The 105,217-nt window shown below is 69.2% G+C and carries 119 protein-coding genes, 1 tRNA gene and 3 pseudogenes (2 of these 123 cut by a window edge); 64 read left to right on the forward strand and 59 right to left on the reverse strand.

Going from position 1 to position 105,217, the window contains the following annotated elements; all coding sequences use genetic code 11:
- Positions 1–1,591, forward strand: the 3' portion of a protein-coding gene (locus ACLBKU_RS12610; protein WP_410179906.1) for an ABCB family ABC transporter ATP-binding protein/permease. The gene continues 263 nt to the left of window position 1, outside the view; 1,591 of the gene's 1,854 nt are visible here — the last part of the coding sequence; the start codon falls outside the window, past its left edge; it ends in the stop codon at positions 1,589–1,591.
- 3 nt (positions 1,592–1,594) lie between these two features.
- On the opposite strand, the gene ACLBKU_RS12615 is transcribed toward ACLBKU_RS12610, so the two are convergent.
- Positions 1,595–1,993, reverse strand: coding sequence for a GFA family protein (locus ACLBKU_RS12615; protein WP_410179907.1), 399 nt, complete (start codon positions 1,991–1,993; stop codon positions 1,595–1,597).
- Between the two features lie 165 nt (positions 1,994–2,158).
- Here ACLBKU_RS12615 and ACLBKU_RS12620 point away from each other — a divergent pair, with 165 nt between their 5' ends.
- On the forward strand, positions 2,159–4,129 hold the full coding sequence (locus ACLBKU_RS12620) for a prolyl oligopeptidase family serine peptidase (protein ID WP_410179908.1): 1,971 nt from the start codon (positions 2,159–2,161) through the stop codon (positions 4,127–4,129).
- Positions 4,130–4,152: 23 nt separating this feature from the next.
- Here ACLBKU_RS12620 and ACLBKU_RS12625 read toward each other — a convergent pair whose 3' ends face one another.
- The 5 genes from ACLBKU_RS12625 to ACLBKU_RS12645 form a co-directional block, all read right to left on the reverse strand.
- On the reverse strand, positions 4,153–4,587 hold the full coding sequence (locus ACLBKU_RS12625; protein ID WP_410179909.1) for an ACT domain-containing protein: 435 nt from the start codon (positions 4,585–4,587) through the stop codon (positions 4,153–4,155).
- On the reverse strand, positions 4,584–5,882 hold the full coding sequence (hslU, locus tag ACLBKU_RS12630) for an ATP-dependent protease ATPase subunit HslU (RefSeq protein WP_410179910.1): 1,299 nt from the start codon (positions 5,880–5,882) through the stop codon (positions 4,584–4,586). Before hslU ends, ACLBKU_RS12625 begins: the two co-directional genes overlap by 4 nt.
- A gap of 68 nt (positions 5,883–5,950) precedes the next feature.
- A complete protein-coding gene (locus ACLBKU_RS12635) occupies positions 5,951–7,021 on the reverse strand; it encodes an acyltransferase family protein (RefSeq protein WP_410179911.1) in 1,071 nt (356 codons plus the stop codon).
- Between the two features lie 59 nt (positions 7,022–7,080).
- The gene (gene hslV / locus ACLBKU_RS12640; protein WP_410179912.1) at positions 7,081–7,638 is read right to left on the reverse strand and encodes an ATP-dependent protease subunit HslV; all 558 of its coding nucleotides are present in this window, start codon (positions 7,636–7,638) and stop codon (positions 7,081–7,083) included.
- A gap of 46 nt (positions 7,639–7,684) precedes the next feature.
- A complete protein-coding gene (locus ACLBKU_RS12645; RefSeq protein ID WP_410179913.1) occupies positions 7,685–8,167 on the reverse strand; it encodes an outer membrane protein assembly factor BamE in 483 nt (160 codons plus the stop codon).
- Between the two features lie 258 nt (positions 8,168–8,425).
- On the opposite strand from ACLBKU_RS12645, the gene ACLBKU_RS12650 reads away from it, so the two are divergent.
- The 3 genes from ACLBKU_RS12650 (at position 8,426) to ACLBKU_RS12660 (ending at position 10,241) form a co-directional block, all read left to right on the forward strand.
- Entirely contained in the window at positions 8,426–8,953 is a 528-nt protein-coding gene (locus ACLBKU_RS12650) for a ubiquinol-cytochrome C chaperone family protein (protein WP_410179914.1), read from the forward strand.
- Positions 8,950–9,486: a YceD family protein gene (locus ACLBKU_RS12655; RefSeq protein ID WP_410179915.1), complete on the forward strand. Its 537-nt coding sequence runs from the start codon at positions 8,950–8,952 to the stop codon at positions 9,484–9,486. Before ACLBKU_RS12650 ends, ACLBKU_RS12655 begins: the two co-directional genes overlap by 4 nt.
- An 86-nt stretch (positions 9,487–9,572) precedes the next feature.
- Positions 9,573–10,241: a DUF2490 domain-containing protein gene (locus tag ACLBKU_RS12660; protein ID WP_410179916.1), complete on the forward strand. Its 669-nt coding sequence runs from the start codon at positions 9,573–9,575 to the stop codon at positions 10,239–10,241.
- A 199-nt stretch (positions 10,242–10,440) separates the two neighbouring features.
- Here the strand turns inward: ACLBKU_RS12660 and ssb are convergent, their stop codons facing one another.
- The 3 genes from ssb to ACLBKU_RS12675 all read right to left on the reverse strand — a co-directional run bounded on the left by ssb (position 10,441) and on the right by ACLBKU_RS12675 (position 12,435).
- Positions 10,441–10,989: a single-stranded DNA-binding protein gene (gene ssb, locus ACLBKU_RS12665; RefSeq protein WP_410179917.1), complete on the reverse strand. Its 549-nt coding sequence runs from the start codon at positions 10,987–10,989 to the stop codon at positions 10,441–10,443.
- 224 nt (positions 10,990–11,213) lie between these two features.
- Positions 11,214–11,876 carry a COQ9 family protein gene (locus ACLBKU_RS12670; RefSeq protein ID WP_410179918.1) on the reverse strand — a complete coding sequence of 221 codons (663 nt, stop codon included), beginning with the start codon at positions 11,874–11,876 and terminating at the stop codon, positions 11,214–11,216.
- Position 11,877: 1 nt separating this feature from the next.
- A complete protein-coding gene (locus ACLBKU_RS12675) occupies positions 11,878–12,435 on the reverse strand; it encodes an ankyrin repeat domain-containing protein (protein ID WP_410179919.1) in 558 nt (185 codons plus the stop codon).
- Positions 12,436–12,609: 174 nt separating this feature from the next.
- Between ACLBKU_RS12675 and ACLBKU_RS12680 the strand changes: the two genes are divergently transcribed.
- The 6 genes from ACLBKU_RS12680 (at position 12,610) to ACLBKU_RS12705 (ending at position 16,741) form a co-directional block, all read left to right on the forward strand.
- Complete coding sequence (locus ACLBKU_RS12680; RefSeq protein ID WP_410179920.1) at positions 12,610–13,227, forward strand: SCO family protein; 618 nt, start codon at positions 12,610–12,612, stop codon at positions 13,225–13,227.
- Complete coding sequence (locus ACLBKU_RS12685) at positions 13,215–13,694, forward strand: YcgN family cysteine cluster protein (protein ID WP_410179921.1); 480 nt, start codon at positions 13,215–13,217, stop codon at positions 13,692–13,694. The genes ACLBKU_RS12680 and ACLBKU_RS12685 overlap by 13 nt, the downstream gene beginning before the upstream one ends.
- Complete coding sequence (locus ACLBKU_RS12690) at positions 13,691–14,425, forward strand: M48 family metallopeptidase (protein WP_410179922.1); 735 nt, start codon at positions 13,691–13,693, stop codon at positions 14,423–14,425. The genes ACLBKU_RS12685 and ACLBKU_RS12690 overlap by 4 nt, the downstream gene beginning before the upstream one ends.
- A 140-nt stretch (positions 14,426–14,565) precedes the next feature.
- Positions 14,566–15,042 (forward strand): hypothetical protein, encoded by a 477-nt coding sequence (locus ACLBKU_RS12695; protein WP_410179923.1) that lies wholly within the window; start codon positions 14,566–14,568, stop codon positions 15,040–15,042.
- A gap of 32 nt (positions 15,043–15,074) precedes the next feature.
- Positions 15,075–16,022, forward strand: coding sequence for a bifunctional diaminohydroxyphosphoribosylaminopyrimidine deaminase/5-amino-6-(5-phosphoribosylamino)uracil reductase RibD (gene ribD, locus ACLBKU_RS12700; RefSeq protein ID WP_410179924.1), 948 nt, complete (start codon positions 15,075–15,077; stop codon positions 16,020–16,022).
- A 98-nt stretch (positions 16,023–16,120) separates the two neighbouring features.
- Positions 16,121–16,741, forward strand: coding sequence for a riboflavin synthase (locus ACLBKU_RS12705; RefSeq protein ID WP_410179925.1), 621 nt, complete (start codon positions 16,121–16,123; stop codon positions 16,739–16,741).
- Between the two features lie 4 nt (positions 16,742–16,745).
- Here ACLBKU_RS12705 and ACLBKU_RS12710 read toward each other — a convergent pair whose 3' ends face one another.
- Entirely contained in the window at positions 16,746–17,126 is a 381-nt protein-coding gene (locus ACLBKU_RS12710) for a copper resistance protein CopC (protein ID WP_410179926.1), read from the reverse strand.
- Positions 17,127–17,161: 35 nt separating this feature from the next.
- Positions 17,162–17,434, reverse strand: coding sequence for a copper resistance protein B (locus tag ACLBKU_RS12715; protein WP_410179927.1), 273 nt, complete (start codon positions 17,432–17,434; stop codon positions 17,162–17,164).
- A gap of 2 nt (positions 17,435–17,436) precedes the next feature.
- Between ACLBKU_RS12715 and ACLBKU_RS12720 the strand changes: the two are divergent.
- A pseudogene (locus tag ACLBKU_RS12720) lies at positions 17,437–17,616 on the forward strand (hypothetical protein); the annotation flags it as partial.
- A gap of 9 nt (positions 17,617–17,625) precedes the next feature.
- Positions 17,626–17,895, forward strand: coding sequence for a hypothetical protein (locus ACLBKU_RS12725; protein WP_410179928.1), 270 nt, complete (start codon positions 17,626–17,628; stop codon positions 17,893–17,895).
- A 7-nt stretch (positions 17,896–17,902) separates the two neighbouring features.
- Here ACLBKU_RS12725 and ACLBKU_RS12730 read toward each other — a convergent pair whose 3' ends face one another.
- From ACLBKU_RS12730 to ACLBKU_RS12740, 3 genes are all read right to left on the reverse strand, one after another.
- Positions 17,903–18,451 (reverse strand): GNAT family N-acetyltransferase, encoded by a 549-nt coding sequence (locus ACLBKU_RS12730; protein ID WP_410179929.1) that lies wholly within the window; start codon positions 18,449–18,451, stop codon positions 17,903–17,905.
- A 5-nt stretch (positions 18,452–18,456) separates the two neighbouring features.
- Complete coding sequence (locus ACLBKU_RS12735; RefSeq protein ID WP_410179930.1) at positions 18,457–19,635, reverse strand: aromatic amino acid transaminase; 1,179 nt, start codon at positions 19,633–19,635, stop codon at positions 18,457–18,459.
- Positions 19,636–19,710: 75 nt separating this feature from the next.
- Positions 19,711–20,526: a DUF1134 domain-containing protein gene (locus ACLBKU_RS12740; RefSeq protein ID WP_410179931.1), complete on the reverse strand. Its 816-nt coding sequence runs from the start codon at positions 20,524–20,526 to the stop codon at positions 19,711–19,713.
- Between the two features lie 264 nt (positions 20,527–20,790).
- On the opposite strand from ACLBKU_RS12740, the gene ACLBKU_RS12745 reads away from it, so the two are divergent.
- A tRNA-Ser gene (locus ACLBKU_RS12745) sits at positions 20,791–20,881 on the forward strand.
- A gap of 165 nt (positions 20,882–21,046) precedes the next feature.
- Here ACLBKU_RS12745 and ACLBKU_RS12750 read toward each other — a convergent pair.
- A complete protein-coding gene (locus tag ACLBKU_RS12750) occupies positions 21,047–21,571 on the reverse strand; it encodes a TetR/AcrR family transcriptional regulator (protein WP_410179932.1) in 525 nt (174 codons plus the stop codon).
- Positions 21,572–21,660: 89 nt separating this feature from the next.
- Between ACLBKU_RS12750 and ACLBKU_RS12755 the strand changes: the two genes are divergently transcribed.
- Genes ACLBKU_RS12755 through ACLBKU_RS12765 form a run of 3 tightly spaced genes read left to right on the forward strand, consistent with a single transcriptional unit; the run spans position 21,661 to position 24,597 of the window.
- Positions 21,661–23,109 (forward strand): dihydrolipoyl dehydrogenase, encoded by a 1,449-nt coding sequence (locus tag ACLBKU_RS12755; protein WP_410179933.1) that lies wholly within the window; start codon positions 21,661–21,663, stop codon positions 23,107–23,109.
- A gap of 23 nt (positions 23,110–23,132) precedes the next feature.
- A complete protein-coding gene (locus ACLBKU_RS12760) occupies positions 23,133–23,897 on the forward strand; it encodes an SDR family NAD(P)-dependent oxidoreductase (protein WP_410179934.1) in 765 nt (254 codons plus the stop codon).
- 13 nt (positions 23,898–23,910) lie between these two features.
- Positions 23,911–24,597 carry a cupin domain-containing protein gene (locus ACLBKU_RS12765; protein WP_410179935.1) on the forward strand — a complete coding sequence of 229 codons (687 nt, stop codon included), beginning with the start codon at positions 23,911–23,913 and terminating at the stop codon, positions 24,595–24,597.
- Positions 24,598–24,682: 85 nt separating this feature from the next.
- On the opposite strand, the gene grxC is transcribed toward ACLBKU_RS12765, so the two are convergent.
- The 3 genes from grxC to ACLBKU_RS12780 are packed head-to-tail and all read right to left on the reverse strand — an operon-like array spanning position 24,683 to position 26,428.
- Positions 24,683–24,952 (reverse strand): glutaredoxin 3, encoded by a 270-nt coding sequence (grxC, locus tag ACLBKU_RS12770; protein ID WP_410179936.1) that lies wholly within the window; start codon positions 24,950–24,952, stop codon positions 24,683–24,685.
- A complete protein-coding gene (locus ACLBKU_RS12775) occupies positions 24,939–25,178 on the reverse strand; it encodes a hypothetical protein (RefSeq protein WP_410179937.1) in 240 nt (79 codons plus the stop codon). Before ACLBKU_RS12775 ends, grxC begins: the two co-directional genes overlap by 14 nt.
- On the reverse strand, positions 25,178–26,428 hold the full coding sequence (locus ACLBKU_RS12780; protein WP_410179938.1) for a thiolase family protein: 1,251 nt from the start codon (positions 26,426–26,428) through the stop codon (positions 25,178–25,180). Before ACLBKU_RS12780 ends, ACLBKU_RS12775 begins: the two co-directional genes overlap by 1 nt.
- Before the next feature lie 275 nt (positions 26,429–26,703).
- On the opposite strand from ACLBKU_RS12780, the gene ACLBKU_RS12785 reads away from it, so the two are divergent.
- On the forward strand, positions 26,704–26,943 hold the full coding sequence (locus tag ACLBKU_RS12785; protein ID WP_410179939.1) for a hypothetical protein: 240 nt from the start codon (positions 26,704–26,706) through the stop codon (positions 26,941–26,943).
- A gap of 17 nt (positions 26,944–26,960) precedes the next feature.
- Here ACLBKU_RS12785 and ACLBKU_RS12790 read toward each other — a convergent pair whose 3' ends face one another.
- The 4 genes from ACLBKU_RS12790 to ACLBKU_RS12805 all read right to left on the reverse strand — a co-directional run bounded on the left by ACLBKU_RS12790 (position 26,961) and on the right by ACLBKU_RS12805 (position 30,739).
- On the reverse strand, positions 26,961–27,287 hold the full coding sequence (locus ACLBKU_RS12790; RefSeq protein ID WP_410179940.1) for a thioredoxin family protein: 327 nt from the start codon (positions 27,285–27,287) through the stop codon (positions 26,961–26,963).
- A 2-nt stretch (positions 27,288–27,289) separates the two neighbouring features.
- A complete protein-coding gene (locus tag ACLBKU_RS12795; RefSeq protein WP_410179941.1) occupies positions 27,290–27,754 on the reverse strand; it encodes a DUF1348 family protein in 465 nt (154 codons plus the stop codon).
- 243 nt (positions 27,755–27,997) lie between these two features.
- Entirely contained in the window at positions 27,998–30,010 is a 2,013-nt protein-coding gene (locus tag ACLBKU_RS12800) for a pyridoxamine 5'-phosphate oxidase family protein (protein ID WP_410179942.1), read from the reverse strand.
- Between the two features lie 117 nt (positions 30,011–30,127).
- Positions 30,128–30,739: a glutathione S-transferase family protein gene (locus ACLBKU_RS12805; RefSeq protein WP_410179943.1), complete on the reverse strand. Its 612-nt coding sequence runs from the start codon at positions 30,737–30,739 to the stop codon at positions 30,128–30,130.
- Between the two features lie 208 nt (positions 30,740–30,947).
- On the opposite strand from ACLBKU_RS12805, the gene ACLBKU_RS12810 reads away from it, so the two are divergent.
- The 5 genes from ACLBKU_RS12810 (at position 30,948) to ACLBKU_RS12830 (ending at position 33,299) form a co-directional block, all read left to right on the forward strand.
- Positions 30,948–31,844, forward strand: coding sequence for a LysR family transcriptional regulator (locus ACLBKU_RS12810; RefSeq protein ID WP_410179944.1), 897 nt, complete (start codon positions 30,948–30,950; stop codon positions 31,842–31,844).
- A 115-nt stretch (positions 31,845–31,959) separates the two neighbouring features.
- Complete coding sequence (locus ACLBKU_RS12815) at positions 31,960–32,550, forward strand: outer membrane protein (protein ID WP_410179945.1); 591 nt, start codon at positions 31,960–31,962, stop codon at positions 32,548–32,550.
- A 109-nt stretch (positions 32,551–32,659) separates the two neighbouring features.
- Positions 32,660–32,812 (forward strand): hypothetical protein, encoded by a 153-nt coding sequence (locus tag ACLBKU_RS12820; protein ID WP_410179946.1) that lies wholly within the window; start codon positions 32,660–32,662, stop codon positions 32,810–32,812.
- 8 nt (positions 32,813–32,820) lie between these two features.
- On the forward strand, positions 32,821–33,147 hold the full coding sequence (locus tag ACLBKU_RS12825) for a hypothetical protein (protein WP_410179947.1): 327 nt from the start codon (positions 32,821–32,823) through the stop codon (positions 33,145–33,147).
- Entirely contained in the window at positions 33,144–33,299 is a 156-nt protein-coding gene (locus ACLBKU_RS12830; RefSeq protein WP_410179948.1) for a hypothetical protein, read from the forward strand. The genes ACLBKU_RS12825 and ACLBKU_RS12830 overlap by 4 nt, the downstream gene beginning before the upstream one ends.
- Positions 33,300–33,561: 262 nt before the next feature.
- Here ACLBKU_RS12830 and ACLBKU_RS12835 read toward each other — a convergent pair whose 3' ends face one another.
- From ACLBKU_RS12835 to ACLBKU_RS12845, 3 genes are all read right to left on the reverse strand, one after another.
- Entirely contained in the window at positions 33,562–33,795 is a 234-nt protein-coding gene (locus tag ACLBKU_RS12835; RefSeq protein WP_410179949.1) for a hypothetical protein, read from the reverse strand.
- A 202-nt stretch (positions 33,796–33,997) separates the two neighbouring features.
- Entirely contained in the window at positions 33,998–34,585 is a 588-nt protein-coding gene (locus ACLBKU_RS12840) for a hypothetical protein (RefSeq protein ID WP_410179950.1), read from the reverse strand.
- A gap of 11 nt (positions 34,586–34,596) precedes the next feature.
- Positions 34,597–35,769, reverse strand: a complete 1,173-nt coding sequence (locus ACLBKU_RS12845; RefSeq protein WP_410179951.1) for a zinc-dependent alcohol dehydrogenase — start codon at positions 35,767–35,769, stop codon at positions 34,597–34,599.
- Between the two features lie 209 nt (positions 35,770–35,978).
- Here ACLBKU_RS12845 and ACLBKU_RS12850 point away from each other — a divergent pair.
- The 3 genes and pseudogenes from ACLBKU_RS12850 to ACLBKU_RS12860 all read left to right on the forward strand — a co-directional run.
- Positions 35,979–36,761: pseudogene (locus tag ACLBKU_RS12850) on the forward strand (PAS domain-containing protein); the annotation flags it as partial.
- Positions 36,658–36,981: pseudogene (locus ACLBKU_RS12855) on the forward strand (hypothetical protein); the annotation flags it as partial. The pseudogenes ACLBKU_RS12850 and ACLBKU_RS12855, both read left to right, overlap by 104 nt.
- 213 nt (positions 36,982–37,194) lie before the next feature.
- A complete protein-coding gene (locus tag ACLBKU_RS12860) occupies positions 37,195–37,449 on the forward strand; it encodes a response regulator transcription factor (RefSeq protein ID WP_410180180.1) in 255 nt (84 codons plus the stop codon).
- 362 nt (positions 37,450–37,811) lie between these two features.
- Here ACLBKU_RS12860 and ACLBKU_RS12865 read toward each other — a convergent pair whose 3' ends face one another.
- From ACLBKU_RS12865 to ACLBKU_RS12875, 3 genes are read right to left on the reverse strand one after another with little or no spacing between them, the layout of a single operon-like run.
- Positions 37,812–38,885 carry an SMP-30/gluconolactonase/LRE family protein gene (locus ACLBKU_RS12865; RefSeq protein WP_410179952.1) on the reverse strand — a complete coding sequence of 358 codons (1,074 nt, stop codon included), beginning with the start codon at positions 38,883–38,885 and terminating at the stop codon, positions 37,812–37,814.
- A complete protein-coding gene (locus tag ACLBKU_RS12870) occupies positions 38,882–39,325 on the reverse strand; it encodes an ester cyclase (protein ID WP_410179953.1) in 444 nt (147 codons plus the stop codon). The genes ACLBKU_RS12865 and ACLBKU_RS12870 overlap by 4 nt, the downstream gene beginning before the upstream one ends.
- A 13-nt stretch (positions 39,326–39,338) precedes the next feature.
- Positions 39,339–40,367 carry an SDR family oxidoreductase gene (locus tag ACLBKU_RS12875; protein ID WP_410179954.1) on the reverse strand — a complete coding sequence of 343 codons (1,029 nt, stop codon included), beginning with the start codon at positions 40,365–40,367 and terminating at the stop codon, positions 39,339–39,341.
- A 75-nt stretch (positions 40,368–40,442) separates the two neighbouring features.
- On the opposite strand from ACLBKU_RS12875, the gene ACLBKU_RS12880 reads away from it, so the two are divergent.
- Positions 40,443–41,060 carry a TetR/AcrR family transcriptional regulator gene (locus tag ACLBKU_RS12880; protein ID WP_410180181.1) on the forward strand — a complete coding sequence of 206 codons (618 nt, stop codon included), beginning with the start codon at positions 40,443–40,445 and terminating at the stop codon, positions 41,058–41,060.
- A gap of 222 nt (positions 41,061–41,282) precedes the next feature.
- On the opposite strand, the gene ACLBKU_RS12885 is transcribed toward ACLBKU_RS12880, so the two are convergent.
- A complete protein-coding gene (locus ACLBKU_RS12885; RefSeq protein ID WP_410179955.1) occupies positions 41,283–41,951 on the reverse strand; it encodes a TetR/AcrR family transcriptional regulator in 669 nt (222 codons plus the stop codon).
- Positions 41,952–42,125: 174 nt separating this feature from the next.
- On the opposite strand from ACLBKU_RS12885, the gene ACLBKU_RS12890 reads away from it, so the two are divergent.
- The 3 genes from ACLBKU_RS12890 to ACLBKU_RS12900 all read left to right on the forward strand — a co-directional run bounded on the left by ACLBKU_RS12890 (position 42,126) and on the right by ACLBKU_RS12900 (position 44,252).
- Positions 42,126–42,650, forward strand: a complete 525-nt coding sequence (locus tag ACLBKU_RS12890) for a cupin domain-containing protein (protein WP_410179956.1) — start codon at positions 42,126–42,128, stop codon at positions 42,648–42,650.
- On the forward strand, positions 42,647–43,342 hold the full coding sequence (locus ACLBKU_RS12895; protein WP_410179957.1) for a DUF4386 family protein: 696 nt from the start codon (positions 42,647–42,649) through the stop codon (positions 43,340–43,342). The genes ACLBKU_RS12890 and ACLBKU_RS12895 overlap by 4 nt, the downstream gene beginning before the upstream one ends.
- 106 nt (positions 43,343–43,448) lie before the next feature.
- Positions 43,449–44,252, forward strand: a complete 804-nt coding sequence (locus ACLBKU_RS12900; protein ID WP_410179958.1) for a MipA/OmpV family protein — start codon at positions 43,449–43,451, stop codon at positions 44,250–44,252.
- Between the two features lie 3 nt (positions 44,253–44,255).
- Here the strand turns inward: ACLBKU_RS12900 and ACLBKU_RS12905 are convergent, their stop codons facing one another.
- Complete coding sequence (locus ACLBKU_RS12905; protein ID WP_410179959.1) at positions 44,256–44,837, reverse strand: TetR/AcrR family transcriptional regulator; 582 nt, start codon at positions 44,835–44,837, stop codon at positions 44,256–44,258.
- A 99-nt stretch (positions 44,838–44,936) separates the two neighbouring features.
- Between ACLBKU_RS12905 and ACLBKU_RS12910 the strand changes: the two genes are divergently transcribed.
- Genes ACLBKU_RS12910 through ACLBKU_RS12920 form a run of 3 tightly spaced genes read left to right on the forward strand, consistent with a single transcriptional unit; the run spans position 44,937 to position 46,415 of the window.
- Entirely contained in the window at positions 44,937–45,161 is a 225-nt protein-coding gene (locus ACLBKU_RS12910; RefSeq protein WP_410179960.1) for a tautomerase family protein, read from the forward strand.
- The gene (locus ACLBKU_RS12915) at positions 45,158–45,412 is read left to right on the forward strand and encodes a hypothetical protein (protein WP_410179961.1); all 255 of its coding nucleotides are present in this window, start codon (positions 45,158–45,160) and stop codon (positions 45,410–45,412) included. Before ACLBKU_RS12910 ends, ACLBKU_RS12915 begins: the two co-directional genes overlap by 4 nt.
- Before the next feature lie 4 nt (positions 45,413–45,416).
- Positions 45,417–46,415, forward strand: coding sequence for a zinc-dependent alcohol dehydrogenase (locus tag ACLBKU_RS12920; RefSeq protein WP_410179962.1), 999 nt, complete (start codon positions 45,417–45,419; stop codon positions 46,413–46,415).
- 330 nt (positions 46,416–46,745) lie between these two features.
- On the opposite strand, the gene ACLBKU_RS12925 is transcribed toward ACLBKU_RS12920, so the two are convergent.
- On the reverse strand, positions 46,746–47,525 hold the full coding sequence (locus ACLBKU_RS12925) for a glutamine amidotransferase (RefSeq protein ID WP_410179963.1): 780 nt from the start codon (positions 47,523–47,525) through the stop codon (positions 46,746–46,748).
- Between the two features lie 115 nt (positions 47,526–47,640).
- Between ACLBKU_RS12925 and ACLBKU_RS12930 the strand changes: the two genes are divergently transcribed.
- The 4 genes from ACLBKU_RS12930 to ACLBKU_RS12945 all read left to right on the forward strand — a co-directional run bounded on the left by ACLBKU_RS12930 (position 47,641) and on the right by ACLBKU_RS12945 (position 53,027).
- On the forward strand, positions 47,641–48,807 hold the full coding sequence (locus tag ACLBKU_RS12930; RefSeq protein WP_410179964.1) for an aminotransferase: 1,167 nt from the start codon (positions 47,641–47,643) through the stop codon (positions 48,805–48,807).
- Positions 48,808–48,956: 149 nt separating this feature from the next.
- Positions 48,957–51,554 (forward strand): TonB-dependent receptor, encoded by a 2,598-nt coding sequence (locus ACLBKU_RS12935; protein ID WP_410179965.1) that lies wholly within the window; start codon positions 48,957–48,959, stop codon positions 51,552–51,554.
- Positions 51,554–52,414 (forward strand): hypothetical protein, encoded by an 861-nt coding sequence (locus tag ACLBKU_RS12940; RefSeq protein WP_410179966.1) that lies wholly within the window; start codon positions 51,554–51,556, stop codon positions 52,412–52,414. Before ACLBKU_RS12935 ends, ACLBKU_RS12940 begins: the two co-directional genes overlap by 1 nt.
- Positions 52,415–52,661: 247 nt before the next feature.
- Positions 52,662–53,027, forward strand: coding sequence for a PRC-barrel domain-containing protein (locus ACLBKU_RS12945; protein ID WP_410179967.1), 366 nt, complete (start codon positions 52,662–52,664; stop codon positions 53,025–53,027).
- Positions 53,028–53,071: 44 nt separating this feature from the next.
- Here the strand turns inward: ACLBKU_RS12945 and ACLBKU_RS12950 are convergent, their stop codons facing one another.
- From ACLBKU_RS12950 to ACLBKU_RS12965, 4 genes are read right to left on the reverse strand one after another with little or no spacing between them, the layout of a single operon-like run.
- The gene (locus tag ACLBKU_RS12950; protein ID WP_410179968.1) at positions 53,072–53,374 is read right to left on the reverse strand and encodes a SemiSWEET family sugar transporter; all 303 of its coding nucleotides are present in this window, start codon (positions 53,372–53,374) and stop codon (positions 53,072–53,074) included.
- A 3-nt stretch (positions 53,375–53,377) separates the two neighbouring features.
- On the reverse strand, positions 53,378–54,235 hold the full coding sequence (locus ACLBKU_RS12955; RefSeq protein ID WP_410179969.1) for an SDR family oxidoreductase: 858 nt from the start codon (positions 54,233–54,235) through the stop codon (positions 53,378–53,380).
- Positions 54,236–54,267: 32 nt separating this feature from the next.
- Positions 54,268–55,059 carry a ZIP family metal transporter gene (locus ACLBKU_RS12960; RefSeq protein WP_410179970.1) on the reverse strand — a complete coding sequence of 264 codons (792 nt, stop codon included), beginning with the start codon at positions 55,057–55,059 and terminating at the stop codon, positions 54,268–54,270.
- Positions 55,060–55,070: 11 nt separating this feature from the next.
- On the reverse strand, positions 55,071–55,961 hold the full coding sequence (locus ACLBKU_RS12965; RefSeq protein WP_410179971.1) for a manganese catalase family protein: 891 nt from the start codon (positions 55,959–55,961) through the stop codon (positions 55,071–55,073).
- A gap of 477 nt (positions 55,962–56,438) precedes the next feature.
- Here ACLBKU_RS12965 and glf point away from each other — a divergent pair, with 477 nt between their 5' ends.
- Positions 56,439–58,781: a UDP-galactopyranose mutase gene (gene glf / locus ACLBKU_RS12970; protein ID WP_410179972.1), complete on the forward strand. Its 2,343-nt coding sequence runs from the start codon at positions 56,439–56,441 to the stop codon at positions 58,779–58,781.
- The gene (locus ACLBKU_RS12975) at positions 58,778–60,217 is read left to right on the forward strand and encodes a hypothetical protein (protein WP_410179973.1); all 1,440 of its coding nucleotides are present in this window, start codon (positions 58,778–58,780) and stop codon (positions 60,215–60,217) included. The genes glf and ACLBKU_RS12975 overlap by 4 nt, the downstream gene beginning before the upstream one ends.
- Here ACLBKU_RS12975 and ACLBKU_RS12980 read toward each other — a convergent pair.
- Together ACLBKU_RS12980 and ACLBKU_RS12985 are read right to left on the reverse strand one after the other, a co-directional pair.
- A complete protein-coding gene (locus ACLBKU_RS12980; RefSeq protein ID WP_410179974.1) occupies positions 60,214–60,744 on the reverse strand; it encodes a CinA family protein in 531 nt (176 codons plus the stop codon). The two genes, ACLBKU_RS12975 and ACLBKU_RS12980, sit on opposite strands and share 4 nt — an antisense overlap.
- The gene (locus ACLBKU_RS12985) at positions 60,741–61,247 is read right to left on the reverse strand and encodes a hemerythrin domain-containing protein (RefSeq protein ID WP_410179975.1); all 507 of its coding nucleotides are present in this window, start codon (positions 61,245–61,247) and stop codon (positions 60,741–60,743) included. Before ACLBKU_RS12985 ends, ACLBKU_RS12980 begins: the two co-directional genes overlap by 4 nt.
- Before the next feature lie 146 nt (positions 61,248–61,393).
- On the opposite strand from ACLBKU_RS12985, the gene ACLBKU_RS12990 reads away from it, so the two are divergent.
- Both ACLBKU_RS12990 and ligD read left to right on the forward strand, forming a co-directional pair.
- On the forward strand, positions 61,394–62,326 hold the full coding sequence (locus tag ACLBKU_RS12990; RefSeq protein WP_410179976.1) for a Ku protein: 933 nt from the start codon (positions 61,394–61,396) through the stop codon (positions 62,324–62,326).
- 2 nt (positions 62,327–62,328) lie between these two features.
- Positions 62,329–64,806, forward strand: a complete 2,478-nt coding sequence (ligD, locus tag ACLBKU_RS12995) for a DNA ligase D (RefSeq protein ID WP_410179977.1) — start codon at positions 62,329–62,331, stop codon at positions 64,804–64,806.
- Positions 64,807–64,809: 3 nt separating this feature from the next.
- On the opposite strand, the gene ACLBKU_RS13000 is transcribed toward ligD, so the two are convergent.
- Together ACLBKU_RS13000 and ACLBKU_RS13005 are read right to left on the reverse strand one after the other, a co-directional pair.
- On the reverse strand, positions 64,810–65,547 hold the full coding sequence (locus tag ACLBKU_RS13000) for a Crp/Fnr family transcriptional regulator (protein WP_410179978.1): 738 nt from the start codon (positions 65,545–65,547) through the stop codon (positions 64,810–64,812).
- A 163-nt stretch (positions 65,548–65,710) separates the two neighbouring features.
- Positions 65,711–65,953, reverse strand: coding sequence for a hypothetical protein (locus tag ACLBKU_RS13005; RefSeq protein WP_410179979.1), 243 nt, complete (start codon positions 65,951–65,953; stop codon positions 65,711–65,713).
- Between the two features lie 191 nt (positions 65,954–66,144).
- Here ACLBKU_RS13005 and ACLBKU_RS13010 point away from each other — a divergent pair, with 191 nt between their 5' ends.
- Together ACLBKU_RS13010 and ACLBKU_RS13015 are read left to right on the forward strand one after the other, a co-directional pair.
- Positions 66,145–68,286, forward strand: a complete 2,142-nt coding sequence (locus tag ACLBKU_RS13010; RefSeq protein WP_410179980.1) for a PAS domain-containing protein — start codon at positions 66,145–66,147, stop codon at positions 68,284–68,286.
- A gap of 14 nt (positions 68,287–68,300) precedes the next feature.
- On the forward strand, positions 68,301–68,678 hold the full coding sequence (locus ACLBKU_RS13015; RefSeq protein WP_410179981.1) for a response regulator: 378 nt from the start codon (positions 68,301–68,303) through the stop codon (positions 68,676–68,678).
- Between the two features lie 117 nt (positions 68,679–68,795).
- On the opposite strand, the gene ACLBKU_RS13020 is transcribed toward ACLBKU_RS13015, so the two are convergent.
- Positions 68,796–69,548 carry a Crp/Fnr family transcriptional regulator gene (locus tag ACLBKU_RS13020; protein ID WP_410179982.1) on the reverse strand — a complete coding sequence of 251 codons (753 nt, stop codon included), beginning with the start codon at positions 69,546–69,548 and terminating at the stop codon, positions 68,796–68,798.
- A 415-nt stretch (positions 69,549–69,963) separates the two neighbouring features.
- Between ACLBKU_RS13020 and ACLBKU_RS13025 the strand changes: the two genes are divergently transcribed.
- On the forward strand, positions 69,964–70,815 hold the full coding sequence (locus tag ACLBKU_RS13025) for a hypothetical protein (protein ID WP_410179983.1): 852 nt from the start codon (positions 69,964–69,966) through the stop codon (positions 70,813–70,815).
- Between the two features lie 403 nt (positions 70,816–71,218).
- Here the strand turns inward: ACLBKU_RS13025 and ACLBKU_RS13030 are convergent, their stop codons facing one another.
- Complete coding sequence (locus ACLBKU_RS13030) at positions 71,219–71,749, reverse strand: hemerythrin domain-containing protein (protein WP_410179984.1); 531 nt, start codon at positions 71,747–71,749, stop codon at positions 71,219–71,221.
- A 158-nt stretch (positions 71,750–71,907) separates the two neighbouring features.
- Here ACLBKU_RS13030 and ACLBKU_RS13035 point away from each other — a divergent pair, with 158 nt between their 5' ends.
- The 3 genes from ACLBKU_RS13035 (at position 71,908) to ACLBKU_RS13045 (ending at position 75,420) form a co-directional block, all read left to right on the forward strand.
- On the forward strand, positions 71,908–73,179 hold the full coding sequence (locus ACLBKU_RS13035) for a cation:proton antiporter (RefSeq protein ID WP_410179985.1): 1,272 nt from the start codon (positions 71,908–71,910) through the stop codon (positions 73,177–73,179).
- Complete coding sequence (otsB, locus tag ACLBKU_RS13040; RefSeq protein WP_410179986.1) at positions 73,176–73,910, forward strand: trehalose-phosphatase; 735 nt, start codon at positions 73,176–73,178, stop codon at positions 73,908–73,910. Before ACLBKU_RS13035 ends, otsB begins: the two co-directional genes overlap by 4 nt.
- A 100-nt stretch (positions 73,911–74,010) precedes the next feature.
- The gene (locus ACLBKU_RS13045) at positions 74,011–75,420 is read left to right on the forward strand and encodes a trehalose-6-phosphate synthase (protein WP_410179987.1); all 1,410 of its coding nucleotides are present in this window, start codon (positions 74,011–74,013) and stop codon (positions 75,418–75,420) included.
- Between the two features lie 65 nt (positions 75,421–75,485).
- Here ACLBKU_RS13045 and ACLBKU_RS13050 read toward each other — a convergent pair whose 3' ends face one another.
- Positions 75,486–76,130, reverse strand: a complete 645-nt coding sequence (locus tag ACLBKU_RS13050; protein WP_410179988.1) for a DUF4142 domain-containing protein — start codon at positions 76,128–76,130, stop codon at positions 75,486–75,488.
- Positions 76,131–76,402: 272 nt separating this feature from the next.
- On the opposite strand from ACLBKU_RS13050, the gene ACLBKU_RS13055 reads away from it, so the two are divergent.
- Positions 76,403–76,873 carry a sigma-70 family RNA polymerase sigma factor gene (locus ACLBKU_RS13055; protein WP_410179989.1) on the forward strand — a complete coding sequence of 157 codons (471 nt, stop codon included), beginning with the start codon at positions 76,403–76,405 and terminating at the stop codon, positions 76,871–76,873.
- Between the two features lie 125 nt (positions 76,874–76,998).
- On the opposite strand, the gene ACLBKU_RS13060 is transcribed toward ACLBKU_RS13055, so the two are convergent.
- From ACLBKU_RS13060 to ACLBKU_RS13080, 5 genes are all read right to left on the reverse strand, one after another.
- Positions 76,999–77,295 carry a hypothetical protein gene (locus tag ACLBKU_RS13060; RefSeq protein ID WP_410179990.1) on the reverse strand — a complete coding sequence of 99 codons (297 nt, stop codon included), beginning with the start codon at positions 77,293–77,295 and terminating at the stop codon, positions 76,999–77,001.
- 2 nt (positions 77,296–77,297) lie between these two features.
- Positions 77,298–77,567 (reverse strand): GlsB/YeaQ/YmgE family stress response membrane protein, encoded by a 270-nt coding sequence (locus tag ACLBKU_RS13065; RefSeq protein ID WP_410179991.1) that lies wholly within the window; start codon positions 77,565–77,567, stop codon positions 77,298–77,300.
- 208 nt (positions 77,568–77,775) lie between these two features.
- Complete coding sequence (locus ACLBKU_RS13070; RefSeq protein WP_410179992.1) at positions 77,776–78,354, reverse strand: Smr/MutS family protein; 579 nt, start codon at positions 78,352–78,354, stop codon at positions 77,776–77,778.
- Positions 78,351–79,526, reverse strand: a complete 1,176-nt coding sequence (locus tag ACLBKU_RS13075; RefSeq protein ID WP_410179993.1) for a murein transglycosylase A — start codon at positions 79,524–79,526, stop codon at positions 78,351–78,353. The genes ACLBKU_RS13070 and ACLBKU_RS13075 overlap by 4 nt, the downstream gene beginning before the upstream one ends.
- Positions 79,527–79,561: 35 nt before the next feature.
- Positions 79,562–80,188: a Tim44/TimA family putative adaptor protein gene (locus ACLBKU_RS13080; protein WP_410180182.1), complete on the reverse strand. Its 627-nt coding sequence runs from the start codon at positions 80,186–80,188 to the stop codon at positions 79,562–79,564.
- 292 nt (positions 80,189–80,480) lie between these two features.
- Here ACLBKU_RS13080 and secB point away from each other — a divergent pair, with 292 nt between their 5' ends.
- The 5 genes from secB to ACLBKU_RS13105 all read left to right on the forward strand — a co-directional run bounded on the left by secB (position 80,481) and on the right by ACLBKU_RS13105 (position 84,979).
- Complete coding sequence (gene secB / locus ACLBKU_RS13085) at positions 80,481–81,026, forward strand: protein-export chaperone SecB (RefSeq protein WP_410179994.1); 546 nt, start codon at positions 80,481–80,483, stop codon at positions 81,024–81,026.
- A gap of 29 nt (positions 81,027–81,055) precedes the next feature.
- Entirely contained in the window at positions 81,056–82,675 is a 1,620-nt protein-coding gene (gene murJ, locus ACLBKU_RS13090) for a murein biosynthesis integral membrane protein MurJ (protein WP_410179995.1), read from the forward strand.
- 1 nt (position 82,676) lies between these two features.
- Positions 82,677–83,696 carry a tryptophan--tRNA ligase gene (gene trpS, locus ACLBKU_RS13095; protein ID WP_410179996.1) on the forward strand — a complete coding sequence of 340 codons (1,020 nt, stop codon included), beginning with the start codon at positions 82,677–82,679 and terminating at the stop codon, positions 83,694–83,696.
- 133 nt (positions 83,697–83,829) lie between these two features.
- Positions 83,830–84,495: a DUF4136 domain-containing protein gene (locus ACLBKU_RS13100; protein ID WP_410179997.1), complete on the forward strand. Its 666-nt coding sequence runs from the start codon at positions 83,830–83,832 to the stop codon at positions 84,493–84,495.
- A 106-nt stretch (positions 84,496–84,601) separates the two neighbouring features.
- Complete coding sequence (locus ACLBKU_RS13105) at positions 84,602–84,979, forward strand: energy transducer TonB (protein ID WP_410179998.1); 378 nt, start codon at positions 84,602–84,604, stop codon at positions 84,977–84,979.
- Positions 84,980–85,001: 22 nt separating this feature from the next.
- Here ACLBKU_RS13105 and ACLBKU_RS13110 read toward each other — a convergent pair whose 3' ends face one another.
- From ACLBKU_RS13110 to ACLBKU_RS13140, 7 genes are all read right to left on the reverse strand, one after another.
- Entirely contained in the window at positions 85,002–85,709 is a 708-nt protein-coding gene (locus ACLBKU_RS13110) for an RBBP9/YdeN family alpha/beta hydrolase (protein ID WP_410179999.1), read from the reverse strand.
- A gap of 132 nt (positions 85,710–85,841) precedes the next feature.
- Positions 85,842–86,465: a hypothetical protein gene (locus ACLBKU_RS13115; RefSeq protein WP_410180000.1), complete on the reverse strand. Its 624-nt coding sequence runs from the start codon at positions 86,463–86,465 to the stop codon at positions 85,842–85,844.
- Positions 86,466–86,525: 60 nt separating this feature from the next.
- Positions 86,526–86,978, reverse strand: coding sequence for a dUTP diphosphatase (gene dut, locus ACLBKU_RS13120; RefSeq protein ID WP_410180001.1), 453 nt, complete (start codon positions 86,976–86,978; stop codon positions 86,526–86,528).
- Complete coding sequence (locus ACLBKU_RS13125) at positions 86,975–88,642, reverse strand: bifunctional phosphopantothenoylcysteine decarboxylase/phosphopantothenate synthase (RefSeq protein WP_410180002.1); 1,668 nt, start codon at positions 88,640–88,642, stop codon at positions 86,975–86,977. The genes dut and ACLBKU_RS13125 overlap by 4 nt, the downstream gene beginning before the upstream one ends.
- A gap of 74 nt (positions 88,643–88,716) precedes the next feature.
- Positions 88,717–89,838, reverse strand: a complete 1,122-nt coding sequence (locus ACLBKU_RS13130; protein ID WP_410180003.1) for a hypothetical protein — start codon at positions 89,836–89,838, stop codon at positions 88,717–88,719.
- A gap of 19 nt (positions 89,839–89,857) precedes the next feature.
- Complete coding sequence (ubiB, locus tag ACLBKU_RS13135) at positions 89,858–91,414, reverse strand: 2-polyprenylphenol 6-hydroxylase (protein WP_410180004.1); 1,557 nt, start codon at positions 91,412–91,414, stop codon at positions 89,858–89,860.
- Between the two features lie 145 nt (positions 91,415–91,559).
- On the reverse strand, positions 91,560–92,315 hold the full coding sequence (locus ACLBKU_RS13140) for a class I SAM-dependent methyltransferase (RefSeq protein ID WP_410180005.1): 756 nt from the start codon (positions 92,313–92,315) through the stop codon (positions 91,560–91,562).
- A 57-nt stretch (positions 92,316–92,372) separates the two neighbouring features.
- Here ACLBKU_RS13140 and mutM point away from each other — a divergent pair, with 57 nt between their 5' ends.
- From mutM to ACLBKU_RS13170, 6 genes are all read left to right on the forward strand, one after another.
- On the forward strand, positions 92,373–93,188 hold the full coding sequence (gene mutM, locus ACLBKU_RS13145; protein WP_410180006.1) for a bifunctional DNA-formamidopyrimidine glycosylase/DNA-(apurinic or apyrimidinic site) lyase: 816 nt from the start codon (positions 92,373–92,375) through the stop codon (positions 93,186–93,188).
- 150 nt (positions 93,189–93,338) lie between these two features.
- Positions 93,339–93,599 (forward strand): 30S ribosomal protein S20, encoded by a 261-nt coding sequence (gene rpsT, locus ACLBKU_RS13150; RefSeq protein ID WP_410180007.1) that lies wholly within the window; start codon positions 93,339–93,341, stop codon positions 93,597–93,599.
- A gap of 528 nt (positions 93,600–94,127) precedes the next feature.
- On the forward strand, positions 94,128–95,531 hold the full coding sequence (dnaA, locus tag ACLBKU_RS13155; RefSeq protein ID WP_410180183.1) for a chromosomal replication initiator protein DnaA: 1,404 nt from the start codon (positions 94,128–94,130) through the stop codon (positions 95,529–95,531).
- A gap of 190 nt (positions 95,532–95,721) precedes the next feature.
- Complete coding sequence (locus ACLBKU_RS13160; RefSeq protein ID WP_410180008.1) at positions 95,722–96,144, forward strand: DUF983 domain-containing protein; 423 nt, start codon at positions 95,722–95,724, stop codon at positions 96,142–96,144.
- Complete coding sequence (locus tag ACLBKU_RS13165; protein WP_410180009.1) at positions 96,141–96,911, forward strand: HesA/MoeB/ThiF family protein; 771 nt, start codon at positions 96,141–96,143, stop codon at positions 96,909–96,911. The genes ACLBKU_RS13160 and ACLBKU_RS13165 overlap by 4 nt, the downstream gene beginning before the upstream one ends.
- Before the next feature lie 105 nt (positions 96,912–97,016).
- The gene (locus ACLBKU_RS13170) at positions 97,017–97,310 is read left to right on the forward strand and encodes a hypothetical protein (RefSeq protein ID WP_410180010.1); all 294 of its coding nucleotides are present in this window, start codon (positions 97,017–97,019) and stop codon (positions 97,308–97,310) included.
- Here ACLBKU_RS13170 and ACLBKU_RS13175 read toward each other — a convergent pair.
- Positions 97,279–98,001 (reverse strand): NAD-dependent deacylase, encoded by a 723-nt coding sequence (locus tag ACLBKU_RS13175; RefSeq protein WP_410180011.1) that lies wholly within the window; start codon positions 97,999–98,001, stop codon positions 97,279–97,281. The genes ACLBKU_RS13170 and ACLBKU_RS13175 overlap by 32 nt on opposite strands.
- A gap of 108 nt (positions 98,002–98,109) precedes the next feature.
- On the opposite strand from ACLBKU_RS13175, the gene dapB reads away from it, so the two are divergent.
- From dapB to ACLBKU_RS13195, 4 genes are read left to right on the forward strand one after another with little or no spacing between them, the layout of a single operon-like run.
- Positions 98,110–98,838, forward strand: coding sequence for a 4-hydroxy-tetrahydrodipicolinate reductase (dapB, locus tag ACLBKU_RS13180; RefSeq protein WP_410180012.1), 729 nt, complete (start codon positions 98,110–98,112; stop codon positions 98,836–98,838).
- Between the two features lie 16 nt (positions 98,839–98,854).
- Positions 98,855–99,751, forward strand: a complete 897-nt coding sequence (locus ACLBKU_RS13185) for a restriction endonuclease (protein ID WP_410180013.1) — start codon at positions 98,855–98,857, stop codon at positions 99,749–99,751.
- A gap of 5 nt (positions 99,752–99,756) precedes the next feature.
- Positions 99,757–100,437, forward strand: a complete 681-nt coding sequence (gene nth / locus ACLBKU_RS13190) for an endonuclease III (protein WP_410180014.1) — start codon at positions 99,757–99,759, stop codon at positions 100,435–100,437.
- A 58-nt stretch (positions 100,438–100,495) separates the two neighbouring features.
- Positions 100,496–100,909, forward strand: coding sequence for a hypothetical protein (locus ACLBKU_RS13195; protein ID WP_410180015.1), 414 nt, complete (start codon positions 100,496–100,498; stop codon positions 100,907–100,909).
- Positions 100,910–100,914: 5 nt separating this feature from the next.
- Here the strand turns inward: ACLBKU_RS13195 and ACLBKU_RS13200 are convergent, their stop codons facing one another.
- Genes ACLBKU_RS13200 through ACLBKU_RS13215 form a run of 4 tightly spaced genes read right to left on the reverse strand, consistent with a single transcriptional unit; the run spans position 100,915 to position 105,022 of the window.
- Positions 100,915–102,243: a dicarboxylate/amino acid:cation symporter gene (locus ACLBKU_RS13200; protein ID WP_410180016.1), complete on the reverse strand. Its 1,329-nt coding sequence runs from the start codon at positions 102,241–102,243 to the stop codon at positions 100,915–100,917.
- A 33-nt stretch (positions 102,244–102,276) separates the two neighbouring features.
- Entirely contained in the window at positions 102,277–103,428 is a 1,152-nt protein-coding gene (gene dapE, locus ACLBKU_RS13205) for a succinyl-diaminopimelate desuccinylase (RefSeq protein ID WP_410180017.1), read from the reverse strand.
- Between the two features lie 44 nt (positions 103,429–103,472).
- The gene (locus tag ACLBKU_RS13210) at positions 103,473–104,363 is read right to left on the reverse strand and encodes a S1/P1 nuclease (RefSeq protein ID WP_410180018.1); all 891 of its coding nucleotides are present in this window, start codon (positions 104,361–104,363) and stop codon (positions 103,473–103,475) included.
- Complete coding sequence (locus ACLBKU_RS13215; RefSeq protein WP_410180019.1) at positions 104,360–105,022, reverse strand: glutathione S-transferase family protein; 663 nt, start codon at positions 105,020–105,022, stop codon at positions 104,360–104,362. Before ACLBKU_RS13215 ends, ACLBKU_RS13210 begins: the two co-directional genes overlap by 4 nt.
- 108 nt (positions 105,023–105,130) lie before the next feature.
- On the opposite strand from ACLBKU_RS13215, the gene ACLBKU_RS13220 reads away from it, so the two are divergent.
- Positions 105,131–105,217: the 5' end (the start) of a VOC family protein gene (locus ACLBKU_RS13220; RefSeq protein WP_410180020.1), read on the forward strand. The gene runs 333 nt beyond the window's last position; 87 of the gene's 420 nt are visible here — the first part of the coding sequence; its start codon is at positions 105,131–105,133; its stop codon lies off the right edge, out of view.

Raw genomic sequence — 105,217 nt, forward strand, 5'->3', positions numbered from 1 at the left:
GCTGGTCGCGGCCTATGCGCTGGGGCGCTTCGCCTCGGTTGCCTTCGACAACCTCAGGAACATCGCCTTCGAGCGGGTCGGCCAGATCGCGACGCTGCACCTTGCCGAGGACGTGTTCCACCGCCTCCACCGCCTCTCCTTGCGGTTCCACCTCGCCCGGCGCACCGGCGAGGTCACCAAGATCATCGAGCGCGGCACCAAGAGCATCGACCAGATGCTCTATTTCCTGCTGTTCAACATCGCGCCTACGATCATCGAGCTGATCGCGGTGGGCGTCATCTTCTACATCAATTTCGGCATCGACCTCGTCGCCGCCACCGCACTCACCGTCGTCGCCTATGTCTGGGTGACGCGCGCGATCACCGAATGGCGCACCAAGCTGCGGCGCGAGATGAACGACCTCGACGGCAAGGCGCTGCACCGCGCGGTGGATTCGCTGCTCAATTACGAGACCGTGAAGTATTTCGGCGCCGAGCACCGCGAGGAGGCGCGCTACAGCCAGGCCGCGCGCGCCTATGCCGAGGCCGCGATCAAGTCCGAGAACTCGGTCGGCCTCCTCAACATGGCGCAGGGCGCGATCACCAATGCGCTCGTCGCAGGAGCGATGGCCTACACGGTGTGGGGCTGGAGCAAGGGCGCGCTGACGGTCGGCGACCTCGTGCTGGTCAACACCTACCTGATCCAGCTGTTCCGTCCCCTCGACGTGCTCGGCTGGGTTTACCGCACGATCCGCCAGGGCCTCATCGACATGGCCGAGATGTTCCGCCTGATCGACACCGATATCGAGGTGAAGGACAAGCCCGGCGCCCCGGCGCTGATCGTCCGCAAGCCGACGGTCGCCTTCGACAACGTCACCTTCGGCTACGAGCCGGGCCGCACCATCCTCCACGGCCTCAGCTTCGAGGTTCCCGCGGGGAGCACCACCGCGATCGTCGGCCCTTCGGGCGCGGGCAAGAGCACCATCGGGCGGCTGCTGTTCCGTTTCTATGATCCGCTTTCGGGCCGCGTGCTGGTCGGCGGAGAGGACATCGCCGAGGTCACGCAGGAGAGCGTGCGCGCCGCGATCGGCATCGTCCCGCAGGATTCGGTGCTGTTCAACGAGAACCTCGCCTACAACATCGCCTATGGGGCGGAAGGCGCCGACCGGGCCATGATCGAGCAGGCCGCGCGCGACGCGGCGCTGATGCCGCTGATCGAGCGGCTGCCCGACCGCTTCGACACGATGGTCGGCGAGCGGGGTCTCAAGCTCTCCGGCGGCGAGAAGCAGCGCGTCGCGATCGCCCGCACGCTGGTCAAGAACCCGCCGATCCTGCTGCTCGACGAGGCGACGAGCGCATTGGACACCCGCACCGAGCAGGAGATCCTCGCCACCTTGCGCCGCATCGCCAAAGGGCGCACCACTCTCGCCATCGCGCACCGCCTCTCGACCATCGCGGACGCGGACAACATCCTGGTCCTAGACCACGGACGGCTCGCCGAGAGCGGCACCCATGCCGCCCTCATCAAGCGCGGCGGGCTCTATGCAGAGATGTGGGCGCGGCAGGCCACCGAGCGGCGCGATGGCGACATCGAGGCCGAGGCTGCCGAATAGGCTTCAGCTCTCGGGCCAGCGCTCGAAGCGCGGCAGCTCGTGCACCGTCCCGGCCCAGGCCGGCGCATCGGCCCACTGGATCCGCTCGCGCGGGGGAAAGGCATCGGGATCGTCGAGGGTCGCGATCTGGATGTCGACGATCCCCGGGAGCACGTCCTCGTTGATGTAGTAGAGCCCCGTCCCGCAGGTCCCGCAGAACCACCGCTCGGCCCCGGGCGAGGAGCGGTAGAGCGCAGGCTCGCCCTGCTCGATGCGGAACGTCTCCTTTCCCACCGCGGCCCAGCCGACCGCGTGGGCCCCGGCGCAGCGCTGGCAGTCGCTGCAATGGCACAGCGAGGAGCGCACCGGCTCGCCCTCGAAGGCGTAGACGATCGCCCCGCAATGACAGCGTCCGCTCGGCATGATCCCTCCTCCTCGCGAGCACCGCTGACCGCTTTGGTCGACTTGGCTCGGCTCCCTGTCGGAGCTAGGCTGCCATGGAGACCAGATCAATCGCCAGATCGTCGGCCATGGCCGCCGCATCGTCACGCGCGAGGGGCCGGTCGCCACTGAGGGGAGTCATCTCGAATGCTTCGTACCATCGCCATCGGCGCGCTGCTCGCGGGCGCCGCCCTCCCGCTAGCCGCTCAGAATGCCGCCGGAGCACCCGCACCGGCACCGGCAGCACCCGCACCCGCGCCGACCGTCCCGCTCCCCGCCGCGCTCAGCGCCGAGCAGATGCCGGCGATCCCGCTCGCGCTGGCCGAGAGCGCGCGGCCCTATCTCGAGGCGCGCGGCGCGGGCTTCGCCGGGTGGGACCCGAACACCCGCGCGGTGCTGATCACCACCCGCTTCGGCAATGTCAGCCAGCTCCACCGCGTCGCCCAGCCGATGGGCGCGCGCATCCAGTTGAGTTTCGAGGCCGAGCCCGTCTCGGGCACCTATGCCCCGGTCAGGGGCGACGTCATCCTCGTCGCCAAGGACCGCGGCGGGGACGAGTATTTCCAGCTCCACACCCTCAAGGATGGCCGCCTGACCCTGCTGACCGACGGCAAGAGCCGCAACCAGCCGGGCGCGTGGAGCAATGACGGCACCCTGATCGGCTTCAGCTCGACCCGCCGCAACGGGATGGATTCGGACCTCTACGTCATGGACCCGCGCGACCCGGCCTCGGCCCGGATGCTCTACGAGAGCAAGGGCGGCGGCTGGGCGATCATCGGCTTCACCCTCGACAAGAGCGCGGCCTATGTCGCCGACTACAATTCGGTGCAGAACGTCGACCTCTACCGGCTCGACCTCGCGAGCGGCGCGCTGATCCCGATCGGCGATCCCAGGGCCGAAATCGCCTATGGCGGCGCGCGGGTCGGACCCGACGGCACGCTGTGGGTGACCAGCGACGCGGGCTCGGACTTCCAGCGCCTCGGCCGGCTCGATCCCGGGACGGGCAAGTTCACCCCGGTCACCAGCGAGACATGGGACGTCGACGGCTTCGACATCTCCGCGGACGGCAGGACCATCGCCTACGAGGTCAACGAGGCGGGCTCGGACCGGCTGCGCATTCTCGACGTCGGCACCGGCAAGGTGACCAAGGTCGATGCGCTCCCCGCCGGGCAGATCGGCGGCCTCGCCTTCGCGCCGTGGGGCGAGATCGGCTTTTCCTTCTCGAGCGCCAAGAGCGCCGCGGACGTTTGGTCGCTCGACCCGAAGACCATGGCCCTCACCCGCTGGACCCGGAGCGAGACCGGCGGGCTCGACGCAGGGCTGAATGTCGAGCCGCGCATCGTGACCACGAAGAGCTTCGACGGGCTCGAGGTTTCGGGCCTCCTCTACCTGCCGGACCCTGCCAAGTTCCCGGGCAAGCGCCCGCTGATCGTCTCGGTCCACGGCGGGCCCGAGGGGCAATCGACCGCCGGCTTCCTCGGCCGGGGCAACTACTACCTCAACGAGCTCGGGATCGGCCTCTTCTACCCCAACGTGCGCGGCTCGACGGGCTATGGCAAGACCTTCGTCAGCCTCGACAACGGGCCGTTCAAGCGCGAGGATTCGGTGAAGGACATGGCCGCGCTGATCGACGCGGTGAGGAAGGACCCGGCGGTCGATGCGGCGCGGGTCGGCCTCACCGGCGGCTCCTACGGCGGCTACATGTGCTACGCCGCCGCGGTGCAATTGAAGGACCGTCTGACTGCGACCCAGTGCACCGTCGCAATCAGCAACTTCGTGAGCTTTCTCGAGAACACCAATCCCTATCGCCGCGACCTCAGGCGCGTCGAATACGGCGACGAGCGCGATCCGAAGCAGCGCGCCAAGCTGACCGAGATCAGCCCGCTCACCCGGGTGAACGAGATTGCGAAGCCGATGTTCGTCATCACCGGCGCCAACGACCCGCGCGTGCCCAAGTCCGAGGCCGACCAGATGGTCGCCGCGATCAGGGCCAGGGGCGGCGAGGCCTGGCACCTCGTGGCGGCGGACGAAGGGCACGGCTTCGCCAAGAAGGCGAATTCCGACTACGCCTTCCTCGCGCAGCTGGTGTTCTGGAAAAAGCACCTCCTCGGCGAGTGACGCCGAGGCGAGCCCCCTCCTCTTCAGGGGAGGGGGCCGAGGGTGGTGGACCCCGAAGGCGCAGCCGAGGGGCCCGCGCCAGCGGCCACGCCCTGCGCCAGACGGGTCAGCGCCTCCACCGCCTCCTCGCGCCGGTCCCACGGCACGAAGAGGTGATCGTGGTGGAAGCCCGCGACGACATTGCAGGCGATCCCCCGCCCCGCGAGCGCCGTCGCGACCGCGGCGGTCAGCCCCACGCCGTCGAGCGCGGAATGCACCTTCAGGGTGACCCGCGCGAAGCCGCCGCCCGCGTCGGGGAGGATCGCCGTCACGCCCTCGTCCTCGCGGATGATCGCGAAGGCCTCCGCGGGCGGCTCGCCCTCGACCACCGCAAAGTCCCAGCGCCGCGCGTCGAGCACCGGCGCCATCCCCGCCAGCATCGCCGCAAGCTCGCCGACCGGGCCGCTGCCTGCCGTCACAGGATATACTTGCTGAGGTCGGTGTTGCCCGCCAGCCCCGCGAGCCGCGCCTCGACATAGGCCGCGTCGATGGTGATCGTCTCGCCGACGTGATCCTCGGCCTCGAAGCTGATCTCCTCGAGCAGCCGCTCCATCACCGTCTGGAGCCGCCGCGCGCCGATGTTCTCGACGCTGGCGTTCACCTGCGCGGCGACGCGCGCGATGGCGTGGACCGCATCGTCCCGGAATTCGAGCGTCACCTGCTCCGTTCCCAGCAGCGCCTTGTACTGCGCCACGAGGTTCGCGCGCGTCTCGGAGAGGATGCGCACGAAGTCCGCCTCGGTCAGCGCGCGCAGCTCGACGCGGATCGGCAGGCGGCCCTGGAGTTCGGGGAGCATGTCGGAAGGCTTGGCGACATGGAACGCGCCGCTCGCGATGAACAGCACGTGGTCGGTCTTCATCGGCCCGTACTTGGTCGCCACGGTAGTCCCCTCGATCAGCGGCAGGAGATCGCGCTGCACGCCCTCGCGGCTGACCGAACCACCGCGCACGTCGGAGACCGCGATCTTGTCGATCTCGTCGAGGAACACGATCCCGTTGGTCTCGGCGTTCTGGAGCGCGGCGCGCGCGACGTCGTCCTGGTCGAGGCGCTTGTCGGCCTCCTCGTCGACGAGCCTGTCCCAGGCATCGGGCACCCGCAGCTTCTGGCGGCGGGTGTTCTTGCGCCCGAGGGCCTTGCCCATCATGTCGGAGAGGTCGATCATCCCGATCTGCCCGCCCATCTGGCCCATGTCGAAGGGCGCAGGCGGCGTGTCCCTCACCTCGATCTCGACCTCGACATCGTTCATCGCGTTCTGGACGATCCGCTGGCGGAAGCTCTCGCGGGTCGCCTCGGAGGCGTTCTCGCCGACGAGCGCGTTGAGCAGCCGCTGCATCGCCGCCTCGGAGGCCGCCTCGCGGACCTTCTCGCGGCGGCGCTCCTTCTCGAGCCGGATCGCCTCCTCGACGAGATCGCGAGCGATCTGCTCGACGTCGCGGCCGACATAGCCGACCTCGGTGAACTTGGTCGCCTCGACCTTGATGAAGGGTGCCTCCGCGAGCTTCGCAAGGCGGCGGCTGATCTCGGTCTTCCCGCAGCCCGTCGGCCCGATCATCAGGATGTTCTTGGGCGTCACCTCGTCGCGCAGGTCCGCGCCGAGCCGCTGCCGTCTCCACCGATTGCGCAGCGCCACCGCGACCGCACGCTTGGCATCCGCCTGTCCGATGATGTGCGCGTCGAGCGCGGCGACGATTGCCTTGGGAGTGAGATTGTCCATCTTTGCCTTGTCGTTGCGAGGCGGCGGGCCGCCCGGATCAGGCGAATGTGGCCCCTCGCCGGGCAGGTTCAAGTCGCCGCCGAAGCGCCGGCGAGGCGCGCGTTGAGCCAGTCGGTGACGGGCCGCTCGAACCACCGGTAGCTCACGTGGCTGAGCACCAGCGTCACCGCGAGACAGCTGACGAGGAACCCCCACGGCCCCGGGTCGGGCACCGCGGCAGGGTAGAACCACATCCAGAAGGTCGCGACGGGCACGTGGATGAGGAAGATGCCGTAGGAGAGATTGCCGAGGTGCTCGACCGCGGCCTCGAAGGGGAGCGCCAGCGGCCCGCCCGCCACCGCCAGCGCGACAAGCAGCGCGGGCGTGCCGATGCCGAGCGTCACCCACCACCCGAGCGGCGCGCCCCCGCGCCCCGAAGCGAAGTCGGGGAAGGCAACCATCAGCCCCGCCGCCACGCACAGCGCCAGCACGCGCCAGCGCGGCGCGATCGTGACCCCGCGCGCGAGCATCAGCCCGAGCGCCATGCCCGGCAGGAACAGCAGCAGCACCGGCCGCGTCGCGATGAACGCCGCCGCCCCGTGCGGCTCGGCGAGCATTCCCAGCGCCACCAGCGCGAGCAGCACCGCGCTCACCGCCAGCACCGCCCGCCCGCGCGGCAGCCGCAGTGCCGCGGCAAAAACGAGGTAGAACAGCAGTTCGTAGAACAGCGTCCAGGCCGGCCACAGGAAGGGCAGCGGATGGCCCACCCACGCCCCGCTCCAATAGGGCACCAGCACCAGCGAGAGCGCCAGCCGGTCCCACCGCACCGCCTCGCCGAGGAACAGCGCCACCCCCGCCAGCACGAGCGTCATCAGCCAGTAGGCGGGGAGGATGCGGTTGAGGCGCCGCGCGAGGAAGGTGCGCCAGCTCCCTGGCGCCTCGAACAGCCGGCCCGAGGCGACCACCATCACCGCGCCCGAGACGAGAAAGAACAGCGCGACCCGCGAAAGGGCCAGTGTCGGCGCGTCGAAGGGCAGGCCGCGTTCCCGCGCGAGCAGCACCGCATAGGCGAAGGCGACGTGGGCATAGGCGACGATTCCCGCGGCGAGGAAGCGCAGAAGCTGGATCGCGAGGATCTTGGTGCGCCGCTCGGTTGCCATGCCGGCGCGCATAGGGAGGCCGGGAGCGCGTGGCAAGCAAGCCGCCCCCGGGCGCCGGGTCAGACGGTCTCGACGGTAAGGTTGCCGTTGGTGAAGACGCAGATCTCGGCCGCCACCGCCATCGCCTTCCTCGCGATGGTCTCCGCGTCGGCCTCGTAGTCCGCGATCGCGCGGGCGGCGGCGAGGGCGAAGTTCCCGCCCGATCCGATCGCCGCGATCTCGCCCACCGGCTCGAGCACGTCGCCATTGCCGGTCAGCACCAGCAGCGTGTCCTTGTCGGCGACGATCATCAGCGCCTCGAGGTTCCTCAAGTACTTGTCGGTGCGCCAGTCCTTGGCGAGCTCCACGCTCGCGCGCATCAGCTGGCCCGAATACTGCTCGAGCTTTTTCTCGAGCCGCTCGAACAGGGTGAAGGCATCGGCGGTCGCGCCCGCGAAGCCGGCGATCACGCTGCCGTCGCCGATGCGGCGGACCTTGCGGGCGTTGGGCTTCATCACGGTGTTGCCCATCGACACCTGCCCGTCACCAGCGATGACGGTGGTGCCGTTCCGGCGCACGCCGATGATGGTGGTGCCGTGCCATTGCACGAGGCCGTGGGCGGAAGGGTTGTCGCTCATGCCGGCAATATGGAGCGCCGTGGGGCGGGATCAAGCGGCGGCGGGCTTACTGCCCGTTCGGCCCGGTCCCCGGCGCTCCGCCCGGCAGGCCCGCCCCGCCGACCTGGCCGATATTGCCGAACAGGTCCTCGAGGAACCCGCGCTCGCGGCCCAGCGTCGGGGTCTTGTCGCCGTTGGGATCGAGGTAGACGACCTTGTCCACCCCGGTGCGGTCGACCCGCGCCACGCGACCCTGCGCGTCGAACTGCACCGCGAGCACGTTGTGCACGCGGATGCGCGGGCGGTTGAAGGGGCGCTGGCCGGTGATGCTCGAGACGTAATACCAGGTCGGCGTGCCGAACTGGCTGACGAAGGTCGGGCGGCCGAGCGTGCCCTCGACCGACTGCTGGTTGTCGATTCGCGGCTGGATCGCCTCGGTGAGGGTCGCATCGAGGATGTAGCCGCGCGATTCCCGGATCGCCGTGCAGCCCGGCAGCGTCGCCGCCGCCAGCGCCACGAGCACCGCGCCGCGCGCCCTGCGCCCGATCATGCCCGCCTTGTGCTTCCCCGCCGTCATCTGCGCCAAACCGTGTCCGCTTTCGTTGCTGTCGCCCCTGCGAGCGCACTTGTCCCTTGGGCGTCGTGCTTTAAGGGGCTAGGCGCGCGCTTGCAACGCACCATATGGGAAAGCGGTGACGAAGCAGGCTTGAACGGCGGTTGAACGCATCCGTCGCCCGCGCGTTGGCGTAGGAGCGTGACGGCGGTGCTCCGACACGCCCTCCGATTTGCGAAAGGTTGTCCCGGTCCCATGTCCTTCCTCTCCCGCCTGCTCGGCACCGCCCCGGACCCGCGCGAGGGGGTGCGCCCGCTGTGGCACCGCGTCGTCGAGCTCGCGCGCGACCCGGTCTACTACACCGAGGCGCAGGTGGCCGACTCGGTCGCGGGCCGTTTCGACATGATTACCGCGGTGCTGAGCGCGGTGATGGTGCGGCTCGAAGCCTCTGATTTGCGCGCGGAAAGTGCGCTCCTTGCGGAGCTGTTCGTCGAGGACATGGACGGGCAGCTGCGCGAGTTCGGGGTCAACGACGTGGTCGTCGGCAAGCGCATCGGCAAGCTGATGAGCGTGCTCGGCGGGCGGCTCGGTGCCTATCGCGGGGCGTTCAACGACGGCGACCTCGAGCGGCTCACGGCGGCGATCGCGCGTAATGTGACCTTTGCGGACGGCGCCGACGAGGCCGCCGCGGCGCGCATGGTCGCCGAGCGAATCATGAAGCTTTTCAATCGCCTCGGCCGCTTCTCCGACGCCGAGATGCTGTCGGCGAGCGCGATCTGGTGAGCGCCTCCCTGCCCCCTTCCGAGCTTGCGCGCATGGTCAAGGCGCGCCCGCTGCCGGCCGGGCCGGTGGTGATCGAGGCGAGCGCCGAGGAGCGCGCCGCGCTCGCCGCGCGCTTCGGGCTGGGCGCGGTCGAGAGCCTTCGCGCCGAGGTGGCGCTCGAGCCGCGCCCGCACGCGATCCGCGCCACCGGACGGCTCAGGGCCGAGGTCATGCAGCCCTGCGCGGTCTCGGGCGAGGACTTCCCGGTCACCATCGACGAGCCGGTCGACCTGCGCTTTGTCGAGGAAAACCAGCGCCCTGCTGCCGAGGAGGACGAGGAGATCGAGCTCGAGGCCGACGACTGCGACGAGATCGGCTTCACCGGCGAGATGTTCGACCTGGGCGAGGCGATCGCCCAGACCCTCGGCCTTGCGATCGACCCCTATGCCGAAGGTCCGGATGCCGATGCCGCGCGGGCGGCGGCGGGGATCGTTGCCGAGGGCGAGCAGCTCGGCCCGCTCGCCGACCTCCTTGCAAGCTTGCGCAAGGACTGACTGCGGCGCCTCCCTAGGGGCGCGGTGGCCTCCCCTTAAGTCTCTGGGCGGCATGGTGTTTCCTCCCCTCCGCCGGAGTCCTCGCCATGCGCACCGCGCGCCTCGTCACCGCCTGCGCGCTTGCCGCGCTGCCCGCACCGGCGCTGGCTGCCGAGGAGGACGGGAATGTCTGGCTCGGCCAGTTCCTCACCGTCAATGCCAGCGAAAAGGTCTTCGTCCGGCTCGAGGCGCAGGAGCGATTCACCAATGATTCCCAGAGGTTGGGCCAGCTTCTCCTGCGCTCGCTGGTGGCCGTGCGGGTGGCGCCGAAGGCCCATGTCGGGGCGGGCTATGCCTATGTGCTGACCGATCCGGTCGGCCCCAGGTGCTTCAACGAGCACCGTTTCTACGAGGAGATCGGCGCGCGGCTCCTCGAGACCGAGGGCGGCGTCACGCTCGATTCGCGCACCCGGCTCGAACAGCGCAGCTTCGAGGAGCGCGCGGGCACCGACTGGCGGCTGCGGCAATGGCTCCAGCTGCGGCTTCCCCTCAAGGAAAACAGCAGGTTGGTGCTCTATACCGAGCCCTTCATCGACCTCAGCGCGGGGCCCGTCCAGCGCGGCGGGCTGGCCGTGTGGCGCAACTTCGCCGGGGTCGCGATCCCGCTCGGCAAGGGGGTGGAGGTGGTGCCGGGCTACCTCAACCAGACGGTGTTCCGCGACGGACCCGACCGGATCGACCATGTCGCCAACGTGGGCCTGTTCGTGACCTTCTGAGCCACCACGCGAAAGCGATGTTTCACGGGAAACACCGCCGCGATGCCCGTCTGGCGGGAGGCTAGAGCGGGTCTAGGCGAGCCTAGAACGGGTTTGGAACGCGCTGGCGGCCCGCTAGGCCGGGCTAGCGCCGGTCTGGAATCGCCGCCCCCGCGCAAGCCGGCCTGCCTCAGAACGGCCTGCCTCAGAACGGCCTGCCTCAGAACGGGATGTCGTCGTCGAGATCGTCGTAGCCGCCCGAACGGCCGCCGCCGAAGCCGCTGCCGCCGCCCGAGGCGCCGCCGCTGCCGCCGCCCTGGTCCCAGCCGCCACCGCCGCCGCCATAGCCGCCGCCACCCGAGCCACCGCCCGAGCGCCCGCCGCCGTAACCGCCGCCGCCACCCATGCCGCCGCCATCGCCACGTGCATCGAGACCTGTGAGCGTTCCGCTATAGGGCCTCACGACGACCTCGGTGGAATAGCGGTCCTGACCGTTCTGATCCTGCCACTTGCGGGTTTCGAGCTGACCTTCGACGAAAACCTTCGAACCCTTCTTGAGGTAGTTCTGGGCGTAGGCGACGGCACCTTCCTGAAAGACGGCGACGGTGTGCCACTGCGTCTTTTCCTGTCGCTCGCCGTTCTTGTCCTTGTAGGTCTCGCTGGTCGCAATCCTGAGGTTGCAGACCTTGCCGCCATTCGAGAAGGTCCGCACCTCGGGATCGGCCCCGAGATTGCCGATCAGCATGACCTTGTTGAGCGAACCCGCCATCGCAATACCCTTCCCGTCGATGTCCTGATCCCGCACGCGAAAATGCGCCGCGAATCCGGGAGAGGCAATAGGGTAGCTTCACCTCGGAAGCATCCGCGCAGGGGCGCTTTTCACCCACCAATTCGTCATCCCGGCGCAAGCCGGGATCCAGGGCTTCATGGTGCAGTGCTTGCCGCCCTGGGCCCCAGCTTTCGCTGGGGTGACGGCTGGAGGCGGATTTGCCTTTACCGCGCCGGATACCGCAGCCTGCCGAGGAACCGCGTCAGGCTCGGTAGCTCGCGGTCGCGGCCCAGGAACTGCGCCTTGGCCTTTTCGAACTTCATCACCCCGTCGATCCGGCGGTCGAGGAAGGCATAGGTGTCGGCCTTGCCCTCGCTGTCGTCGTTGACGAAGACCGCGAGGGTCGCCGAGTAGATGCCCGCGAGGATCGCGCGCTTGGTGTAGTGGTTGTAGTCGGTCGCGGTGTCGCCCGCGAGGCGCCACATGATGTCCGCCGAGCGCCAGCCGAGCTTCAGCGCGCGCGCGGCGTTCTGCGGCTGGGCCATCACCGCGAGCGCGCGGCGCACCGCCTCGTCGATGTTCGCGACCGCCTCCAATCGGAAGGCGACGAGGGTGCGGATGCGCTCGCGGATCTTGAGTGTCGCAAGGCGCTCGGCAGGCCATTCGGCCTCCATCGCGGCGTCGACCGAAGCGATCCACGCCGCGATCATGTCCATCGCCTTCGCGCCAGGGAAGGCGAGCTTGGCGACGTCGACATCCGCCCCCGCCATCTCGGCGGCGGCGACGAGCGCGGTCTCGCTCCAGCCGTCGAAGATCGCGCTCGCCGCGATGTCGGGCGCGAGCGCGAGGCGCAGCTCGTCGAGGGTCATGTCCTGGAAGTCGGTCATGTCAGAAGGAAGGCCCGTAGTCTTTCTTGGTTCCCTTTTCGGCGCGCTTCTTGTCGGCGGCGTCGAACTCCTGCTGGAGCAGCTGGTTGCTCGGCATCAGCTTCATGTAGTCGCGCGCCGAGCGGCCCGAATTGTCGGTGCGGTCGGGGTCGGCCCCCTGCGCGAGCAGGGTGCGCACCAGATCGGGCTTGCGCGCGTGGACCGCGGTGATGAGCGGGGTCTCGCCGGTCTGGTCGGCGATGTTGACGTTGGCCCCGCCCTTGAGCAGCGCCGTCACACCCTCGGTGAAGCCGAGCGCGGTCGCGAGCTGGAGCGGGGTGACGCCCTTCTTGTTGCGGATGTTCGGATCGGCGCCGCGCTGGAGCAGGAAGCGGATCCACAGCGCGTCATTGCGGGCGACGACGATGTGGAGCCCGGTGTCGCCGCTGGTGATGTCGCGGGTGTTGACGATCTGGGTGCCGGGCTTGTCGAGGAGCGCGGTCGCCTCGTCGCCCTTGCGATCCTTGACCGCCTCCAGAAACTTGTAGCCTTCCGACTGGAACTGCGCGGCGGCAGGCACCGCAAGGGCAAGAGCGCTGGCAATCGCGCCCGCAGCCCCTAACTTGCGCAAAACACGAAGAGCCAAGGTTTGATCCTTTCGCATAGCATGGCACACCCTCGAAGGTGTGGACCGGGCGCGGGCAAGGCCATAGAGCCGCCCGCAGGCCTTTCACAAGCGACCAGTTAGCAGAGCATGAACCGCATCAACAAGCCTTCCGCCGCCCTCGCCCTCGCCATCGCGGGGGCGCTCGCGCTCGCCGGCTGCGGGGGCGCCGCTCCCGGGGCCGACGCGGCACAGGAGCCGCCGCTCGCGGGCGCGGCGATCGGGGGGGACTTCACCCTCGTCAACAGCAAGGGCGAGACGGTGCGTTGGGGCGATTTCGCGGGGCGCTACCGGGTGGTCTATTTCGGCTACACCTTCTGCCCCGACGTCTGTCCGACCGACGTCCAGCGCATCGCGCAGGGGCTGAAGAAGCTTAAGGCCGAGGACCCGGCCAAGGCCGCCAAGATCGTGCCGATCTTCATCTCGGTCGATCCCGAGCGCGACACCCCCCAGGTGGTCGGCGCGTTCGCCGCCGCCTTCTCGCCCGACATGGTGGGGCTCACCGGCACCCGCGAACAGGTCGATGCCGCGGCCAAGGCCTTCGCGGTTGCCCACGGCAAGGGCGAGACGCAGCCGGGCGGCGGCTATCTCGTCGACCACACCCGGATCGTGTACCTCTTCGGCCCCGACGGCGCGCCGATCGCGACCCTCCCCGCCGACCGGGGCGCCGAGGCGGTCGCCGCGGAACTCGCCCGATGGGTGAGCTGAGGGAGCGCTTCTGGGAGCTGCCGCTCGGCGAGCTCACCCGGCCCGAATGGGAGGCGCTGTGCGACGGCTGCGGGCGCTGCTGCCTGCACAAGCTCGAGGATGCCGACACCGGCGAGATCCACGACACCAACATCGCCTGCCGCCTGCTCGACACGGCAACCGCGCAGTGCTCGGACTATCGCAACCGCAAGGCCTTCGTCCCCGATTGCCTGCGCCTCACCCTGCGGATCGTCGAGCAGGTCACGTGGCTGCCCTCGACCTGCGCCTATCGCCTCAGGAACGAGGGCCGCCCGCTCCCCGGCTGGCACCACCTCCTCTCGGGCGACCGCGACGCGGTGCGCCGCGCCGGGGTCTCGGTGGTGGGCCGGGTGGTGAGCGAGGTCGAGGCCGGGCCGATGGAGCACCACATCACCGAGTGGCCCTCGCCCAGAACGACGTGGGGCCGCGACTGGGAGGTCGAGGCATGATCGACTGGCTGCGCGGAGCCTCGGCGCGGGCCGCGCTCGATCCCGAGATCGACCTCGGCGGCAAGCCGGTGCCGATCGTGCTGAAGCGCCTCCACAATGCCCGCCGCCTGACGCTGCGCCTTGCGCCCGACGGCTCGGAGGTGCGGATCACGCTCCCCGCCTGGGCCGAGGGGCGCGAGGCGATCGCCTTCGCCCATGCGAGGAAGGGCTGGCTCGCCGAGCAGATGGCGAAGCTTCCCCGCCGCGCCGCGCCCGAACCGGGGGGCGAGGTGCGCTACCGGGGGCGGACGCTGCGGCTCGAATGGGACCCCCGCGCCCCGCGCCGCCCGGCGCTGGTCGAAGAGGGCTTGCGGCTCGGCGGGCCGCAGAGCGGGCTCGAGGGGCGGGTGCGGCGCTGGCTAGAGGCCGAGGCGCTGGCGCTCGCCGAGGCCGACATGGAGGACTACTGCGCCGCCGCGGGCCTCGCCCCGGTGCCGATCGGCCTGACGCGGGCGCAGCGGCGCTGGGGCTCGTGCTCGGACAGGAGCCGCATCCGCATCAACTGGCGGCTGGTGCAGGCCCCCGATTTCGTGCGCCGTTCGGTGGTGGCGCACGAGGTCGCGCACCTCGTCCACTTCGACCACTCGCCCGCCTTCCACGCCCTGCTGGGACGGATCTTCGAGGGCGACATCCGCGCCGCCGACCGCTGGCTCAAGGAGCACGGGCGGGGGCTTTACGCGAGCTTCGGTTAGGGGGGGCCACCCCCCTCCCGCCTGCGGGAGGGGTCGGGGGTGGGCCCGCCGAGCGCAGCGAGGCACCCTCGCGCGCCCTCGCCGCCTCGCCCTGCCGCAGCGCCCTTCCCCATCCCGGCGGCAGTCCCTATATTGCCGCCATGCCCCGCACCCCCCTCACCCGGTCGCTCACCGCATCGCGCTTCAACCCCGGCCCGGGGCTCGCCGATTTCTGGAGCTACATCCGGCGCCCCGTCCCCCATCGCTGGCCGATCCTCGCACTCTCGGTGCTGCCGGTGGCGGGGATCCTCGCCTGGGCGCTCGAGCAGCGATATTACGCCGCGCCCGAGCGGCCGCGGATCGAGTACATCACCACGCTCGCCGCGGGGCGCAGCGATGCCGAGATCGCGGCCGAGAACCGCGCCAACCAGGAGATCAAGGACCTGCGCGCGGCCGAGGAGGCGCGGATCGCCGAGGAAAAGCGCAAGATGTACAAGGCGCTCGGCCGGGCGAGCGGGTTCGATGTCGAGGCGATGGAGCGCGCCGCCGAGGCCGAGCGCGCCGCCGCCGAGGCGCAGAAGCGCAAGGCGATCGAGGCCAACGCCCGCAAGCTTGCCGCACAAGGCGCGCCGCAATAGCTGCAAGCCCCGTCCCCGCCGACCGCGACTGGATGGCCGCCGCCGCGCGGCTGGCCATGCGCGCGCGTCCGCTGTCGTGCCCCAATCCCGGCGTCGCCGCGCTGGTGGTCCGCGACAACCGCGTGATCGCGCGCGGCTGGACCGAGGCCGGCGGGCGGCCCCATGCCGAGGCGGTGGCGCTCGCGGGCCTCGCCCCCGAGGGCCTGCGCGAGGCGACGCTCTACGTCACGCTCGAACCCTGCGCCCACGAGAGCGCGCGCGGCCCCGCCTGCGCCGACCTCGTCGCCGCCGCTCGCCCGGCGCGCGTTGTCGCCGGGCAGCGCGACCCCGATCCGCGCACCGCGGGCAAGGGCCTCGCGCGGCTCGAGGCGGCGGGGATCGCCGTCACCCTGCTCGACGACGCGGCGTCCGCGGCGAGCCTCGCCGGCTTCCTCACCCGCCAGCGGCTCGGCCGCCCGTGGGTGACGCTGAAGCTCGCGACCTCGCTCGACGGCTGCATCGCGCTTCCCGACGGGACGAGCCGCTGGATCACCGGCGAGGCGGCGCGCGCCCATGTCCATGCGCAGCGCGCGCAGCATGACGCGATCCTCGTCGGCGGGGGGACATGGCGGGCGGACCGGCCGCGGCTCGACGTGCGGCTGCCGGGGCTGGAGACGCGCTCCCCGCAGCGCGTGGTGCTGACCCGCGGCACGCTGCCCGAGGGGGTCACCGCCCTCCCCTCGCCCGAGGCAATCGCCGGGCTGGAGGGCGTGCAATACCTTTATGTCGAGGGCGGCGCGCAGACCGCCGCGGCCTTCCTCGCCGCCGACCTCGTCGACGAACTCCATCTCTACACCGCCCCGATCCTGATCGGCGAGGGCCTGCGGGCGCTCGGCGCGTTGCGCCTCGCGTCGCTGGAGGAAGCGCATGGCCGCTGGAGCCTCGCCGAGCGCCGCCAGCTTGGCAGCGACCAATTCACCGCCTATCTGCGACGGCGATAATCATATCTTCGCTCCTGTTGAGCCTGTCGAAGCATGGCCACCGGTCCCGCGTCCTTCGACAGGCTCAGGACGAGCGATCGTTTCAGGACCCCGCGCCCATGTTCACCGGCATCGTCACCGCCATCGGCACCATCGCCGCCGCCGAGCAGCGCGGCGACCTGCGGCTGCGCATCCACGCGCCGCTCGATCCCGCGCGGATCGACATCGGCGCCTCGATCGCGTGTTCGGGCGTGTGCCTCACCGTCGTCGAGCGCGGCGGGGCGGCGGGGGATGCATGGTTCGACGTCGACCTCTCGGGCGAGACCGTGAGCCGCACCGTCCCCGGCATGTGGGCCGAGGGCGCGCGGCTCAACATCGAGCCCTCGCTGCGGCTCGGCGACGAGCTCGGCGGGCACATCGTCACCGGCCACGTGGACGACGTGGGCGAGGTGGTGCTGGTCAAGCAGGAGGGCGACAGCTGGCAGGTCGCGATCCGGGCGCGCGCGGAGATGAGCCCCTTCATCGCCGAAAAGGGCTCGATCACCGTCAACGGCGTGTCGCTGACCGTCAACGACGTGCGCGACCGGCCCGACCGGAGCTGCGACTTCCTGCTCAACATCATTCCGCACACCGCCGCGGTGACGACCCTCGGCGCGCTCGAGGAAGGCGACCGGGTCAACCTCGAGATCGACGTGCTGGCGCGCTATCTGAAGCGCATGCAGAGCCTCGCGGCGCGCTGAGCCATTACCCGACCGTGAAGCCGACCTTGCCGCTCGCCTTGTGCCCGTCGGCGCCGGCGGCCTGCCAGCGCACCTCGTAGGTGCCCGCGGGGAGCGGCTTCGCCAGCGTCAGCGTCAGCGTCTTCCCGTCCGCCGACCAGGCGGGGGTGAAGCTCTTGATCAGCATCTCGGGGTGGTCCTTCATCCCCGGCATCGCGGTCATGACGATGCTCGCGGAAGCCGCAGCAGGCTTGACCGGCTCGCTGAAGGTCAGCGTGATGGTCTTCGCCGCCTTGGCGCTTGCGCCCGCCTTGGGGCTGGAGGCGGTCAGCGCGACATGGGCCGAGGCCGCCGCGGGGGCGAGCACGGTCAGGGCAAGGGCGGCGAGGAGGGGGGCGATACGCATTCGAAAGTGCATGGGGGGTCACGTCCTTCGTGTCGTCAGAACCAGAATCGGAAGCCGGCGACGAGGCTCGTGGCCGAAGGGTCTCGCCCGCGCAAGCGTGCGAAATCGGCGGAGCGGCCGGTGCGCCAGGATTGCGCGATCCCGACATAGGGCGCGAACTCGCGGGCGATCTCGTGGCGCGGCCTCGCGCCGATCGCGCAAGCCGCTCGGCCATCACCCACAGCAGCGGGAAATCGCCGTGCATCCGCGCGAGCTCGGCGCGCGGGGCGGCCGTCGCCTCGGCACCCCGGATCGCGCCGGCGGCGCACGGCGGGCCGTTTCCATCGACCGGCGCGCGCGGAAGTGCGCCTGCTTCGGCGGCGACAGCAACGTGCCGCTTGGCTTCGTCTCGCTGACGGAGAACCCGATGATGAGCGCGATGGCGCTGTGGATGGTGCGCGGGCCGATGGGCCAGACGCGATCCTGTTGCCGGGACTCGGCACCATGCTAGTCGTGCCGCATGACGATCGAAGCACTGATCATCCTCGGCGGTGTGACCGGTTTTCTGTCCGGGCTCGCCGCGTGGAGCCAGCGGGCCGGTTGTGCGCTCCTCGCGCTGATCCCCCTCGCGATGATCGCCTATGTCGCGATCGCGCAGGCTCTTCATCCCGAGAGCCTGCGCTCCACCAGCGGCCTCGACTACGTCTTCGGTGCGCTCTGGCCCACCCTCGGCGCCGTTCCCGGGTTCGGCGTCGGGCTGCTCGTCCGGTCCTGGTGGAGCTGCCGCTAGGCCGCACTCACCGCGCGAGCGGCCCCGTCGCGAAGCTCGCGCGGGTGATGACGTAGGTGAGGTGCGGGATGACCGCGCCGCCCGCCATCACCCGCTCCTCGCGCCGGTCGGTGAGAACGGCGCCGATCTTCTCCAGCGCGCGGCGCGAGCGGGTGTTGGTGGCGCCGACGAGGAAGCGCACCTCGGCGACGCTCGCGAGCGCGTGAGCGAGCATCAGGCGCTTCATCTCGTGATTGTGGACGCCGCCCCAGTAGAGCCGCGCGAGGAAGGTCCAGCCGATCTCGACCGAGCCGCCGCCAGCCTCGTCGAGCCCCTGAAAGCGCGAGGAGCCGATCACCGCGCCGGTCTTGGCGTCGAGCGCCAGCAAGGCGCCCTGGTGGGCGAGCGCATCCTCGAAGAAGGCGCGGAACACCGGCTCGCACCAGCGGTCGTGCGCGGGGTGCTGCTCCCACAGGAGCGGGTCGGCGGCGACCGCGAAGAGCGCCTCCCAGTCGGTCTCGCGCAGCGGCCGCAGGCGCACGTGCTCGCCCTCCAGCACCGGCTGGCGGTCGAGCATCGCGGCTACACCGCGACCGCGGCCAGCGCGGCGACGAACTTCGGCAGGTTCGACGGCGTCAGCCCGGCGATGTTGATGCGGCCCGAGGCGGCCATGTAGATGCCGTGCTCCTCGCGCAGTTGAGCGACCTCCTCCTTGGTGATCGGCAGCGTCGAGAACAGCCCGTTCTGCGTGCCCAGCGGGGTGAGGTCGACCCGGCCCGCGCTGCCGGCCGCGGCGAGCGCGTCGCGCACCTGCCGCATCCGCGCGCGCATCGTGTCGAGCTCGGCCTGCCACTGCTGTGTCATCGCGGCATCCTCGAGCAGGAGCCGCACCGCCGCGCCGCCGTGATCGGGCGGCATCGACCACGCCGCGCGGGCGAGCGCGTTGGCGTTGGAGAAGGCGGTGTCGAGCTGCCCCGGCTCCTTGGCCATCACGTAGAAGGCGCCGACGCGGTCGCGGTACTGGCCGAAGTTCTTGTCGCAGCTGTGCGCGACGAAGGCTTCGGGCACCGCGGCGAGCACCGCGCGCATCCCTGCGGCGTCTTCCTCCATGCCGTGGCCGAGGCCCTGGTAGGCGGAATCGATGATCGGGAAGGTGCCGCTCTTCGCAAAGGCCGCGGCGATCGCCGCCCACTGGTCGGGCGTGTAGTCGATGCCGGTCGGGTTGTGGCAGCAGGCGTGGAGCAGCACCGCCTCGTCGGCGGCGGCCCCCTCGATCGCGGCGAGCACCGCCGGAAGGTTCGCGGTGCCGTCGGGGTTGGCGTGCTCGAAGGGGGCGAGCTCGAGGCCGAGGTCGGCGAGGATCTGCGCGTGGTTCGGCCACGAGGGCACGCCCATGTGGACGCGCTTGACGCCCGCCTTGGCCGCGAGACCCAGCGCGAGGCGCACCGCACCCGTCCCGCCGGGGGTCTGCATCCCCTGGATGCGCCCGCCCATCGAGGGATCGGCGGCGCCGAAGATCCACGGCATCAGCGCGGTGACGAAGCCCATGTCGCCCTCGGGCCCCAAGTAGGACTTGCTGTCCTGCACTTCGAGCAGCTTCGCCTCGGCGGCCTTGATCGCGGCGAACACCGGGGTGGCGCCGTCCTCGGTGCGGTAGACGCCGACGCCGAGGTCGATCTTGTCGCCACGCGGATCGGCGGCGTGGAGACGGATCAGGGCGAGCAGCGCGTCAGGCGCCTGGGGGCTGAGTCGTTCGAGCATGGTGGCAGCGCGCATGGCCCGCACGCGCGCGCATCGCAACCGGCTTTTCGTATGTGGGCGCGGAAAATCACGCCCTCAGAAGGGCACCCACTTCTGTTCCTTCGAGAACTTCATGTAGCCCGCATTGACGCCGAGCCGCAGCCCCGCGCCGACCCGGATCGGGATCAGCACCACGTCGCCGCGCCGCACGTAGCTGACGTTGAGGCCGCCCACGAAATAGGCCTGCCCCTCGCCCGCCGGGAAGCGGTTGAAGAGGTCCTCGCTGTCGTAGAGGTTGTAGACGAGGACGAAGGTGTTGCCCGCGTTGGCGCCCGCGTCGAAGCCCACCGAGGGGCCGGTCCAGTAGACCTTCCGCTCGCCCTCGATCTTGTGGTGGAGCGTCCCCGAACCGTAGCGCGCGCCGACGATGAACGCCCCGCCCGCCTCGCGCCCGACGATGTAGGCATTGGGGCGGCCCTGCTTCTTGAGCAGGTCCTCGATCAGCTTGGCGAGCCCTTCCGCGCCCTTGCCGAACACGCCCTCGGCGGCGCCGATAAGGTCGTCCTCGCCATAGGTGGCGGCGGTGTCGGCGGCGGGGGTCGCAGCGGGAGTGGCGGGCGCGGCAGCGGGGTCCGCGGCGGTGGCGGGCGCGGCGTATTCGCTCCAGTTCGCGGTCGGATCGACCGGCGCGGTCTCGGCCGGGGGCGGCGGCGTTGCGGTCGCGGGGCTGCCCTCGGGCTTGGCGAGATCGGCGTCGATCCCCTGGTCGGTCATCGCCGCGTCGGGATCGACCTTCTGGAGATCGTCCTGCGCCGCGGCCGGCACGCTGAGCGCAAGCGCGGCGAAGGCGCCGAGCAGGGCTCCCGCGAGGCGGCGGCGGATGTCAGGAAATCGGGCGGTCATCACGGTCATATGCGGCCTCTCGCAAATTCGGTCAGCCCCGGTTCTTCGCGGGTGGGAGGAGAATCCTTGTCCGTCCCCCGCGCAACCGCTCGTCGCCGGAGCGAATCGGATTTGCGACGAACCGTGCCCTCGTGCCGCCCCGAGGCTGAATGCCCGCCGAACCGCCCGCGCCGCGTCCGCAAGCTGCGGGGCGAGCGGATTTTTCGCCGACGCGGCTTGCCGCTGGCGCAAGGGCCGACTATAGCGCCGCCCTCGCAGCCAAGCGTAATGCCCGGAGACGTGGGTGAGTGGCTGAAACCAGTTCCCTGCTAAGGAACCGTACTCTATCAGGGTACCGAGGGTTCGAATCCCTCCGTCTCCGCCACCGGCCTTCGAGAAATCGGGTTTTTCCTCTCGAGGGTCGCCAGTTCCCATCAGCGACACCGATACCACCCTCAATGGCCGGGTCCGGGACTTTGCAGTCATTGCTTCGCTTCGCCCTGAACGGCGGGTTGTGCGTTGAAATCTGCCGGTTCCAGCCTTCTCCGCTTCACGCACGCGACAAGGGCGCCACTGCGCGCTCGAAAATCGCAGTGTTGCCTGCCGTAATGCTGAGGAGCAACGCACCTTCCAGCAGCGCGACGACAGCTTCCGGTTCCATCGGCAGGGCGCCGGCCGGATCGGGAACTGCCTTCAGGTAGTCCACCAGAGCTTCGGAAAAGCGCTGGGCGGATTGCCGCACCTCGGGAGGGAGGGAAGCCGGCGCCGCGCCGAGAGCGCCGCAAAGGCACATTTCGCCATCCTGTGCCGCAGCGCGGAACAGGTCGACGAGCCTATGCAAAGCCGTCCTCAGATCGGTTGCCGTCCCGAGCATCTCCAGCGCCGCCCCCCGGTACCGCTCCATCAGCGCATAAGCGAGATCGGCCTTCGTCGGGAAATGGTAGTGGACGCTCGCACTCTTGATGCCGACATCGGTCGCGATGTCGCGGAAACTGAAGCCGCCGTAACCCGCGGTCCGCGCGCGGGTTTGCGCTGCATCCAGAATGGCGTCGCGGATTGTTTCGTTCTGCGGCACGGTGACTTACCTCTCTATCGATAGATAGGCATTGCCGCAGAAGCGGGCAAGCGGTATCGCGTCCCTATCAACTGATAGGTAGGCAATCCATGGAACAGAACCCCACGCGCGAAGCCGACGTCGTCATCATCGGTGCCGGCAGCGCCGGAATGTCGGCGTACAAGGCTGCGCGCCGCTTCACCGATTCCATCCTCGTGATCGAGGAAGGGGCCTATGGCACCACCTGCGCCCGGGTCGGGTGCATGCCGTCCAAGCTGCTGATCGCCGCTGCCGAGGCCGCGCACCACGCCCGCGCGGCGCACAGGTTCGGGATTGCGGTCGGTGACGTCCGTGTCGACGGCAAGGCGGTGATGGCCCGCCTGCGGGCCGAGCGCGACCGCTTCGTCGGCTTCGTGGTCGATGATGCCGAGGCCTGGTCCGAGGGGCACAAGCTGCGCGGCGCGGCGCGTTTCGTGCGTCCGCAGGAACTCGAACTCGACGACGGAACCCGGATCCGCGCCGGCCGGGTGATCATCGCCACCGGATCGCGCCCGGTCTGGCCGGCTGCGTGGAACGATCTCGGCGACCGGCTGATCGTCAACGACGATGTCTTCGCATGGGAGGACCTGCCCCGTTCGGTCGCGGTGTTCGGCAATGGCGTGATCGGTCTGGAACTCGCCCAGGCGCTGCACCGGCTGGGCGTGCGGATCAGGCTCTACGGCCTCGGCGGGCTGGTCGGACCGCTCACCGATCCGGAGATCGTCGCCACCGCCCGCGCCGCCTTCGCCCGCGCGTTCGATTTCCACCCGGCCGCCGAGGTCAGCGAAGTGCGCCGCGCGGGCGACGCAGTGGTCGTGACCGCGATCGTCGACGGCGAGCGGGTCGAGGAACGCTTCGACTATCTCCTCGCCGCCACCGGTCGGCGTCCCAATCTCGACCGGCTGGGGCTGGAGAACGCGGGGATCGCGCTCGATGCCCGCGGCACCCCGTTGGACTGGGACCGGACCACCGCGCGGATCGGCGAGAGCGCCATCTTCCTCGCCGGCGACGCCGCGCCCGACGCGCCCTTGCTGCACGAGGCGTCGGACGCAGGCCGGATCGCGGGCGAGAATGCCGCCCGTTTTCCCTTTGTCGCTCCGCGCCATCGCCGCACGCCGATCGGCATCGTCTTCTCCGACCCGCAGATCGCGATGGTCGGCAAGACCCGCAAGGCGCTCGAGCAGGAGGGGACGCCCTTCGTCACCGGGTCGGTCGATTTCACCGGCCAGGGCCGCGCGCGCGTCGCCTTGCGCAATACGGGGCGGCTCAACCTCTACGCCCATCCCGCGACCGGCCGGTTCCTCGGCGCCGAGATGGTCGGCCCTGCCGCCGAACACATCGCGCACCTCCTCGCCTGGGCGATCGAGGCCGAGCGCACCGTCCAGCAGATGCTCGACAGCCCCTTCTACCACCCCGTCATCGAAGAAGGGGTCCGCACCGCGCTGAGGGCGGCGCGCGACGCGATGGAAGCCAGCACCCCGGCCCACCACCCCTGCCTCGATTGCCGCGCGGCTGCCTGAGGAACACGTCAAGGAGCTTTGCCATGTATAACTCTCTCTCCCTCATCATCGGCGGCTCGTCGGGCATGGGTCTGGCGACCGCGCGCCTGCTCGCCGCCGAGGGCCGCACGGTCATGATCGCCGGGCGCGATCCCGCGAAGCTCGCGCAGGCGGCGATCGCGGTCGCCGAGGCCGGCGGCACGCCCGAGCCCGTCGCCGTCGACCTCTACGACGAGGCCGAGGTCGCCGAGTTCGCCCGGCGCCTCGCGGCCGATCCGCGCCACATCGACCGGCTGGTCAACGCGGCGGGATACTTCTTCCCCAAGCCCTTCCTCGATCACGAGCGGGCCGACTTCGACCGCTACCACGATCTCAACCGCGCGACGTTCTTCCTGACGCAGGCGGCAGCGCGCAACATGGTGCGTCACGGCGGCGGCGCGATCGTCAACATCGGTTCGATGTGGGCGAGGCAGGCGATCAAGGCGACCCCGTCGTCGGCCTACTCGATGGCCAAGGCGGGGCTGCACAGCCTGACGCAGCACCTTGCGATGGAACTCGCCGAACACGGCATTCGGGTCAACGCTGTCGCGCCCGCCGTCGTCGAGACGCCCATCTACGGCGCCTTCATCGACCCGGCCGCGATCACCGAGGCGCTCTCGGCTGGGTTCGACGCCTTCCACCCTGTCGGCCGCGTCGGCCAGGCAGACGACGTTGCCCGGCATGTCGCCTTCCTGCTCTCGGACAAAGCCGGGTGGACTACCGGCGCGATACATGATGTCGATGGCGGCGTGATGGCCGGGCGCAACTGAAGGAGTGCTGACGATGCGGATCAATGCGGATTTCAGCGAAAGGGTCGTGATCCGGCCCGGCGATATCGACTGGGTGCCCTCCCCCATGGCGGGGGTCGAGCGCCGGATGCTGGACCGCATCGGCGGGGAGGTCGCACGCGCGACCTCTCTCGTCCGCTATGCGCCGCAGTCCTACTTTCCGGCACACACCCACGGCGGAGGCGAGGAGTTCCTGGTGCTCGACGGGGTCTTCTCCGACGAGCACGGCGACTATCCGGCAGGCACCTATGTGCGCAATCCCATCGGCAGCAGCCACACCCCGCACAGCGAGGAGGGCTGCACCATCCTCGTCAAGCTCCACCAGTTCGATCCGGCGGACACCGAGCAGAAGGTTGTGCGACCCGATCCGAAGGCCTTCATGCCAGGCCTCGTCGATGGCCTGTCGGTCCTGCCGCTCCACGATTTCGAAGGCGAGCATGTCGCGCTGGTTCGGTGGGAACCGGGCACCCGCTTCCACCGCCACCGGCACTGGGGAGGCGAGGAGATCTTCGTCATCGAAGGCACCTTCGCGGACGAGCACGGCGCCTACCCCGCCGGGACGTGGCTGCGCAGCCCGCACGGCTCCGAACATACCCCCTTCAGCACTGAGGGCTGCCTGATCTTCGTGAAGACGGGTCATCTGGGACAAGCGGTCGCGCGATGGGCCGAGGCTGCTGTTTGATCACGCAAGCCCGTTCTTTCGCTACGCGATACAGAAATGGGCGCCTCTCCAGCCGGAGAGGCGACCTTTTTCGCCTGGCCGCCGCTCAGGCGTCGGCAGCTGGCGCGAGCAGGCCGGCGAGCTTGCCCTGTTCCTCGAGCATCGCCAGACGGTCGGACCCGCCAATCGCGACGCCGCCGATGAAGATCTGCGGCACGGTCACCCCGCCGCCCGATCGTTCGACCATCGGCGCGAACAGGTCGGGATCGTCGGTCAGGCTGTGCTCGTCGAAATGCGCACCGTGGCGCCGCAGGATCGACTTGGCGAGGTGGCAGTAAGGGCAGGTATCCTTGGTGTAGATCTCAACCGCGGGCATGGGGAGACTCCTCGGAGGGGGTGGCGGAGCGCGACGCCGCGATCAGCGGCCAGACGATCCAGGGGAACAGCGCGAAAAAGAACAGGCCTTGCAGGACGAAGCTCACAGGGACATCGGGCAGCAGAAAGACCGCGGCGCCGTACGTCGCGAGCGCCAGCGAACCCTTGCGATAGCGCGCAAGCCAGTCAGGCTTTTCGCGCTTGAGGCAATCGACGCACAGGCTCATCACACCGCCTCCAGCAGCATTACCGTGCCCTGTCCGCCGTCGGCGCAGATCGACACCAGCGCGCGGGTTCCGGCGGGGTGGCGGGCAAGCTGGTGCGCGGCCTGGCTGATGATCCGCGCACCGGTCGCCGCGAAAGGATGGCCGAGCGCGAGGCTGCCGCCCCAGGCGTTGAGCCGCTCGCGCGGGAAATCGCCGAGATCGCCGATCCCGTCGGCGTGCTTCGCGCGTGCCGCCGGATCGGCGGCGACCGCGATGTTGGCGAGCACCTGCGCCGCGAAGGCCTCGTGGATCTCCCAGACCGCGATGTCCTCGAACCTCAGGCCGCGGCGTGCGAGCAGCCGGGGGATCGCATAGGCGGGCGCCATCAGCATCCCGTCGGCGGCGAAATCGAGGGCGCCGAGCTCGAAGTCGACGAGCCTGACGGCCACCGCGCCGCTCCCGAGCCGATCGAGGCCCGCGCGCGAGGCGACCCACACCCCGGCCGCGCCATCTGTAAGCGGCGAGGAATTGCCCGCGGTAAGCGTGCCAGCCATCGGATCGAACACCGGTTTCAATGTCGCGAGCCGCTGCGCCGAGGTGTCGGCGCGGACCAGGCCGTCGCGGCTCGCGCCACCATGGGCAATGACCAGCGGATCGAAAGACCCCTCGTCCCACGCCCGCGCAGCGTTGCGGTGGCTGGCGAGCGCCAGCGCGTCCTGCTCCTTGCGCGCGATGTCGAGCAGTCGGGCGGTCTCCTCCATGTGATCGCCCATCGAGCGGCCCGAGATGCGGTTCGCCCAGCCCTTCTTCGGCAGGGCGAAGTCGGCGATGCCGAGTTCGCCGAAGGCGCGCATGGCCGCCGCCGGGTCGCTTGCGGCGAGCGCGGCCAGCCGCGCGGAGACCTTCTCGTCGAGCGCGATCGGCGCACGGCTCATCTGCTCCACCCCGCCGACGAGGGCGAGCGCGATGCCGCCGCGGCCGACGAGGCCCGACGCCTGAATCGCGCCCATCATGCTGGTCGAGCAGGCGAGCTGGGTCGAATAGGCCGGAATGGTCGGATCGAGGCCCGCATCGAGCGCTGCCTCGCGGGCGATGTTCGACAGCGCAAGGCTGGGGATGACCTGACCCCAGATCACGAGATCGGGGCGGGCCGTCTCCGCCATCGTCTGCATGACGGGGGCGGAAAGGGTCAGCGGGGTCTCGTCGGCAAAGCCCGTCCCTGCCTTGAGGAAGGGCGTCCTGATGCCGGCGACGAGGTAGATGTCGTCCATGGGTCGTTCTCCTTGCGCCGGCGATGAAGGGCCGCGCGTCTCAGCGAGATAAGGACGTGGTGGCGCTGGAGAATGCCCGCTGCGGGCAATCCAGCGTTTCGCGAACCGGAAGGATTCCTGCCCGAACCATGCGATTGTCGCGCGGCATCGTTCCGCTTGGCGCAACGCTCCACACCGCCTTTCGCGCGTTCTCGATCGCCCCTCGCGAGCCCATCTGGCGCCGTGACACAGACCTGCGGCTTGCCTTCCGCGAGCCCGCTCGATGGACATGACCGATGATGCGCAACCAGAAAGAAGCAGTCCTGCTTGGCCTTGCCGGCTTCGCTCTCACCAGCCTGGTGATGCTGCCGCCGATCGTTTCGGAACAGGCCGCGAAGGCGGCCCGGATTGCTTCCTACGAGGCCGCCGCCGGAGCGGACGCGGTTCCCTTTGGAGCAGAGCGGCAGGCGCGTCTGGCGCGCCTGCTGCGCAACATGGACGAGGCTGGCGGGCAGAGCGAGCCCACCCGCAAATAGCGACGCAGCCGCTTGGCTCAGGCGAGCCGGGCGACCAGCGCCGCAGCGATCGTCGGCGCCGCGGTCAACCCCGTGAAGCGATCCGTGATCCGGCCGTCCTTGAAGATCAGCAAGCTCGGGATCGAGCGCACAGCGAAGAGGTCCGCCAGCTCGGGCGAGCGGTCGACGTCCACCTTCACCACCCGCGCAGCGCCGCCCAGCTTCCCGGCCAGACCTTCCAGGATCGGCGCCTGCGTTCGGCAGGGGGCGCACCAGGCGGCATGGAAGTCGACCAGCACCGGGCCGTCGGCTTCCAGCACTTCGGCCTTGAAGCAGGCGGCATCGCACTCGACGATCCCGGCCATGCTCACAGCCCCAGGTCCGAAAGGCCGGGGTGATCGTCGGGCCTGCGCCCGAGCGGCCAGCGGAACAGGCGCTCTTCCGCGCGGATCGGATGTTCGTTGATGCTGGCATGACGCCGGTGCATCAGCCCGTCCGCGGCGAACTCCCAGTTCTCGTTGCCATAGGCGCGCAGCCAGTTGCCGCTGTCGTCGTGGTATTCGTAGGCGTATCGCACCGCGATGCGGTTACCCGCGTGCGCCCACAGCTCCTTGATCAGCCGGTAATCGAGTTCCTTTGCCCATTTCCGGGTGAGGAAGGCCTCGACCTCGGCCCGTCCGCGCGGGAATTCGGCGCGGTTCCGCCAGATCGTGTCCTCGGTATAGGCGAGCGCCACCTTGGCCGGATCGCGGCTGTTCCAGCCGTCCTCGGCAAGCCGCACCTTCTCGCGCGCGGTTTCCTCGGTGAAGGGGGGGAGCGGGGGACGGGCCATGAGTTTTCTCCGAAAGCGAAAAAGGGGGACCGGGCGGAGCGTAGGGGGAGAGAAAGCTCCGCCCGGTCGAGGGCGCCGGAGGGCTGTCGGTTCGGCAGCCATCCGGTCGGGGCATCGGGCGGGAGGGGTCGCTAACCCGATGAAGGGACGTTAGGCGCTGCGCCCCGCAACGGGAATGCGCGCCGTGCGCAAGGCATCCTTGCAGCTGGCGGAACAATCCCGATGTGTGCCGCCCCCGCCTGGTCACAGGTCGAGCACCAGCCGGTCGCCACCGCCCGCCTCCGGAGCGGCGGGGAGTGCACAGCAGATCAGCGCCTCGTCTTCGGCGACTTCGGCCTGGGGCGCTTGCGGATAGGTGACCTTGCCGGCGAGAATTCGCGTCTTGCAGGTGCCGCACGAGCCGCTGCGGCAGCCGAACTCGGGGCTCAGCCCGCGCGCTTCGGCGAGGTCGAGCAGCGAGCCCGCGTCCGGCGTCCAGCGCGCCTCCTTGCCGGACTTGGTGAAGGCTACCGGCACCGGCGCGGTGGCCGCCGCCGGGAGAGGCGGGGCGCTCTCCGGTCGGCGCCGGGTGATGGCGGCGGGGCCGAAGACTTCGGCGTGGATTTGCGCGTCGGGCACCCCGATATCGGCGAGCTGGTCGTACAGGCCCTGCATGAACCCGGGCGGCCCGCACAGATAGAAATCGTAAGCCTCGAAGGGCAGCACACGGGCCAGCAGCGCGGCATCGATCCGCCCTTGCGCGTCGTAATCCGCGCCCGGCCGCGCACCCTCGGTGTCGCCGAGCACGCGCACCAACCGGATCGCGCCCTGGCCTTGCTCGACGAGCGCGGCGAGCTCGGCATCGAAGGCGCGCTCGCGGAGGTTGCGCGCGGCCTGGAACACGAAGGTCCGGCGGATGCGGCGCGTCCGCAGCCCCTCGAACACGATCGCGCGCAGCATCGCGAGGATCGGGGTGATGCCGACGCCCGCGGCCAGCAGCACCGCGGGGCGATGCTCGAGCGGGTCGATGGTGAAGCTGCCCGCCGGTGCGCGCGCCTCGATGAGGTCGCCCTCCGCGAGGCCGTGGAGATGGCCCGAGACCAGCCCCTCGCGCTTGACGCTGAGGCGGTAGAACCCGTCCGAGGGCGCGCTCGAAAGCGTATAGGTGCGCATCGTCGGGTGCGCCTGCTCCGCCGGCTTCACCCTGATCGGGAGATGCTGGCCGGGCGCATGGGCGATGATCCCCTCGCCATCGGCAGGTTCGAGATGGAGCGAGCGGATCGCGTCGCTCTCCGCGACGATCTTCGCTACCCGGAAAGGGCGCCATTGGCTGCGCAGCCGTTCCGCCTCGATCCGGCGGCGCGCCTGGTCCCAGTCGCCGGTCATCAGGCTGTTGGGCGACCACCCTTCCGGCCGGAAGGCGAAACGCAGCGGCAGCGCGCCCTCACGCAGAACCGCGCGGCGCGGGCGGAAGGTCCACAGCCGCTCGGCACCCTGGAAGGCGGCGATCTCCGGGGATTCGAGCACCACTTCGGCATCGCCCGTCAGCTGCAGCAAGTCGCCGGTCTCGAAATCGGGGAAGACGAGCCCCGCGCGCGGGTTCACCAGGAAATTGCCGAGCGTGTTGAAGTGAAGATTACCGGCAAAGTCGGGAATGGTCAGCGTGCCGTCCGCGTCCACCCGCACGAAACCGGGCTTGCCGCCGCGATGCGAGGCATCGACATGGCGTCCGGCGGCGTCCTCGACATAGGATGCGACGAAGAAGGTGTCGGCGGCGGCGATCATCGCGGCAACGCGCGGATCGGCCGGGCCGAGTTCCTGCGCAGGGGGCAGGCTCGCCAGATCCGCGGGATCACGCGCGATCCGCCATTCGCGCAGCTGGATGTATTGCGGGCAGTTGCCGAATGCGTGTTCGACCTTGACCGCAAAGCCGCCGCCTTCCCTCGTCTGCACCCGGCCGTTCATCCGGTTGCGGCGGCGGGTGTGAAGCTCGATCCCCAACAGGCCCACGGCCGCACCATCGTGCAGGCCTTGGCTTGCCGGGTCGCGCGGATCGGGGGTGACGGCGAAATCGAGCGTCACCGGGTCGGGGCTGTGCAGGAAACCGGGTCGGCCCGCGAGCAGGGTCGCCCAGGCATCCCCCGCCGCATCGACCGCACCAAGGACCACGAAGGGAAGCTGCGCATAGAAGTCGCGGTGCTGGTCGGGCATGTGGTCGCGGATCACCCTGCGCCCGAATTGCTCCATCCGCTCGGCCACGCCGACCGTGGCCTGCATGGCGACTTCGCCTGCATGGAAGGGGGACGGTTGTTCGGCAGGCGAGGCGGGCATCGGGAGGGCTCCTTCGGGCAGGCGACCGGGTGCGGCATCGCTCCCGGTCGCCCGCGAGGGGGATCAGGCGGCGAGACCGACCGGGGTGCGGCCGAATTCCACGAAGCCGGGAAGCGCCTCGATCCGCGCCAGCCAGGCGCGCACGTTGGCGTAGGGCACAAGGTCGACGTTCCCTTCGGGCGCGCGGGCGATGTAGCTGTAAAGCGCAACGTCGGCGATGGTCGGGCGGTCGGCTGCGATCCATTCGTGCCCTTCCAGCTCGGCCTCGATCAGCGCGAGAATGGCGTGGGCGCGGGCAATCACTTCCTCGGGGCGGAAGTCGGCCTTGAAGATGGTGACGAGCCGCGCTGCGGCGGGGCCGAAAGCGACCTGCCCTGCCGCGACCGACAGCCAGCGCTGCACCCGCGCCGCGCCGAGCGGGTCCTCGGGCAGCCACTCGGTCTTGCCGAACTTCTTGGCGGCATAGACGAGAATGGCGTTGGAGTCGGCGATGAAGTGACCCTCGTCCTCGAGCAGGGGAACCTGGCCGAAGCGGTTGCGCGCGAGGTATTCGGGCGACTTGTGCTCGCCCTTGGCGAGGTCGACCTCGACGATCTCGGCTTCGGCGCCGATCAGGGAGAGGAACAGCCGCGCGCGGTGGGCATGGCCGGAGATGGGATGGACATAGAGCTTCATGGGGTGAGCCTTTCGGGTTGGTGCGCCGGCTGTCGGGCGACGTGGCGCGATGCCACAGCTAGTCCGGCCCGCTGCGCGCAAGAACCGCGCTAATCGGCAAATCAGCGTTCCGGCTTGCGGAATGGTGCGGCGATGAGGCACAAGCGTCAGTGGGGAGCGCAGGCGCTTCGCCAGCGCAGGGGCACACGGCCAAGGGGGGCACGGGGGCATGGACCGTTACCACGCGATGCGGGTCTTCGTCCGGATCGCCGAGACCGGCGGTTTCGCGGAAGCAGCGCGCCAGATGCACATGAGCCCGCCCGCCGTCACCCGCGCCGTTGCCGCGCTCGAGGACACCATCGGTGCGCGCCTGCTGACCCGCACCACCCGCGCGGTCAAGCTCACCGAGGCCGGTGCCCGCTATCTCGAGGACTGCCGCGCCATCCTTGCCGCCATCGAGGAAGCCGAGGCCGCCGCCGCCGGTTCCTATGCCACCCCGACAGGGATGCTGACGGTCACCTCGTCGGTGCTGTTCGGGCAGCTCTACATCATGCCGATCATGACCGAGTTTCTCGACGCGCATCCGCAGGTCACGGGCCGGATGCTGTTCCTCGACCGCGTGGTGAGCCTGGTCGACGAAGGCGTCGACGTCGCGATCCGCATCGGTAACCTGCCCGATTCGAGCTACAGCGCGGTGCGGGTCGGCGCCGTGCGCAGGGTGATCTGCGGGTCCCCCGAATACCTCGAGACGCGCGGCGTCCCGCGCCACCCTTCCGAACTGGCGCAGCACCGCATCATCGCCGCGACCAGCGCCTGGACTTCGCTCGAATGGCGCTTCGGCGAGAACGGCGAAGTCGCGGTGAACGTCAAGCCCGCGCTGTTCTCGAACTCCAACGAGGCGGCGATCGGCGCGGCGCGATCGGGGTGGGGACTGACCCGCGCGCTGTCCTATCAGGTCGGGCCGGACCTCCTCGCGGGCCGCCTGCAGATCGTGCTCGAGGATTTCGAACAGCCGCCCTTGCCGGTGCACATCGTCCATCCGGAAGGCCGCAACGCCTCGGCCAAGGTGCGCGCCTTCATCGACTTCGCGCGCGAGCGGCTGCGTGCCAACCGGGTCATAAACTGACCACGGCATTCCGCGCCGAGGAATAATTCATTCCGAAAACGCCCGATTATCGTCGTCATGGCGCAAGCCTATCTCCCGCTCGACCCCGCAACGGGGCACGCAACGGAGAACGACAATGAAGACCATCACCCTCCCCCTCGCCATCCTTGCCGCCGCCCCCGCTCACGCCGACACCTTCGAGGGCCCTTACGTCGGCGTGGCCGCCGGGTGGGATCGCGGCGAGGTTTCGGGCCGGATCGAGGCCACCCCCCTCGCTGCGCAGGCGAGCCGCGACGCGCTCGTTCTCGGCGGCTATGCGGGCTACAACCACAAGCTGACCGACAGGATCGTGATCGGCGCCGAGGCCGGGTTCACCGGGACCGTGGACGACCGTGTCCGCGCGACCTCGGCGGGTGACGCGCTGACGGTCGACCCGCGCTACAGCTTCGATCTGGGTGCGCGCGCGGGCTATCTCGTGACCGACAAGGCGCTGGCCTACGTGCGCGGCGGCTACGCCAACCAGCGCGTCCGCACGTCGCTGGACACCGGCACCGGCATCATCCGCAGCAGCGACAATCTCGATGGCTGGCAGATCGGCGGCGGGCTCGAATACGCGATCACCGAAAGGGTCTCGGCGCGGCTCGAGTATCGCTACAGCGACTTCGGCAGGAATGGCGGCGACTACGAACGCCACCAGACCCTTGCCGCGGTGAGCTACAGCTTCTGACCGCGGCGGCGGAGCGGACCCGCTTTGGCTCCGCCGTCCTCCCTTCCTTCCCGCGACGACCAGCCGCGCCGCGCGGCACGCAGGCCGCGTGCCTCTCAAGGAGCTTTCCATGGCCCGCCTGATTGCCCACGCGACTGCGTGCATCGAAGAAGTGAATGTCGCCTTCGTCAGCGGCTCGCTGCTTGCCGGAGGGCTCCGGCTGGCGACGATCGCCATGGTCAAGGCCGCGAGGCCGCTCCGCGCCCGGCGCATCGTTCCTTAGACGATCCGATGAACGCCGTCACGCCCGACCGTATCTTGGCCAAGCTGCGCCTTGCCCTGCTGGGAGATTGCGGCTGCCTCAGGACCCTCGGCGCATTGTCCGCCGAAGCCCGGTCGCACGGCCTGACCGGCGCCGAGATCGACGTTGCGCTCGCCGGCCGCAGCTTCGAAGCGCGCTCCGATGCGGCCATCGCCTATGCCTGCGCGATCAAGTCGGGTGAGCCCGACACGCTGGAGGCTGCCCATGCGCGGGCGCTGCGGTTGGGCCTGTCGGCAAGCGAACTGGCGACGGTCGCCGAGGCCGCGCGCAAGATCCTCGCGGATGCCCGGTCGTGACCCGCGCCGTGCCATGCCAGGTCCGGGCTGCGGCGCAGCGGATTGATCCGGGGCGCAACCATGCCGCAGGCCACACAGACACGCTCGGCGAATTCCTGCGGCAGGGCGCCAGCCACGGCATCTCCGCCGAACTGCTCCTTGCCATTCTCTGACGGGAACGCCTCACGCCCAAAGAGTGGCTGAACGGCGAAAGCTATTCGATTGCCGACATCGCTCACGCCGTCAGGTGAGCTTGAAGCGGAGCGAAGCGACCATGCTCCGAGCCACGAAGCATTGCAGTCACAGTCGTGCGGCGGCTTATGGCACAATAGGACAGCGAAGCTCGCGCTTGCCTGCGACGGGTTCCGGGGCGGGAGCCGTCTCGCCGCGGCGCGACAGGCGCGCCGTTCAGGGCGCGAACACGGGCGGCCGGCGTCAGCTCCCCGCGCTGTGCGTGTTCGAGCAGCGGTATTCGCCGCCGGCAGGTCCCTCGACCAGCCAATCGGCTTTGCGCTCATCGCGCGGCGTCACCTCGGCGAAATGCGCCCAGACGGCCGCTTGCGTCTCGGGGCGCAGCCACAAGGAGCGTAGCTCGGCGGCGGGCTTGCCGATGGTGATGGACGCCCGCGCGTCCGCGTTCAGTCTGGCTTCTTCGGTAAGGGCGCTCATGAAGTCCGCCATTGCTAGGCGCGGTATCGGGATGTCCGGAAAGTGTCTGCCCGGAGCGCGTTCCATCCGGTTGCACGAGCTGCTGGCTGCTCCGCAGGTCGATCCGCGAACACCGCATCGGTGAACCCCTCGAAGCGGTTCAGCCCGCCTCGTCGTGGTTCCACGACGGCGACATGGACGGTCTCATCGCTCGTGTCCGAAGCTACGAGATCGCTTGCGGCACGGCGTCGGCCAGCGTGCCTTCGGCGCGGTAATCGTCAGGGATGTCGAAATCCTCCCGCGCAAGGCCGCGCGACGCCTGCGGGCCGCGGGGAAAGCCGCTGCGATCCGAATAGTCGCGGTTGCTGCTGTCCTTGCGGCGGTGGGCGGCCTTGGTGCCCGAAAAGGCGATCACGTCGAGGAGCGTGATCCCGACGACCAGCGCGGTGGCAATCGCCGCATTGTGCCGCTTCGGGTTGTCGTGCCGCAGGGCGGTGGAAAGCGTCGCCAGATCGATCATGTCGCCGCCGATCCGGGCCGCCAGCCCCACCTGCTTGTCGATCGACAGGGTGGGAACGGCGCTCGCCATTTCGCGAAGGCCATAGGCACGGATCAGCCCCTGCTTGTGCTCGAGCCCGAGGGCGCGCGCGATCCGGCCCGGCGCGACCAGTTCGGCAATGCCGAGGCCGACCGAGAACCAGCCGAGTGCGCGCGCCAGTCGGTCGGCGCCGGTGAGGGAGCTGGGACCCTTGCGCTCGACGCGGGGGTCTCCTTCGGAACGGGCGATGCCCGTCACTTTGGTAAGCGGCATGGCTGCCTCCTTCAGGGCTGGAGCATGACCTTGATGCAGCCGTCCGCCTTGTCGCGGAACGTGGAATACATCTCGGGTCCTCGGGAAAGGTCGACCTTGTGGGTGATCACGAAGGAGGGGTCGATCTGCCCGTCCTCGATCCGGCGCAGGAGATCGTCCGTCCAGCGCGGCACATGTGCCTGCGCCATGCGGAAGGTCAGTCCCTTGTTCATCGCCTGGCCCATCGGGAGCTTGTCGACGAGGCCAAGATAGACGCCGATGATCGAGATCACCCCGCCGGGGCGGCAGACATAGATCATCTCGCGCAGGACATGCGGCCGGTCGTTCTCGGCCATCAGCATCTGCTTGGCGCGGTCGAGCAGCGTGTCCGGCTGGCTGACGGTGACGTGGCTCTCGGTGCCGACCGCGTCGATGCACCTGTGCGGCCCTTCGCCTCCGGTCAGCTCGTTCAGGCGCTCGATCACGCTCTCCTCGAGGAAGTTGATGGTGATCGCACCTGCCGCAGCCATCGACAGACGCTCGGGCAGGTGATCGATGGCGACGACCTGCTCGGCTCCGAGCAGGATCGCGGAGCGGATCGCCATCTGGCCGACCGGTCCGCAACCCCACACCGCGACCGTGTCGCCCGGCTGGATGTCGGCCTGCACCGCCGCCTGCCAGCCGGTCGGCAGGATGTCCGAAAGGAACAGCAGCTTCTCGTCCGCGATCCCGCCCGGCACCTTGATGTGCGTGGTGTCGGCGAAGGGCACGCGCAGATACTCGGCCTGCCCGCCGGGATAGCCGCCGGTCAGGTGCGTGTAGCCGAACAGCCCTGCCGTGCGGTGCCCGAAGGCCTTGTCGCCCAATTCGCCCTTGCGGTTGGTGCGCTGGCAGACCGAGAAATTGCCGCGCCGGCACTGGTCGCATTCGCCGCACTGGATGGTGAAGGGGATGACGACGCGGTCCCCTTTCTTGAGCGAACCCTTGGCGCCCCTGCCCACCTCGACGACCTCGCCCATGGTCTCGTGGCCCATGATGTCGCCGGGCAGCATCGCGGGGACGAGGTTGTGGAAGAGGTGCAGGTCCGAGCCGCATATCGCGCAGCTGGTGACCTTGATGATCGCGTCGCGGGGCTCTTCGATCTCGGGATCGGACACCGTGTCGTAACGGATGTCCTCCTTGCCGTGCCAGACCAGGGCTTTCATGCGCATCTCCTGCGATGTGTGGCCCCCTTACTCGACCGGTCGCAGGTGCAGCGGCACCCGGTCGATAACTAAGGAACCTTCCGAGGATCGGCGGGATTGCCCGCCTTCCGGCACTTCGCCCGGACGGGATCGGCAGGGAGCCAGACCATGACACGCTCGGCGATGGCGACACGAAGGCCGCAAGGCTCATGAGCGATCGCCGCAAGACCATGCGTTCGGGCGCTTCGCCGGTTCCGACGCAGATCGACCGCTCCCGGCTGCTCGATGCGACCCTCTCCTCGATTCCCGATTTCGTCTATGCCTTCGACGCCGACCACCGCTTCGTCTACGCCAATCCCGCGATGCTCGACCTCTTCGGCCTGTCGCTGGCCGACATGATCGGCATGAACCTTGCCGATCTCGATTACCCGGAGGACCTCGCGGACCGGCTCAACCGTCACATCGATCAGGTGCTGCGCGACGGCGTCACGGTCGAGGACGAGGTCTTCTACCGAAGCCCCACCGGCCGCGCGGCCTATTTCTCCTACCTGTGGGGCCCGGTGCTTGGTCCCGGGGGCGCGGTGGAGCTGGTCGTCGGCGTTTCGCGCGACACCAGCGAGCGCCACGCCTTCGAGGAAGCCCTGAGGGCGAGCGAGGCGCGTCTGCGTGCGGCGACGGAGCTGGCGGGTCTCGGCATCTACTCCTGGGACCCCGAGACCGGCGCGCTCATTTGGGACGACCGGCTGCGCGCGGTGTGGGGTCTTGCTCCGGGCGCCGAGGTGGATCAGGGCGTCTTCGAGGCCGGCATCCACCCCGAGGACCGGCCGCGGGTGCTCGCCGCGATCGGCGCGTGCAGCGATCCGGCGGGCGATGGCATCTACAGCATCGAATATCGGGTCATCGGCCGCGATGACGGGGTCACCCGCCACATCGCCACATCAGGCCGCACGCGCTTTGCCGAAGGGCGTCCGGCGGGGTTCATCGGCGCTGCGATCGAGCTCACCCGGACCCGCAGAAGCGAGGCTGCGGGTCCGGGCCAACGCGGCCCTGTTCCGCAGCTTTGCCGACAACAGCAGCAACCTGATCTGGATCGGCGATCCGGCGGCGGACGTCATCATCTTCCGCAGTGCGGCCTACGAAAAAATCTCGGGCATCGCCTGCTGCGATGCCCCCACCACGTTGTCGCGATGGATGGACGACGTCCATCCCGACGATCGCCACCTGGTCGAACGCGGGCTCGAAAGCGTCCGGGAGGGCGAGGTTGCGCATTTCGAATACCGGATCGTGCGGCCGGCCTTCGCGGTCGATGCTGCGGATGCCGGGGTCGACCGCGCGGTCGGCGCGATGAAGGCCGGGGCGGCGGACTACATCGTCCTCGCAGACGATTGCCCGCACCAGCCGCTCCTCGCCAAGGCGGTGTCGGACTGTCTGGGCGTCGCAAAGAATGTGACGCACGATGAGACCATCGCCGCCCGGATCGCGGGCCTAACCCCGCGCGAGCGCGAGGTGCTGATCGGTCTGGTCGAGGGAGGGACGAACAAGGTCATCGCCAACAAGCTCGGAATCAGTCCGCGCACCGTGGAGCTCCACCGCGCGCGGGTGATGAAGCAGCTCAATGCGAACAGCCTGACCGAGCTCCTCCAGACAGCCCTGTCCGCCGGGGTTGCGCCGCGGGCGAGCGTCGATCGCGGGCGACGCTGAACCTTGGGGCGAGATCGAGAACGTCAGGATGCCCGATCCGACCCAGTAGCAGCTGACGTGATTACAGCTGACTGTCCGCTCAAACCGGCCTGACCGGCAGCTTCTGCCAGGAGCGGACGTCCATAGTGGCAGATGAGAACGACCGGCTCTGGTGCGGAAGCCGGGCGCCGGCATGGTCAATTGCCTCTGGGTTTGCGCACAGCGCGTCCATCGGACCGTGCGAAGCTCGAGGCGAGCCATCACACAGGGGGCATCCTGATCGGCCGAGCCGAGGTCCGAAGTGCCTGACATCATGTTTACAGTGTAAGGATATGCTCCAGAGGTTCACTCAGGAGAAATCGGGCGCTTTCCGGTTTACCGCTTCAGCGCTCATACTTCTCTGCGACATAGACCTGTGCCGTGCTCCCCGGCGCGATGCTGGCAGGCGAGAGATAGAGCCGGCCGTCCCGCTCGATCGCCGTGCTGAAAGAGGTCGGCGCCCCGTCGATGGCGAGCAGGCGCGGCGTGAGTGTCCGGCCCGCGCGGCTGATCTCGACCAGGCAAGGCAGCGGCTGCGGCTGCGGGCGCACAGCGGAGGGAAGCCAAGCGAGGAGGCGGCGCGCCGAAGGATAGGGCGCGGTGCCGTCAACAACTCGCGAACGCGGCGAGAGCAGCGTCACCCAATAGCGCCCGGGCCGGTCGGAGGCGCGGACATTGCCGGTGAAGCCAGGCAGGCCGGTCAGCTGTGCCAGCCGCTTGCCCTCCGGCGAGAACAGGCTCACTCCGTAGTTCGCGCTGTCCGCCACCAGCAGGTTCCCGTCGGGCATCGCAGCGACGCCGTTGGTCATGGCGAGCCCCCGCGCCAGCACCCGCGCCTTGCCGGAGGCCGGATCGTAGCGGACCAGCAAACCCGACCCGCGATGTTCGAGCACCTCGTGATAGAAATCATCGAGACTGCGTCCGGTGGCGGTGGTGGTGAAGGCGATGCTGCCATCCGGCAAGGCGGTGACGTCGTTGGTCCACGAAAGACGCGTGGAGCCGACCCGGTCGAGCACGCGGCGGAAGGTCCCGCCCGGCGGCGCCGCGAGCAAGGTGCCCGCCCGCTCGTCGACCGCGTAAATCGTGCCATCCTGGCCATCGGCAAGGCCGGTGAGGGAACCCCCACCGCGCGCCGCGATTGACCACGCGCCGCTGGCGGGATCGACCGCGGCAACCTCGCCATTCGCGATCGCCACCAAGAGGCGTCCGGCATTGTCGAAGGCGAGCCCGTCGGGCTTGCCGGGCAGGTCTTTCGCGAGCACCCGTGCGGTCAGACGCGGCGCGGTGGCGCAGGTCTGCCCAGCGGGGAGCGGGGGCGGCGGGGTCCACGCGACCGGGTCGATCGGGCTGAAGGCGATCAGCCCCGCCACCCCGAGCGCAGGACCGAGCAGCGCAAGACCGGCAATCCGCCGGATCATGCAGGCATGACGCCGATGTTCTGGAGCAGGGCGAGGCGGTCGTAGATCACCTCCTGCTCGACCACCTTGCCCGCCACGATCCGGTAGCGCGCGGCATAGGTGCCGGAAATGCGCGCGCCGCTCGGCGGGATTGCCGTGCCATCAGGGAGCATCAGCGGGCCGGTGTGAACGCCGCTCATGGTGCAGAAATCGATGATCGCCTCCCCGTCGACGAGCCTGGCATGGGTCCGGACATCGTTTTCGCTGAATGCGCCGAGCCAGACCTGTTCGGCCATGATCCGGGCGGGTTTGCCGGTCATCGAGACCCCCGGGGCCTCGTAAACAACATCATCGTGCCAGTGCATCGCGATGGCATCGAGATCGCCGTGGCGGAAAGCCTCGTGCATCGCGTCGACCACCGCGGCGGGCGAAAGGGCTTGCGGTTGGGCAGTGTCGGTCATCGGGCTCTCTCCGTCAGGCGGGTTGCAGTTCGTGGGCGCGCAGCCATGCGACGGTATCGCGCACGGTCTCGGCGACGGGACGGAAGCCGAGACCGAGCTCGCGTTCCGACTTGGCGTGATTGAAGCGGGTGCGCCCCGCCTCGCGCTTGAGCGACTTGACCGCCGCCCAGCTCAGCAGCGCAGGCTTTCCTGTGGTCCGCGCAAGCACCTCCTGCACGCCGGCCACCGCATACATCAGCGGCAGCGGCAGAGGACGGGTCGGAGCCTTGATGCCGGTCTCCTGCTCCAGCACCGCGAACAGCTCCGCGAGGGTCATGCAGCGCCCCGCCGCGAGATAGCGCTCGCCCCGGCGGCCCTGCGTCAGCGCGGCGATCTGTGCCTCGGCCACGTCGCGGGCGTCGACGAAGGACATGGTCGCGGGCGGCACACCGGGCAGGCGCTGGTGGAGGAAATCGAGCGCGGTCTGCGCGGCCGAGGTCGGCCCGGCATCGCCCGGTCCCCACATCCAGCCCGGCATCACCATCACCGCGTGGAAATCGGGATAGCGCGCAAGCGCATCGAGCACCACGCCGTCGGTCAGGATCTTGCTGCGGTAGTAATCGTCGGCATTGGCGGTGTCGCGCAGCATGGTCTCGTCGATCAGCGCGCCCGGCGGCCCGTCGAGCAGCGCGATCGAGGAGGTGTGCACCATCCGCCGCACCCCGGCGGCATGGGCCGCGGCAATGAGGTCACGCGTGCCGATCACGTTGATGCGCTCGAGCATCGGCCAGTGCGATCCGCCCTTGTAGCTGTCGCGGAAATAGGCGGCGGTGTGGAACAGCGCATCTACCCCGTCGAGGTGGCGGGCAAAGCCGGAGACGTTCTCCATGTCGCCGCTGACGATGGCGAGCCTTGGAGTGTCGAGATCGGCGAACTGCGCAGCCGCCTTGACCTGACTGCGTGCCAGGGCCCGCACATTCGCGCCGCGCGCCACCAGCGCCCGCACGAGATTGTTGCCCAGCAATCCGGTCGCCCCGGTCACGAAAAAGGTCTGGCCATCCATGACGCGCCTCCTTTTGGATTTGATCGAGTATTAGAATACCGTTTGGTATTCGAATTGCAAGTGGTATTGGAAAACATGGCCAGACTGACCCGCACCCAAAGCCGTCAACAGACCCGCGAGCGTCTGCTCGACGCCGCCAGGGACGCCTTCACGCGCGAAGGCTATGCCGGCGCGTCGGTCGACGTGATCGCGGAACGGGCGGGCTTCTCGAAGGGTGCCTTCTACTCGAACTTCGAGAGCAAGGAGGCGATCTTCCTCGAATTGCTCGAGGCCCATATGGGCGAGGAGGTCGCGATCAGCAGCGGTTTCGCTCCGCAGAATGCCTCGGCCGAGGATGCGATCGAGGCCATCGCGGCGCGCTATGCCAGTGATCCGGTCGATCTCGAATGGTGCCTGCTATCGATCGAGTTCGCGCTCCACGCCACGCGCTCGCCCGCCTTCGCCGAGCGGCGCGCGGCGCTCTTTGCGCGCCACTACGCGGCAGTGGCGAAGATCATCGACGCGATTGCTGCCAGCGCGGGGACCAGGATTGCCGAACCGGAGCGAGCTGCCGCAGTGTTCATTGCACTGCGCCAAGGCCTCGCACTCGAACGCAGTCAGACGATGCCCGCGATCAGCTCGGCCGATGTTCAACGGGCTCTGTCGCGGTGGATGCTCGGGTTGGTCGGCTTGGCAGATAGGCCGTCGGCCTGATCCAGCGCCCAGAATTTCGAGGTAAAGTGCGACTGCAGGAACGGGATGGCGGCTTCGGGCAGAGCGGGACATAACCATTGCTGGTTGGGAACGGCGGGCTCTGGGTCGGAAAGCGTCTCAGCATAATTCATTCCGCAGAGCGACTGAGGTTCTCCGGATGACCACCGTGGTCAAAGGAGAACGATCATGCAGACGCCTGAAACGGATGTGCAAATATCGCGATCAGCGCCGATCCTTGCCCTCCGGCCGCTGGGAGTAGACAGCCAAGGCCATTGCACGGATAGCGAGCCTTACGCGATCCCAGTCCGCCGGATCGCACAGCGGCAGGCCAGCAAAGCTTCCCGTCGCCGCGCCAGCAAGCACCATCTGTTGCACGGCTGCGATCAGCACGGCGTTGGTGGCGGGAGCGTCGATCCCCGGGGGAGGAGCGATGTCGCCGCGCAGCCTTGCGATCCAGTCGGCGAGAGCGCGGCTGCGGGCCTGGGCGAAGGACTGGGTGAGCGCGTTCGGCTCCGACAATTCCCACGCGATGATGCGCTGCATCAAGGGATTGGCTCTGAGGACATCCACCAGGGTTTCGAGCAGCCCCGCGACCAGTTCGGCATAGCCTGACGCCGAGGGCCCCGGTGCTGCCGAGAGCGCCTCCTCGATGGCGCGCGCGACGTCGGTGCCGAGCGCTTCGGCAAGGCCATCGAGGCCGCCGAAATAACGGTAGATCAGCTGCTTGTCGCAACCGGCAGCCCGCGCGATCGCATTCACGCCCCAGGCGCCGAACCCTCTTTCGACAAGCACGTCGCGAGCGGCCGAGATGATCGCCTCCTCCGTCCGCGAGCGATCGCGTCCGCGGTCGGCAACTGCTTGGGAAGAGGCGATCGAGGTCGCGGCGGGCATTGTCATGCTTCCTCCCTAAGCGCATCGCCCTTCGGTTTCCAGAGCTAAATCACCGACCGGTGACAAAAGCGCTTGCGTATGTCACCGACTGGCGATATTTGCCATGTCACCACTTGGAGACAAGCTATGCGAACCATTCTCTCACCCCGGCTCCCGACCGACATTCGCAACCCCGTGACAGGCGACCAGATCGCCTTTCTCGCCTCGCCCCTGTCGGGCGACGGGGCCGAGCTGCGCTTCCGCTGCACCCTCCCGCCGCGCGGCGAGGGCGCCCCGCTTCACGTGCATGACACCATGACCGAAACCTTTGCGGTCGAGGCCGGGGTGCTCGAAGTGGATCTCGGCGCAGGACAAAGGGTTCTACTGACCGCGGGCGAGGCGATCGCCATTCCGCCCGGCACCCCGCACGGCTTCCGCAATCCCGGCGACGAGCCGGTCACCTTCCTCACCACCGCCGACGAGGGCGAGGGGCTCGAGACCTTTCTGCGCGGGATGTATGCGCTGGCCGCGGCGGGCGAGACGACGGCAGCGGGGATGCCGCGCGATCCCCGCGCGCTCGGGCTGCTGCTGGGTTACGGCAATCTGGTGATGGTCGGCGCGCCGCGCGGTTTGCAGATTGCGCTGCTCGGACTGCTTGGCTGGGTCGCGCGCCTGACCGGCGCCGACCGCCGGCTGGCCCGGCTGGTGCGCCAGCCATGACCTCCGCCCGTCCCGCCCTCGGCACCGCCACCATCGCGCTCGCGATCCTGTTCAACCTGCCTTACGCCTTGCTCGCTGCCAGTTTCGATTACCCCGCAATCCTGCGCCACCCGCCTGCCGAGGTGCTTGCGCGGTTTGCCGCGGGCGGCGCGGGGCTGGTGCTGACATGGTATGCCTTCGCGCTGGCTGCGCTGGCCCTGACGCCGCTCGCCGTCGGTCTCGCGATCACGCCGCGGCGGCTCACCGAACAGCCGGCGCTGGCGGCCGGTGCGGCGCTGGTCGGCGCGCTCGCAGGGCTGACGCAGGCGGTCGGATTGATGCGCTGGGTGTTCGTCGTCCCCGATCTGGCCCGAACGGCGGCATCGGGTGATCCGGCGGAGGTGGCCGCCGCCGCGCACGCCTTTGCGCTGATCCACACCTATGCCGGCGTGGCGATCGGCGAGCACCTCGGCCAGCTGCTGACCGCTTTGTTCGCCGCGCTGCTGGCGATCATCCAGTGGCGCGAGGGGCGCCGCATCGCCGCTGCCCTCGGCCTCCTCACCGCTCCGCTACTGTTGCTGGGGACAGGCGAGGGTCTGATGCTGGCGCTGGGACGCAATGGCGACACCTTCGCGCTTCTGACCATCGCCGGATTTCTCGGTCTCACTGCCTGGCTGATCGCCACCGGCATCGGGCTGCTGCGCCGCGGCTGAACGCCGCCGTTCTCCCTGAATTTCCGCGTTTTCACCCCGCCAAGGTGCGGCCGCGACGGCCCGCGCCCGGCTTCCTCGCGCCGTCGCACAACACAAGGACAATACCATGAAGACTGCCTCTCTCTCCCGTTTCGTCCCGCTCCTCGTTCTCGCCCTGCCATCGGCGGCCTATGCTGAGGACAACGGTTCCGAGACCAACGACGTCTCCGGCTACACCACCATCGGGATTGCTGCCGTGCCCGACTACGAAAGCGCGGATGATTACCAGATCCTCCCTCTCGTCGACGGCAGGGTGACTTTCGGGGAGCGCTACGTCGCGATCCAGGGCACGGCGATCCGCGCCGATGTGATCGCCGCCGAAGGCTTCGAGTTCGGCCCCGTCGCCTCCTTTACCTTCGGCCGCGATGCGGACATCAAGAACGCCGCCGTCGCCGATCTCGGCCGGATCAAGGACGCCTATGAGGTCGGCGCCTTCGCCGCCAAGACCTTCAATCTTGCCGGGAACGACAACCTGCGCCTCGCGGTGCAGGGCGTGCACGATGTGAGCGATGTGCATGGCGGCTACGTCGTCACCGCCAGCGCCACCTATGCCGCGCCCGTCGGCGAGCGGCTGAACCTGCTGTTCGATCTCGGCGCCAGCTACGCCAGCGACGACTATGCCGAGACCTATTTCTCGGTCACCCCGGCGAGTTCTTCCGCCAGCGGGCTGCCGCAGTTCACCGCCAAGGGCGGCCTCAAGGATGTGGGCGCGCAGGTCACCGCCAGCTACCGCATCGGCGACAACTGGGGTGTGGCCGCAACGGCCGGCTACCGCCGACTGCTCGGCGACTTTGCCGACAGCCCGGTGGTGACCTCGGGCGGCAGCGCCGATCAGCTGAGCGGGGGAGTGGGGGTGTTCTTCACCTTCTGAGGCTTACGGGCCGTCCTGAAGGGTGCGGAGCGATGCTGCGAAACTTTCGGCAATCGCCGAATAGACCGCATCGCTCCGGCTTGCCCGAGAGAGGGTGCGCGCGCCTTCGAGAGCGGCGATGAACGCTTGCGCGACAGAACGGGACGCGTTCACGCCGCACGCGGCAAAATGAGACGCTGCGGCTTCCACCCACGCCTCCAGCCCGGCATGGACCAGCGCCGTCAGATCCGGATCGCCCGGCGCTCTCTCGGTCGCGATGTTCTGCAAGGCGCAGCCCAGGGTGAAGTCGCTCGCTCGCATTTCCTGCGCGAAGCCGGCGCAGAGCAGCCGGATGAAGCCTGTCGCATCGCCCGGCGTCGCGGCCGCCGCAGCAGCGATCGCCGCCACCCCGCGCGCGGCGAAGCGCTCCGCGATCTCGGCGGCGAGCTGATCCTTGCCGCCCTTGAAGTGGAAATAGAACGATCCCTTGGGCGACCCGCTCTCCTCGATGATCTGCGCAAGCCCCGTCGCGGCAAAGCCCTGACGGCGGAACAGGTCTTCGGCGGTGGCAAGCGCCTTGTCGCGGGCATCGGAGGTGCGGGGCATGGCAAGGGCCTAGCACAGGGCGCTTGACGAATCTATGGCGATCATCATAATATGGTGATTGCCATAGTATTGTGGCGCATCAAGGAAAGGATCACCTCCATGCCGCTCGTCCAGATTTCCGTCCCCGCCGGTTCGCTCTCGCAGGAGCAGAAGGCGCTGATGGTCGCCAAGGTCACCGATGCCTGCGTCGAGGCCGAAGGTGTCCCCGCCGTCCGCCAGTTCACCTGGGTGCACATCAACGAAGTGCCCGACGGCGGCTGGGGCATGGCGGGGCGGGCGCTGACGCTCGACCAGATGAAGGCCGCGCTGGCGCCCCGCGGATGAGCGGCGCGGTGACGGGGGCGGGCGTTTCCCGTCGGACTGTCCTTGCGGGCGGCGCGGCGGCGACCGCCGCGCTCGCTCTGCCCCCGGCGGCGCTGGCAGCCGGTCACACCGCTTTTCCTGCGCTTGTCACGGTATCGTCCGTCACCGCGCAGGATGCCGCTTCGCTAGCCCGCTTGATCGAGGCCATCGCCGCCGCCGCTGCCGACGGCGGCGCGGATCGCGCGCGGACATGGGTGCTGGTCGGTGCGTGAGCTCATGTTCCTCGCGCCGGGCCAGCTCGAATGGCGCGAGCGGGCCGAACCGCGCATCAGTTCCCCCAAGGATGCGCTGGTTCGGCCCATCGCGGCGACCACGTGCGATCTCGATCGCCTGATCATCCGCGGCGAGACCCCCTTCCGCGGCCCCTTCGCCATCGGCCACGAGTGCGTGGCCGAGGTGGTTGCGGTGGGCGAAGCGGTGACCGGCTTTCGCGCTGGCGACCGGGTGGTGGTGAACTGGCACATCTCCTGCGGCCATTGCCACCACTGCACCACCCGCCGCCCCAACGCCTGCCTCGCGCATCAGCCGGGCGCGATGTATGGGCTTCCGGGCCTTGGCGACTGGGGCGGGATGTTCAGCGATCTGTTGCGCGTCGTCGAAGCCGATGTCGCGCTCACCCTGTTACCCGATGGGGTCGATCCGGCCGCAGCCGCCAGCGCCGGCGACAATCTGCCCTTCGCCCGGGAGTTCACCATTCCGCATCTGGCGGACAACCCCGGTGCGCCGGTGCTGGTGATGGGCGGATGCGGCTCGATCGCGCTCTATGCCGTGATGTTCGCGCTGGCCGGCGGCGCTGCCCGGGTCGAATACCGCGATACCGACCGCGCCCGGCTCGAGATCGCATCGCATTACGGCGCCGATGTCGTCGAAGGCCCGCCGCCGCGTCGCGCCGGAGCCTTCCCGATCGTGGTCGATGCCAGCGCCGATCAGGCATCCCTGCTGTGCGCCCTGCGCTCGGTCGCACCAGAGGGGATCGTCTCCTCGGTCGGCGGTCATTTCGGCGAAGTCTCCATGCCACTGTTCGAAATGTATCAGCGCGGCGTGCGCTTCTACACCGGCCGGGGGCGCGGCGGTCCGAATGTTGCCGAAGCACTGGAATGGGTGGCGCAAGGCCGGGTTGACCCGGCTCCGGTCGTTTCCTGCATTGCCCCGTTCGAAGAGGCGCCGGTCGTGCTGGCCGAGGGGCTCATGAAGCCGGTGCTGATCCGAAGCTGACCCTCGACTTTCGAATTGTCGATGCGCGATCGGGCCTTCAAGGACGACGTGGTCGAATTCGGGTCACGTAGGGCGCTTATCGGCCCGGTTGCGTTGCGCCGATGCCGATCCTCGACTTTCAAGCCGGAATGGCGACTACGAGCGGACACAGACGCGCAATCGGATGTCCGCCTGCGACGGTTTGTGGGGCGAGAGCCGCCGACGCCTGTTCGCTGGTCGAACGTCAGTTGTCCGGCTCTGGATTGGCAGGCAATCGCTCGATCGTGCGTTTGCCCGCAAGCACGCAAAGCCATCCGCTTGCGGTGCTGCGACCATGGGCCTCGCCAAGCTTTACGGACATCTCACCGACAAGACTGAGATGACCGGCGGGGGCGGGAAGCTGCGCCGGGCGCGGGCTGCCGCGAGTTTCGCGAGGTCGAGCCCGGCGAGCCATTCCGTCAGCGCCGCCTGGCCGGCCGCCACCGCTGCGGGGCCGAGGGTCTCGTAGTCCCTGAGCAGCGCTGCCCGGTCCTGCCCCGCCTCGGCGAGGTCCCCGTGCATCTGCTCGGCCCAATCGAAGATGCGCTCGTCCTCGCCCATCTCGGCGTGGAACTGGAGCGCGAGGAGATTCGCGCCCCGGCGGAACGCCTGATGGCGATAGGTGGCGCTCGAGGCGAGCAGCTCGACGCCCTCGGGCAAGGTGAAGGTGTCGCCGTGCCAATGCAGCAGCGGCACGCCCTCGAAGTGGCGCAAGGGGCTGGCGAGCGCCGGGCGGTGCAGCGCGATCGGCGCGAAGCCGACCTCCTTGGCGTGGCCCGCATGGACCCGCGCGCCGAGCGCCGCCGCGATCATCTGCGCGCCGAAGCAGACCCCGAGCGTCGGCAGATCGGCATCGAGCCGGCGCTTCAGGCGGCGCAGCTGGCAGGCGATCCACGGCCGGTCGGCCTGATCATAGACCGCGAAAGGCGCGCCGAGCATCACCAGCAGGTCGGGCTCGCCGAGGTCGACCTCGGCGAAGTTCGCCGCCGTCACGTCGATCCGGTCGACGACATAGCCCGCGCGCTCGATCGGCGCGCGGAAGCCGGCGAGTCCCTCGCGCGGGACGTGTCTGATGACGAGGGCGCGTTTCATCTCGGGCTCACATTCTCAACACGATCGGTAGAGTTTATGTGAAGAGGCTGGCCCGTAAAGGTAGAAAATATATGCTGGGGTAAAACCCGGCGCGTGAGCCGCGTGAGGATGCCGCATGAACCCGATCTATGCCGCCATGCCGACGACGATCTTCGAGGCGATGTCGGCACGCGCCCGGGAGGCCGGGGCGATAAACCTGGGACAGGGCTTTCCGGAAGGACCGCGCCCTGACCGCGTCATCGCCCTCGCCGCGCGGGCGCTCGAGGAGCGAGGCAACCAGTATCCGCCCTCGCCCGGCCTGCCCGAACTGCGCGCGAGCATCGCGCGGTGGTATGGACGGCACCAGCGGCTGGCGCTCGACCCGGGCGAGGTGATCGTCACCTCGGGCGCGACCGAGGCGCTCGCGGCGAGCCTGCTCGCGCTGATCGCGCCGGGCGACGAGGTGCTGCTGTTCGCGCCGCTCTACGATGCCTACCTGCCGCTGGTCGAGCGTGCGGGCGGGCGCGCGAAGGTGCTGCGCCTCGCGCTGCCATCGGGCCGGATCGACCGCGCGGCCTTCGCCGCCGCCATCTCGCCGCGCACGCGCCTCGTGGTGTTCAACGATCCGCACAACCCGCTCGGCACCCGCGCCGACCCCGAGGACCTCGCCTTCCTCGCGGAGGCCTGCACCGCGCACGACCTGATCGCGATCTGCGACGAGGTGTGGGAGGCGCTGGTCTTCGACGGCGGCGAGCACCGCTCGCTGATGGACGTCCCCGGAATGCGCGAGCGCACCGTCAAGATCGGGTCGGCGGGCAAGATCTTCGGGCTGACCGGCTGGAAGGTCGGCTGGATGTGCGCCGCCCCGCCGCTCGCGCGGGTGCTCGCCAAGGCCCACCAGTTCCTGACCTTCACCACGCCCCCCAACCTCCAATGGGCGCTCGCCGAGGCGCTCGAGAGCGAGGACGCCTGGGTCGCCGCGGCGCGCGCCCACCACCAGGCCTCGCGCGATGTGCTGGCCGAGGGCCTCGCCCGCATCGGCCTCGTCCCGCTGGCGAGCAACGCAACCTGGTTCGTCTCGGTCGACCTCGCCGCCTCGGGCATCGCGCGCGGCGACGCGGCGTTCTGCGAGGCGATCATCGACCATGCCGGGGTGGCGGCGATCCCCGTCTCGGCCTTCTACGCCGAGGACCCCGCCACCCACCTCGTGCGCTTCTGCTTTGCCAAGGAGCGCGCGACGCTCGAGACCGCGCTCGCCCGCCTCGGCGCGGCGCTCGCGGTTCCCGGGCTGCTGCGCGACTGACACACGGCGCGCGGGGCCGCATCCGGGGACCGGCCCGGCGAGAAAAAGCGCCGCTGTCGCCAAGCTGTCCCCGATCGGCAACGGCCCCGACACACAAGCGCCCTAGCCGCTTCCCGACCGACAGGCTCGCTGTCCAAGGGGGAATTCTCATGCTGAAGTCGACATGGCTTTTCGGCGCTTCGGCGCTCGTCCTCGCGCCCGTCTCCGCGCTCGCCGCGCAGGATCGGCCCGCCGCCGAGAAGGACGCCGAGGAGATCGTCGTCACCGGCTTCCGCAAGGGCGAACTCGAAGCGGTCGAGGCCAAGCGCGAGGCCTTCGTCGTCTCGGATTCGATCGTCTCGGACGACATCGGCCGCCTGCCCGACCAGAACACCGCCGCGGCGCTCCGCCGCATCCCCGGCGTCTCGGTGCAGGAGGACCAGAACGAGCCGCGCTTCCCCTCGATCCGCGGGCTTCCCCCGACCTACAACCGCACCCAGATCAACGGCGCGATCGTCGCCACCGGCGACAACGGCGGCTCGCGCACGGTGCCGCTCGACACCGTGCCCTCGAACTTCGCGCAGCGGCTCGAGGTCACCAAGACCGTCACCCCCGAGATGGACCCCAACGCGATCGGCGGGATCATCAACATCGTCACCCGCAGCGCCTTCGACAGCGACAAGCCCTTCCTCAACGCGACCGCGGCCTACACCCTGCTCGAGCAGGCCGACGACATCGCCAGCCAGAAGGTGAGCTGGCGCGCGAACGCGCAGGGCGGCACCCGCTTCGGGCCCGACGGGCAGTTCGGCATCGTCGGCCAGCTCAACTACTCGCTGCGCAACTACGACATCACCCAGTTCGAGACCGCCACGCCGAGCTTCCGCGAATACACCGCCGCCGGCGCGCCGGTCGACCTCGGGCGGGGGAACGGCATCCCGGTGCCGGTGCAGGAGCGCCTGTTCCTCTACAACAACGTGCGCGAGCGCATCGGCGGGGCGCTGGCGCTCGAATGGCAGCCGAGCCAGGCCGTCTACATGCGCCTGTTCGGCACCTACAACCGTTTCAAGGACAACGAGACCCGCGACGAGAACCGGCTCGAACAGGTCGGCAACGTCACCAACCAGACCGCGACGAGCGGCACTTTCGCGAGTGCGCGCAACGTCATCAACCTGAACCTGCCGACCACCACCCAGGCGATCTGGAACGTCCAGTACAACGCGCGCTTCGAGGCGAGCGAGCAGCTGCGGATCGATTTCGACGCGGTCTATTCGGGCGGCGAGGGCAAGGAGGTCGGCCGCGGCGAGACCTTCCGCTCAGCGAGCAGCGCCGCCTTCGGCTTCAACTACGACACCACCGACTTCTTCTTCGAGTTCGCCCCGATCACCCCCGCGAGCCTCGGCAACCCGGCGCTCCACCCCTTCCTCAGCCGCACCGAGAGCCTCAACACCACCAATCAGGACATCTACGAGGGGCGGCTCAACCTCACCTACGACCTCGATGCGGGCGGCGCCGAGGTCGAGCTCAAGGCGGGCGGGATCTTCCGCCGCACCGACCATGTCCGCAACCAGGACCAGACCACCTACAGCCTCGCGGCGAACTCGGGCGTCACCTACACGCTCGCCGACGCCTTCGTGCGCAAGCCCCTCAAGGTGATCGGCGGCAAGCGCTTCGACCTCGCGATCGATCGCGACAAGGCGCTCGCCTTCTTCAACGCCAACCGCAGCGCCTTCACCGCCGCGACCAACAACGTCAACGGCGATTTCACCGTCACCGAGGACATCTACGGCGGCTTTGTCCAGGCGCGCGCCAAGTTCGGCGACCTCGAGGCGCTGGGCGGCCTGCGCTACGAGCGCACCGAAGTGAGCTCGACCTCGGTGCGGGTCACCGGCGGCGTCGCCGCGCCCTCGAACGCCGAGGGCGGCTTCGACAGCGTGCTCCCCAGCATCCACCTGCGCTGGAACGCCGCGCCCGACTTCGTGCTGCGCGCCGCCTGGACCAACACCATCGGCCGCGCCAATTTCGGCGACGTGACCGCGCGCGAGACGCTCAACCTCATCGCCGGGGCGATCCCCACCCTCGCCCGCGGCAACCCGGGCCTGAAGCCGCGCGAATCGATGGGGCTCGACCTCTCGGCGGAATATTACACCGGCAACGGCGGGCTGTTCTCGATCGGGGTGTTCTACAAGGACATCAAGAACGAGATCTTCACCCTCACCTCGGTCGAGACGCTCGACCTCGGCATCGGCCGCGGACCCGAGCAGGTCGAGGTCTCGCAGCCCGACAACGCCCAGTCGGCGACGATCTTCGGGATCGAGGCGGCGGTGCAGCAGTCGCTGACCTTCCTGCCCGAACCCTTCGACGGGCTGGGGATCAACCTCAACGGCACCTTCATCGACAGCGACCTTGAGGTGCTCACCACCGCGGGCCCGCGCAAGCTCGGCTTCTTCCTCCAGCCGAAATGGGCGGCGAACGCCTCGGTGTTCTACGAGAAGGGTCCTCTCGAGGCGCGGGTCGCCTACAACTACACCGGGGGCTTCCTCGAAACGATCAACCAGACCATCCCCGCCGCCGACCAGTTCTGGAAGTGGCGCGGCACGCTCGACGCGCAGATCCGCTTCCGGGTGACGCCCAACATCGACCTGTTCGTCGAGGGCGAGAACCTCACCGACAGCCGCCGCATCGAGCTGACCGGACCGAACCGCGACCTCCTGCAGGAATCCGCGCAATACGGCCGCACCTTCAGCATCGGCGCCTCAGTGGTGCTGTGATGCGGCGGCTGGCGCTCGCCCTCGCCTGCGCACTCGCGGCGCCGGTCGCGGCGCAGACGGCGCCCGAGGCGCCGCCGCGCGCCGCGCCCCCCGCGCCTCCGCCGCCCGACGAGAGCCTCGCCGCAACCGAGGTCGCCCGCTGGACCGCGCCCGAGGCGCGGCAGGGTGTCGCGGTCGACGCGCGCCACTTCTACGCCGTCGTCAACAGCCGCATCGGCAAGTATCGCAAGTCCGACGGCGCGAAGCTCGCCGAATGGGTGGGCGACCGCATCGCGATCCGCCACCTCAACAGCTGCGTCGCCCTGAAGACCGAGCTGGTCTGCGCCAACAGCAATTACCCTGAGACGCCGATGGCGAGCTCGGTCGAGGTGTTCGACACCCGGACGATGAAGCACCTGCGCTCGGTGCCGCTCGGGGTGCGCGACGGCTCGCTGACCTGGATCGAGCGGCGCGGGCCGCTGTGGTGGGCGCTGCTCGCCAACTACGACCCGCCGCGCAGCCATCTCGGGCGCACCCATCGCGACACGCGGATCATGCTGCTCAACGACGCCTTCGCCGAGGTCGGCGGCTATGCCCTGCCCGACAGCGTGCTGACCCGCCTCGCCCCGCACTCGGTCTCGGGCGGCAGCTTCGGCCCTGACGGGCTCCTCTACCTGACCGGCCACGACGCACCCGAGTTCTATGTCCTGCGCATCCCGCGCGAGGGCCCGGTGCTCGAACACGTCGCGACCATCGCGGCGCCGATCGAGGGACAGGCCTGGGCGTGGGACCGCAGCGCCGGGCGCACGATCTACGCGATCACGCGGCGCAGCGGCGAAGTGGTGGTGTTGCGGATGCCCGAAGTCCGGCCCGCGCGCTGACCCGCTCTCGCGCGGCGTCAGGCCCGCTCCAGCCCGGGCCCAGGTCGCGCCAGACCCCCTCCAGCCTCGTCCAGACCCCCTCCAGCCGGCGTTTGCGCGCATTGTTTCACCTCAAACATCGCGCGCCGCTGCTGGTCGCAACCGCAGGGCGGGCCGGGGCACCCTCCCGCCCCGCCTGACCTATGTGAAGGCCGCCCCCGCCTCCCCCGCGCAGCCTCGCAGCCGCTCAAACACAGGAGGACATGTCATGAGCCAATCCATCAACACCGACGAAACCCGCGAACTCATCGCCTCGAGCAAGGTCGAGGGCACCGCGGTCTACGACCCCGACGGCGACCGGCTCGGCACGATCACCAGCTTCATGGTCGACAAGCGGTCGGGCCAGGCCGAATATGCCGTGCTGCAATTCGGCGGTTTCCTCGGGGTCGGCGCCGATTACTACCCCGTGCCGTGGCAGATGCTGTCCTACAGCACCGACCACGGCGGCTATGTCGTCGACCTCGACAAGGACATGCTCGAGGACGCCCCGCGCTACGGCAGCGAAGAGGAGGCGCCGGAATACAACGCCGATTACGACCGCGCGGTCTTCACCTACTACGGCGTAAGCTACTGATTCTCCGAGACACCGAGGCCCCGCCCGGAGAGCGGGCGGGGCCGTCAGGTCGTCGGGTCGAGCGTCTCGGCGACCTCCCTGGTCTTGCGCGCGGGCAAGGCGATCATCGCGAAGATGAACAGCGCGAAGGCGAGGCAGATCGCGTTGGGGATGATCAGCGTCCACTCGCCCTTCAGCACCCCGAAGGTCGTCCACGAGGCGAAGGAGAGGCAGGTCAGCGCGAACATCGCGAGGCTCAGCCCCTTGGTCGAGCGCTCGCGGATGATCTTCCACGCCTGCGGGGTGAAGCTCGCGACCGAGGCCGCGGCCCCGACCGTGCCGATCACGGTGGTCCAGTCGAAGTTCATGTCTCAGCTGCCGACGATCGTCCCGCCATTGGGGTGGAGCACCTGCCCGCTCATGTAGCTCGAATCCTCGCAGGCGAGGAACAGGAAGGCGGGCGCGACCTCGTTGGGCTGGCCGGGGCGGCCCATCGGCACGTTCTGGCCGAAGGTTGCGAGCTTCTCCTCGCTCGCCCCGCCCATCGGGTTGAGCGGCGTCCAGATCGGCCCCGGCGCGACCCCATTGACGCGGATGCCCTTGCTGGCGAGGTTCTGCGAGAGCGAGCGGGTGAAGGCGGTGATCGCGCCCTTGGTGGCCGAGTAGTCAAGCAGCTCCTCGGCGCCCTGGTACATCGTCACCGAGGTGCAGTTGATGATCGCTGCGCCCCTCTCGAGGTGCGGCATCGCCGCCTGGACCATGTAGAACATCCCGAAGACATTGGTCTGGAAGGTGCGCTTCAGCTGCTTCTTGCTGATCCCGGTCACCTCCTTGTCGGGGTGCTGTTCGCCCGCATTGTTGACGAGGATGTCGATCTTGCCGAACTTGCGGATCGCAAGGTCGACGATCTCGCGGCAGTGGTCGCGGTCGCCGATGTCGCCGGCGATAGTGACGGCCCGGGCGCCCTCGTCCTCGACCATCTCGGCGGTGGCCATCGCGTCCTCCTCCTCCTCGAGATGCGAGATCACGATGTCCGCCCCCTCGCGCGCGAACAGGACGGCGACGGCGCGGCCGATGCCGGAATCGCCGCCGGTGACGATCGCGACCTTGCCCTCGAGCCGCCCCGAGCCGGGGTAGCGCGGCTCCCAGTCGGGCTTGGGATCGAGATCGGCCTCGAGGCCGGGGAGGTCGCCTTCCTCCATCTTGGAGACGAGGTAGCTATCGGACATGGGGAGTTCCTTCTTCAGGGGGGAGTGTGGGGTCAGGCGAGGGTGACATCGAGCACCATCATCAGTGCAAGGCCCGCCATCAGCGCCGGCGTCGCCGAGCCGTGCGCGATCTGGCGGCGGGTGTGGGGGAGGATCTCGGCGACGACGACGAACAGCATCGCCCCCGCGGCAAAGCCGAGCGCCCAGGGGAGCACCGCGGCCGAAAGGCCCGCGACCGCGACGGCGAGCGCCCCGCCGAGCGGCTCGACCAGCCCGGTGGCGAGCGCGGCGAGCGCGCAGGCCGAGCGGCTCCAACCGAGGCTCGCCAGCAGCGCGGCGACCGCCATGCCCTCCGGGATGTTCTGGAGGCCGATGCCGAACATCGTCGCCCAGCCGAGCGACGGGTCGCCGCCCATGAAGCTGATGCCGACCGCGGCGCCCTCGGGCAGGTTGTGGAGAGTGATCGCGACGATGAACAGCGCGATGCGGCGCTCTTGCGCGATGCCCAGCGCCGCGCCCCACCGCTCGGGCAGGCGGCCGCGGGCGGCGAGCCCGTCGGCCCAGTGACCGAGCCGCCCCATCGCGAGCGCGCCGAGCCACACCGCGGCGATCACGCCGAGGGCGGCGCCAGCCAGCGAAGCGCCGCCGCCCCGCATCTGCGCGAAGGCGGGAAGGATCAGCGAGAAGACCGCGGCGGCGATCATCACCCCCGCAGCAAAGCCGATGAGGAGGTTCTGCCGCCGCGCGTCGGGCGCTCCAGAGGCCGCGACGAGCAGCCCGCCGATGCCCGTAAAGGCACCGGCGAACAGGCTCGCCGCGATCCCGAGGAGTGCTGCGCCGGGCATCGCGACAGGCGTCAGTCTTCGTCGGCTTCGACAGGCGGACCGACCGCGAGATCGACCCCGGTCAGCGGATCGCTGTTCGGGTCCGACTTGGTGCGCAGCATCATCGCCTCGACGGTCTTCACCTGCTCGGCGGGCAGCGTGACCTCGGCGAGGCCATCGCCGCCGTCGATCGGCGTCTTCATGTCGTTCTCGTCGGTGCGCTCCCATTCGGGACCGCTGTTCCACGGCCCGTCCATGTCGCCGGGGCCGGTCGAGGCGTTGACATAGACCCGGTCATAGGGCTCCATTCCGGGCAGGCGTCCCGGCGGGAAGTTGTCGGCCATCGCGTAGAGCGCCTTCTCGAAGCTCTTCTGGTGCGCGATCTCGCGGGTCATCAGGAAGCCCAATGCGTCCTTGATCCCCGGATCGTCGGTGATCGCGATCAGCCGTTCGTAGATGATCTTCGCCCGGCTCTCGGCGGCGATGTTCGATCTGAGGTCGCAGGTCGGATCGCCCCGCGAGTCCACGTAGGCCGCGGTCCACGGCACGCCCGAGGAGTTGGTGAGCGCCGGCCCGCCGCCGTAGAGGATCGCCTGGGTGTGGCTGTTCCCGCCCGCCGTCAGCGAGCGGTAGAGCTCGGCTTCCTCGAGCGCCGCCTCGGCAAGGTCGCCCTTGGCGCCCTTGTTGAGCATCGCGACGATCGAGCCGATCACTTCGAGGTGGGAGAGCTCCTCGGTGGCGATGTCGAGCAGCATGTCCTTGCGGCCCGGGTCCTCCTCGGCGAGGCCTTGCGTGAAGTAGCGCATCGCCGCGGCGAGCTCGCCGTCGGGTCCGCCGAACTGTTCGAGCAGCAGCGAGGCGAGCGCGGGGTTCGGCTCGCTCACGCGGACGGTGTATTGCAGACGCTTGTTGTGGCTGAACATGGGCAGCCTCCTTGTCGAGGCCGCGCGGGGTGCCGCGCAGCCCTAGAGAATGTCAGGGCTTCAGCGGTGGGCGCTGCGCGGACCGTCGCCGGGTGCGAGGTCATGACGCTTGGGCATCCTCATCCAGCTGACGACAGCATAGACGAGCGGCACGCCGAGTATCCAGAAGGGCAAGAGGGGTCCGGTATCATAAGACATAAATAATACTCCGATCCGTAGCGTAATCGCGCTTTCCCTGAGTCACTCAAGACTGAGAGCAGATCGGGACAGGCCCCATAACATGAGTTCACAACGCCCAAGCGCGGCGCCTGTTTTTCGTCGCGAAATCAAGGCGGATCGCCGGGCCATCCAGTGTGATTCACATAAGTAAGACGGCTCCTCGCCGCATTGCGCTAGGCCGGGGCCATCGCCTTCAGCGCGATGCCGCCTGTCAGGTCCCGGGCAGGCGGCCACCCGATCCGAAAAGGCAAAGACACCATGCACCGCCCGACTGAGCCCCGCCCCTCGGCCAACCCCGTCGGGCGTCCGGTGATCGTCTGCTTCTCGCACCTGCGCTGGAACCTCGTGTTCCAGCGGCCCCAGCACATCCTTACCCGGCTGCTCGGCCAGTTCGACATCGTGTACTGGGAGGAGCCGCGCGAGGAGGCGGATTGCGCCGCGCCGCGGCTCGACTGGACGGTCATGGAGAGCGGCCTCGTGCGCGCCGAGCCGGTGCTGCCGCCCGGCCTCGACCCCGCGGCGACCGACGCGGCGCTGCGCGACCTTCTCGCTGGGATGCTCGAAGGCGAGAGCCGTCCGCTGGTGTTCTGGTACTACACCCCGATGATGCTCGCCTTCAGCGCCGGCATCCGCCCCGACCTCGTCGTCTACGACTGCATGGACGAGCTCGCCAATTTCGCCTTCGCCCCGGAGGACATCGCCCGGCGCGAGGCGGCGCTGATGGCGCGCGCGGACCTCGTGCTGTGCGGCGGGCGGAGCCTCTACGAGGCGCGCAAAGCCCGCCACCACAACATCCACTGCGTGCCCTCGGGCGTCGACGTCGCGCATTTCGCGCGCGGTGCGGAGGGCCTCCCCGAACCCGCCGACCAGGCCGCGCTCCCCCGCCCGCGCCTCGGCTTCTACGGGGTGATCGACGAGCGTATGGATCTCGATCTCGTGCGCGAGATGGCCCGCCTGCGCCCCGAATGGTCCATCGTGATGGTCGGCCCGGTGGTGAAGATCGCCCCCGAGGACCTCCCGCGCGAGCCCAACATCCACTGGCTCGGCCGCAAGGACTATGCCGAGCTGCCCGCCTATGCCGCGGGCTGGGACGTCGCGCTGATGCCCTTCGCTCTCAACGCCTCGACCGAATTCATCAGCCCGACCAAGACCCCCGAATACATGGCGAGCGGGCTCCCCGTCGTCTCCACCCCGGTGCGCGACGTCGTCTTGGGATACGGCGAGTTCGAGAGCGTCGCAATCGCCCGCGACGCGCACGGTTTCGTCAAGTCCTGCGAGGCGTTCCTGCGCGCCCCCGCCTCGGCCCGCGCGCATTGGCGCAGCGAGGCGCGCGACTGCCTCGCCTCCCAGAGCTGGGACGGAATCGCCGCGCGGATCGAGCGCGAGATCGAGAACGGCTTCGTCGCCCGCCGCCGCATCGCCACGCCCGCGAGCGCCGTCACGGGCCGCGGCAAGCGGCACTACGATGTGCTGGTGGTCGGCGCGGGCTTCGCCGGCTCGGTCATGGCCGAGCGCATCGCGGCGGGCTCGGGCCGCTCGGTGCTGGTCATCGACAAGCGTCCGCACATCGCCGGCAACGCCTACGACCATGCCGACGCGGCGGGTATCCTCGTCCACAAGTACGGGCCGCACATCTTCCACACCAACAGCCGCGACATCCTCGACTACCTGTCGCGCTTCACCCGCTGGCGGCCATACGAGCACCGCGTGCTCGCCCATGTCGACGGCAAGCTGGTGCCGATGCCGATCAACCGGACGACGCTCAATGCGCTCTACGGCCTTGACCTGAAGACCGAGGAGGAGGCCGAGGCCTACTTGAAGTCGGTCGCCGTCGACCTGCCCGAGATCAAGTCCTCGCGCGACCAGGTCGTGGCGCAGGTCGGCACCGACCTCTACGAAAAGTTCTTCGAGGGCTACACCCGCAAGCAGTGGGCGAAGGATCCGAGCGAGCTCGACAAGTCGGTCGCCGCGCGCGTCCCGGCGCGGACCAACACCGATGATCGCTACTTCACCGACACCTACCAGTGCATGCCGGCCGACGGCTACACCGCGATGTTCGCCGCGATGCTCGACGAGCCGCGGATCACGGTGATGACCGGCATCGCCTTCGACGAGCTGCCCGCCGACATCACCTGGGACCACCTGGTGTGGACCGGCCCGATCGACGAGTATTTCGGCCACCGCCTCGGCAAGCTGCCCTACCGCTCGCTGCGCTTCGAGCACGAGACTCTCGAGGTCGAGCAGGCCCAGCCAGTCGCGGTGGTGAACTATCCGGACTACGCGGTGCCCTACACCCGGATCACCGAGTACAAGCACCTCACCGGACAGGTCGCCCCGGTGACCAGCATCACCCGCGAATACCCCGCCGACGAGGGCGATCCCTACTACCCGATCCCCAACGACGAGGCGCAGGCGATGTACAAGCGCTACGACGCGCTCGCCCGGGCGCAGCAGGGGGTGACCTTCGTCGGGCGTCTCGCCACCTACCGCTACTACAACATGGACCAGATCGTAGGGCAAGCGCTCGCCACGTGGCGGCGGCTCGATGCGCGCTGGCGCACGGAGGCCCTGGCGGGGTCCAAGGCGGTGGCGGCGGAATGATGAAGCCCGCCGCCGAACTCTCGCGCGATGCGGTCCGCCGCGTCGACCCGCCCGCCGAGGGGTCGGCGTGGATCCGCTGCGCCGCGGGTGCGCCCTATTTCGAGACCGAGGCGGGCGAGGCGTGGATGCCGGTCGGGCACAACGAGGCGGTCACCTGGCCGCGCCTCGCGGGCCTCCACCGCCGCCGCGACGTCGCCCCGGTCGAGGCGCATTTCGCCGAGCTTGCGGCGAGCGGGGTCAATTGCCTGAGGCTGATGCTCGACTACAGCCAGGTCCCGCACCGCGCCCTCGAGCACCGGGTCGGGGAATTCAGCCCGGCGATGGTGCGGATGTGGGACGACCTCGTCGCGCTGGGCGAAAAGCACGCCATCCGCTTTCTCCTCACCCCCTTCGACACCTTCTTCATGGTCAAGCGGTGGAAGAGCCACCCCTATTCGCGCCACTGCGGCGGTCCGGCGGAGCGGCTCGAGACGATGTTCACCTGCCCGGACACCCGCGCGGCCGTCATCAACCGGCTGCTGTTCGCGACCCGCCGCTGGGGGCACAGCCCCGCAGTCTTCGCATGGGACCTGTGGAACGAGATCGACGCCTTCTACGCCGGCGGCGACCTTGCCGCGACGCACCACTTCGTCACCGAGGTCTCGGCGGCGCTGCGCGAGGAGGAAATCCGCCTCCACGGCCGCGCGCATCTCCAGACCGTCTCGGTGTTCCACCCCAACCTCGTCGCCGCGCCCGATCTCGGCGAGGTGATCTTCCGTCACCCCTCGCTCGATTTCGCGAGCGTCCACCTCTACGAGCACGGCACGCTCGACGCCCCGCGCTCCTCGCTCGAGCCGGCCGAGGCGACCGTGCGGCTGATGCGCGACGCGGTGTCGCAGACCGTGCCCGGTCGCCCGGTACTCGACACCGAGCACGGGCCGGTCCATGCCTTCAAGGACCGCCGCCTGACCCTGCCCGACAGCTTCGACACCGCCTGCTTCCGCCGCACCCAGTGGGCGCACGTGGCGATCGGCGGCGCGGGCGGAGGGATGCGCTGGCCCTATCGCCACCCCCACGTGCTGCTCCCCGAGATGCACGCGGCGCAGAAGATCTTCGCCGACTTCGTGCCGCTGATCGACTGGCAGCGCTTCGACCGACGCCCGCTGGGCGAGCGCCTCAGGGTCCACGACTTCACCGGGCTCGCGGTCGGCTGCGGCGACGCGGACCAGGCGGTGATCGCGCTGATGGCGGGCGAGGCGGACGGCGCGGTCGCCCGCCACCTCGAACTCGCCGGCCTCGCCCCCGGGTGCTACGACGTGACGCAGGTCAACACCGTCACCGGCGCGCGCGAGGCCTGCCAGGTGCACACCCGCTGCGACGGCTCGCTGGTGGTGCTGACGATGGGCGGGGTGCAGGACATCGCGCTCGCCGTCACCCCCGCGCCCGACGGCTGCTAGCGCAAGGCCTTCAGCCCCAGCTCCAGCGCCGCGAGGCTGACGAGGTTGCGGATGTCGCGCCGCTCGCGCTTGCCGTAGTCGATGCGGGTGACGGTGGTGCGCCCCGGCAGCGCGACGCCCACATAGGTGACGCCCGGCCCCTCGTCCTCCGCGGGGTCCGACGAGCCCGCAAAGCCGGTGATCGCGAGCGCCAGCCCGGCGCCCGAGCGCGCGAGGCAGCCTTCGGCCATCGCGCGGGCGACCGGCTCGCTCACCGCGCCCTCGCGGTCGAGCATTGCGGCATCGACCCCGAGCAGTTCCTGCTTGGCGTCCTTGGTGTAGGTCACGAAGCCGCGGTCGAAGGCGTGGCTCAGCCCCTCGATGTCGGTCGCGAGCGAGGCGAGGAAGCCGCCGGTGCAGCTTTCCGCCGTCACCAGCGTGACCTCCTTTGCGTCGAGCTTCTCGAGCAGCGCCCTGGCCGCCGCGTGAAGTTCCCCGATCTCCGGCACCGGGCGTTCGGCGAGGTCCGCCTCTCTCGCGGCGGTCATGCCCGCAAGGCGACCTTCTCCGGCGCCTCCAGCGAGCCGGCCTTGGCCTGCGCCTTCAGCTCCGCCTTGAGCTCGGCCATCTGCGCGCCGAGCGCGACAAGGTCGACCTCGCTCCTGCGCGCCTGCGCGAAGATCGAGCCGCGCTGGCGCTCCTCCTCGTAGACGTGGTGCTCGACCTGCTCCTTCAGGACGCTGACCTTGGCCTCGTAGAAGGGATCCTCGGGCGTCGAGGCCTGAAGGCTCTCGATCAGCACCTTGGCGCTGTCGTGCTCGACCTGCGCCTCGTCGAGCATATCGTCGTCCGCCGCCTCCCGCACCGCGGGGTAGAAGACCTGCTCCTCGATGATGCAATGGATCGTCAGCTCCTCGCAGATCTGCTGGACGATCTTCTGCTGCGTCGCCGCGCCGCGGGTGGTCTCGAACTTCTCGAACAGCGCCTCGACGGTGCGGTGATCGTCGGCGAGCAGTTGCAGCGCGTCGCGGGTCGGGGATTGCTTGGCCATGGGGGGGTTCCTCTGCGAAGGGTTGAGTCGGCGCAAGTGTCGCGCGCGCAGCCCATGGCGGCATACGCCTATGTTAGTGCTCCCACCCGCCCGCTGCTCCACCTCTCGTCCCACCGCCCCCAGCGTGCGAAAGGACGAGAGAAAGCATGGCAGCCCGCGCCTACTGGTCCGGCCAGATCCGCCTCGCGCTGGTCTCGATCCCCGTCGAGATCTTCTCCGCCACCAAGGCCGGCGCGCAGATCCATTTCAACCAGGTCCACAAGCCGAGTGGCAAGCGCATCGCCTACGAGAAGGTGGTCCCCGGCATCGGCCCGGTGAAGCGCGAGGACATCATCAAGGGCTACGAGGTCGAGAAGGGCGAATACGTGCTCCTCGAGGACCGCGAGATCGAGGCGGTGAAGCTCGAGAGCAAGCGCACGCTGGAGCTCGTCCAGTTCGTCGAGGCGCACGAGATCGACCCGCTCTATTTCGAGAAGCCCTACTACGTGGCGCCCAAGGACCAGCTCGCCGAGGAGGCCTTCGTGGTGCTGCGCGAGGCGCTGCGCCGGTCGAGGAAGGTGGCGCTGGGCCAGCTCGCCCTGCGCGGGAGCGAGAAGCTCGTCGCGCTGAAGCCCTGCGGCAAGGGGATGCTGCTCGAGACCCTGCGCTATGCCGACGAGGTGCGGCAGGGGCGCGCCTTCTTCAGCGAGATCGACGACACCGCGCCCGATGCCGAGCTGCTCGATCTCGCCACCACCCTCATCGACAAGCGCACCGCCCCCTTCGACGCGGCCGAGTTCGAGAACCGCTATGTCGAGGCCTTGCGGGCGCTGATCGAGCGGAAGGCGAAGTCGAAGACCGGCAAGGCGATCATCGAGGATGCGGACGAAGGCCCACGCCGGGGGAGCAATGTCGTCGACCTGATGGCGGCGCTCAAGAAGTCGGTCGGGACGACGGGCGGCGAAGACCCGAAGAAGCCTGAACCCGCGAAGAAGCCGGCGGCGAAGAAGGCGACCCCTGCCAAAGCCCCCGCGAAGCCCGCCCCAGCCCCCAAGAAGCCCGCCCAAGCCCCCCGCAAGCGGGCGGCAAGCCGGGGCTAGGCATGGCGAAATCGCCCGATCTGCTCGCCGAATACAACGCCAAGCGCGACTTCGCGCGCACCGCCGAGCCGGCGGGGAAGGCAGCCAAGGGGGGCGGCAACATCTTCATGGTGCAGAAGCACGCCGCGACAAGGCTCCACTGGGATTTCCGCATCGAGGTCGACGGGGTGCTCAAGAGCTGGGCCGTGACGAAGGGCCCAAGCCTCGATCCTTCGGTGAAGCGCCTCGCGGTCCGCACCGAGGACCATCCCCTTGATTATGCGACCTTCGAGGGCACGATCCCCGAGGGCGAATACGGCGGCGGCACCGTCATGCTGTGGGACCGCGGCACCTGGGCCCCGATCGCGGGCAAGAGCGCGAAGGACCTCGAGGAAGGCCACCTCCACTTCACCCTCGAGGGCGAGCGGATGAAGGGCGAGTGGATGTTGATCCGCCTCAAGCCCCGCCCCGGCGAGAAGCGCGAGAACTGGCTCCTGAGGAAGGTCACGGATGAATTCGCGCAGGAGGGCGACACCCTCGTCGAACAGGCGCTGACCAGCGTCGCGACGGGCCGTTCGATGGCCGAGATCGCGGCGGGTAAGGAGGCCGACGCGACTGCTCCCGCCGCTCCGCTGAAGGTCCGGACCAAGCTGAAGGCGAAAGGCAAGCGCGCCGCCAAGCTCCCCGCTTTCCGCAAGCCGCAACTCGCGACCCTCGTCGATGCCGTCCCCACCGGCAATGGCTGGATGCACGAGATCAAGTTCGACGGCTACCGCGCGCTCGTCGCGGTGAAGGGCGGAGAGGCCAGGGTCTACACCCGCACCGGGCAGGACTGGACCGACAAGTTCGCCCCCCTCGTCGCCGCGCTCGCCGCGCTCGACCCGCCGCCCGCCCTCATCGACGGCGAGATCGTCGCGCCCGGGCCCGACGGCAATCCCGATTTCTCGAGCCTCCAGAACGTCCTCAAGCGCGGCCACGGATCGCAGGGGTCCGCTGACAAGCTCGAATTCCACGCCTTCGACCTTCTCGAGGCCAACGGCGAGGACCTCGCGGATCTCCCGAACATCGAGCGCAAGGAGCGCCTCGCCGCGCTGCTTGCCGAGGCGCAGCCGCCGATCCATGTCGCCGACCACGTCATCGGCGCGGGCGAGCAGCTCTTCGCGGCGATGTGCAAGGCGGGGCAGGAGGGGATCATCTCCAAGGCGATCGACGCGCCCTATGCGGACCGCCGGACGAAGAGCTGGGTCAAGGTCAAGTGCACCCGGCGGCAGGAGTTCGTCATCGCCGGCTTCAAGGCGTCATCCGCACGGGGGCGCCCCTTCGCCTCGCTGCTGCTCGCCCAGAACGAGGACGGCAGGCTGGTCTTCAAGGGCAATGTCGGCACGGGGTTCGACACCGACACGATGGCCGACCTCGCCGCGAAGATGGCGAAGCTCGAACGCAATGAGCCCACGGTCGAGGTCGAGCGCGCCACGGCGCGCGGCGTGACCTGGCTTGCGCCGAAGCTCGTCGCCGAGATCGCCTTCGCCGAGTTCACCGCCGAGGGCCGGGTGCGCCATGCGAGCTTTCTGGCCTTACGCGCCGACAAGCCCGCGAGGGCCGTCAGGCCCGAGCGCCCCCAGCCCGCCCCCGCTCCGCAGGCCGATGTCACCATCTCCAGCCGCGAGCGGGTGATCTTCCCAGAGAGCGGCGAGACCAAGGGCGGCCTTGCCGACTACTACGCCGCCATCGCCCCGCTGATGCTCCCCTTTCTGGCGGGCCGTCCGATCAGCCTGGTGCGCTGTCCGCAGGGGCGCGCGAGGAAATGCTTTTTCCAGAAGCACGATTCGGGCGCACTCGGCGATGCGGTCCGCCACGTCCCGATCCGCGAGAAGGACGGCGGAGCGGAGGACTATCTCTACGTGACCGACGCGCGCGGCATCCTGCAATGTGTGCAGATGGGCACCATCGAATTCCACGCCTGGGGCGCGCGCGCCGAGGCCGTGGAAAGCCCCGACCGCATGATCTTTGACCTCGATCCCGACGAGGGTCTCGACTTCGGCGATGTCAGGCAGGCGGCACGCGACATCGGCCGGCACCTCGCCGACATCGGCCTTGCGAGCGTGCCGATGCTCTCGGGCGGCAAGGGCGTGCACGTCGTCGTCCCGCTCACCCCGGGGCATTCGTGGGACGAGCACAAGGACTTCGCCCGCCGCTTCGCCGAGGCGCTCTCGCAGGCCGAGCCCGATCGCTTCGTCGCGACGATGAGCAAGGCCAGGCGCAAGGGGAAGATCTTCATCGACTGGCTGCGCAACCAGCGGGGTGCGACCGCGGTGGTGCCCTATTCTGCCCGCTCGCGCCCCGGGGCGCCGGTCGCCGTGCCGATCACCTGGGACGAGCTCGACGGCTTCGCGAGCGCGCACGCCTTCTCGATCCACGACACCGAAGAGCTTGCCAGGCGCGCCGCCTCCCCCGCGCTCAAGGGCTGGGGCTTCGCGGCGCAGGCGCTCCCGCCGCTCTGAGCGCTACTTGCGGTTGAAGTGCAGGTAGTTCGAATTGAACATCGCCACCCGCTTCAGGCGGTCGAGATCGCCGATCCTCAGCTGCTTGTCCGACAGCTCGATCAGCCCCTCGCGCCGCATCTCCTGGAGCGTGCGATTGAGGTGCACGAGGCTGAGGCCGTTCGCCTCGGCGAGGTGATTCTGGGTGATCGGGAAATCGAAGCTCAGCCCGGTCGCGAGGCCCACCGCCGAGAGGCGATAATAGAGCTCGACAAACAGATGCGCGAGCCGCTCCAGCGGCGAGCGCTGCCCGATCGACAGCAGCCATTCGCGCTGGATTCCCGAGGACACCATCTCGTGCCACAGCAGCGCGCGCAGCAGCTGCGGGCGGCTCTCGATCACCCGCTGGAACTGGTCGGGATGGATCTCGTAGTAGCGCACCGCGGTGAGCGCGCCGATCGAGTGGTCGAGCTCCCGCAGGATGTAGATGTTGAGGTCGCAGAAGTCGCCCGGCAGGAAAAAGCCGACGATCTGGCGGCGCCCGTCGGGCAGGTCCTTGTAGCGGCACGCCCAGCCGGAGACGAGCAGGCGCACGACGCTCGGGTTCTCGCCCTCGCGCGCGATGTCGTGTCGCCCCTCGCGGATGCAGATCGGCCCCGTCTCGAGCGCCATCAGCGCCGCGCGGTCCTCTTCCTCAAGCGGCATGTAGCGTCCGAGCAGGCGGAACAGCGGCTCGATGCCGGCGGCGGTCAGTGTCGTCATTGTCGTCACCCTTGGTCGGTTCGCGCGGTCGCGCGACCGCTCCGACACAAAGGCGAAGGGAAACGAAGCGACATTATCGCAGATTAACAGCCTGCTGCCGAAAGCTGCGCCGGGCTGTTTCGACGCGGGGACGCGGCGCGGCGAAGCGCCGAAGCCGCGCGCGTCAATAGGTGGCGGGCGGGTCGCTCGCCGGGAAGCTCTGGTCGCTCGCCTCGTCGACCGGGGACCAGGTGTGCGCCTGGCCGTCGCGCATCGCCTCGGGGCCGGCATCGCGCACCGGGTTGGCGCCGCCCTGCGGCTGGTCCGGCGCGAAGGCGGCGCGGCGTCCCGCGCCCTCGCCCTTGCGGGCCTGCGAGACGAAATAGGCGGCAGCGCCGACGGCGAAGAGGGTGAGCAGCATGCGCATGAAAGTGGTTCCTTCGTTGGCGGGCAACGCGACGCGCGCGCTTGCCCTGTCACGCGGGCGAGCCTTCCACCCGCACCGCGCGGACCTCCTTATCCTGCATTAGTTGGCCGTTGGACTTGTAGCGAAGAGAACCTATGTTAGCCAAAGAACAGTCGCGTTCCCCTATGCGAGCATCAGCGGACGAAAGGCGCATGGCGGATCATCCTTACGACCTTAACGAAGCGCTGTTTCGCGCCGCTTTCGACGCCCTGCCCGAGGCGGCCGTCATCCTCGAACCGATTGGCGGCGAGGACGGGGCGATCGGCGACTGGCGGTATCTCGCGGCCAACCGGCAGATCGGCGAGTTCCTCGGCCTGCACGACGTGACCGGACGGACTCTGCGCGAGTGCTGGCCGAACATAGCCGACGCGTGGATGGACGAGTTCGCCGAGGTGCTCGCCACCGGAAAGCCCATGTCCGTGGTGCGCAAGGGTTCGGAGAATCCCAACGTCTACGAGACCACGCTGACTCCGCTGCCCTTCGCGGGTCGCAAAGCGATCATGGCGACGATCCGCGATGCCTCGGCCGAGCACCGCGCCCGCGAGAAGCGGCGCGAGGCCGACGCGCGCTACAAGCTGCTGTTCGACGCGATCGACGAGGGCTTCTGCATCATCGAGGTGATCTTCGACGCGAGCGGCAAGGGGCACGATTACCGCTTCCTCGAGGCGAACGATGCCTTCGTCGGCCAGACCGGGCTGGTCGATCCGATCGGCAAGCGGATGCGCAGCCTCCAGCCGGACATCGAGGATTACTGGCCGGAGACCTACGGGCGCATCGCGAGGAGCGGCGTGGCCGAACGCTTCGAAAGCGCCTCGCCGGCGATGGGCCGCTGGTTCGACGTCTTTGCCTTCCCGATCGGCGATGCCGCCCCCTACCAGGTCGGCATCCTCTTCGAGGACATAGCCGAGCGCAAGCGGATGGAATTCGCGCTGCGCGATAGCGAAAGCCGCCTCCAGTCGCTGATCGACGCGAGCTCGGACCTCGTCTACCGCATGAACCCCGAAGGCACGGTGGTCGAGCGGGTCGGCGGCAAGGATCTGTTCGGCGACGTCGGCGCGCGGGAGAGCGACTGGGTCGAGCGGTTCGTGCTCGACAGCGACCGGGCGATGGTGCGCGCGGTGATCGACGACGCGATCGCCCGGCGCGTGCCGTTCCACGTCGAATGCCGGGTCGTCCCGCCCGACGGGTCGGTCGTCTGGCTGTCCTCGCGCGCGGTGCCCGTGCTCGACGAGGCGGGTGCGATCACCCAGTGGTTCGGCATGGCGGCCGACATCACCGAGCGCCGCAATGCCGAAAGCCAGGTCGTCCACAGCGCGCAGATGCTGCTGGTCGCGACCGAGATCGGCAAGGTCGCGATGTGGGACTGGAACGTCGAGACCGGCGATCTCGTCTGGTCGGACGAGCATTTCCGCATCGAAGGCTACGAGGTCGGCGAAGTGACGCCGACCTACGAGGTCTGGGCCGAGCGCGTGCACCCTGACGATCGCGCAGGCTGTGACGAGAAGGTCGAGCAGGCGCGGGCGAGCGGCGAGGACTACGTCAACGAATACCGAATCGTCCAGCGGGACGGCCAGATGCGCTGGGTCAGCGCACGCGGGCGCTTCCTCTACGACGACACCGGCAAGGCGGTCCGGATGCTCGGCGCGATGATCGACATCACCCAGCGCCGGCGCGAGGAGGAGTGGCAGCGGCTGCTCGTGGCCGAGCTCCAGCACCGAGTCAGGAACCTGATCGGCATGGTGCGCTCGGTGGCGCGGCTCTCGGCCCCCTCGCACCGCAATGTCGACGATTATGTCGACCACCTGATCGGCCGCCTCCAGGCGATGGGCCGCACCCAGAGCACCCTGACCCGCTCGCCGGGCCGCAGCGTCGACTTGGCCGAACTGGTGCGCGAGGAGCTGGTGGTCCACGCCGTCCAGCCCGACATGGCCCATGTCGACGGGCCGGAGGTGGCGCTCAGCCCCCATGCGGCGGAGATCGTCACTCTGGCGATCCACGAACTCGCTACCAACTCGGTCAAGTACGGGGCGCTGGGGGATACCGGATACATCCGCATCGTCTGGTCGACCTACGAGAAGGACAACAAGCCGTGGGTCGCGCTGCGCTGGCAGGAGACCGCGCCGCGCGGGCCGACCAAGAACAACCGCAAAGGCTTCGGCCGCCGCCTGATCGAGGAGCGCGTGCCTTACGAACTGGAGGGCGAAGGACGCTTCACGGTGCACGACACCGGGATGCTCGCCGAACTCGAATTCCCTCTGTCCGATGCCGGCAGCATCCTTGACACCCGAACCTAAGGACCCCGAGTGCCATGCCCCACCGCCCCCTAGCCGGCCGCCGCATCATCATCCTCGAGGACGACTACTACCAGGCCCACGACAGCAAGGACACGCTCGAGGAGGCGGGGGCGGAGGTCGTGTCGGTGACGGCGACGGTGCCCGACATCGCGGCGCACCTTGCCGCGGGGCGGATCGATGCGGTGCTGATCGACATCAACCTCGGGCGAATGCTGTCCTTCGACTTCGCCCGCACGTTGCGCAGCCACGCGATCCCGTTCCTGTTCCTGACCGGGTACGATGCCGGGATGCTGCCCGAGGACCTCGCGGGGAGTCCCTATATCAGCAAGCCCGCCGACCGCAGCCGGATCGTCGCCGGGATCGCCGAACTGGTCGCGGCCGCCCAGTCCTGACAGCGGGCGATCGCGCTCGCGCCCGCTCAGTCGGCGCCGCACCGCCCGCCCGAACGAAAGCGGCCGCCCGTCCTAGCAGGACGGGCGGCCGCTTTCGTTCGCGCCTCGCGGCTGAGGTCAGGCCGCGGAGGCCTTGAGCTGCTCGCGCTCGTATTCGATCTGGGTGCGCGGCGCGAGGTAGGAGCTGTCGAACCCGGCGATCTGCTGCAAGGTGCGCAGATCGAGAATCGTCAGCTGCTTCGAACGCAGCGTGATCAGGTCCTCCTGCCGCAGCTGCTGGAGCTTGCGGTTGATGTGCACCGGGGTGAGCCCGAGCACGTCGGCAAGGTCGTCCTGGGTCAGCGGGAAGTAGATCTGGTTGCCGATGTTCGGGTCGACCATCGCGAGGCGGTAGTGGCTCTCGCAGATGAGGTGCGCCATCCGCTCGAGCGCGTCGCGCCGGCCGACATTGACCACCCACGAGGACAGCACCGCGTTCTCCATGCAGCCGTAGCTGCGCATCGCCTCGCCGACCGCCGGAAAGCGATCGATCACGCGGCGCATGTCGGAGTGCAGGATGTTGACGATCTTGCACGGCGAGAGGGTGATGACCTCCTCGATCGCGATTCCGTCGGGCGAGCAGTCGAAATAGAAGGCGTCGCCGGGCAGCAGCAGGCGGGTGATCTGTCGGGCGCCGTTGCGAAGGATCTGGTAGCGCGCCGCCCATCCGCTCAGGATGACCGGGAACGATACCATCTCGTCCCCGTCGCGCGACAGATACTTCTTGGCGCCGATCTCTCGCGGTTGGCGGCACAGTTCCTCGACGGCTTCGATTTCCTGCTCGTTCAGTTCGGCAGCGTGCATCAGTCTCAGCAGAAAGGCGTTGGACACTTGCGTGCTCCTTGTTCCGTAGCAGGGACGCCTATTGTCCCCTGTTACTCGATTGCTCTCTCACTCAAATGGTACGCGACGAGTTGATTGACATTCGGCCCGTCCGGTAATCCAACGAAGTCGTCTTGTCTGCGTTCCTGCAACTTGTCGCAGATATCGCTCGGCATAACTGCAAGGGGGTCGCGGGTCGAGTCGGGAGTGTCTGGATTTCACCGTGGCTCGACAGCCCTTTACGATGTGCAGTTCGATTTATCCGATGAAATGGAGCCGCGATGAACGGGCCGTACCCGGCGATGGAGCGTCCGGCGTTGGCAATGCAGGATAGGAGGGTCGGCGCGCGCCGGTGAGAGGCTTCGCCCGGGCCCGTTCCTGCGCGCTTGCAGGTCCGGGCGCGACAACCGGAAAGGACACCGAAATGGCACAGGATCGCACTTCCAACCGCGAGAGCGAGGAACAGAACGGACGGCGCGACGACAACCAGATGCAAGGCGGCGAAAGCGGCGGCCGTAGCTTCGGCCAGCAGGGCGACAATGACAGCTACCTGCGCAACCAGGGCCAGCAGCGCCAGTACGACCAGAGTCACGGCAGCGGCTCGGGCAGCGCGTCGGGCTACGGCAGCCAGGGCGGCCACGGCGGCTATGGCGGCCAGGGCGGCGGCTACGAGAACGCTGGCGGCGGCGGGCAGAGCAGCTTCGGCGGCGGCAGCCAGGGCAGTTACGGGCAAGGCAGCTACGGCCAGGGCAGCAACTATGGTCAGGGCAGCTATGGTCAGGGGGGCGGCTACGGTCAGGGCAGCCAGGGTTCCTCGTCCTACGGACAGGGCTCCTATGGCCAGCAGGCGGGCTACGGCAGCAGCCACCAGAGCGCCGGCGGCGCGGGTGGTTTCGGCCATAGCGGCCGCGGCGGTCAGGACGCGCTGATGGGCAGCCAGGGTCACGGCCAGAGCGCCTGGGGTCAGGGCCAGCAGAACTATGGCCAGCAAGGCTATGGCCAGCAAGATTACGGCCAGCGGCAGGGTCACCAGGGCCATCACCATGATCACAGCTACAGCCAGTGGCGCCAGAAGCAGATGGACCAGTTCGACAACGACTATCACGAGTTCCGTCAGGCCCAGCAGGACGAGTTCAACAGCAAGTTCGAGGAGTGGCGCAGGCAGAAGGGCCAGGGTGGCACCGGCGGTGCCTCGGGCAGCAGCAGCAGCACGACCGGCTCCAGCGGCACCTCGGGCAGCCAGGCCGGCGGCAAGTCGGGCTCGACCTCGAGCTGAGGCACTGCGGCGACGCACACCCCGCGCGCCGTCGCACACCTCGCGCCCCGGACCCTCGCGGTCCGGGGCGCCTTGTTTGCGCGAGGCTGAAAAAATCGGCCTGGCCCGAAAAGAAGGCAACACAGGTTAGAGTGTGCGCGAAACGCGTCGGGCAGAAGATTCGATGCCCGAGGGTTCCCGATCTCTCCGGCATTGGATGATCAGGTCGCCTAGGTTTCCATTTCGCCTGATCATTTGCCCCAAAACAACTCCCCCGCCCAGCGATGGGCGGGGGTCTTTTTTTTGGGCGGTCCTTTTCCTGGCAGGAGCAGAGGCACACCTCCGGCCAGGCATGGGAGAGCCCGCCCCGGCAGTCCTCGATGGGCTGCCGGGGCGGGCCGGTTCCTCCGCTTGGCGCGGCGCGTCAGCCCTGGTCAACCCGCTCGAAGTAGTCGCGGAACTCCATGCTCATCCGCTGGCGCTCCTCGACCGGCGCATAGCGGATCACGTCCGGAAGCCAGCTGCTCTCCTCCTGGTACATGTGCTGCTGCACGGCGCTTTCGATGTGGTCGAGCTTCTCGTGCCATTCCTTCGTCCCCGGCGCGAGCTTCTGCAGGGCGGCGAGCTGCACCTTGGTCATGGCGTGCTCCTCGTAGGCCATCCCGGCATGCGCCTTGCCCGAGTGGTCCGAGATCTCGGGATAGATCACCGCTTCCTCGGCCATCGAATGGGCGTTGAGCAACAGCGCGAGTTCCTCGACGATCCCCTCGGCCCCCGCACCGTCGCTCTGGCGCGCCTCCTGGAACAGGCTCTCGATCTGGCGGTGCTGGTCGAGGATGTCCTGCGCGAAGGGTTCGCTGACGGAGATCTCCTCGAGCTTGCGGCGCGCCTCGATGCGCTGCTCGTCGGAAGCGGCCGGGGCGACGGCGGCGGCGATGCGATCAAGAAAGGACATGGCAATTCTCCTTGGTGGAACGGTCGATTCCCTGTTCCGCCAGACTAGAAAGGGGCCTTGGAGGGGCCTTTTCCTGCGTTCCTAACCGGCTTTAGAGCCGCGCCGAGAGGCGCTTGCCATGCCCGTCCCACCGCGTCGGGGGGACGCGAAGGGCCGACATGAACTACCACGAATTCCTGCTGTTCGCGGGGCTGGCGATCGTCTGCGCCTTCTGGCTGCCGCGCTTCGTCTCGGGCCGCGAACCGGCGTCCTCCTCGCTGCTGATCCTCGCGGGCGCCGCGGTCGCGCTGGCCATCGCCGACCCGCCGCCGCTGTTCGATCCGGTCGCCGACCCCGAGTGGTGGGAGATCCTCAGCGAGATGGCGGTGATCGTCGCACTGTTCGCGACCGGGATGCGGCTCGACGTGGTGCGCCCTTTCTCGCGCTGGCGGGCGACGGGGCGGCTGCTGCTCGTCGCGATGCCGCTGACGATCGGCGCGATGTGCCTCGTCGGCCTTGCCGCAGGCTGGCCGCTGGCGAGCGCGCTGCTGCTCGGCGCCGTGCTCGCGCCGACCGACCCGGTGCTGGCGGGCGACGTGCAGGTCGGCCCGCCCACCGAGGGCGGCGAGCACCCGGTGCGCTTCGCCCTGACCGCCGAGGCCGGCCTCAATGACGGGCTCGCCTTCCCCTTCGTCTACCTTGCCATCGCGGCGATCGCGGGGCTGACCGCAAGCGAGGCGGTGACCTGGGCAGGCTACGACCTCGTCTACCGCATCCTTGCGGGCGTGGTGGTAGGCGCCGCTTGCGGCTGGCTGCTCGGGCAGGTGGTGTTCCGCTGGCCGGGCCACAACGTGCTCGCCGAAACCGGATCGGGGGTGCTCGCGCTGGCCGGGGTGCTGGTGTGCTACGGCGCGACCGAGTTCGTCCACGGCTACGGCTTCATTGCCTGCTTCGTCGGCGGGCTCGTGTTCCGACGGGTCGAGGAAGAGCACGCCTTCCACAGCGACCTGCACCTCTTCAACCTCGCGATCGAGCACGCGCTGACTGCCGTGCTGCTGCTGATGACGGGGGCGGCGCTCGGCACCTATCTCGCGCTCGTCACATGGGAGCACGTGGCGATCGCCGCCGTGCTGGTGTTCGTGGTGCGCCCGCTGTTCGGCTGGCTGTCGCTCGCCGGCACCAACCTCGACCCGCGCGAGCGGTGGGTGACGGCTGCCTTCGGTGTGCGCGGGATCGGCAGCATCTACTACCTCGCCTTCGCCGCCGGGAGCGTCGCCGCGATGCCGCATGTCGGCGAGCTGTGGATGGTGGTGCTGGTCACCATCGCCATGTCGGCGGCGGTGCACGGCCTCACCGCGGGGGCCGTCCTGTCCCGGATCCGCGCCGACGAGGCGGAAAACGAGGATCGCCACACCTCCGCACCCGGGCCGGAGCCGGAGCCCGTCCGATGACCGCTGCCGATCCGCCGCTCGCGCTGCTGCTCGATTTCGACGGGACCCTCGTCCCCACCGCCCGCACGCCCGATGCCGTTGTGGTGACCGATAGGCTGCGCGCGCTGATGGTCGAGGCGATGGCGCGCCTCGAGGGTCGGCTGGCGATGATCAGCGGGCGCTCGCTCGACCAGCTGGACGCGATCTGGGGCCGCTGCGTATGGCCGCTGACGGTCGCTGCCAGCTACGGGATGGAGCTGCGCCATGACGGGCGCCGCCATGCGCCCCCGCCGCAGGACATCTTCGCGCAGTTGATCCACGACACCCAGGCGCGCTTTCCCCCGGCGAGCGGCGTCGTCATCGAACTGAAGAGCTTCGGCCTCGGCCTCCACTACCGGCTCGCTCCGGGGCAGGAGGAGGCACTGCGGGTCTGGGCCGAGGCTCGCGCGGCCGAGCACAACCTCGTCGTCCAGCCCGGCGACATGGTCTACGAATTGCGCCTGCCCGGAGCCGACAAGGGCGACGCGGTGCGCGCGGTCATGCGGCTCTCGCCCTTCGCCGGGAGCCGCCCGGTCTACATCGGCGACGACCTCGCCGACATACCGGCGATCGCTGCCGCGCGCAGCTTCGGGGGCAGCGGGATCGCGGTCGGGGAGCGGATCGCCGGCCATGCCGACACGGTGCTCGCCTCGCCCGCAGCGGTGCTGGCGCGCATCCGCGAACTGATCGCGGCGGTGCCGCAGCGTTCATGACATAGGCGGTTTTTTGTTTCCCCACTCCAGCGCAAGGGCCGGGCGAAGCTCGAAGGGCGGACGAATCCCGTGCCGCCGCAGCCATCCGGATCCGCGCCCCATGCCCCGTCTCATTGCCGTATCGAACCGCGTCCAGACCGAGACCGACGACGACCATGCCAGTCGCGGCGGCCTCTCGGTCGCGCTCGCTGCCGCGCTGCGCGAGGGCAACGGCTTGTGGTTCGGCTGGTCGGGCGGAGAGACCGAGGCCTTCACCGGCCAGATCACTTTCCGCCGCGAGGACGGGATCGCCCGCGCGACAATCGACCTCGAGGCTCAGGACGTCGCCGAATATCACGACGGCTTCGCCAACCGCACCCTCTGGCCGCTGCTCCACTTCCGGCCCGACCTCGCCGAGATCGCCCGCGACTTCGCCGGCGGCTATGCGCGGGTCAACTGGCGTTTCGCCGAGACGCTCGCCCCGCTGATCGAACCCGGGGACATGATCTGGGTGCACGACTACCACCTGATCCCGCTCGGGGGACACCTGCGCGAACAGGGTTTCGGCAACCGCATCGGCTTCTTCCTCCACACCCCCTGGCCACCGGCAAGCCTGCTCATGTCGCTCCCCGAACACCGCGAGCTGACATCGGCGATGCTCGCCTACGACGTGATCGGCTTCCAGTCGGCCGAGTGGCGCGAGGCCTTCCGCGACTATGCGTGCGGCCAGCTCGGCGCGGCGGCGGACGGCGAGGAGCTGGTTCTGGGCGAGCGCCGCACGCGGCTGATCGTCTGCCCGATGGGGCTCGACACCGCCGACTTCGCGGGCGCGGTGCACAGCCTCGCGGCGAAGCAGGCCGAGACGCGGCTGGCGGTCGCGGCGCTGGGCCGCGCGCTGATTCTCGGGGTCGACCGGCTCGATCATTCCAAGGGGCTCGCCGAGCGCTTCGCCGCCTACGAGTTGCTGCTCGCCAGGCACCCGGAGCTGCGCGAGAAGATCGACTTGCTCCAGATCGTCCCGCCCCCGCGCGGCGACGGGCTCGGCCATTCGCAGATCCGCGCCGCGCTCGATGCGCAGGCCGGGCGGATCAACGGCGCTTTCGCCGCGCTCGACTGGACGCCGCTGCGCACCGTCCACCGCGGCTTTTCACGCGACGAGCTGTTCGGCATCTACCGCGCCGCGCGGGTCGGCCTCGTCACGCCCCTGCGCGACGGCATGGCGCTCGTGGCGAAGGAATTCGTCGCAGCACAGGACCCCGCCGACCCGGGAGTGCTGGTGCTCTCTTGCTTCGCGGGCGCCGCCGCCCAGCTCGAACAGGCGGTGATCGTCAACCCGCACTCCGCCGAGGAGGTCGCCGAGGGCATCGCCCGCGCGCTCGCCATGCCGCTCGCCGAGCGGCAGGAGCGGCACAAGGCGCTGCTCGAGAGCGTCACCCGGCACGACGCGCGCTGGTGGGCGCAGGGCTTCCTCGCGGCGCTGGAGCAGGAACCGGCCGGCAAACCCGTGCCGCGCCTCGTCGCCTCCTCCTGATGGCAAGAACCCCGCGCGAGGGGAGAACTCGCGCGGGGTCCTGCGACGGGAGGGTGTTCGCCCGCCTATGGCGCGGGCGCGTCGCTCCCCGCCGCGCCGGGCCGACCGCCAGTCGCCTCCGGCGTCGCCCGCATCGGCGAGGTGCCGGGCGCGTTGGTTTCGAGCCAGTCGTGGTGCTTCTGCACCGCCGGGATCGTCGCCTGGGCGAACTGGCGCAGCTCGGCCGTGTCGCCGCTCCCGGCATAGGACTTGAGCAGGTCGAGCGTCTCGCGGTGCCCGGCCATCTGCAGGTTGAGGTATTCCTGCTCGAACTCCCGCCCGTTGAGGCGGTTCAGGATCTCGAGCTGCGACTGCCGCGTCGCGTCGACCTTCGCGGGAAGATCGAGGCTCTTGCCGGAGTCCGCGATCGCCTTCCTGAGATCGGCCGAGGACTTGGTGTGATCGGCGATCATCATCTCGGCGAAGTCGCGCGTGGGGCCCGACTTCACCTTCTTGAGCGCGATCTTCGAGCTCTCGATCTCGAACATGTCGGAGACCGCCTGCCGCTGGGCGAAGTCCTGCGCGCTCGGCGCCTGGGCGGCGAAGGCCCCGCCCGCGTCGGCGCCGGCATCGGGCTGGGCGATCGCGGTGCCTTCATCCGCGCGCTCGGCCTCGGCCTGCTGGCCGCCGCAGGCGGTCGCCAGAAGGCTCGCGCCGATCAGTAGTGCCACTCGCATTGGTCATCCTTTCCACTCAGCGTCCCGCTCCTGCGGGGGAAAGGGCGCATTCTAGGCAGGGGTCAGGCGGGCGAACTCACATAGGCCACTGACCCACTTCACGCAGGTCGTGAGGGCCCGGACGGGCGAATCCTTGCCGAGTTTAAGGAACCCCCGGGGGTGCTCGCCGACAAGGGAGACGGGAGGAACGTAATGGAAAAGGTACGAAACTCATGGCAGTCCCGAGCGATACTTGCGAGCGCGCTCTTCCCGGTTTCTCGGAGGAGATGACCGCCTCGCTGCCGGCGCTGCGCAGCTTTGCGCGGTCGCTGTGCCGCCAGGCCGACATGGCCGAGGACCTGGTGCAGGAGACGATGGTGCGCGCCTGGTCGTCGCGCCACACCTTCCTGCCCGGCAGCAACTTCCGCCCCTGGCTGTTCACGATCCTGCGCAACCAGTTCTACAACGCGGTGCGCAAGCAGGGCCGCACCGTCACCTGGGAGCCCGAGGCGGCCGAGCGCCTGCTGGTGCAGGAGCCCGAGCAGGAGGCGCGCATTCACCTCGAGGACATCGAGGGCGCCTTGAGCCAGCTGCCGCGCGGCCAGCGCGAGATGCTGCTGATGATTGCGGGCGCGGGCATGACCTACGAGGAGGCGGCGCTCGCCGCCGACTGCAAGCTCGGCACGGTCAAGAGCCGCATCAATCGCGGGCGCGCCGCGATCCGCGCGATCATCGACGGCGCCGACGCGGTCTGCTGACCGCTCGCGCCGCCCGCGGCACGCAGACATGAACGGGCCCGCCTCTCGCGGAGAGAGGCGGGCCCGTATGCAGGGGGCACAGCGGATGTGCCTCGCTTGGATGCGCCCCCTGGATTGCGGCAGGACTACTGCGGCGTGGCCTCGGCCTTGTCCTCGATCTGCTCGGCCTTGCGGTCGGCCTGTTCGCGGACGGCATCGGCCTTGTCCTCCATCGCCTGCTCGGCATTGGAGTCCACGCCGTCGACGGTCGGGTCGAGGCTGTCGGCCTTGTCCTCCATCGCATCGGCCTTGGCCTCGCCCTGCTCCCGCACGGCTTCGGCCTGGTTCTCGGCCTTGTCCTCGGCCTGGTCCTGCGCGGAGTTGCACGCGGCAAGGCCGAGGGTCGCGGTCGCCATCACGGCGAGGATGAGGTGCTTCCTCATTCTCAGCGCACCGCGCCGCGACGGAACAGGTTGACGATCGCCAGCAGCACCAGCGCGCCGAGGAACGAGACGATCAGCGCGCTGATCGAGAAATCGCCCTGGGTGATCGTGCCGCCGCCGATCAGCGGGTTGATCAGGAAGCCGGCGATGAGCGCGCCCACGACGCCGACCACGATGTTGAGGAAGATGCCCTGCTGGGCGTCGGTGCGCATCACTTTGCTGGCGAGCCAGCCGAGGATGCCGCCGATGATGATGATCAGGATGAGGTTCATTGCTGTTCTCCTTGGCGGGAAGACCGCGGCCTCCGGGCGGCCACGATCGACGCGTTCAGGGGTGACAGGCTGGCGGCGATCCGCCCTCACCTAGGTTGACAACCATGCAACCGCGCATGGCCGCCGGAGCGCGTGTTTCACGTGAAACACGCAAGGGGCGGGGGTCTGCGGGGGGTCTGCCGGGGTCTGAGAGGGGTCTGGACGGGGTCTAGCGCCGCTTGAGGACGAGGTAGAGCGCGCCCTCGCCGCCGTGGCGGATGTGGGCGCGGCGCACCGCGGCGATCGCGTCGGCGTGGCGGCTCGCGGCGAGCCAGTCGAGGAGCTTGGCGCGGATCGCTCCCCGGCGCGCCATGCGGTCTGCGGGGTCGACCGGGCGCTCGCGGCCCGCCACCACCAGCACCACCCGCGCGCCCATCGCCCGCGCCTGGTCGAGCGCGCTCATCACCCTCTCGTAGGCGGTGTCGAGCGTGTGACCGTGGAGGTCGAGCGTCAGGTCCGGCTCCAGCCGCCCGGCCTTGACCCGGCGGTCCCAGTGGGAATCGAGGCCCGCATCGGGCGCGCGAGCAGGGGCGACCGTGGGGGTCTTAGGCAGGGGTGGACGGGGCCTCGGCGGGGTTTTCGCAGCCTTCGCCGAGGGATCGAAGGGGCTTGGCGGGTTCTTGGGAGCGGGCGGCTTTTGCAACGCCGGAGGAACGGGCCGCGTCTTGCCCGGCAGCGGATTCACGCTCGCGGCGAGGTGCGCCCAGGCCGCCTGTTCCCCGGTGGTGAGCCCCCGCGGCGGCCTCATCGCCGCGCAAGCCGCTCGGCTGCCACCTGCGGCAGGAGGACATAGGCCTGCCCCCGCCCGCTCATCCCGCCGGCGATGCGGCGCGCGTCCTCGCCCGCGCCCCAGAAGGTGTCGAAGCGGTTCGCGCCCTTGATCGCCCCGCCGGTGTCCTGCGCGATCCACAGCCCCGAGGCCTCGCGCCGGTCGAGATCGAGCCACACCGGTGCGCCGAGCGGCACGAAGGCGGGGTCCGCCGCCACCGAGCTCTCGCGCCGCACCGGCACCCCGAGCGCGCCCAAAGGCCCGTCGCCCTTCAGCTCCTGGAAGAAGATCCAGCTCTTGTTCTCGCGCATCAGCGCGCGGCCTTCCGCGGGGTGCTCGCGGATATAGGCCATGATCCCCTGCATCGAGCCCGAATACTGCCCCGGCCCGCTCCCCAGCAATCCGCGCTCGCGCATCACGCCGCCGATGCCGACATATTCGCGCCCGTTCTGACCGGCATAGCCGATGCGGATCACCTCGCCCTCCGGCGTCAAAAGGCGGCCCGAGCCCTGGATCTGGAGGAAGAAGAACTCGACCGGGTCCGCCGCCCAGGCGATCACCTGCGCCTTGCCCGCGAGCGCCCCGTCCTCGATCGCCGCGCGGTCGTGGTAGAGCACGAAGCGGCCCTGTTCGTCGTAGCGCCCGAGCGGCGGCCGCCCGGTGCGCTCGGAGGGCGCGACATCCTCGGGCCAGCCGCGCACGAGGTCGGTGGGCATGGCATAGACCGGCACCTCGAAGCCCGGGCGCCGGGTGCGGCTGCCGGCGATCTCGGGCTCGAAATAGCCGGTCGCGAAGGCCTTGCCGTCGCCGATCCGCACCGGGGTGAACTGCTCGGCGAAGAAGGCGCGCGCGCGGGCCGGCTCCCAGCCCCTTGCGGCGGTGCAGGCGGGCTGCCAGTCCTCGCGCCGGGTGAGCCCGCTCGCATCCTCGCGGGCGAGGAGCCGCGGGCAGGATTCGACGAAGCTCGCCAGCGCCGCGCGCGCGTCGGGGTCGGCAACGGCAAGCGCGGCGAGCGAGGGGCCGAGCGCCACTCCGGCGAGCACGGCATTGGCGGCGGCAGGCGCCACCGGGGCGGTCACGGCAGGCGGCGGAACCGATCTGCCGCAGCCGGCGAGGGCCAGCAGCATCGCAAAGGCAACAAACACGCGCATCGACGATCCCCCGAAGGCCAGACCGGCCGAGTGAATCAGCCTTCGTCGGTCTCGTCGAGCAGCCAGTTGGGATCGCGCGCCGAGACGTTGCGCGAGAAGGTCCAGACGTCGCGGCTCTCGATCGCATCGTCGAGCGAGCCGGCGATGACGTTACCATCCTTGTCGCGGGTCACGGCGGCAATGTCGGCGACGAACAGCAGCGCGATGCGCGCCATCCGCCCGTCGAGCAGGGCCGAGTGGAGGCGCACCTCCTCGATGCGAATGAGGGTGTTGTCCATCGTCTCGCCCGCCGCCTCGCGCGCGTCGATCGCGGCGATGAAGCCGGCGTAGACGTCATCGTCGCACAGCTCGCGCAGGGTCTCGCGGTCGCCGCGCCAGAACGCCTCGAGGATCATCCGGTAGGCGCCCTTCGCGCCGTCGAGGAACTGGGCGAGGTTGAACTTCGGATCGGCCGCGGCGATCTCGCGCAGGGCGCGCTCCACCGCGGGCATCACCCCGTCGAGCTCGGCAGGGCGCGGCGGTGCCACAGGGGCCGGGACGGCGGCGGGACGGATCGCGGGCTTCTCGTCCGAATCGAAGCGCTGCACCGCTGGCTCCTCCTCCTGCTCCGCGCGGCGTCCGAGCACCGAGTAGAGGCGCAGGCCGAGGAACGCGGCCACCATGGCGAGGAGAACGATTTCGAGCACTGCAACAATCCGATCATCGATCACGGCGCGCTCGCAGGGGGGAGCGCCGCGCCATCCAAGGGAACAACACACTGCCTTAAATAGGGCTTCATTACAATTCGCCAACGCCCGATAGGTTGCCGCGCGGGGCAAATCCGGCGAAGCGCCGCGCGCCCATGCCATTGCGGCGCCTGTCCGCCCCTGCTAGGCGGCCCCTCGCGACGCGCCGGGCGCAGCCGAATGCGCGCGGCGCACCACCTTTTACACTCTTTGAAAGACCGCGACGATCATGGCCGAAGAAGAAGGCGTCCTCACCAACCTCGATCTGGGCAGCGAAGAGGGGCCCAAGCCCAACGGTGCGGACACGCTCCCGGCGGTCGGGATCATCACCCAGTATGTGAAGGACCTCTCGGTCGAGAACCCGAGCGCGCCCGATGTCTACCAGTGGCCCGAGCCGCCGCAGATCGACGTGCAGTTCAACATCGGCGCCGAGCCGATCGGCAACGACGTGCACGAGGTGACGCTCAAGCTGACCCTCACCGCGACCTCGCAGCGCGGCACGATCTACATGGTCGACCTCGCCTATTGCGGCCTCGTCGGGATGCGTCACGTGCCCGAGGAACAGGCCCACGCCTTCCTCTATGCCGAGGCGCCGCGCCTGCTGTTCCCCTTCGCCCGCCGGGTCGTCGCCGACGCGGTGCGCGACGCGGGCTTCCCGCCGCTGATGGTCGATCCGGTCGACTTCAACGGCATCTACGCCCAGCAGCTCGCCGCGCGCCGTGCCGAGGAGGCCGCCGGGGGCGAGCCGATCAAGCCGGTCACGGGCAACGCCTGAGCTGAAGCGCCCGGGGGCGGGGCGAGGCCATGAGCCTTCTCAAGAACGTCGGGACGATCGGCGGGCTGACTGCGGTGAGCCGGGTGTTCGGCTTCGCGCGCGACATCATGCTCGCCCGCGTGCTCGGGGCGGGGCTGGCAGCGGACGCCTTCCAGCTCGCCTTCACCCTCCCCAACACCTTCCGCCGCCTGTTCGCCGAAGGCGCCTTCAGCGTCGCCTTCGTGCCGCTCTACAGCCGCGCGCTCCACGGCAATGACGGCGCGCCGGGGAGCGAGGCGGCGGCGGAGCGCTTCGCCAACGACGTGCTCGGGGTGTTCGTCTGGGTGCTGCTCGGCTTCACCGCGCTGTGCATGGTCGCGATGCCGGGGATCGTGTGGCTGCTCGCCCGCGAATACGCCGAGGTTCCGGGCAAGTTCGAGCTTTCGGTGTTCCTCAGCCGCGTGACCTTTCCCTATCTCGGGCTGGTCAGCCTCGTCGCGATGCTCTCGGGCCTGCTCAACGCGCGTTCGCGCTTCGGGCCGGGAGCGGCGGCGCCGATCCTCCTCAACATCTGCCTCATCTCGGGAATCCTGACGGGGCATTTCCTGCGCGGCGACAGCGGCGACGACGTGGTGGTGGTCCATGCGCTCGCCGCGGCGGTGTCGCTCTCGGGGGTCGCGCAGCTCGTCTACATGGCGTGGGAGACCCGCCGCGCGGGCGTGCGCCTCAAGGTGAGCGTCCCGCGCCTCACCCCCGAGGTGAGGAAGCTCGGGATGCTGATCCTGCCGGCGACCTTCGGGGCGGGCATCTACCAGATCAGCCAGCTCGTCGACACCTTCTTCGCGACCTCGCTCCCGCAGGGTTCGCTGACGCTGCTGAAGCTCGCCGACCGGCTCAACCAGATGCCGCTCGGGATCGTCGGGATCGCGCTCGGCACGGCGATCCTGCCGATGCTGAGCCGCCACATCCACACCGGCGAGAAGGAGGAGGCGCAGCGCTTGCAGGCGAACGCCTTCGAGATCGCGACCCTGCTCACCCTCCCCGCCGCCGCCGCGCTCGCGGTGTGTGCGCCGGCCTTCTGCACGGCCTTCTTCGTGGGCGGCAAGTTCACGCCTGCGGACGGCGCGATCATGGCGAACATCGTCGTCGCGCTCGTCGCGGGGCTGCCCGCCTACGTGATCGTCAAGGTGCTGAACCCCGGCTTTTTCGCCCGCGAGGACACCCGCACTCCGGTCTGGACCGCGCTCGCCTCGCTGATCTTCAACATCGCGGTCAACCTCTACGTCGTCGAGCGCTACGGCATCGTCGGCCTCGCGGGCGCGACGGCGGCCTCGGCGAGCCTCAACTGCCTGCTGCTCTACGCGATCCTCCATCGCCGCGGGTGGTTCCGATTCACTGGCGCGCTCGCCGGGAAGATCGCCCGCCAGCTCCTCGCCACCGCGGTGATGACCGGGGTGTTGTGGGTGCTGATGCCGCTGCTCGCCGACCACTACGGCGGGCCGTGGTTCGCCCGGATCTGGTCGCTGCTGGTGCTGGTCATCGCCGGGGGCGCGGTGTTCTTCGGCGCCGCCTTCGCGATTGGCGCGCTCGACAAGAGCCTGCTCGCCCAGCTACGGCGCAGGCGCCCGGCCCGCACCAAGGCCGATGACGAGATTCTGGAGGTCGAATAATATGCGCGTGGTTTCCGGCATCCAGCCGACCGGCAAGCCGCACCTCGGCAATTACCTTGGCGCGATCCGCAATTACGTGAAGCTCCAGGACGATGCGCAAGCGGTGGGCGGCGAGTGCCTGATCTTCATCGCCGACCTGCACGCGATCTCGATGCCGCACGATCCGGCGGAGCTCAGGTCCTCGACCCTCGAGCTGGTGGCGACGCTGGTCGCCTGCGGGCTCGATCCCGACAAGGCGATCCTGTTCAACCAGGCGCAGGTCCCGCAGCACCCCGAGCTCCAGTGGCTCCTCAACGGCACGGCCCGCATGGGCTGGCTGAACCGCATGACCCAGTGGAAGGACAAGGCGGGCAAGAACCGCGAGGGGCAGTCCGTGGCGCTGTTCACCTACCCGGTGCTCCAGGCCGCCGACGTGCTGCTCTACCAGGCGACCCACGTGCCCGTGGGCGAGGACCAGAAGCAGCACCTCGAGCTCGCCCGCGACATCGCGCAGAAGTTCAACAACGACTTCGCCTCGGAGGAGGCGCCGGTCTTCACCCTGCCCGAGCCGATCATCCCGGCGGAGGCCGCACGGATCATGTCCCTGCGCGACGGCGCGGCGAAGATGTCGAAGTCGGACCCTAGCGACATGAGCCGCATCAACCTTTCCGACGATGCCGACACGATGGCGCAGAAGATCAGGAAGGCGAAGACCGACCCCGAGCCGCTGCCCTCCGAGGAAGCGGGACTCGAGGGACGGCCCGAGGCGAAGAACCTCGTCGGCATCTACGCCGCGCTCGCGGGCCAGTCGGTCGGGGCGGTGCTCGGGCAGTATGGCGGGCAGGGCTTCGGCGCCTTCAAGCCCGCGCTCGCCGAGCTGCTGGTGGACAAGCTCGGCCCGATCCGCGACCGATTCGTGGCGCTGAAGGACGATACCGAGGCGCTCGACGCGATCCTCGCGCGCGGGGCGGCCAAGGCGCGCGAGCGCGGGACGCCGACGCTAAATGCCGCCTACCGCGCGCTCGGACTGGTGCGGCATTGAGCCAGCGCTTCGTCCGCGACGAACCGGGCCGCTTCGGCGGCAATATTCAAATAGCGTTCATGGGCGTGTAATAGGATATCGCGGGTAAGCGCCGTTGCTGTCATTGCAATGGTCTCCATCCAGAGGTTGTGCCATGCTCCGTTCCATGCCTTCGATCCGAACCTTCACCCTCGTCCTTCCCGTTGCCGCCGCGCTCGGCCTGTCGGCCTGCGCGACGCCCTTCAAGGCGGATGTCTCGCGTTTCGCCGTGCCGCTGCCCGCGCCGCAGGGCCAGACCTTCGCGGTCGTGGCGGAGGACCCCAAGCTCGCCGGCGGGCTCGAATTCGCGACCTATGCCAACGCCGTCGCCGCCGAACTGACCCAGCTCGGCTACACCCGCGCCGCCTCGCCCGAGAGCGCCGACATGCTGGTGCGCTTCGACTACCGCGTCGATGGCGGGCGCGAGCGGGTGCGCACCGACTTCAACGGCGCCGCCGGCTTCGGCCCCTGGGGCCGCTGGGGCGGCTGGGGTGGCTGGGGCGGCGGCTGGGGCTTCGGCTTCAACGATCCCTTCTTCGGCGGCCCCGACGTGCGCAGCTACACCGTCTACACCAGCGGCGTCGACGTGAAGATCGACCGCCGCGCCGACGGCCAGCGCCTGTTCGAGGGCAAGGCCGAGGCCGTGTCGCGCTCGAACCGCCTGCCGCGCCTCGTGCCGAACCTCGTGGACGCACTGTTCACCAATTTCCCCGGCAATTCGGGCGAAACCGTGCGCATTACCATCCGCGACGACGAAAAGACCGTGCGCCCCGCCGATTGATGGTGTAAGGCGGGCGCCAAGAGACCCTTGGACGGGAACAAAGAGAGGCGGCGCAGGGGATCGCGCCGCCTTTTTTGTTGCCCGTTTCCCGCCTATTCTCCGGCGCGTGAAGCGCATCGCCCTCGTTCTCGCCGGGTTCTGGCTCGCCGCGCCTGTCACGGCGTTCGCACAGAGCGATCCGGTGCCGCTCGCGCCCGAGACGTGGCAATGGAAGCCCCGGCTCTGCTACCACGAGCAGGGGTGCTACGACGAGGGCTCGGTGCGGGTCGCCCTCACCATCTCTCCCGAGGGCCGGGTGACGGGCTGCACCATCGTCGCAAGCAGCGGAAAGCCGAGGCTCGACGAGGACAGCTGCCGGCTCATGACCATTGCCGCGCGCTTCACGCCTGCGCGCGGCAGTCGGGGACGGGCGGTGCGGGGACGCTACGAAACCAGCGTCCACTGGAAGGTGCCCGAGACCGATGTGAGGGCGGGAGGGAGTTAGGCCCGCCCGCCCCCTGCGACCGTCACAGATCGGCGCCCTGCTCCGCGCGCTCGGCGCTCTGCACCCAGGGGAGGCGCGTGTAGCGCGCGGCGGCGCGGCGGCGGGTGGCGGTCTCGCCCTCGCGGCCGACGCCGTGGCGGTTGCGATGCTCGCGCAGCAACTGGGCAAGGAGCAGCTGGCCGAACGCCCAGTCCTCGATCCCCGACTCCGCGTTGATGTGCCCGATCGAGCCCGCATAGGCGAATGTCGCGCCCCAGTCGCTGGCGAGCGATCGCGCGGTGCGCAGCGAGCAGTATTGGTCGTTCTCGCTCGCCGCGAGGAAGGTCGGGAAGGGCAGCGCGCGGCGCGGTGTCGGGGCGAAGCGGGCGAGCCGCTCGTCGACGTTCTCGCGCTCGACATCGGGCGGCGCGACCAGCAGCGCGCCCACCACCGGGTTGCCGTAGCCGGGCTGCTCGTACTCCGCCCACCACGAGACCGCATGGCAGCCGAGCGAGTGCGCGACGAGGATCACCGGCCGGCGTGCGCGGTGCACCGCAAGGTTGATCTTGTTGACCCAGGTGTTGCGATGCGGATCGTCCCACATGCCGAGGTCCACCCGCTCGCAATCGGGCAACTGCCGCTCCCAGCGGGTCTGCCAGTGCTGCTCCCCGCTATTGTTGAGGCCGGGGACGAGAAGAATCAGCGGATCCTCGGCGAGCCGGGTCCTGTCGAGTTCGAGATGATGGGCCATGTCCTGCTCCAAGATGGGCGTTGATGACCGTCCATGTGTATGGTCCGACGGGACTCCACATAACTCAACCAATTCGATTGACAAGAGCCTGGCGGGGAATGCCGTGAATTTTGCGGCGAGTTGCGAGTGGAGCTATCTCCGCGTGCGCTTCCGCGTCAGGTCGATCTTGCTGACCTCAACTGACATCCTCGCCTCGTCATACCAGGCAAGAGCGTCGAAGGCCGCAGCGCGCAAGCGATGGTAATCGTCGAAAACGCACCAGTCGCCTTCGCGCCGCAGAGCAAATGCTTGGGTTGCGCCCGGGCATCGTACCGGAAACAGCGAGAGGGTGGCCTCGGTGCCGTCGGGACTACGGGAAATGCGGACAAGGCTGTATTGGTAGCCGGTGATGCCCTTATCACTGGCGATCGGCGACTCCATCAGGTAGGTCCGATCAGGCGCAGGCGGGATCTCGCCTTCCTCAATCGCAGGCTCCGGGTCCGAATGGAGCCTGTTCGTTTCCTCGCGCAGGAAATCAAACGCGAACTCTTGTCTCGGCGGGTCGCTCTTCTTGCTGGTGCTGACCACAAAACCGTAGGGCCCCGAGGCAATCGTCACCTTCTGTCCGTCTGCAACCTGCCCGTCAGCGACATAGGTGCCGTCGAGGCCAATGGGATCGCGCTCGGAAACCGGAATCAGCCGCGTCTCGGCCATCCACCCCTGACACCCGCCGAGCAGCAGTGAGACAACAGCGGCAAAGATCAGTCGCATCAGCATCGGCGGGCCCCTCCAGCGAATGGAAGCTAACCCATTGGACTGCCGACAGCAATCGGCCCTTCAGAGCCGCGCGTGCCCCCCGGTCGAGCCGAAGCCTCCTGCGCCGCGCTCGGTCGAGTCGAGTTCCTCGACCTCGTCCCATTCCGCCTGCACCACCGGGGCGAGGACCAGCTGGGCGATGCGGTCGCCGCGAGCGATGGCGAAGGGTTCCTGCCCGTGGTTGATGAGGATCACCTTCAGCTCGCCGCGATAATCCGAATCGATCGTGCCGGGGGTATTGGGCACAGAAATGCCGTGCTTGAGCGCGAGGCCCGAGCGCGGGCGGACCTGGATCTCGTAGCCTGCGGGGATCGCGAGCGCGAGGCCGGTCGCGACCGCGTGGCGCGCGCCGGGGGCGAGGGTCACCTCCTCGGCGCTCACCACGTCCATCCCCGCCGCGCCTGTCGTGGCATAGGCGGGGAGCGGCAGGCCCGCCCCGTGGGGCAGGCGCTTGACTTCGATCTTGATGCTCATTCGGCCGCTTCCGCCCGGAGGCTCGCGGCGATCCGCTCGACCAGCGCCATCGCGACCGCGGCCTTGGGCATCTCGTCGAGCACCTCGACCCCGTCGCCGCTGACGATGGTGACGCGGTTGTTGTCGCCGCCCATCACGTCACCCGAAACATCGTTGGCGACGATCCAGTCCGCGCCCTTGCGCTTGCGCTTGGCCTTGGCGTGTTCGAGCATGTTCTCGGTCTCGGCGGCAAAACCGATCACCAGTTCGGGGCGGCGCGGGGCGCCCGCGACATTGGTGAGGATGTCGGGGTTCTCGGTGAGCACGAGCGCGGGGGGGGCCGAGCCGCGCTTCTTGATCTTCTCGGCCCGGTACTCCTTGGGCCGCCAGTCGGCGACCGCGGCGACCATCACCGCAACATCGGCGGGGAGCGCCCGGCGCACCGCCTCGGCCATGTCGAGCGCGCTTTCGACGTCGATGCGGTGGACGCCCGCGGGGGTCTTCAAGGCGACCGGCCCGGCGACCAGCGTCACCCGCGCGCCCAATGCGGCGGCGGCGGCGGCGATCGCGAAGCCCTGCTTCCCGCTCGAGCGATTGGCGATGTAGCGCACCGGATCGAGCGCCTCCCAGGTCGGCCCGGCGGTGACAAGCACGTGGCGGCCTGCGAGCGGGCGATGGGTCGGCACCACGCCGAGCGCATCGCCCTCGGCCACTTCGCCGAACTCGACCTCGATGGCGTCGGGCACCGCGGGCGCGAGCAGTTCGGGCGCGGCCTTGCGCGGGTCGACGACGTGGTTGATCGCGGCAAGGTCGATCGGCGGAGCGGCGCCGGCCTTGCCCTTTTTCGCCAGCAGCGGCCCGGCAAGATCGGGATCGAACGCGGGCGCGGGCTCTTCCTCGGGGAGCGGCAGGCCCTCGAAGCCGGGATCGGGGAGGTCCTCGTACTCGGCCTCGATTTCCGCGTGGGTGCGCTTGGCGGTCGAGCGCGGGATGATCCGCGCGAAGAAGCCGCTGAGGCCGCCCTCGGGCTCGGCGACCGGCGCGTCGTCCTCCTCCTCGGGCTCGAGCGCCTCGACGTCGATGCGGGGCGCGGCGAGCAGCGGCTGGGAATCGGGCACCGCGATGCCGAAATGGCCCGCGACCTCGCGCCAGATCGCCTCGGGCTCGGGCAGGCGGCCATAGCCGAATTCGCCGCAGGCCATCGGGCCCTTGTCGGGGTGGAGCACGGTGACGCCCGCCGCGCGCAGCAGCTCGATGTTGCGCTGGGTCGCGGCGTGTTCCCACATCCGCACGTTCATCGCAGGGATCGCCATCACCGGCTTGTCGGTGGCGAGGATCAGCGTCGTCGCGAGATCGTCGGCAATGCCGTTCGCCATCTTGGCGAGCAAGTCCGCGGTCGCCGGGCACACCACCACGAGGTCGGCCTCGCGGCTCAATTGGATATGCCCCATCTCCGCCTCGTTCTTGAGGTCGAAGAGGTTGGTGTAGACCTGATTCTCGGAGAGCGCGGCGAGCGCCATCGGGGTGACGAACTGCTGCCCGCCCCTGGTGAGCACGCAGGTCACCTCGCCCCCGCCCTTGCGGATCAGGCGCACGAGCTCGCAGGCCTTGTAGGCCGCGATGCCGCCGCCGACCACCAGCAGGATGCGCGGGCCTCTGGAGGGCGCCGCCGCCTCAACGCTCATTCGCTTCTCGCCTTTCGCGGCCCTTCATCGCAGTCACGGACATAGTGCTTCGCGCGAGCCTTCGCAAAGTTTGGTTAAGTTTGCCTTGCGACGGCCCGCCCCAGTTCGAGGATCGCGCGCGGGGCGAAGGCGAGGCCGATGCCGTAGGCGGGCAGGGCCAGCTGCACCCAGTAGAAGTTCTCCGGCCGCGCGAACAGCGCGACCATCGTGGCGAGCCCGGCGAACCACAGCGCCGCGAACAGCCCGAGCCGACCGCCGAGCGACAGCCAGCCGAGGAGCGGCAGCACCGCGATCGCCGCCCCGAGGCTCACCGGCAGGAGCGCGAGGCCGGTGAGCCGCCACAGCGCCATGAGCGGCAGGCCGTAACCCGCCAAGGCGTCCCACCCCTGCGAGGCCGGATCGCCCGGCAGCCGCGCGGCCTCGACCGCGAGGGAGTGGAGCCCCATGCCTGCGGCGAAGAGCGCGAGCAGCGCGGCGACGGCGCCCGCTTCCCGCCAGCGCCGTGCGGCGAGCGCGAAGACGAGCCAGAGCAGGACGAAGGGCACCGCGAGCTCGCGCACCGCGAGCGCCGCCGCCGCCGCGATCAGCGCGGGCCACCAGCGCTCCGCGCGGTGGATCAGCAGCGCGAGCGTGAGCAGCAGCCCGGCGAGAAGCTCGTGGATCAGCCCGGCGAGCGGCACCGCCGCCGCCGCGCCGCCCAATGTCATGAGCACCAGCGCAGCGAGCCGCTCGGGCAGCGCCACCAGTGGGGCGAGTCGCAGCTGGAGCGCAAGCAGGCAGGCGGCGACAAGCGCCCATTCGAGGTATCGCACCCCGTCCACGCCGATCGCGGCCTGGAGCCACGCGAGCGTCGGCTGGCGCACCGCCACGAAGGGCCGGGTCGGGTAATTGTCGCGCCGCTGCTCGTCCATCGCGGAGGGGTAGTAGCCCTCGCCCGCCGCGACCCGCGCGGCGATGCGGGCGTAGAGCGCGAGGTCGCCGTCGCCCTTCGCAACCTCGGCCGGGCTGGCGGGCTTGGCGGCGAGGGTCGAGGGGTTCACCGCCCGCTCGGCGCGGTCGACCGGCGCGGTCGCGACCGCGGCCCAGGCCATCGCGGCGGCGAGAAGCGCCAGCACCAGTGCGGCGCCCCAGCGTGGCAGGCGCTTGAGCGGGCGGCCGAGCGCCTCCCACCGGGCGAGAAGCGTGTCTGCGCTCATCCCCGCCCCCCGGCCCGGATCAGCCGATCCAGCCAGCCGCCAGCGCGCCCCACACCGCGCCGCCGCCGAGCACCGCGGCCAGCACGTAGCCGAGCACCCCGCGCCCCTCGCGCTTGTCGGTGAACAGCACGATCTCGGGCAGCGGCGGCGGTTCGGGCGCGCCGCCCTTGGGCGGGAACATCTCCTCGACGCGGCGGATCAGGCCGGGGAGGCGCAGCAGCGTCTCGGTGTCCTGCTTCAAGCGGTCAGCGAGCGCGGCTTCCGGCCCCAGCTCGTCGCGGATCCACTCGCGCACATAGGGCGCGGCGGTGTCCCACATGTTGATGTCGGGGTTGAGCTGGGTCGCGATCCCCTCGACCATCACCATCGTCTTCTGGAGCAGCAGCAGGTGCGGCTGGGTCTGCATGTCGAAGTCGCGGGTGATCGCGAAGAGCCCGTCGAGCATCTGGCCGACCGAGAGCTCCTTGACCGGCTTGCCCCGCATCGGCTCGCCCACGGCCCTGAGCGCCGTCGCGAACTCGCCGACCGAGTGGTAGCTCGGCACATACTGCGCCTCGAAGTGAATCTCGGCGACGCGCTGGTAGTTGCCCGTCGTCAGGCCGTAGAGAATCTCGGCGAGCCATTGCCGCGCGCGGCGGTCGATGCGGCCCATGATCCCGAAGTCGATCGCGACGATGGTGCCGTCGTCCTCGACGAAGAGGTTCCCCTGGTGCATGTCGGCGTGGAAGAAGCCGGTGCTGATCGCCTGGGTGAGGAAGCTGATGACGAGCTTCTCGGAGATCGCCGCGAGGTCGTGCCCGCGCGCGCGCAGCTCCTCGACACGGCTGATCTTGATCCCGTCGATCCACTCGACCGTCATCACCCGCCCGTTGGTGCGGTCCCAGTCGACGTTCGGGATGCGGTAGCCGGGGACGCCCGCCATCTGCTCGGCGAGCTCGGAGGCGCTGGCCGCCTCGCGGCGCAGGTCGAGCTCGGAATTGGTCCAGCGCTTGAAGTTGGCGATGGTGAGCCGCGGGCGCAGGCGCGCGGCCTCCCCGCCCATCGCCTCGACATGGGCGGCGGCCCATTCGTAGGTCTGGATGTCGCGGGCGAACTTCTCGCGGATGCCCGGGCGCAGCACCTTGACCGCGACCTTGCGCCCGTCGGTGGTGACGGCGCGGTGGACCTGCGCGATGCTCGCCGCGCCGACCGGCTCGGGGTCGATCTCGGAAAAGAGGTTCTCGAGCGGCTGGCCGAAGCTGCTCTCGATCGCCGCGCGGATCTGCGCGAAGGGCACGGGCGGCAGGCTGTCCTGCAGGGACAGGAGGTTGTTCGCCGCTTCCTCGCCGACGAGGTCGGGCCGCGTCGCGAGGCTCTGCCCGAGCTTGATCGCCGCCGGGCCGATCGCGCGGAAGGCGCCCGCATAGTCGGGCTTGCCGCGCTTGCCCGTCAGTGTCGCGAGCCGCGCGAGGCGCACGAACTGGCGCACCGCGAGCGGCGCATTGGGGTCGTTCTCGATCCCCACCAGCGCACGCCGACGGGCAAGCGTCACGCCCCAGCGGAACAGGCGGGAGAGGTGAACGAGCGAGGAGGTCATGCCTGCGCCTCCCCTCCCGCTTGCGGGAGGGGCCGGGGGTGGGCAAGGAGGGCGGCGGCGGTCGCCCACCCCGCTGCGACTAGGCGCTGCGCGCCAAGTCTCGCTGCCCCTCCCGCAAGCGGGAGGGGTGGGTCAGTCACAGCGCTCAAATCTTCCACCCCGAGTGGATCGCCACCAGCCCGCCCATGATCGGCTCGACCTTCGTGTTGGCGAAGCCAGCCTGCCGGATCATCGCCTCGAAGGCCGGCATGGGCGGGAACTTGCGGATCGATTCGGCGAGGTAGCGGTAGGAGTCCGCGTCCCCGGCGATCGCCTGGCCCATGCGCGGCAGGAGGTGCTCGGAATAGAGGTCGTAGGCCTCCTTCAGCCCCGACCACTCGACCGTCGAGAACTCGAGGCAGAAGAACCGCCCGCCCGGCCTCAATACCCGCAGCGCCTCCTTGAGGGCGCGGTCGATATGGGTGACGTTCCGGATGCCGAAGGCGATGGTGTAGGCATCGAAGCTGTTCGAGGCGAAGCTCACCTCCTCGGCGTTCTGGCGGGTGAAGACAAGGCTGCCGTCCTCCTCGTCGAAACCACGCTCCAGCGCGCGCTCGGCGCCGACGTCGAGCATGTCCTGGTTGATGTCGGCGACCGTAATGTGCGCGCCCCTTGCCGCCATCCGGAAGGCGATGTCGCCGGTGCCGCCCGCCATGTCGAGGATCTGCTCGCCTGCTCTCGGCTTCACGCGGCGCACGAAGCGGTCCTTCCACAGCCGGTGCATCCCGCCCGACATGGCATCGTTCATGATGTCGTACTTCTTCGCGACGCTCGAGAAGACCTCGCCGACCTTGCGGGTCTTTTCCTGGGGGGTGACCTGCTGGTAGCCGAAGGAGACGGTTTCGTCGGTGGTATCGCTCATGCCCGGTTCCCTAGAAGGAATTGCCGCCAAGGCAAAGGGTGATAGGAGGACCGGGAAATGCCTGAACTCCCTGAAGTCGAAACGACCGTCCGCGGCCTTGCGCGGTTCCTCGAGGGCGAGCGGATCGCTCGGGTGACGCTCAACCGCGCCGACCTGCGCCGCCCGTTCCCCGCCGATCTCGTGCAGGTGATGACCGGCGCCACCGTGACCGCGCTCGGGCGGCGGGCGAAGTATGGCCTCATCCATCTCGACCGCGCCATGACGATGATCTTCCACCTCGGCATGAGCGGGCGCTGGCGGATCGATCCCGAGACGCCGGACGTTCACGACCACCTGCTGCTCGACACCGCCGCGCACCGCTTTGCCCTGTGCGACCCGCGGCGCTTCGGCTCGGTCGATCTCGTGCCGACCGACCGGCTGGAGGAGTGGCCGCAATTCGCCGCGCTGGGGCCGGAGCCGCTCGGGCCGGGGTTGACGGCGGCGCACCTCAAGGCGGCGCTCGCGGGCAAGGCCGTGTCGATCAAGCTCGCGCTGCTCGACCAGCGGATCGTCGCGGGGCTCGGCAACATCTATGTCTGCGAGGCGCTGTGGCGCGCCGGGATCAGGCCGACCAACCCCGCTGGCAAGGTGACGGGGCCGCAGCGCGCGCGGCTCGTGCCGGCGATCGTCGCAGTGCTCGAGGCCTCGATCCGCGACGGCGGCTCGACCTTGCGCGACTATGCCCGCCCCGACGGCGAGCTCGGCTACTTCGCCTCGAGCTTCGACGTCTACGGGCGCGAGGGCCAGCCCTGCCGGCGCGAGGACGGCGGCACCATCCGGCGCATCGCGCAGGGTGGGCGCAGCACGTGGTTCTGCCCGGTGTGCCAGAAGTAAGGGAGAATCGTTGACCTTCGGGCCGGTTCTCACTATGGGCGGCGCTTTCCGGCGGTCGGGCCTTGGCTCGCTCGCCCCTTTTCGAGCAACCCGACACGAGTTTTCCGGTCGCGCAGGCGGCCCGAACCAAACGCGAGACAGACACGAATTATGGCCAATACGCCGCAAGCCAAGAAGCGCATCCGCCGCAACGCCTCCCGCGCCGCCATCAACGGTGCGCGAATCAGCCGCATCCGCAGCTTCATCAAGAAGGTGGAAGCCGCGTGCGAAGCCGGCGACAAGGAAGCGGCCGCGGCGGCGCTCAAGGCGGCCCAGCCCGAAATGGCCCGCGGCGTCGCCCGCGGCGTGCTCCACAAGAACACCGTCGCGCGCAAGATGTCGCGCCTGACGCGCCGCGTCGCGGCGATCTGATTCGCTTAGGGCGAGCCAAAACTTATTATCCTGATTTAGGTTTTTCCGCGTAGCGCCGGAAACCTCACAGATGCCAAGGGCCGCGTTCGATGAGCGCGGCCCTTTTGCTTGCGCCCGACGACCCGGCAAGACCCTGCGCAAACCTCAGGATTCCCCGCGATTCGCGCGGTCCCAAGCAGATAATTGGAGCAATTCCAACGGTTTGAACGCAAGCCTGCGGGTCACACCTGAGTCAACAGGAATATTTCACTTTTTTTAAAATTCCGCGGTTGCGCTGAGGGCCCTCGCCTTCCTAACAAGAACCTCCACCCGGCGCGGGACAGTCCGGGTGCTTTTACAAACTGGCCGACAGGGGGGTTCCGCGGGATCGATGATTCCGCGGTGGGAAAGGCAGTGCCTGTCGCGAATGGGATCAAGATGCGTTGGCGCGGCCGCAGGGCCGTCGCGGACCTCGCGTGAATTGGGGATGAGCTTGTGCACAGGACTGACAAGGCGCGCACCGCGGGCCGCCAGGCAGACGAACATCTGATGGAGGATGCCGAAGCCGTTAATCTCGCTGCCGACTGGTCCGACATCAGTCAGGGTCTGCGCAAGGATCTGGGCCACCAGCTGCACAGCCAGTGGATCAAGCCGATCCAGCTCGGCGCCCTGAACCGCGAGTGCGGCACGCTCGACCTCTACCTGCCGACCGAGTTCTCGGCCAACTGGGTACGCGACCGCTTCCACGACCGGCTCCAGCTCGCCTGGAGCATTGCCCGCTCGGAAGTGCGCAAGGTCAACATCATGGTCCACCCGGGCCGCCGCCAGCTGCCCGACCTGCGCCTCGACGACGGCCGCCGCCCCGCCAATGACGGCGCGAGCGCCATCGCGATGGCCGCGGGGGCGCTGGGCGATGCGACCTTCACCTCCTCGGTGGGGCTCGACCCGTCGCTGACCTTCGCCGCCTTTGTCACCGGCGAGGCGAACATCCTCGCCTGCAATGCGGCGCAGCGCATGGCCGCGCTCGAACAGCCGCAGTTCTCGCCGCTCTACCTCAAGGCGGCGACCGGCCAGGGCAAGACCCACCTCCTCCACGCGATCGGCCACGGCTACCTCCACGCCCACCCGCGCGCGCGGATCTTCTACTGCTCGGCCGAGCGCTTCATGGTCGAGTTCGTGCAGGCGCTGAAGTCGAGCCAGACGATCGAGTTCAAGGCGCGCCTGCGCAGCTTCGACCTGCTGCTGGTGGACGACATCCAGTTCATCATCGGCAAGGCGAGCGCGCAGGAAGAGCTGCTCTACACGATCGACGCGCTGCTCGCGGAGGGCAAGCGGCTGGTCTTCGCCGCCGATCGCGCACCGCAGGCGCTCGACGGGGTCGAGCCGCGCCTCCTGTCGCGGCTGTCGATGGGCCTCGTCGCCGACATCCAGCCCGCCGACATCGAGCTCAGGAAGAAGATCCTCGTCAGCAAGCTGGTGCGATTCGCGCCGCTCAGCGTGCCCGAGGACGTGGTCGACTTCCTCGCCCGCACCATCACGAGGAACGTGCGCGAGCTGGTCGGCGGGCTCAACAAGCTCATCGCCTATGCCCAGCTCACCGGGCAGGACGTCTCGCTGCAACTCGCCGAGGAGCAGCTCACCGACATCCTCTCCGCGAACCGCCGCCGCATCACCATCGACGAGATCCAGCGCACCGTCTGCCAGTTCTACCGCATCGACCGCGCCGAAATGAGCTCCAAGCGCCGCGCCCGGGCGGTGGTGCGACCGCGGCAGGTGGCGATGTACCTCTCCAAGGTGCTCACCCCCCGCAGCTACCCCGAGATCGGGCGCAAGTTCGGCGGGCGCGACCACTCGACGGTGATCCACGCGGTGCGCCTCATCGAAGACCTGCGCCAGCGCGACGCCGACATGGACGGCGACGTGCGGAGCCTGCTGCGGCAGCTGGAGAGCTGATTCGCGCCCACCCCTGACCCCTCCCGCAAGCGGGGGGGGGGGGAATGGACGGCGCCTTCTTCTCCCCTCCCGCTTGCGGGAGGGGCCGGGGGTGGGCCCCGCCAAACGTCCACACCGTCTCACCGCAGTTTCGACAGGCCCTTCAACAGGGATGTCGACAGGCGGCGCACAGGCTGTAAACAGCCTTCCCATGCCTTCTCAGCCGCTTTCTCCCGAGCTCGTCGACCTGCCGCATGGCTGGGCGGGGGCCCTCATGCGCGGGGTAAAGGGCTGCTGCCCGCGCTGCGGCGCGGCGCCGCTGTTCGCCAAGTGGCTCAAGCCGGTCGAGGCCTGCGCGCATTGCCGGCAGGACTGGTCGCTCCAGCGCGCAGACGACTTTCCGGCCTATATCGGCATCTTCGTGGTCGGCCACCTGCTCGCGCCCGTCGTGATCGCGATGATCGCCACATGGCACCTCTCGGCCGCGCTCACGCTGGCGATCACCCTGCCTGTCGCGATCCTCATGCTGATCGCGATGCTCCAGCCCTCCAAGGGCGCGGTGATCGCCTTCCTGTGGTGGCAGGGGATCGGCGCCTTCCGGCAGGAGCGGCGCGGGGAGGACCACCCGCGTTGAGCCTTGGCAATGCACGACTCGAGCGCTTCGCGCGGCACATCGTGCTGCCCGAGGTCGGCGGCGCGGGGCAGGTGCGCCTCGCCGAATCGCGGGTGGCGGTGATCGGCCTCGGCGGGATCGGCTCGCCCGCCCTGCAATATCTCGCCGCGAGCGGGATCGGCCGCCTCGCGCTGGTCGACGACGACGTGGTCGACGTCTCGAACCTCCAGCGCCAGACGATCTTCACCACCCGCGACGTGGGCCACGGCAAGGCGGTCTCGGCGCGGCGCTGGCTGGCGAATTTCGACGATTCGCTGAGCGTCGACGTGTCCGACGCGCGGATCACCCCGGAGAACGCCGCGAGCCTGATCGCGGGCGCGGACCTCGTCCTCGACGGGACCGACAATTTCGCGACCCGCCTCGCGGTCTCGGACGCCTGCGTCGCGGCGGGCATCCCGTTGCTCTCGGCCGCCGTGGGCCGCTTCCAGGGCCAGGTCGCGGCCTTCGCGGGACACCTCGAGGGCGAGGCCTGCTACCGCTGCTTCGTCGGCGACGCCTTCGATGCCGAGGACTGCGACACCTGCGCGGACGACGGCATGCTCGGCGCGATGGCCGGGTGGGCGGGCACCTTTGCCGCGCTCCAGACGGTCAAGGTGCTGCTGGCGGGGGTCAGCGGCCTGGGCGCGCCGGGCTGGGGCCGCCTCCACGTGCTCGACGGGCTCGAACCCTCACTGCGCACGATCCGCATCGCCAAGGACCCCGCCTGCAAGGCCTGCGGCGCGCCCTAGGCCTCGCCCTGCCCTGCTGTCGCCACGGCGCGGCACGGAATGGCCGCCTGCCCGGAACATCGCCGCCGCCGCCGGGTCAGCCTGCCTCCACCCAAGGAGGCCAACATGCAGAATTTCGACATCGTCGGCGCCCTCGCCTTTGCCACGATCGGCATCGTGCTGGTGCTGGTCATCCTCTCGTGGCTGCGCGCCCGCAAGGCGCAGGCCCAGCACAAGGACGCCGCCGTCGCCCAGCGCGAGCGCATGGAGGACACCGGCACGCGCGCCGACGAACGCGCGGCGGATAGCCGCGAAGGGCTCCCCACCGATCGTGTTGCGCCGACCGACGGCGGCCGCAGCTGGAGCCAGGAGCGCGGCGCGAACCCGCCTACGCCGACGACCCGGACACCGCCCGACTGAGCACCTCATCGACCCAGCCGGGCACCAGCACGCTCGCCGGGCCGAGGCGGCTCTCGTGGAACAGGCGCGAGCCTTCCGAGGGCTCGAGATTGAGCTCGAGCGTGCGCGCGCCGCTCGCCCGGGCTTCCTGCACGAAGCCGGCGGCGGGGTAGACCGCACCGCTCGTCCCGATGGACACGAACAGGTCGCAGGCCTCGAGGGCCGCATAGATACGCTCCATCCGGTAGGGCATCTCGCCGAACCACACGACGTCGGGGCGCAGGCTTGGCGCGTGGCAGACCGGGCACGGTGGGCGGTCGATCATCGTCTCCTCCCAGCGACTGCGCATTCCGCAGGAGGTGCACAGCGCACTCTTCAGCTCGCCGTGCATGTGCAGGACGCGCTGCGATCCGCCGCGCTCGTGGAGATCGTCGACGTTCTGGGTGACCAGCAGCAGCTCGCCGGGAAATTCGCGCTCCAGCTGGGCAAGGGCCTCGTGAGCGGGATTGGGGCCGACCTTCGCCAGCCCCGCGCGCCGCATGTCGTAGAAGCCGAGCACGAGGTCGGGATCGCGCGCGAAGCCCTCGGGCGTGGCGACATCCTCCACCCGGTGCTGCTCCCACAGCCCGCCCGCCGAGCGGAAGGTGTCGATCCCGCTCTCGGCCGAGATCCCGGCACCGGTGAGGATGACGATGCTACCGGGCGTGTTCATGCTTCCATCCGTTCGTCCTGAGCTTGCCAAGGGACTGCACTTCCTTGGCAACCCAGCTAAAGGGAAATACGGCCCTTCGACAAGCTCAGGGCGAACGGAGTTGAGTGGATGCTGCAATTCGGGGTGATCGGGCACAAGGGCCGGATGGGCCGCGCGCTGGAGGCGGCGATCGCCGATGCGGGGCACGCGCTGTGCGTCGGCGTCGATGCCGGCGGGAGTATCGCGCCCCATGCCGCGCAGTGCGACGTCCTGATCGACTTCTCGGCGCCCGACGCGCTCGCGGCGAACCTCGCGGCGGCGCGCGCGGCGGGCAAGCCTATCGTGGTCGGCACCACCGGGCTCGAGGAGCCGCACTTCGTCAGCCTCGCCGAGGCCGCGCGCGCCGTGCCGGTGCTGCAATCGGGGAACTTCTCATTGGGCGTCACGCTGCTCGCGCACCTCGTGCACGAGGCGGCGGCGCGGCTCGGGAGCGACTGGGACATCGAGGTGCTCGAGATGCACCACCGCATGAAGGTCGACGCGCCCTCGGGCACCGCCAAACTGCTGGGCGAGGCGGCGGCGGCCGGGCGCGGCATCGCGCTCGCCGAGAACATGGAGAGCGGCCGCCACGGCATGACGGGCGCGCGCGCGGCAGGCGCGATCGGCTTCGCGACCCTGCGCGGCGGCACCGTCGCGGGCGAGCACTCGGTGATCTTCGCCGGCAGCGAGGAGCGCCTCGTGCTGTCGCACTCGGCGGAAAACCGCATGATCTTCGCCCGCGGTGCGGTGAAGGCGGCCGAGTGGCTCGCCGGCCAGCCCGCCGGGCGCTACGGCATGAACGACGTGCTCGGGCTGTGACTTGGGGGAGCAATGAATGGGCCGCAAGTTTGAAGTTGATGAAGAGTCATTGCCGTATTTGCCGGGCATGATGCTCGCCATTGTCGAGGCATTAAAAGATCTTGGTGGATCAGCAACAATACATGAACTTGATGAAAAAGTGGTTGAACTCGAAGGCGTCACTGAGATTGAACAATCTTATCAGATGAAAGGATTTGATAATAGGCCGCGGGTCAATTATTATCTTGCTTGGGCGAGAACATATTTAAAGAGGGGCGGCGCAGTCAAGAACTCTGCTAGGGGTGTATGGGCACTTACCGATCAAGGTCAGGCCCTTCAAACTATACAGGAAACCCAAGCAATTTATGATCAGGTGGGGCTGGAAGAACGCGAGAAGGCGAGGCAGAAACGCCTTGCCCAAAAGAACGCCGCCCCTCTGATTGAGGAACCCGATAACGAGGGGCCAGATGACGGCGAAGATTGGAAACGAAAGCTGCTGAGCGTTCTTGGCGCAATGCATCCAAGCGCTTTTGAGCGCTTGTCTCAACGTCTGCTTCGTGAGGCTGGCTTCACCAAAGTGGAAGTCCGCGGCAAATCCAATGATGGTGGCATTGATGGGCTTGGCGTGTTGCGCGTAAATCTAGTGTCGTTTCAGGTTTACTTTCAATGCAAGCGCTGGGTCGGAAGCGTGGCCTCCAAGGAAATTCGTGACTTCCGCGGTGCAGTTCAAGGGCGCGCCGATAAAGGGCTCTTCATCACGACCGGCCATTTCACGAGCCAAGCATCAGATGAGGCGACTAGAGATGGGGCCATTGCAATCGACCTGATCGATGGTGATCGACTCTGTGATCTGCTGAAAGAGAACCGCTTGGGTGTGTCGACTGAAATGATCGAACGAGTAATCGTCGACGCTGATTGGTTCAGCAGCGTCTAAACCATATGACCCGCGACCAGATCTTCGAATTCTTCCGCCGGCTTGCCGAGGACAACCCCTCGCCCCAGACCGAGCTGGAATATGGCAATGCCTACCAGCTGCTCGTCGCCGTCACGCTGTCCGCGCAGGCGACCGATGTCGGGGTGAACAAGGCGACCCGGGCGCTGTTCCGGAAGGTCGAGGCGCCGCATCAGATGCTGGCGCTGGGCGAGGAGGGATTGAAGGAGCACATCAAGACCATCGGCCTGTTCAATTCCAAGGCCAGGAACGTCATCGCCCTCTCGCAGATCCTCGTCGATGAGCATGGCGGGCAGGTGCCCGGCAGCCGCGATGCGCTGGTGAGGCTCCCCGGCGTGGGCCGCAAGACCGCCAATGTCGTGCTCAATTGCTGGTTCGGGCAGGAAACCTTTGCGGTCGACACCCACATCTTCCGCCTCTCCAACCGCACCGGGATGGCCAAGGGCAAGACCCCCGAGGCTGTCGAGGCGAAGCTCGAAAAGCGCGTGCCTCAGCCCTTCCGGCGGGATTCGCACCACTGGATGATCCTCCACGGGCGCTATGTCTGCAAGGCGCGCACCCCGGAGTGCTGGCGCTGCAAGGTCTGTGACCTGTGCAGCTACCGGAAGAAGGTGATGGAGCCTCCCAAGGGCCGCGGCGCTGCCGAGCTGGAAGCCAGCGTGGATTAAGGCGCCGTTCAAGCGCGCGGGCGATCATGGGCGCGCTTCCCAGGTGGAGAGACACGCCATGACCTTGCGCTTCCTCGCACTCGCCCCGCTGCCGCTCCTCGCTCTTGCGGCCTGCGCCCCCGACCCCACCGCCGACGCCGCGCGCTCGCAGGCGGAGATCGCCAAGGCCCCGGCGGCGCGCGTCCTGGGCGCAAGCGAGAGCTGCATCAACCGCTCCCAGGTGCGCAACACGGTGGTGCGCTCCGACCAGGTGATCGACTTCGAGATGCAGGGCGGCAAGGTCTATCGCAACACGCTGCAAAGCCGCTGCCCGAGCCTCGGGATCGAGCGCGCGATCACCTACGAGACTTCGATCGACCAGCTCTGCACCCCGCAGATCGTCTACGTGCTCCAGACCATCGGCGGCAACCTCCAGCGCGGCGCGGGCTGCTCGCTGGGCGCGTTCGTGCCGGTGGAGTATGTGAAGGAGTAGGCCTCCTACCGCCCTTCCCCGAAGTTCCCCGCATCGAGCTCCAGCCCTGCCCGGCCTCCGGCAGCCGTCGGCCCCGGCGCCTCGGGGTGGGGCACGAACTCGGGTTCCTCGACCTCGAGCATCCCCTCCCACTTGGTGATGACCGCGGTCGCGACGGCGTTGCCGACGACGTTGGTCGCGGTGCGGCCCATGTCGAGGAACTGGTCGATGGCGAGGATGATCGCCACGCCCTCGACCGGCAGGCCGAACATCGCGAGGGTGCCGGTGATGACCACGAGGCTCGCGCGCGGCACGGCGGCGATGCCCTTGGACGAGATCATCAGCGTCAGCAGGATCATGATCTGCGTGCCGATGCTGAGATCGATGCCGTAGGCCTGCGCGATGAAGATCGTCGCGAAGCTCATGTACATCATCGAGCCGTCGAGATTGAACGAATAGCCCAGCGGCAGCATGAAGCCCGAGATGCGGCGCGGCACGCCGAAGCGGTCGAGCTGCTCGAACAGCTTGGGCAGCGCGGCCTCGGAGGAAGCGGTCGAGAAGGCGATCATCAGCGGCTGGCGGATGTAGCGGATCAGCTGCCAGATGCGCCGCCCGAGGAACACCGCGCCCGCCGAAAGCAGGATCACCCACAGCAGCACCAGCGAGAAGTAGAACTCGGTGAGCAGCTGGAGGTAGGTGCCGAGGATCGACAGCCCGCTCGCCGCGACGACGTTGGCAAGCGCGCCGAACACCGCGACGGGCGCATAGCGCATCACATAGCCGGTCACTTGCAGCATCATTTCGGCCAGCGCATCCGCGCCCTTGACCAGCGGTGCGCCGCGCTCGCCGATCGCCGAGAGCGCGACGCCGGCGAAGATCGAGAACACCAGGATTTGCAGGATGTTGTTGGTCGCCAGCGCCTCGACCGCGTTCTTGGGGAAGATCGAGAGGATGAAGTCGGTCGCCTTCAGCTCCTTGACCTCGCCGACCGCCGCGGTGGCGGCGGCGACGTCGGGGATCGGCGCGCCGATGCCGGGCTGGAAGAAGTTCACCAGCACGAGGCCGAGCCCGATCGAGACCAGCGAGGCGGTGATGAACCACGCCAGCGCCCGCACCCCGATGCGCCCAAGCGCCGCGCTGTCGCCCATGTGCGCGATGCCGACGACGATGGTCGAGAGCACCAGCGGCGCGACCAGCATCTTGATGAGGTTGAGGAAGATGTCGGAGAGCAGCTTGAACCACGGCGCGATGTCGGACTTGATGACTTCGGGCGCCACCAGCGTGTTGAGCACCTGGCCGACCACCACGCCGAGCACCATGCCGGCGAGGATGTAGAGGGTGAGCTTGCGGTCCATGATCTGTGGTTCTCTCCCGCGCCTGTCCCGGCGCTAGTCCTGGGGTTCGGCGAGGGCCAGCGCGGCGCGCGCGATCCGGGCATAGATGCGCGCGAGCACCGCGAGGTCCGGCACCGCCACGGCCTCGTCGCGCTTGTGCATCGTCGCGTTGCAGAGGCCGAATTCGATCACCGGGCAGACCGCGCGCAGGAAGCGCGCGTCGGAAGTGCCGCCGGTGGTGCTGAGTTCGGGGACGAGCCCGGTCTCGGCCTCGACCGCGGCGGCGACGAGCTTGGAGAAGGCCCCCGGCTCGGTCAGGAAGGGCTCGCCCGAGATGATCGGCCGCGCTCTGCCGCCGTGCTTTGCGGCGATCGCGCAGACGCGGTCGGAGAGGCTCTTGCCGGTGTGCAGGTCGTTGAAGCGGATCGAGATGCGCGCGCTGCCCGCCGCCGGGATGACGTTGTGCGCGCGGTTGCCGACGTTGATGTCGGTGATCTCGAGGTTCGAGGGCTGGAACCACTTCGTGCCCGTGTCGAGCGTCAGCGCGTCGAGCTCGGCGAGGATCGCCACGAGCTTGGGCAGCGGATTGTCGGCGAGGTGCGGATAGGCGACGTGGCCCTGCGTCCCCTCGACGTCGATGAAGATGTTGACCGAGCCGCGCCGCCCGATCTTCACCATGTCGCCGAGGCGGTTCACGCTGGTGGGCTCGCCGACGAGGCAGAGGTCGGGCTGGATGCCCTCGGCCGCCATGAAGTCGATCAGCGCGCGGGTGCCGTGGAGCGCGGGGCCTTCCTCGTCGCCGGTGATGATGAAGCTCACCGTCCCGGCATCCTGCGGCACCTCGGCGGCGGCGGCCACCATCGCGGCGATCGCCCCCTTCATGTCGACCGCCCCGCGACCGTGGAGGAGTTCCCCGCGCACCTCGGGCGCGAAGGGGTCCGAGGCCCACCCCTCCCCCGGCGGCACGACGTCGAGGTGTCCGGCGAAGGCGAAGTGGCGCGCGCCTGCGGGGCCGGGCCGGATCGCGAAGAGGTTCTCGACCGGCGCCTCGTCCGAGCCCTCGGGCCCCGCGCCGCGGGTGAAGCGGTGGACCTGGAAACCCAGCGGCACCAGCATCGCCTCGAGCGCGTCGAAGACCGCCCCGGTCGCGGGCGTCACGGAGGGCGCTGCGATCAGGCGCCTGGCAAGGTCGAGGGCGTCGGTCATGTGCGCGAGAGGGTTAGCAGCCGTTCGCGGGAGCGCAAGCCGCGCTAGCCCCCGCGCCGCCGCTCGTCCGGCACTGCGAGCGGCCCGGGCGCGAAGGCGCTTTCGAGCAGCCCTGCGATCCTCAGGCCCGCCTGCTGCACCCGCCGCTTGGCGATCGGCACGCCGCGCACGATGTCCTCCTGCGTCAGCGCGGTCTTCTTCGGCAGCGTCCCGTCGCACAGGTTCTCGGTGTCGAAGGCGGTCGGATAGACGAAGCTCCGCGCGATCTCCCAGCTCTCGCGGCCCCAGTCGTCGGGCGTGCCGCCGCCGAGTTCCGCGCGCTCGGCGGGCGCATAGCGGCGCACCACCGGGTCGGCCGGATCGCTGATCGCGCGTTCGGCGAGCGGGCCGTCCCAGATCCAGTGCAGGTTGAGGCCGGGGACGATGCCGTAATCGGCCTCGCGGTCGTTGCCGCCCCTGTCCTCGTTGTCGCCCGAGTGGAGCGGCATGTGCACGTCGCCCGCGAAGTGCACCATGAAGGCGAGCGCCTCGAGCCGCACCGCGGCGGGCAGGCTCTCGTCGGCGAGGATGCGGTGCGCGCGGGTGATCTGCGCGGTGACGCAATTGCCCCCCGCGCAGTTCGAGCGCGGATCGAAGACCTCGCAGATCGGCGCGGTGCGATAATGCCAGGCGAAGGTGTAGCCCCAGCGCCAGCCCTCGCCGCGCAGGCAGTCGGCCCAGACCGCCGCGTCCTCGAGCGTCTTCAAGGGGCATTGCGGCGTGCCCAGTTCCTTCTCGTGGGCGAGCAGCGCGCGGACCTTGGCGCGCACCTCCGGCGAGACGTTGGCCATCGCGATTCTCGCGGTCTGGCGATGGGCGTAGGCGCCCCAGGCCCCGGCCTGCGCGGGCGCGAGCAGCGCGGCCAGCACCGCGATGAGGGCGAGCAGCCGCCTCATCGCACCCGCTCGAACTGTTCGATCACCCATTCCTCCTCCTGTGCAGCGCCGATCCACTCGGCCATCCAGTCGTGCTCCCAGATCGCCTGCATATAGGCCTGCGCGAAGCCGGGAACGCCGATGCCGTAGGTGACGAAACGCGTCACCACCGGAGCATAGAAGATGTCGGCCGCCCCGAAGGTTCCGAACAGGTAGGGCCCCGCGCTGCCGTGCCGCGCGCGCGCCTCGGCCCACAGGGTGAGGATGCGCACGATGTCGGCGCGGGTCTGCTCGGAGAGGCCGGGAAGCTCGACGCGCCGCCGGATGTTCATCGGCAGCTCCTTGCGCAAGGAGACGTAGCCCGAATGCATCTCGGCGACCATCGCGCGGGCCATCCCGCGCGCGCTCTCCTGCCGCGGCCAGAAGCGCTCGCGCCCGACCTTGTCGGCGCAATATTCGAGGATAGCGAGGCTGTCCCACACCACGGTGTCGCCGTCCCACAGGATCGGCACCTTGCCGGAGGAGGGCTGGACCTCGCCCATCTCCTCCTTGAGACGGTCCCACTCCTCGCCCATGATCGGCACGGTCAGCTCCTCGAAGTGGAGCCCCGACTGCTTGACCGCGAGCCAGCCGCGCAGGGACCAGCTCGAATAGTTCTTGTTGCCGATGATGAGTTTCATTGCGGCGCGCTCCACCTGCGTATGCCTTGCGTGGCTCCCCTAGGAATTCAGGCTTCCCCTGTCGAGGCTGAACGGTCTAACGCAGGCCGGTAATCCGAGGACAAGCCCATGACCCTGCCCCCCTTCCACCTCGCCTTCCCGGTCGACGACCTCGCCGCCGCGCGCCGCTTCTATGGCGAGGTGATGGGCTGCGCG

The organism is Erythrobacter sp. NE805 (assembly GCF_046452355.1).
In the GTDB taxonomy this organism is placed as follows: Bacteria; Pseudomonadota; Alphaproteobacteria; order Sphingomonadales; family Sphingomonadaceae; genus Erythrobacter.

Excerpts from the sequence above, each read along its gene's own strand:
- ACLBKU_RS12615 (WP_410179907.1), bottom strand. The coding sequence starts at position 1,993 with ATGCCGAGCGGACGCTGTCATTGCGGGGCGATCGTCTACGCCTTCGAG.
- ACLBKU_RS12620 (WP_410179908.1), top strand. The coding sequence starts at position 2,159 with ATGCTTCGTACCATCGCCATCGGCGCGCTGCTCGCGGGCGCCGCCCTC.
- hslU (WP_410179910.1), bottom strand. The coding sequence starts at position 5,882 with ATGGACAATCTCACTCCCAAGGCAATCGTCGCCGCGCTCGACGCGCAC.
- ACLBKU_RS12635 (WP_410179911.1), bottom strand. The coding sequence starts at position 7,021 with ATGGCAACCGAGCGGCGCACCAAGATCCTCGCGATCCAGCTTCTGCGC.
- hslV (WP_410179912.1), bottom strand. The coding sequence starts at position 7,638 with ATGAGCGACAACCCTTCCGCCCACGGCCTCGTGCAATGGCACGGCACC.
- ACLBKU_RS12645 (WP_410179913.1), bottom strand. The coding sequence starts at position 8,167 with ATGATCGGGCGCAGGGCGCGCGGCGCGGTGCTCGTGGCGCTGGCGGCG.
- ACLBKU_RS12650 (WP_410179914.1), top strand. The coding sequence starts at position 8,426 with ATGTCCTTCCTCTCCCGCCTGCTCGGCACCGCCCCGGACCCGCGCGAG.
- ACLBKU_RS12660 (WP_410179916.1), top strand. The coding sequence starts at position 9,573 with ATGCGCACCGCGCGCCTCGTCACCGCCTGCGCGCTTGCCGCGCTGCCC.
- ssb (WP_410179917.1), bottom strand. The coding sequence starts at position 10,989 with ATGGCGGGTTCGCTCAACAAGGTCATGCTGATCGGCAATCTCGGGGCC.
- ACLBKU_RS12670 (WP_410179918.1), bottom strand. The coding sequence starts at position 11,876 with ATGACCGACTTCCAGGACATGACCCTCGACGAGCTGCGCCTCGCGCTC.
- ACLBKU_RS12680 (WP_410179920.1), top strand. The coding sequence starts at position 12,610 with ATGAACCGCATCAACAAGCCTTCCGCCGCCCTCGCCCTCGCCATCGCG.
- ACLBKU_RS12685 (WP_410179921.1), top strand. The coding sequence starts at position 13,215 with ATGGGTGAGCTGAGGGAGCGCTTCTGGGAGCTGCCGCTCGGCGAGCTC.
- ACLBKU_RS12690 (WP_410179922.1), top strand. The coding sequence starts at position 13,691 with ATGATCGACTGGCTGCGCGGAGCCTCGGCGCGGGCCGCGCTCGATCCC.
- ACLBKU_RS12695 (WP_410179923.1), top strand. The coding sequence starts at position 14,566 with ATGCCCCGCACCCCCCTCACCCGGTCGCTCACCGCATCGCGCTTCAAC.
- ribD (WP_410179924.1), top strand. The coding sequence starts at position 15,075 with ATGGCCGCCGCCGCGCGGCTGGCCATGCGCGCGCGTCCGCTGTCGTGC.
- ACLBKU_RS12705 (WP_410179925.1), top strand. The coding sequence starts at position 16,121 with ATGTTCACCGGCATCGTCACCGCCATCGGCACCATCGCCGCCGCCGAG.
- ACLBKU_RS12710 (WP_410179926.1), bottom strand. The coding sequence starts at position 17,126 with ATGCGTATCGCCCCCCTCCTCGCCGCCCTTGCCCTGACCGTGCTCGCC.
- ACLBKU_RS12725 (WP_410179928.1), top strand. The coding sequence starts at position 17,626 with ATGACGATCGAAGCACTGATCATCCTCGGCGGTGTGACCGGTTTTCTG.
- ACLBKU_RS12730 (WP_410179929.1), bottom strand. The coding sequence starts at position 18,451 with ATGCTCGACCGCCAGCCGGTGCTGGAGGGCGAGCACGTGCGCCTGCGG.
- ACLBKU_RS12735 (WP_410179930.1), bottom strand. The coding sequence starts at position 19,635 with ATGCTCGAACGACTCAGCCCCCAGGCGCCTGACGCGCTGCTCGCCCTG.
- ACLBKU_RS12740 (WP_410179931.1), bottom strand. The coding sequence starts at position 20,526 with ATGACCGTGATGACCGCCCGATTTCCTGACATCCGCCGCCGCCTCGCG.
- ACLBKU_RS12755 (WP_410179933.1), top strand. The coding sequence starts at position 21,661 with ATGGAACAGAACCCCACGCGCGAAGCCGACGTCGTCATCATCGGTGCC.
- ACLBKU_RS12760 (WP_410179934.1), top strand. The coding sequence starts at position 23,133 with ATGTATAACTCTCTCTCCCTCATCATCGGCGGCTCGTCGGGCATGGGT.
- ACLBKU_RS12765 (WP_410179935.1), top strand. The coding sequence starts at position 23,911 with ATGCGGATCAATGCGGATTTCAGCGAAAGGGTCGTGATCCGGCCCGGC.
- grxC (WP_410179936.1), bottom strand. The coding sequence starts at position 24,952 with ATGCCCGCGGTTGAGATCTACACCAAGGATACCTGCCCTTACTGCCAC.
- ACLBKU_RS12775 (WP_410179937.1), bottom strand. The coding sequence starts at position 25,178 with ATGAGCCTGTGCGTCGATTGCCTCAAGCGCGAAAAGCCTGACTGGCTT.
- ACLBKU_RS12780 (WP_410179938.1), bottom strand. The coding sequence starts at position 26,428 with ATGGACGACATCTACCTCGTCGCCGGCATCAGGACGCCCTTCCTCAAG.
- ACLBKU_RS12785 (WP_410179939.1), top strand. The coding sequence starts at position 26,704 with ATGATGCGCAACCAGAAAGAAGCAGTCCTGCTTGGCCTTGCCGGCTTC.
- ACLBKU_RS12790 (WP_410179940.1), bottom strand. The coding sequence starts at position 27,287 with ATGGCCGGGATCGTCGAGTGCGATGCCGCCTGCTTCAAGGCCGAAGTG.
- ACLBKU_RS12795 (WP_410179941.1), bottom strand. The coding sequence starts at position 27,754 with ATGGCCCGTCCCCCGCTCCCCCCCTTCACCGAGGAAACCGCGCGCGAG.
- ACLBKU_RS12800 (WP_410179942.1), bottom strand. The coding sequence starts at position 30,010 with ATGCAGGCCACGGTCGGCGTGGCCGAGCGGATGGAGCAATTCGGGCGC.
- ACLBKU_RS12805 (WP_410179943.1), bottom strand. The coding sequence starts at position 30,739 with ATGAAGCTCTATGTCCATCCCATCTCCGGCCATGCCCACCGCGCGCGG.
- ACLBKU_RS12810 (WP_410179944.1), top strand. The coding sequence starts at position 30,948 with ATGGACCGTTACCACGCGATGCGGGTCTTCGTCCGGATCGCCGAGACC.
- ACLBKU_RS12815 (WP_410179945.1), top strand. The coding sequence starts at position 31,960 with ATGAAGACCATCACCCTCCCCCTCGCCATCCTTGCCGCCGCCCCCGCT.
- ACLBKU_RS12820 (WP_410179946.1), top strand. The coding sequence starts at position 32,660 with ATGGCCCGCCTGATTGCCCACGCGACTGCGTGCATCGAAGAAGTGAAT.
- ACLBKU_RS12825 (WP_410179947.1), top strand. The coding sequence starts at position 32,821 with ATGAACGCCGTCACGCCCGACCGTATCTTGGCCAAGCTGCGCCTTGCC.
- ACLBKU_RS12835 (WP_410179949.1), bottom strand. The coding sequence starts at position 33,795 with ATGAGCGCCCTTACCGAAGAAGCCAGACTGAACGCGGACGCGCGGGCG.
- ACLBKU_RS12840 (WP_410179950.1), bottom strand. The coding sequence starts at position 34,585 with ATGCCGCTTACCAAAGTGACGGGCATCGCCCGTTCCGAAGGAGACCCC.
- ACLBKU_RS12845 (WP_410179951.1), bottom strand. The coding sequence starts at position 35,769 with ATGAAAGCCCTGGTCTGGCACGGCAAGGAGGACATCCGTTACGACACG.
- ACLBKU_RS12865 (WP_410179952.1), bottom strand. The coding sequence starts at position 38,885 with ATGATCCGGCGGATTGCCGGTCTTGCGCTGCTCGGTCCTGCGCTCGGG.
- ACLBKU_RS12870 (WP_410179953.1), bottom strand. The coding sequence starts at position 39,325 with ATGACCGACACTGCCCAACCGCAAGCCCTTTCGCCCGCCGCGGTGGTC.
- ACLBKU_RS12875 (WP_410179954.1), bottom strand. The coding sequence starts at position 40,367 with ATGGATGGCCAGACCTTTTTCGTGACCGGGGCGACCGGATTGCTGGGC.
- ACLBKU_RS12880 (WP_410180181.1), top strand. The coding sequence starts at position 40,443 with ATGGCCAGACTGACCCGCACCCAAAGCCGTCAACAGACCCGCGAGCGT.
- ACLBKU_RS12885 (WP_410179955.1), bottom strand. The coding sequence starts at position 41,951 with ATGCCCGCCGCGACCTCGATCGCCTCTTCCCAAGCAGTTGCCGACCGC.
- ACLBKU_RS12895 (WP_410179957.1), top strand. The coding sequence starts at position 42,647 with ATGACCTCCGCCCGTCCCGCCCTCGGCACCGCCACCATCGCGCTCGCG.
- ACLBKU_RS12900 (WP_410179958.1), top strand. The coding sequence starts at position 43,449 with ATGAAGACTGCCTCTCTCTCCCGTTTCGTCCCGCTCCTCGTTCTCGCC.
- ACLBKU_RS12905 (WP_410179959.1), bottom strand. The coding sequence starts at position 44,837 with ATGCCCCGCACCTCCGATGCCCGCGACAAGGCGCTTGCCACCGCCGAA.
- ACLBKU_RS12910 (WP_410179960.1), top strand. The coding sequence starts at position 44,937 with ATGCCGCTCGTCCAGATTTCCGTCCCCGCCGGTTCGCTCTCGCAGGAG.
- ACLBKU_RS12915 (WP_410179961.1), top strand. The coding sequence starts at position 45,158 with ATGAGCGGCGCGGTGACGGGGGCGGGCGTTTCCCGTCGGACTGTCCTT.
- ACLBKU_RS12920 (WP_410179962.1), top strand. The coding sequence starts at position 45,417 with ATGTTCCTCGCGCCGGGCCAGCTCGAATGGCGCGAGCGGGCCGAACCG.
- ACLBKU_RS12925 (WP_410179963.1), bottom strand. The coding sequence starts at position 47,525 with ATGAAACGCGCCCTCGTCATCAGACACGTCCCGCGCGAGGGACTCGCC.
- ACLBKU_RS12930 (WP_410179964.1), top strand. The coding sequence starts at position 47,641 with ATGAACCCGATCTATGCCGCCATGCCGACGACGATCTTCGAGGCGATG.
- ACLBKU_RS12935 (WP_410179965.1), top strand. The coding sequence starts at position 48,957 with ATGCTGAAGTCGACATGGCTTTTCGGCGCTTCGGCGCTCGTCCTCGCG.
- ACLBKU_RS12940 (WP_410179966.1), top strand. The coding sequence starts at position 51,554 with ATGCGGCGGCTGGCGCTCGCCCTCGCCTGCGCACTCGCGGCGCCGGTC.
- ACLBKU_RS12945 (WP_410179967.1), top strand. The coding sequence starts at position 52,662 with ATGAGCCAATCCATCAACACCGACGAAACCCGCGAACTCATCGCCTCG.
- ACLBKU_RS12950 (WP_410179968.1), bottom strand. The coding sequence starts at position 53,374 with ATGAACTTCGACTGGACCACCGTGATCGGCACGGTCGGGGCCGCGGCC.
- ACLBKU_RS12955 (WP_410179969.1), bottom strand. The coding sequence starts at position 54,235 with ATGTCCGATAGCTACCTCGTCTCCAAGATGGAGGAAGGCGACCTCCCC.
- ACLBKU_RS12960 (WP_410179970.1), bottom strand. The coding sequence starts at position 55,059 with ATGCCCGGCGCAGCACTCCTCGGGATCGCGGCGAGCCTGTTCGCCGGT.
- ACLBKU_RS12965 (WP_410179971.1), bottom strand. The coding sequence starts at position 55,961 with ATGTTCAGCCACAACAAGCGTCTGCAATACACCGTCCGCGTGAGCGAG.
- glf (WP_410179972.1), top strand. The coding sequence starts at position 56,439 with ATGCACCGCCCGACTGAGCCCCGCCCCTCGGCCAACCCCGTCGGGCGT.
- ACLBKU_RS12975 (WP_410179973.1), top strand. The coding sequence starts at position 58,778 with ATGATGAAGCCCGCCGCCGAACTCTCGCGCGATGCGGTCCGCCGCGTC.
- ACLBKU_RS12980 (WP_410179974.1), bottom strand. The coding sequence starts at position 60,744 with ATGACCGCCGCGAGAGAGGCGGACCTCGCCGAACGCCCGGTGCCGGAG.
- ACLBKU_RS12985 (WP_410179975.1), bottom strand. The coding sequence starts at position 61,247 with ATGGCCAAGCAATCCCCGACCCGCGACGCGCTGCAACTGCTCGCCGAC.
- ACLBKU_RS12990 (WP_410179976.1), top strand. The coding sequence starts at position 61,394 with ATGGCAGCCCGCGCCTACTGGTCCGGCCAGATCCGCCTCGCGCTGGTC.
- ligD (WP_410179977.1), top strand. The coding sequence starts at position 62,329 with ATGGCGAAATCGCCCGATCTGCTCGCCGAATACAACGCCAAGCGCGAC.
- ACLBKU_RS13000 (WP_410179978.1), bottom strand. The coding sequence starts at position 65,547 with ATGACGACACTGACCGCCGCCGGCATCGAGCCGCTGTTCCGCCTGCTC.
- ACLBKU_RS13005 (WP_410179979.1), bottom strand. The coding sequence starts at position 65,953 with ATGCGCATGCTGCTCACCCTCTTCGCCGTCGGCGCTGCCGCCTATTTC.
- ACLBKU_RS13010 (WP_410179980.1), top strand. The coding sequence starts at position 66,145 with ATGGCGGATCATCCTTACGACCTTAACGAAGCGCTGTTTCGCGCCGCT.
- ACLBKU_RS13015 (WP_410179981.1), top strand. The coding sequence starts at position 68,301 with ATGCCCCACCGCCCCCTAGCCGGCCGCCGCATCATCATCCTCGAGGAC.
- ACLBKU_RS13025 (WP_410179983.1), top strand. The coding sequence starts at position 69,964 with ATGGCACAGGATCGCACTTCCAACCGCGAGAGCGAGGAACAGAACGGA.
- ACLBKU_RS13030 (WP_410179984.1), bottom strand. The coding sequence starts at position 71,749 with ATGTCCTTTCTTGATCGCATCGCCGCCGCCGTCGCCCCGGCCGCTTCC.
- ACLBKU_RS13035 (WP_410179985.1), top strand. The coding sequence starts at position 71,908 with ATGAACTACCACGAATTCCTGCTGTTCGCGGGGCTGGCGATCGTCTGC.
- otsB (WP_410179986.1), top strand. The coding sequence starts at position 73,176 with ATGACCGCTGCCGATCCGCCGCTCGCGCTGCTGCTCGATTTCGACGGG.
- ACLBKU_RS13045 (WP_410179987.1), top strand. The coding sequence starts at position 74,011 with ATGCCCCGTCTCATTGCCGTATCGAACCGCGTCCAGACCGAGACCGAC.
- ACLBKU_RS13055 (WP_410179989.1), top strand. The coding sequence starts at position 76,403 with ATGACCGCCTCGCTGCCGGCGCTGCGCAGCTTTGCGCGGTCGCTGTGC.
- ACLBKU_RS13060 (WP_410179990.1), bottom strand. The coding sequence starts at position 77,295 with ATGAGGAAGCACCTCATCCTCGCCGTGATGGCGACCGCGACCCTCGGC.
- ACLBKU_RS13065 (WP_410179991.1), bottom strand. The coding sequence starts at position 77,567 with ATGAACCTCATCCTGATCATCATCATCGGCGGCATCCTCGGCTGGCTC.
- ACLBKU_RS13070 (WP_410179992.1), bottom strand. The coding sequence starts at position 78,354 with ATGAGGCCGCCGCGGGGGCTCACCACCGGGGAACAGGCGGCCTGGGCG.
- ACLBKU_RS13075 (WP_410179993.1), bottom strand. The coding sequence starts at position 79,526 with ATGCGCGTGTTTGTTGCCTTTGCGATGCTGCTGGCCCTCGCCGGCTGC.
- ACLBKU_RS13080 (WP_410180182.1), bottom strand. The coding sequence starts at position 80,188 with ATGGTGGCCGCGTTCCTCGGCCTGCGCCTCTACTCGGTGCTCGGACGC.
- secB (WP_410179994.1), top strand. The coding sequence starts at position 80,481 with ATGGCCGAAGAAGAAGGCGTCCTCACCAACCTCGATCTGGGCAGCGAA.
- murJ (WP_410179995.1), top strand. The coding sequence starts at position 81,056 with ATGAGCCTTCTCAAGAACGTCGGGACGATCGGCGGGCTGACTGCGGTG.
- trpS (WP_410179996.1), top strand. The coding sequence starts at position 82,677 with ATGCGCGTGGTTTCCGGCATCCAGCCGACCGGCAAGCCGCACCTCGGC.
- ACLBKU_RS13100 (WP_410179997.1), top strand. The coding sequence starts at position 83,830 with ATGCTCCGTTCCATGCCTTCGATCCGAACCTTCACCCTCGTCCTTCCC.
- ACLBKU_RS13110 (WP_410179999.1), bottom strand. The coding sequence starts at position 85,709 with ATGGCCCATCATCTCGAACTCGACAGGACCCGGCTCGCCGAGGATCCG.
- ACLBKU_RS13115 (WP_410180000.1), bottom strand. The coding sequence starts at position 86,465 with ATGCTGATGCGACTGATCTTTGCCGCTGTTGTCTCACTGCTGCTCGGC.
- dut (WP_410180001.1), bottom strand. The coding sequence starts at position 86,978 with ATGAGCATCAAGATCGAAGTCAAGCGCCTGCCCCACGGGGCGGGCCTG.
- ACLBKU_RS13125 (WP_410180002.1), bottom strand. The coding sequence starts at position 88,642 with ATGAGCGTTGAGGCGGCGGCGCCCTCCAGAGGCCCGCGCATCCTGCTG.
- ACLBKU_RS13130 (WP_410180003.1), bottom strand. The coding sequence starts at position 89,838 with ATGAGCGCAGACACGCTTCTCGCCCGGTGGGAGGCGCTCGGCCGCCCG.
- ubiB (WP_410180004.1), bottom strand. The coding sequence starts at position 91,414 with ATGACCTCCTCGCTCGTTCACCTCTCCCGCCTGTTCCGCTGGGGCGTG.
- ACLBKU_RS13140 (WP_410180005.1), bottom strand. The coding sequence starts at position 92,315 with ATGAGCGATACCACCGACGAAACCGTCTCCTTCGGCTACCAGCAGGTC.
- mutM (WP_410180006.1), top strand. The coding sequence starts at position 92,373 with ATGCCTGAACTCCCTGAAGTCGAAACGACCGTCCGCGGCCTTGCGCGG.
- rpsT (WP_410180007.1), top strand. The coding sequence starts at position 93,339 with ATGGCCAATACGCCGCAAGCCAAGAAGCGCATCCGCCGCAACGCCTCC.
- dnaA (WP_410180183.1), top strand. The coding sequence starts at position 94,128 with ATGGAGGATGCCGAAGCCGTTAATCTCGCTGCCGACTGGTCCGACATC.
- ACLBKU_RS13160 (WP_410180008.1), top strand. The coding sequence starts at position 95,722 with ATGCCTTCTCAGCCGCTTTCTCCCGAGCTCGTCGACCTGCCGCATGGC.
- ACLBKU_RS13170 (WP_410180010.1), top strand. The coding sequence starts at position 97,017 with ATGCAGAATTTCGACATCGTCGGCGCCCTCGCCTTTGCCACGATCGGC.
- ACLBKU_RS13175 (WP_410180011.1), bottom strand. The coding sequence starts at position 98,001 with ATGAACACGCCCGGTAGCATCGTCATCCTCACCGGTGCCGGGATCTCG.
- dapB (WP_410180012.1), top strand. The coding sequence starts at position 98,110 with ATGCTGCAATTCGGGGTGATCGGGCACAAGGGCCGGATGGGCCGCGCG.
- ACLBKU_RS13185 (WP_410180013.1), top strand. The coding sequence starts at position 98,855 with ATGGGCCGCAAGTTTGAAGTTGATGAAGAGTCATTGCCGTATTTGCCG.
- nth (WP_410180014.1), top strand. The coding sequence starts at position 99,757 with ATGACCCGCGACCAGATCTTCGAATTCTTCCGCCGGCTTGCCGAGGAC.
- ACLBKU_RS13195 (WP_410180015.1), top strand. The coding sequence starts at position 100,496 with ATGACCTTGCGCTTCCTCGCACTCGCCCCGCTGCCGCTCCTCGCTCTT.
- ACLBKU_RS13200 (WP_410180016.1), bottom strand. The coding sequence starts at position 102,243 with ATGGACCGCAAGCTCACCCTCTACATCCTCGCCGGCATGGTGCTCGGC.
- dapE (WP_410180017.1), bottom strand. The coding sequence starts at position 103,428 with ATGACCGACGCCCTCGACCTTGCCAGGCGCCTGATCGCAGCGCCCTCC.
- ACLBKU_RS13210 (WP_410180018.1), bottom strand. The coding sequence starts at position 104,363 with ATGAGGCGGCTGCTCGCCCTCATCGCGGTGCTGGCCGCGCTGCTCGCG.
- ACLBKU_RS13215 (WP_410180019.1), bottom strand. The coding sequence starts at position 105,022 with ATGAAACTCATCATCGGCAACAAGAACTATTCGAGCTGGTCCCTGCGC.